Below are 115343 nucleotides of genomic sequence, written 5' to 3'. Positions count from 1 at the left end.
AGAAGCGAGCAAAGGATGGATATCAAGGCGTGCAATGTTTGGGCAATCAATGATTAGGTTGGAAACTCGTACCAGTAAGCTTGCTAAACCTGGAATATTTAAGGGGGCCAGCGCACTTCGCGCTTTGATTTTATACCCTTTAATCGCCTGAATGACCAGATATCGAGCCAGTGCCAAATTCAATGGAGGAAGGGCGACGGCGGCTTGGCTTTCTTGTTGCCACTCAATCCCCCCTTCACCTAGCATAATTAAAGGTCCAAAAACCGGATCGAGTTCAACGGCAATACGTAATTCTTGCGCTCCAGCACGGTTTGCCATACTTTGCACAAGCAAGCCGTCAATACGCGCATTTGGAAAGTTGGTTGATACACGTTCCATAATCGCTTTTGCCGCATCTCCGACTTCTTTGGCATTACGTAAGTAAAGCATAACCCCCTGAACTTCTGACTTGTGTACGATATCCGGTGAGCGGAGTTTTAAAGCAACGGGATAACCAATTTTTTCAGCTATTTCAATCGCTTCTTCACTTGAATGAGCTATCCATGTGGGTAAGCTATTTAGGCCATATGCCCGTAAAATGGGCTGAACTTCATGTGTATCTAAATGAAGTGTGTGATTTTGTAGGGCTTGCTGAATATAGGTATGCGCCTGCTGGGTATCAGCGGTGATTCCAATTGGCAGTGCCGGTGTTTCTTTTAACTGTTTTTGGTTACGGCGATACTCAACCATGTGCATATAGGCCGTTATTGCCCCTTCTGGTGTTCGATAGGTTGGGATACCGGCTTCACTAAAGAGGCGACGCGACGTTTGTGAAGAATATTCACCGCACCAGTTTGTCAGTATAGTTAGCCATTTACCCCTTGGATGCTGTTTGATCGTTTTTATCACTTTTTCAGCCATGGTTTTGCTGTCTGTTATCGCGCTGGGGGTATAAATCAACAATAGGGCATCATGATCATGGCTATCGAGCATTTTATTTAAAACATCGATGTAGCGATCAACGGTCGCATCATCACCTAAATCAATAGGATTTTGGGTTGATAGGTCAAGTGGCAGTAGCGAACTTAGTTCATTTTCCGTTTCTTGACTTAATGTCGCTAGCTTACCATTACGCTGTAATAGTTCATCTAGCGCCATTGCGGCAGGAGCTGCACCATTGCTGATAATGGACAAACGTTCCCCACGTAATGGTGTCATATAGCTCAATGTTTCTACAGCAGAAAACATTTCATGAGTATCTTGTACTCTCAGCAAGCCTGCTCGCTGAATAGCAGCATCGTAAGCTGCATCAAGGCTCGGTTTTTCGCCCAATAGCTGCTGGGCTTTACGGGTTCGGCCGCTTTTAATCACAAGGATTGGCTTATTCCGTGATGCGCTACGTGACGCAGACAGAAAACGACGAGCATCGCTGATACTTTCAAGGTAAAGCAGGATAGCACTGGTTTTACTGTCACGAGCCAGATAGTCTAGAAGATCGTCAATATCAATGTCGATGCTATCTCCCAGAGCAATAAAATAAGAGAAGCCAATATCACGATGGCGAGCCCAGTCTAATACCGTGTTAGACACGGCTGCGGATTGAGAAATAAATGCGAGTTTCCCCTTAAGAATGGGGATGGGGGAGAAACTTGCATTAAGCCCTTGCCATGGCGCTAAAATACCGAGGCTATTAGGGCCGAGTAAGCGCATTTGATATTGTTGGGCTATTTTTTTAAGTTCATTAAATTGAATCGATGGTGATGATAAAACGATAACGACATTACAGCCATATTCGCCTAGTTGCCTTAAGCAATCAGGATTTTTGGAATGATGAGTACAGATAACGGCAAGGTCGGGCTTTAAAGGTAGCTTATCAATCGAGGGATACGCGAGTACCCCAAGTATAGAGCTTCGATTAGGATTGACAGGGAGAATGGGTCCCTTAAAACCATTAGTTAATAAGTTTTTCATCATTACCGAACCTGCACGATTCGGATTCTCAGAAGCACCAATCACCGCGATTGATTTCGGTCTAAATAACGATTCTAACTGACTCAGTAAACCCATGGCTGATAACCTTTTGCTTTAGTGAGCGAAAACACCCTCAACGAATATAGAGATGCCAACTAATACTATGCCGTATTGGGTTATTAGTGCCAGTTTATCCTGATTATTTAATGGAATAATCTAATGACGTTCACGTTTTAAATCAGCCGCAATCTTCAAATTACATATTTGTTAATGAACCTAAAACAGTGTGAATGGTTTTTTCTACTCACAATGAGTTAAGCTTTTTTCTGCTTGTAGCTGTTTAGCGAGCGGATGATGAGGTTTGCCTTCTAAATATTTATCTCTAAATAAGCTGAAATGTTTAAAAAGCTGTTCGGAAGCCGGGGTGTCACCAGCCAATTCTAAGAGGGTAGCTGCAACTTCTGCGGTGCAATGTTGGTCTTCTTTTGATGGGGTGCGTAACAGGTAATCAGTACGTATTTTAGTGTTGATCGACAGCACGGGAATGTTATCGAAATAAGGGCTTTTACGAAACATTTTACGGGCTTCAGGCCATGTACCATCTAATAAAATAAATAAGGCCGGTTTATCCGAAATTGTCGGTTGATTAACGACGGTTCTGCCATTTTGGGCATAACTTTCTGGGAAAATAATATAAGGCTGCCGTGTTGGATCTTGAATGGCAGCGAGTAATTGAGGGGCAGGATCCGTTCTTGACCACTGAAAAGCCAGCGTATTGGGTAAAATATCTGCAATTAGTTTTCCGGTATTACTTGGCTTGAATACTTCGCCATCATACATGACTAAACAGAATTGACTTTTGGCTTGAGTTGGCGCGATATCTTGACACAGACATTGAGGGATAGGTAGCAAGCAGTATTGACAGCGCTTAACCCGACACCCTCGCGCCTTAAAAGGTTTTGTTGAAGTCGCTAAACGTTCTTGGCGTAATGTATAAACGGCATTTTTAGTCATGTTGGGCGTTGGTTTTCGATATCGATAAAACAAAGCGCGTATTGTACGTAAATCTGTTGCATGACGATAGCAGTATATTCGCTATCTTTTAGATGCAATAATAGTGGGAATCAGTGGCGTAGCTCGGTAACATCATGTAATCTTCGCGCCATAGCTTTGTAGGGGATAGCAATGAACGACTCGAATGATTTTAATGGTAAGAATGGCAAAGTAAAAGTGATGTATGTCCGTAGCGAAGGCCAAGATGACGGCAATAGCAAAGGTAAGCGTCAACAGGATAATAAGCGATCTCATGATAAAAGAGACGGGCGTCGTCATGATCGTACGGGTCGCTCCGATGATAGAAGAGGTCAGCCACCTCGTGAACGTTCGGCTTGGCGCATAGTATCGAAGCCAAACAGTGATGAGCTGATGAATGATCATGGTGGTATTTCTGGCAAAAGCCAAATCGATCCTGAGCAATTGCGCAAGCAACGTTTAGAAGAAACGCGTATTTATGGCGAAAACGCGTGTCAGGCCATGTTTAAGAACCGCCCAGATGCCATCGTGCGAGCTTGGTTCTTGCAGTCAGTGACTCCACGCTTTCGTGATGCGTTAAAATGGATGGCGGCAAACCGTAAAGCTTACCACGTGGTGGATGATGAAGAGCTAACCAAAGCATCGGGGACTGAACATCATGGTGGTGTCTGTTTCATCATTAAAAAACGTGGTGGTATGGATGCTAAAACCTATTTGCAACAAGCACCAGCGAAAGATTGTGTGCTCGCGCTTGAAGATGTGGGTAACCCACATAACTTAGGTGGCATTATGCGTAGCTGCGCCCATTTTGGTGTACAAGGTGTCATTCTACAAGATGCTGGCATGCTGGAGTCGGGAGCGGCGATCCGTACAGCAGAAGGTGGGGCCGAGCATATCAAAGCAATTGATGCTGATGGACTTAGCAATACACTGAACCATTTCCGTCAAGCCGGTTATACCATTGTGACGACATCCAGCCATAAAGGTAGTCAAGATATTGCGAAAGCACAGCTCCCTGAAAAAATGGTTTTAGTGTTAGGGCAAGAACGTGATGGTCTAAGTGACAGTGTATGGAACGAAGGCGATATGAGTCTGTACATTGGTGGTACAGGTAAAGTTGAAAGTTTGAATGTGTCAGTTGCGACAGGTGTGATGCTGGCGCAATGGTGGCAGCAAAATAAAGCCAAATAATCACGCGCATTTATGATATAGCTGCATATAAACAGTTTTTAACTGACTGGTTATATGCAGTATTTTTATGGCAAAACGACTTTTCTGTCTCAGGGCGTTTAACATCATACCCGTCAAGAAGGCCAATGCTTGTGTTTATCTAAATTCTTCACGAGACAAGCCGCCAATGCCAATATACGGCTACCTGTTATGTTGGGCTTCAAAGATAACGCCAACATACTGTACTAAAGAGAACTAATAACTATACAGCAAGTGAGATAGAAAGTAGGTCGTTAGCCAATAAAGCAGCGCATGCTCACGATGATATTTCTTGGCCGAGCGAATCGGGTATTAGACGCGGCAGAAAGAATCACGCAATTTGCTCTAAATGAAGGCATTAACCATTAAGATCCTGTCATCCAAGTCAAAGGAATAACGAGGATCTTAATTCATCACTAATGGGCGCCACCGCCACCTTTGGAACCTGCACCAAATGGCGGTTTGGCAAACCAAACAATCACCATGAGTAAAATAAAGATCCCTGCTGATAACCAAAAAATTTCATTTGCCGATAGGATCAGCCCTTGGTCTGTGATTGTTTTCGCTAAATAAGCGGCACTCTGCTGTTCATTCATGCCCATTTGCGCCAATTCACTATACATATGCTGAGCATTTGGGTTATAGGGGTTGATAAATTCTGTCAGATTCTCATGGTGCATGGCTTCACGTTGTGTCCACATCGTGGTGGTGATCGATGTGCCTATCGCGCCGGCTAACGTACGTGTAAAGTTGGATAAACTCGATGCCGACGCCATTTTTTCAGGGGGTAGCCCTGATAACGTAATGGTTGTTAAAGGCATGAAGAAACACGCGATTGCGAGCCCTTGTACGAATTGTGGCCATGCTGCCGCGGCAAATCCCATATCAGGCTCAAACGTATAGGCTCGCCAGTAGTAACAAACAGCATAAATAATAAAGCTGAACGTAACGATATAGCGCATATCAATCCGATTACCAAAACGACCAATGATTGGCGTGATCAGTAAAGGTAAGAGACCGACAGGGGCTGAGGCAAGCCCCGCCCATGTTGCGGTATAGCCATAGACTTCCTGCAATAATTGAGGCAGTAGTACGATGGTGCCGAAATAGAGCATATAAGCGAGACTGAGTGATAAGCAACCGATCGTAAAGTTCCGCTCTTTAAAGAGTGAAAGGTCAATGACTGGATGGTCATCAGTCAGCTCCCAAACAATTAAGAACGAAATGGCAACGACAGCAACGATAGTAAGAACAATAATTTCAGTAGAGTTAAACCAATCCAGTTCTTTTCCTTGGTCTAACATAATTTGCAGAGCACCAATTCCAACCACTAATAGCACTAAGCCAATAGTATCAATAGGTTGAATAGAAATTTTTGTTTCACGACCTTTTAGTGTCTGCATGATGGCAAAAATAATTGCAATACTAAAGGGGACGTTGATAAAGAATATCCAACCCCAATGGTAATTATCGCTAATATAACCGCCAAGTATTGGCCCACAAATGGGGGCAATCACGATGGTCATTGACCACAATGCTAACGCCATATTACGTTTTGCTGGTGGATAGTTATTAAGCAATAAACTTTGTGATAAAGGAATGAGGGGGCCAGCGACAAGCCCTTGTAATACACGAAATAAAATAAGCATCTCTAAGCTACCAGAGATGCCGCATAACCATGAAGTAAGAGCAAAGAGACCCGTAGACCATAAAAATAATCGTACTTCACCAATTCTACGAGCAAGCCATCCCGTTATAGGGATTGAGATTGCATTGGCCACGCCAAATGAGGTAATGACCCAAGTCCCCTGAGAGTTCGAGGCGCCGAGATTACCCGCGATTGTAGGGATGGCAACGTTCGCAATCGTTGAGTCCAAAACTTGCATAAAGGTGGCGAGCGAGAGGGCTATCGTCATCCATGCAAGTTTAGATCCTGTTAAAGGCGCATTTGTCACAATTACACCTCAGATTATTTGTTGCCTGAGTTACTATTAATAATATCAGTAACTATTTTGTCCGCAGGAGACATATCAATCGCCAGTGCAGAGGTATGGTAGGCCGGAGCATCACGCAGACCTTTTGAAAGCACTTTGCCATCTTTATTAAGCGTATCAACGGTCACTTCTGTGGATAGACCAATACGTAATGGATATTGTTCCAATTGTGTTGGGTCTAATGCAATGCGTACCGGTAAACGTTGAACGACTTTAATCCAGTTTCCTGTCGCATTTTGAGCTGGCAGTAAAGAAAACGCGCTACCAGTTCCCATATCTAATCCAACAACAGTGCCGTTGAAAGTGATATTTTTGCCGTAGAAGTCCGTAGTGACTTTGGCAGGTTGACCAATGCGCATATCAGCCAATTGAGTTTCTTTAAAATTAGCATCGATCCACATTCCCTCAGAAGGTACGATAGCCATCAACGGTGTTGCGGTCGTGATTTGTGAGCCTACTTGTACGCTACGGCGTGAAACATAACCATCAACAGGGCTGACAATTTTTGTCCGCTGTAACGCCAACCATGTATTTCTCACCTCTGTGGCGGCAGCTTCGACGGCAGGTTGTTTGGCTAATGGGGTATCTAGGATGATGGCATTATTTGCATTCAATTGTTCAATGGCAACTTCAAGAGCGGCTTTGGCGCTCACAACAGCTTCTCGCGCGTGTTGCAATTCTTCTTTACCAATGAGATTACTGCTGCCAAGAACTTCACGACGTTTTAAATCATTTTGCAGTCGCACTAATTCAGAGCGTTTCATATCAATGTTCGCTTGATATTGACGGCTATTTACGATTTGTTGATGGGTTTGGCGAACACTGTTTGCGAGCGTTGTTTTCGCTTTTTCTAAAGCTAGCTGGGCATCTCTAGGATCGAGTTCAACTAAGATTGTGCCACTTTTCACATAATCTGTGTTATCGACGTTAACCGTCATAACACTCCCCGATATTTGTGACTGTATCTGGACTTGATTACCTGCTACGTAGGCATTATCAGTCGTTTCATAATGACGTAAGACGAAGAACCAGTAGATAGCCCAGCCAACACCCACGACAATAAAAAGGAAGGTGAGAAATAGTAAAGCATTTCTGCGTTTTCTTTTTTTATTAGGGTGTTGATTAGGGGTTGATTGAATTTCCTCATGGGCACTCATTCTGGTGTTCTCCGCTCATCGGCATTTTAGATCACGAATGTTCCCAGTAGTTAGCGCTAACCACTGGAAACTGAGACAACAACTGATATATTTGCTTGATGGGATATCTTAAGCACAAGATAGAAAGGATAGCGAAATCTTTCAGACAGAAAAGTCTTTTTTCGTCTTTTAGCTTATAAATGCCTCAAATACATTACCCACAAAATTATAGTGGTTAATAATTGCTATAATCTTTAACAGTATCTAGCTTAATTAGTAACTTACGCATCAATTTGTTGAGTTGTTGTTGCTCTTCTAGCTCTAATACAGACCAAATATCTTTTAAGGCAGTGTGCTGAGGCGGAAGTAACCCAGCTAAAAACTCAGAGCCTTTTTCAGTCAGGTGAAGATGTAAGCACCGGCGGTCATTGTGACTTTCCTTACGCTCAATCCAACCATTTTTTTCTAACTCATCAGCGATACGCGTTGCATTGGTTCGTGAAGAACCTAAAGCTGCACTTAGCTCAGAAGGTTGAATACTTCGAGAATCTTTTGTATCTAGGATCATTAACGCCATAAACAGTGTTTCGTTAATCCCTTGTGCCTTGAGCATATTGTTACGTGACTCAAGGAGTTTACCATGAACATGCATACAAAGACGCGTTAGGAGGATCTCCTGATAGGGAATAGGATTGTTATGCGAATTTTGCTGTGCGACACGAGCATTTAATAGCTCTTCTGTCGGAGTAAATGAACTTTCCATTATTTAGATACCTTATTAGTTTCAGTTGGTAAGATTACAACTGTCATCAACCATCTAAATGGTATATCAAAAGCTAAAATTAGCAATTGTAGTTAATTGATATCATCAAATTTATTTTGATAATGATACATAATTCATAAATTTTATGAATGTAATTTACTCGGTTTAGTATAGCGTAATTCTATCATTCTGCCTTTTAAATTAGTTTATAGGAGTAAAATAATCATTTTATTTTATTTTTAAGGCTGATAGTCACAGAGTAAAACAAAATAAAATCATGTAATTACGATCTAAACTACGGTTACATTCATTATTCAACAGGATTTGTAAACCTTTCATCTATCAGCTATATAAAATCAAGTGGAAACTAACTCATTGATCATCATACCATTGGGTAATAGTCATAATTAGAAACTAAATTGTAACTTTATATTGAGCGACATTTTTTGTTTAATTGTGTTATTTGATGATTTTTGCCTATGTAACTATTACAAAATAAAACCATCGGTAAAAATTTGTGATTGTGATGGGGAGGCGATAGAGAAAGATGAGGGGAGTAAATACGAGAGGAGTATTTCAATATATTACATTTACTGATGTTTGTGCTTTCAATTCGTTGAGAGCTCCTGAAGCGCAGTCACTCTCAACGAATACCTTTTATTCATCTGATGGGTATATGGCGGGATCGAAGCGCGATCCTATCGCCCAAATCACCAAACTAACGACAGATAATACTGCTCCGCATACCACAACCCCTTCCCAGCTGGCTTGTTCATAAGCATAGCCAGATAATAAAGAGCCAAGAGCACCACCAATAAAATAGCTGGTCATATAACCCGCGGTGATACGATTGCGCGCCTCGGGGAGGATGCGATACAAAGTACTTTGATTGGTGACATGAACCGCTTGAATGGCAAGATCCAGAATTAACACGCCTATAATAAAAGCAATCAGAGAGTCTTTGGCAAATCCAATGGGTATCCACGACAGAAATAAGAGAATCAATCCAATCGTCGTGACTCGCTTGCCTTTACCTTTATCCACCAAATGGCCCGCTTGTGAAGCCATCAACGCCCCAGCGGCACCAACTAAACCAAACAGTCCTATGGTGCCTTCTGAAAAACGAAATGGGGGGCTTGCAAGCAAGAAAGCCATTGCCGTCCAAAGTAGTGCGAAGTTGGCAAAAGACAAAGCACCCAATAGTGCGCGAACGGCTAACACTGGCGTTCCACAAAATAGGCGACCAATTGAAAGTAATAGCTGAAAATAATTGAGTTCTGTTTTTTGGTGATAACGTGGCAACTTAAATGAAAGCACAATAATCAAAATAATTAATAACCCAAAAGCGACCCAATAGATGGTTCGCCATCCACCGATCATTGCTACTGCCCCTGAAATAGTTCTGGCCAGTAATATTCCTAAGAGTAATCCACTCATGATAATGCCGACAGATTTTCCTCTTTGATGCGGTTTTGCCAGGGTTGCGGCCATGGGAATTAAAACTTGAGCGACAACAGAAAATAGCCCTGTAAGCGCAGTTCCTAAAAGTATTTGCCATACATTATTAGATAGCGCTGTAATGAGTAGGCCGATGGCAGACAAGGTGGTCATTACTAAAATGAGACGCTTGCGTTCAAAGATATCCCCTAGAGGCACTAAAAATAGTAAGCCAACGGCATAGCCTAACTGGGCGGCGGTGACAATAAAGCCTGCCATGTTGGTTGTCAGGTTAAACTGTGTCGCGATGGTTTCCAGAAGGGGTTGTGCGTAGTAGTTACTTGCCACGACAAGGCCTGTCGCAATGGCCATTAAGATAACTAAACCTGTCGTGAGTTCTGCTTGTGGTGCTTTATTCATTCATTATCTACTCATTATTCATAAGGTCACTACTATAAACAATTTTTAGCGATGTCATTGGAACATTTTATCAATTAATGAGCCGGTTTCAGGTGAGTGATGAGAATACGAGTCGATTAGCGTTAGCGAGTGTCATTTATTCATTAACGAAAAAAAGCCACCTAATGCGGTGGCTTAGAAGTCAGATTAGCGATTGAGACTATTTTTCAGCCGCTTTTCGCGCTTCCTCGACCCAACCATCAAAGGTGGATTGATGGGCTTTGATCCACGCATCTGTATGACGGCGGATGTCGGACTGTGAAGCTTCTCCGTTATGCATTCTTAAATTTTGAGCATTAATATCGGCAATAGGCAGTTTCATGATTTCAAATAGCTTAGCGGCTGCTGGGTTATCTTCTGCCCATTTTTTATTTGCCGCGATATGCATCGTATTTGGTGGGAAACCATAATTTTTACCATTCGGCAGTTTAGTCTCTGTTTTGTCATTATTAGGCATCGAAGAGAAAGGAACTTCTAGCCAAACAACATCACGACCGGGTTTGAGTACATCACTGATCCAATAAGGAGTCCATGTATAATAGAGAATAGGCTTGCCTTCTTTGTAGCGTGTGATGGTATCTGCCATCATGGCCGCATAGTTGCCTTGATTGTGTTCAACGGTTTTTTCTAAATCATACGCTTTTAAATGATTATTGATTGCGGCTTCACACCCCCATCCCGGATTACAACCAGTTAAATCCGCCTTATTATTGCCGTTAGTATCGAATAACTTGGCAATTTTAGGATCTTTTAGTTGCTCAATATTGGTGATGTTATATTTTTCAGCGGTTTTTTTATCGATTAGGTAGCCTTGAGCGGCATTAACCACATAATCACCTTGGCGATAAAAGGCTTTATCCCCACCGGCTGCATTATATTGAGCATCATGCAATGGCACCCAACTAACCGCCAAATAGGTTGCATCACCATTCGCAATTGATGCATAGGCGACGTTATAGTCAACCTCTTTGATGGGTTCGACTTCATAACCTAGTTTTTCCAGTGCTTTTGCTACCAGCAATGTTTGAAACGTTTCCTCGCTAATCGTACTTTGAACTGGCGTGACTTTTATTCCTTTACCAGGCAGATCTTCTGCATTAGCGAGTGGAACGGCAAGTAAGGTCGTCAGGGCTGTTGCCAATATCATCGGTTTTTTCATTATTGATACCTCTGTTTGTCGTTTTGGCTTGCCTTTGCAAGCGACGAGCCGTATTGACGGCTCTATCGTGAATAGGGAATTAAAAATTAATTCGATTTTTTACTAAATGGTCGGGTGATTAGGCCTATTGGGCCGTGTTGGTACCAGCGAGTAGACTGTTTGTTACGCGATTTTTGACCTAGGGATTGCGTTAATCGGTCAAGGACGATAGCCAGTACAACAATGCCGACACCGCCGACAGAAGCCAGTCCCATATCAAGACGACCAATACCGCGTAGTACCATTTGTCCTAAGCCACCGACGGCAATCATCGATGCAATAACAACCATCGAAAGCGCCAACATCAAGGTTTGGTTTACCCCGGCCATGATGGTCGGCATTGCCAAAGGGAGTTGGACTTTAAACAGCAATTGGCTAGGACTTGCACCGAAAGATTCCGCCGCTTCAATTAGGTCAGCAGGAACTTGTTTAATGCCTAAGATGGTGAGGCGGATAATCGGAGGCAAAGCAAAGATGATTGTGACGACAACGCCCGGGACGTTACCAATACCAAAAAGCATAACAATAGGTACTAAGTAAACGAAGGCTGGGGTTGTTTGCATGGCATCGAGTATTGGCCTAACAACGCTGGCGGCTTTGTCACTACGCGCCAACCAAATCCCGAGTGGTAGCCCAATGATCAAACAAAAGAAGAGAGAGGTGAGTACTAAAGAAAGCGTCACCATAGCCTCAGACCAAGCGCCGATAGCACCGATCACAATCATCGATATCAGCGTTGCAACTCCCATCATACGGCCTGACAGTTGCCATGCTATTAATGCAAATAAGATAATCGCTACGGGCGAAGGTAGGGAGGTTAAAAATTGTTCAAAACCACTGAGGATGAAATCAATTGGAATACGGATACCCTGAAAAACAGGGCGAAAATGTAATACGATCCAATCAATTGCTTCAGTAACCCAAGAATCAAGAGGGATCAGTGTCTGCTGAAAAGGATCCATGATATTGAAATGTTCAGGCACAATACTGTCGGCTGGTGCGGCATCAAGCCAATCACTCCCCCCTGTGTCAGCCGGTGTAGACGTATCTGTGGCATTCCCCCAAGGATCGCTATCCGTTGAGGCCTGATTGTCTGAGCTCATTGCCCATGGGTCACTTTCTGTATTGGTTTCTGTTGTCCCCTCTTGCTTTGAGGTTTCATCGACCTGCGCATCTGCCCATGGGTCTTGATGGTCATTTTTATGCTCTTGTGTGTTATTGCTCATTTGATGTCTCCTTATCCAGTGCCTGTAGCAGCATTCCTTTTGAGATCACACCAAGATAGCGGTTTTTCTCATTGATCACAGGAACAGCACAGGGAGCTTGCGCAACCGTTGAAATCACCTCGTTGAGAGGTGTATCACCTTGGATTGGCTCGATACTGGTGATGACAGCAGCTTCAATACCTTGTTTCTGTTGTAATGCTTTTTCTAATGACTCGATAGAAACGACCCCTGCAAAGGTATGGCCTCGTGAAAGTAGATAGCCATATTGACGGTCGTCGTCATTAAGCACTTTGAGGGCTGAGCGAGGACCAAAACCTGGCGCGATGTGTAGTAATGCATCGGCTCTTCTGCGGGCAATATCTTTGGCACTAAAGACTTGGCTAATATCGACACCACGGAAGAAGGTTTTGACGTAATCATTAGCGGGATTATTTAATATTTCGTCTGGTGTACCTGTTTGAACGATAACGCCGCCTTGCATAATGGCGATCCGATCACCGATACGCATCGCTTCGTCAAGGTCGTGAGAAATAAACACAATAGTGCGTTGCTTGTCGCCCTGAAGAGAGAGTAGCTCGTCTTGCATTTCAGTTCGAATCAAAGGATCAAGCGCTGAAAAAGCTTCATCCATCAACAAAATATCTGGGTCATTTGCTAGCGCTCGAGCTAGACCGATACGTTGCCTCATCCCACCGGATAATTCATCGGGATAAGAATAAGCCCATTTTTCAAGGTTGACTTGGTGGAGGGCATCCATCGCTTTTTTATGGCGCTCTTCTTTAGGGATACCAGAAAGCGTCATACCGAAAGCGGTATTATCAATGACATTCATATGGGGCATTAATGCAAAGGATTGGAAAACCATACTAATTTTTGTTCTTCTGACCTGACGTAAGGCCTTGTCAGAGATATTAGAGATATCTTCTCCGTCAATCAGTACTTGCCCGCTGGTGGGTTCGATCAGTCGATTGAGTAAACGTACTAATGTTGACTTTCCTGATCCTGAAAGTCCCATAACAACAAAGATTTCACCTTCTTCAATGGCTAAATTGGCATTTTGAACACCCACGGTTTGGCCCGTTTTTTCAAAGATGTCATCTTTGTCCATTCCCGATTCTAAAAGTTTGAACGCGTGATCCGGATGTTCCCCAAAAATTTTATATAAGTTTTTAACTTCTAATTTTATTGGCATACAGTGATTACCCATTTTTCAATTAATAAATGACTCAAAGCTGGTATCGAATTGAAGCTGATTTTTATAGGGCGACTCAAAATTCGAATTAACGCTTTAGACTATTGGTTGAAAATATTAAGGGTAGATATTCCTATTATTTTAAAAGTGAATTTAATAATTATGGCTTAATTTGAATGACTCCATTTTAAATTATTAGAAAAATAAACAAGCAATATAACCTAGCATAATAAATTGTGCTGACAACCCTAGGTTAAGGACTATTAATCAAAAAATAGCGAGTTATTTAGCGATTAAATTGAGTAAAGTGGTACTTTTATTCGTTTCAATATATAAATACCCTGAATTCAGATATACATGTTAACTTTATGTTGTGTTTGAAGTTATTTTGTTTTTAAAACAGAATTTGAAGTAATAATGAAAAAGAAAAAGTGTTTATTTTAACGCTTAGGTCTTTTTGAAAATAAAAATAGAAATAATTTAAAAATAAACGCTGAATAATTAGTATTATTTATCAATTCTTGCGTGTAACTATCTTTATTGAAGAAATGTTATTTGATATGGCTATAAAAAATGAATTATTTAACAGGAAAGCATGTTAATTTCGAAGTGATTTGAGTGTTTTTTGAACCAAAAACTATCTATCAAAATAAAGTCCATATTATTCAGCTAGATAGTTTTTTTGTTGTTTATAAAGGGATGGGTTAACTAAATTGATTGATTAGAAGTCCCAATCATCATCTTCTGTACTTACCGCTTTACCAATCACATATGAAGAACCAGAACCAGAAAAGAAATCGTGATTTTCATTAGCATCGGGTGAGAGTGCCGACAATATAGCCGGGCTTACATCAGTCACTATATCGGGAAATAATGCCTCATAACCTAAATTCATTAAGGCTTTATTGGCATTATAATGGAGGAATTTTTTCACATCTTCCGTCCATCCTACGGAGTCATATAATTCTTGCGTATAATTCACTTCATTTTCATATAAATCAAAAAGTAATGAAAAGGTAAACTCTTTAATTTCTGCTTGAGTTTTTTCATCATAATTGAATAATGATTTTTGAAATTTATAGCCTATATAATAGCCATGAATTGCCTCATCACGGATAATCAATCGGATGAGATCGGCAGTATTGGTTAATTTACCTCGACTGGACCAATACATGGGTAAATAGAAGCCAGAATAGAATAAGAATGACTCTAAAAATACACTGGCCACTTTTTTCTTTAATGGATGAGTATCACAATAATAAGATAAGATAATCTTGGCTTTATTTTGTAACGCAGAGTTTTCTTCACTCCAGCGATAGGCATCATCCACATCGGTGGTAGAACACAGCGTTGAAAAAATAGAGCTATAGGAGCGAGCATGTACCGCTTCCATAAAACTGATATTTGACAGAACGGCTTCTTCATGTGGCGTAAGGGCGTCGGGCATTAAACTTGGCGCACCCACGGTATTTTGAATCGTGTCGAGTAGTGTAAGCCCAGTAAAAACTCTAATTGTGAGTTGTTGCTCGGCAGCCGTTAGCGTATTCCACGAAGGAATATCATTCGATAAAGGAATTTTTTCTGGTAACCAAAAATTGGTGGTTAAACGATTCCAAACTTCAAGGTCTTTATCATCTTCTATGCGATTCCAGTTAATCGCTTTAACGGTAGCAGATGAAATTTGCGTAGTCATACTGATTTTCCTTTTAAAGCGTACATGAAACACAACCATCAATTTCTGTGCCTTCTAAGGCCGTTTGGCGAAGCCGAATGTAGTACAGTGTTTTTATCCCTTTACGCCAGGCATAAATTTGCGCTCGATTAATATCTCGCGTGGTCGCGTCATCTTTAAAAAATAAAGTGAGAGATAACCCCTGATCGACATGCTGAGTGGCAACCGCATAGGTATCGATGATTTTTTCAGGTCCAATTTGGTAAGCATCTTGATAATATTCAAGATTATCATTGTTCATAAAAGGCGCAGGATAATAGACACGTCCAATTTTGCCTTCTTTACGGATTTCAATTCGAGCAACAATTGGATGAATGCTCGATGTTGAGTTATTAATGTAAGAGATGGACCCTGTTGGAGGGATGGCTTGTAGATTTTGGTTATAAATACCGTGTTCCATCACGGATTGCTTAAGTGATTGCCAATCCTCTTGAGTTGGAATTTCGATGCCCGAACGCCGGAATAATTCCTGAACGGTTTGCGTTTTTGCTAACCAACTTTGGTTGATATATTTATCGAAATAGCGACCATTCGCATAATCTGAATCTTCAAAGCCTTTGAAAGCCTCTTTACGCTCAATCGCTAATTGGTTCGATATTCTTAGTGCATGATAGGTGATGGTATAAAAATAGATATTGGTAAAGTCGAGCGCTTCTTCTGAGCCATAATGAATTCGCTCTCTTGCGAGATAGCCGTGTAAGTTCATTTGCCCAAGGCCGATTGCATGGGATTGATGATTGCCTTGTTCGATTGAAGGCACTGAACGGATATTGCTCATATCAGAAACGGCGGTTAATGCTCTAATTGCTATGTCTATGGAGTGGGCAAAATTAGGGGAGTCCATCATTTTGGCAATATTCATGGAGCCTAAGTTACAACTGATATCTTTTCCAATTTCTCGATAGCTTAAATCGTCTTCATAGATGCTAGGGCGATTAACTTGCAGAATTTCTGAACACAGATTGCTCATATTAATACGGCCAGCGATGGGATTAGCACGATTGGCGGTATCTTCAAATAAAATATACGGATAGCCAGATTCAAACTGTATCTCAGCGAGCGTTTGGAAGAATTCGCGAGCATTAATTTTATATTTTTTGATGGCTTTATTATTCACCATCTCATGATATTTATCAGTCACACTGATTTCTGACATCGGGACACCATACTCTCGCTCAATATCATAAGGCGAGAATAGATACATCTCTTTGTTTTCTTTGGCTAACTGAAAGGTAATGTCAGGAATGACGACGCCTAATGATAATGTTTTAATGCGAATTTTTTCATCCGCGTTTTCTCTTTTAGTATCAAGAAAACGCATTATATCAGGGTGGTGGGCATGTAAATACACGGCCCCCGCGCCTTGTCGGGCACCTAATTGATTGGCATATGAAAAGGCATCCTCCAACATTTTCATGACAGGAACGACGCCAGATGACTGATTTTCAATAAGTTTTATTGGTGCTCCTTGTTCACGCAAATTGGTCATCAGAAAAGCGACGCCGCCGCCACGTTTGGATAATTGAAGAGCCGAGTTAACGGAGCGACCAATAGATTCCATATTGTCTTCAATGCGCAGTAAAAAACAGGAAACCAGTTCTCCACGCTGCTTTTTTCCGCAATTCAAGAACGTCGGGGTTGCCGGTTGAAAGCGTCCGCTAATGATTTCATCAACCAAAGAGCTTGCTAGTGCCTGATTTCCCTGTGCAAGGGTGAGGGCGACCATACATACACGATCTTCATAACGCTCAAGATAACGTTTGCCATCGAACGTTTTTAAGGTATAGCTTGTATAGTATTTGAACGCACCTAAAAAGGTTTGAAAACGAAACTTGTGTGCATAGGCTTGCTTAAAAAGCTTTTTAATAAAGGCAAAGTCATATTGCTCAAGGAGTTGTGGCTCGTAATAGTTTTCGTTAACTAAAAAGTCGAGTTTTTCTTTTAAATCATGAAAGAAAACGGTGTTTTGGTTTACATGTTGGCGAAAATAATGATGCGCGGCTTCGCGATCTTTTTCAAACTGGATTTCGCCTGCACTGTTGTACAAGTTCAGCATGGCATTAAGTGCATGATAATCAACAGTGGCTTTAGTTTTGGTATTTTCCATTGACTTGCTCTAATGATGTTTTTGTTGCCAAAAAGCGTTTAGTCCATCACGGACACGTTGTACATCGCGCTCCGTGCCTAATAATTCAAATCGATACAAATAGGGGACTTGGCACTTGCTCGCGATGATATCGCCAGCAATGGCATAGGCCTCGCCAAAATTCGTATTACCCGCCGCGATAACTCCTCGAATGAGCTGCCGATTTGATTCAATATTAAGAAAACGGATCACTTCTTTTGGTACCGCTCCTCGGCTTCCGCCACCACCATAAGTCGGTAGCAAGAGGACAAATGGTGTCGTCGCAATAATGTCGCATTGCTGTCCACCGATAGGTAAGCGGGTTGCTGGAAGGCCAACTTTTTCGACAAAGCGATGGCAATTACCTGAGTGGCTCGAAAAGTAGATCAGTGATTCCGTTTGCATAACCCTCTCCTAAGCTGAAAGGCGGCTGATTATGTCAGGACGAAAACCAGACCAATGTTCTTGATCTGCCACGACAACAGGAACTTGTTGATAACCTAACTGACGAACAAACTGTAAGGCTTCATCATCTTGAGTGAGATCGACCACTTGATACGGAATACTTTTACGGTCTAAGGCTTGGTAAGTCGCATTACATTGCACGCAGTCGGGTTTACTATAAATTGTAATAACAGCCATATTGAGTACCTTTAAGTGTATTGAAGACTATCAGTAGTGTGATGATTAGTATTTAAAGACTATATATAGATCTAATTTTTTTCAACCACACAATATATAGAGGATTGGCAATATTGAATGATAATTATTCTAATTATTGGCTAGGTGATTATTTATGTTGAGGAATTAAATTTTGAGGTTTTGAATAGTTCTGTTATCAAGACTAAGAAAAAATATCATTGCCAAGTAGAAATAATACAGTTTATAACTGTATATACGATCAGATAATGGCATTCTCTTAAGGGGATATTATGTATCATCAATATTTGGCGACACCGGAAAAATTTCCTAAGCCTTGGGTACAAATTACGGCAGATGATGAAGGGGTGACAAGTATCTATTTTGTTGAACAAAAGAGTCATCCTGAGCACAAGAATGAACATTCTCAATTATGTGCAAAAGAACTTGAAGAATATTTTAACCACAAGCGGAAAGTGTTCACCGTAAAATTAAATCCACAAGGAACTGAATTTCAAAAAAAAGTATGGGGTCATCTCTGTAGTATTCCTTTTGGGGAACGCTGGAGCTATAAAGACCTCGCACTGAAATTGGGGTCGGTGAACTATTGCCGAGCAGTCGGTATGGCGAATTCACGTAATCCAATTTCTTTGATTGTTCCTTGCCATCGTGTGTTAGGACATGATGGCAAGCTAGTCGGTTATACTGGTGGTTTAGACATTAAAGGCTGGTTATTAGAGCATGAAAAGTAATATGCTAAATAGTCGGCTAACAGTAATATTATTATTCGGATTAATTGCTATTATAAAGAATAATTCATGCTAAATTAGAAATTTATCCTGATAAATAATATTTTTTTATGCTTTTTGTCAATTTTCGTGATCTAGGTTGTAGACAAGTAAGTTGTATATCTGTTGTACTGAGCTTGACACTGATGGTGTGTCTATTTCTATTTTAAAGGTAATAATTTGATGTCTAAAGTTAAAGGTAACGTTAAGTGGTTCAACGAGTCTAAAGGTTTCGGTTTTATCACTCCAGAAGATGGCAGCAAAGATGTGTTTGTTCACTTTTCTGCTATTGCGAGCGAAGGTTTCAAAACCCTAGCAGAAGGTCAGAAAGTTGAATTTGAAATCACTGAAGGCGCTAAAGGCCCATCTGCTGTAAACGTTGTCTCTCTGTAATTTCAACAAATAGAAACGAACAGCCTCTAAACTCGCTCCAGTTTAACTGGAGCGAGTTTTATTTTGCATGGGGTTTATGGATTGTTTATAGCTATTCATCTGTCTCAGGGATGTGTTAATGAGGCTGGCGACAGATTCAAGCATTGATGGTTAGATATAAAATGAAAAGCCTCGAAAATCGAGGCCTTAGAGAGATGATGACACGTTTTGCGATTATTTAACCTCTTCGCCTTTTGCTTGTAGATCGGCGTGATAAGAAGAGCGTACAAATGGGCCACAGGCTGCGTGTGTAAAGCCCATCGCCAGTGCCTCTTCTTTCATTTCATCAAATTCAGCAGGGCTGACATAACGTTTAACGGGGAGGTGATGACGGCTTGGCTGTAAATACTGACCGAGTGTCAACATGGTGACTCCATGGCGACGCAGGTCACGCATCACTTCAATAATCTCTTCGTTAGTTTCACCTAATCCAACCATCAAGCCTGATTTAGTTGGAATGTCGGGGTGTGCTTCTTTAAATCTTTCAAGTAACTTTAAAGACCATTCATAGTTAGCACCCGGGCGAACTTGGCGATAGATACGTGGTACGTTTTCAAGATTATGGTTAAAAACATCGGGTGGTGTGGCCGTGAGAATGTCTAATGCACGGTCCATTCTTCCTCTAAAATCGGGAACCAATGTTTCAATTTTTATTGATGGGTTTTTTTCACGGATAGCGCTAATGCAATCAGCAAAATGCTGAGCACCGCCATCACGTAAATCATCACGGTCAACGGAGGTGATGACGACATAACGTAACCCCATATCTTTGATCGTTTGGGCTAATTTAACGGGTTCATTAGCATCTGGTGCATTCGGGCGACCATGAGCAACATCGCAGAATGGGCAACGGCGTGTGCAGATTGCACCAAGGATCATAAAAGTTGCAGTGCCGTGGTTAAAGCATTCAGATAGGTTAGGGCAGGATGCCTCTTCACAAACGGAGTGAAGACCATTTTTGCGCATGGCCGCTTTGATCCCTTGAATGCGAGTAGAATCGGCTGGCAACCTAATTTTCATCCAATCAGGTTTACGTAGAATTTCTTCACGCTCAGTGACAACGTTTTTGACAGGGATCAGCGCCATTTTATCGGCGTCACGATATTTAATTCCGCGTTCTATCTGAATTGGTTTACTCATAATTATACCGGTTCCAGTTATCTTTTTGAGTCATTGGATAAGTCGATTATTAGAAATGTAAAGTATGGGAGCCGTTACTTATCCATTAAAATTTTTTTTAAAAATGTTAAAAAATTATAGCATCATTATTGAACAATATGAAATCCCAGTGTGTCACAGAACTGTTCAATTAGCACGGGTTGAACATCTTGTAATGTCACATTAGGTATGAAATCACGTACTTGGGTCATTTTCAATTGAGCGTAGCCACAGGGGTTAATGCGATTAAAAGGCTCAAGATCCATATTGATGTTCAGTGCGAGTCCATGGAAAGAGCAGCCTTTTCGTATACGTAATCCTAAAGAACAGATTTTATCACTATTGACATAGACTCCCGGTGCATCAGGGCGCGGGTAAGCGTCGATGTGATAATGAGCGAGCGTCTTGACGACTGTATTTTCGAGTGCGGTCACCAAATCGCGTACGCCTAATTTGTTACGCTTAAGGTCAAGCATGACATACATAACCTGTTGCCCCGGTCCATGATAGGTCACTTGACCCCCTCTATCACTTTGGATGACGGGAATATCACCCGGCGCGAGAACATGCTCTGCTTTACCAGCTTGGCCTTGAGTAAAGACACGCGGGTGCTCGACAAGCCATAGCTCATCTGGAGTGTCTTTGTCGCGGTTTTCAGTGAACTGGTGCATCGCATCAGAAACGCTTTGATAAGGGGCAAGCCCTAATTGACGTACAATAATAGTTCGTGCTGACAATGTTTTAACATCCACATTAGAAATGTGCGAGTAGTATAACGCTGGTCGCGGGTTATCGCCAGTTCTGTCATGTTATTAAAATGTTACGGTGGCGGCTGTTTGTTGTTTTTTACAAGGTGAAGCATAAATTAGCGTTTTAAACGAGCTAAAAAGAGAGGTTATTCCTGTAGACTTTGTCTGATAACGATCTACAAATAATGTCAATAGCAGATAATAGCAAAAAACCGAGTGGCTATTGCGACTCGGCTTTTTTATAAGATACAAGGTAAATTACAGAACCATGCGTACGCGTTCTAATGCACCGAGCTCTTCATATAATTTTTCGACTTGTTCAATATGCGTTGCATTAATGGTAATCGAAACTGAGTGGTAATTGCCTTTGCTACTTGGCTTCACTTCTGGAGAATAGTCGCCCGGAGCATGGCGCTGAACCACTTCAACGACCTGATCAACCAGCTCAGGTTCCGCTAAACCCATCACTTTGTAAGTGAAAGAGCATGGGAACTCAAGTAGTTCGTTTAATTTCGTTTTCATGTGCGCTCCTAATAACAATAATAGTGTTTGAGGGAAAAACATCCCTCAAACGTCAGATATACCTTATATGGGGATGGTGTTTATCTGATTCAAGGGTTAACCAAACCAACGATGGAAGAGTAATTTGATGTAGTCAATCAAACGACTGAAAAAGCCACCTTCTTCGACATCTTTAAGTACCACTAGAGGTCGTTGCTCAATCGTTTTACCATCAAGTTGGAAATTAATGGTACCAACCGCTTGCCCTTTCTTCAGCGGAGCTTCCAACTCAGGTGTTGAAATATCATAGCTTGCTTTCAGATCTTTCAAACGTCCACGAGGGATGGTTAAAAATAAGTCCTCAGTAACACCAAGTTTGACGTTATTTTCATCGCCAAACCAAACGGGTTCAGACGCAAACTCGACGCCTGCTTGTAATGGTTTGACTGTTTCATAAAAGCGGAAACCATAGGTGAGCAATTTTTTGCTTTCGGCATCACGGCCTTTCATGCTTTTACCGCCCATGACGGCAGAGATTAAGCGCATTTCACCTTCAGTTGCAGAAGCAACAAGGTTATAACCCGCGGCATTCGTGTGGCCTGTTTTAATTCCATCCACCGTCAAACTTTTATCCCATAACAGTCCATTACGGTTGGTTTGGCGAATGTTATTAAAAGTGAATTCTTTCTCTTTGTAGATAGCATATTCATCCGGAACATCACGGATTAACGCCTGACCAATCAAAGCCATATCACGAGCTGAGCTATATTGACCTTCGGCATCTAATCCATGAACGGTTTTAAAATGCGTATTTTGTAACCCAAGCTTACTCACGTAGCCATTCATCAATTGAACGAAATTCGCCTGATCGCCAGCCACATAATCGGCCATTGCAACACACGCATCGTTACCTGACTGTAAGTTAATACCACGAGTTAATTGAGAAACGCTAACACGATCGCCGGGTTTCAAGAACATCAACGACGACCCTTTAAATATTGGGTTACCTGTAGCCCAAGCATCTTCATTAACAGTGACGATATCTTCTGCACCAATTTTTCCTGACTTGATCGCTTGACCAATAACATAACTGGTCATCATCTTAGTCAAACTGGCAGGATCACGGCGTTGATCGGCATTTTTTTCAGCAAGCACTTTACCTGAATTGTAATCAATCAGAATATAAGCTTCGGCATCAATATCAGGCACAGCAGGGATCGGGCTATTCGGAAATGGCTCATTAGCTTGTGCAAGATTCGTCATCGTAAATAGCAGTGCAGCACCCAGTAAGGTATGGCGAACGGTGCATGATGGGGCAAAATTTTTCATGTTTGTATTGTTACATCCGGAATTCGGTTAACACAAGGAGGCGCAGTGTAGCAAAAGTGTCATCAATGATTAATGCTATGCACCGATGTTTTACATAAATTTTATACTCGTCATACTTCAAGTTGCAGCGTTATTGATGGCAATGGTTTGTTCATCATCACGCCGCGCCTTGAATTATTCAGAATTTATATTGATTATGGAGCGATAACCATCGACGTCTGATTTAACTCAGATTGAATTCGCCCTTGTAAATCAACTGCTTGTTGCCTATCGGCAAATGGCCCTAATTGAACACGGTAAATATTGTTGTAAGGCTGTAAGCGACCTGGCACTCCAAACTGATTTTTTAAACCCTCTAGCATTGTTTTAGCGTTGTTTTGATTGCCGATTGCACCAACCTGCACGAGATAGCCTTTTTCAGGGACTGCTGGCGCTGCAACAGGTGCTGCTGCTGGCTCTTCTGGCTCTGGTGACTTGAGGCTACTCTCAGGAACAACGGGCTCCATCGGTGCTGTGGGTTGTTTTACGGGTAAGACGTTTTCTGGTGTGGGTAAGTTTTCCATCACAGGTGTGCCCATAGGACCTGAGCCTAATTGAGGGCGACCCGGTAGGGCATAACTTTGCTTAACAAAGTTGGAGCCAACAGTGCCCGGACCGGATAGTGAGCCATCTTGTGCCACTTGAATTGCGTCAATTTTGATCCGCGTAGTTGGCATTAAATTAAGGCGATCAGCGACTGCTCGTGACACCGCAATGCTTTTACCTTGTGTATAAGGGCCACGATCATTAACACGAACGACCATCATGCGGCCATTCATCATATTAGTGATGCGTACATAACTTGGGATTGGCAAAGTGGGATGCGCGGCCGTAAGCTCAAGCGGATTCACTCGCTCACCAATGGCGGTCATATTACCGGTTGATTCTGAGCCAAAGATAGAGGCATAACCCAATTGCGAGAATTGCGACATATCTCGGACAATTTGGTATTGCTGGCCATTACGTTGATAATCACTGTTGGCTGTTGGATGAAACGGTTCATAATGAGGCTCAGCGCCAAGCACGTCTTGAACAGGAACAGCCGGTACGTTACTAGGCTGCTTAATGTTTTCTTCCGTGACACAACCACTAAGTAATGCAGCGGTAATGCCAAGCATAATCCATTGAAAACGCATACTAAGCCTCTTTTTATAAACTCTTTGACAGAAATTTTCTGTGTGTGTGAATAGACATGATAATACCGAATCCGGCCATTAAAACAATGAGTGCTGAGCCACCATAACTGACAAGGGGAAGGGGGACACCGACAACCGGTAATATCCCACTGACCATGCCGATATTAACAAAGACATAAACAAAGAGGATCAGCATCAGACCACCTGCCATAACACGGCCGAAAGTGTTTTGGGCGCTGGCTGCAATATAAAGGCCTCGCATGATTAACAACAGATAGAGACCGAGTAATACTAAAACACCAATTAAGCCAAGTTCTTCCGATAATACAGCAAAAATAAAGTCAGTGTGACGCTCAGGTAAAAACTCCAGTTGTGACTGGGTGCCGTGCAGCCAACCTTTTCCCATCAAACCACCGGAGCCAATGGCAATTTTTGATTGGATGATATGATAGCCGGCCCCTAAGGGGTCGCTTTCTGGGTCGAGTAGCATCATCACACGCGTTCTTTGATAATCGTGCATTAAGAAAAACCATAATAATGGGATAAACGCGGCAAGGGCGGTAACGGCGATGGTAATTAATCGCCAACTCATACCCGCTAAAAAGAGTACAAAAATGCCCGATGCCGCGACTAAGATGGAGGTTCCCAAATCGGGTTGCGCTGCGACTAACAGTGTAGGTAGAAAAATGAGTATCAGCGCGATCATCGTATTTTTTAACGAGGGTGGGCAGAGATCTCGGTTCATAAAGCGAGCCACCATCAATGGCACCGCAATTTTTGCAATTTCAGAGGGTTGAAAACGTATAATACCAAGATCAAGCCAGCGTTGAGCGCCTTTACTGATCTGACCAAAAACATCGACAAAAATAAGCAAAATGACACAAAAAATATATAAATGAGGCGCTAAGTTCTCATACACTCGAGGGGGAATTTGAGCCATGATGAGCATGACGATAAACCCTGAGGCAATTTGCCCCAGTTTTCTTTCCATCATTTCGGGATCTTGACCACTAGCGCTCCACATAATAAAGGCACTGTAGGCAAGCAATAGCAAAATGATTAATAGCATAGGCACATCAATATGTAGACGTGCAGCAAGTGATAATTTTTTCTTATCGTCAGTCATAGTGTTAACGGTCTTCCTCAGAGCCTGTTGATACGCTGTTGACTTGGGTTTTATTGTCGCCTAATAGAACATGGTCAAATATCTGCCTAACGATATCGCCGACAGCAGGGCCTGCTCCACCATTTTCTAAAATAATGGCGACAGCAACGGTCGGTTTATCATAAGGAGCATAAGCAATCATTAATTTATGGTCACGTAAATGCTCGGCTAATTTGCTCGCATTATAGGTTTCGTAACTAAAGACCTGAGCCGTACCTGATTTAGCTGCTGCTTTGTAAGGAGTGCCAATAAAACTACGTCTACCCGTTCCGTTTGGTGCATTGGCCACACCGTACATACCTTGTTTGGCTAACTCCCAATAGCCTGAGTGAATATCGCCAATCTGCTTCGTCTCTTTATCTTCATAAGGCACCATCGCATTGCCTAGTTTTGTGCCATATAGCAGATGTGGCGTTTTAACTTGCCCATCATTGATAAGTGTCATGAGCGCTTTAGACATTTGAATTGGGGTCGCCGTCCAGTAACCTTGTCCAATACCAACTGGAATAGTATCCCCTTGATACCAAGGTTTCTTATAACGTTTTTGCTTCCATTCGCGGGTTGGCATAATCCCCGCCCTCTCTTCGGCAAGGTCGATCCCCGTATAATCACCAAAACCAAACCTACTCATCCAGTCGGATAGCCTATCAATCCCCATATCGTAGGCGACTTGGTAGAAGAACGTATCCGCAGATTCAATGATTGATTTAACCACATTTAATTTACCGTGCCCCCACCGTTTCCAATCACGGTAGCGTTTTTCGGAACCGGGGAGCTGCCACCAACCTGGGTCGAAAATGGTTGTGGAAGGTGTGATCACCTTTTCACTGAGGGCCGCAACAGAAATAAATGGCTTCACCGTTGAAGCGGGTGGATACAGCCCTTGTGTTGTTCGGTTGATCAGTGGCCTATCGGGGTTATTGAGTAGTGCCTGATAATCTTTATTTGAGATACCATTAACAAATAAATTCGAGTCATAACTTGGGTTAGAAACTAACGCTAATATTTCACCATTGCGAGGGTCTGTGACAACAACGGCAGCACGACTGGTTGTTAGTAATTTCTCAATATAAATTTGCAGTTCAAGATCGATAGTCAAATAGATATCGCGGCCTGCTTGAGGGGGTTGCTCATGTAATTGGCGAATCACTCGGCCACGGCTATTAACTTCAACCTCTTCATAGCCCGTTTTTCCATGCAACACATCTTCATAGTAGCGTTCGATACCTAATTTACCGATATCATGACTGGCGGCATAATTAGCAAGTTTTCCGTCTTTATCAAGGCGCTCAACATCTTTATCGTTAATTTTAGCCACATAACCAATGACATGGGTTAATGCAGAACCATAAGGGTAGGAACGACGTTGATAGCTCTTAACCTCAAGGCCTGGGAACCTATATTGATTGACGGCAAAACGTGCGACTTGCACTTCATTGAGCTGGGTTTTGAGAGGGATAGAAGTGAAGCGACGAGAACGTTTTCGCTCTTTTTCAAAGTTGGCGATATCTTCATCGGTTAGGCCGATGACATCACGTAGTTTATCGAGTGTCTCTTGGAGATCAGACACTTTTTCAGGCACGATTTCCAGTTGATAAAAAGTACTGTTTAAAGCGAGTTGAGTTCCGTTGCGGTCATAAATAATACCGCGACTAGGGGCAATGGGAACGAGTTTGATCCGATTATCATTCGATCTTGTTTGATAATCTTCATGGCGAACAACTTGTATATGATAAAGGTTAGTGACAAGAACAGCTGTTAATAGCACTATGACGCCAAAGGCAATTAATGCTCGGCGAATAAATAACATTGATTCAGCTGTATGGTCGCGAAAAGGGGTGCGTTGATTTTTCATCCCACTGCCATATTGAACATATTAAAAACTGACTACTCCCGATGATATGGGTGGTTAGTCGTAATACTCCACGCACGATACAGACTTTCTGCAACAAGCACTCTCACTAGAGGGTGGGGGAGTGTCAGTGGAGATAATGACCAACTTTGCATGGCAGCTTCTTTACAAGCAGGCGCAAGTCCTTCCGGGCCGCCGATCAGCAGGCTAACGTTGCGTCCATCTTGTTTCCAATTTTCAAGTTGGTTAGCGAGCTTGGGAGTATCCCATTTCTCACCCGGTATATCCAATGTGACAATCCGATTACCTTTGCCGACAGCTGCCAGCATTAGCTCACCTTCTTTTTCGAGAATACGTTTAATATCTGCGTTTTTTCCTCGTTTTCCCGCTGGAATCTCAATTAGCTCGAACGGCATATCTTTAGGAAAACGATGAAGATAATCCATAAAGCCGGTCTGAACCCAGTCCGGCATTTTTGTTCCTACAGCGATGAGTTGTAATTTCAAACTCAGCTCCAGAGTTTTTCAAGTTCATACATACGACGGCTTTCATCTTGCATGATATGAACAATCGCTTCACCCAGATCAACGACAATCCAATCGGAAATCCCTTGACCTTCAACGCCTAAAGGCTGTAAACCATTTTTACGGCAAGCTTCAATTAATCGATCCGCAACAGACATTAAATGACGGCTAGATGTGCCAGTGCAGATGATCATTTGGTCAGTGATACTCGATTTCCCATGCACATCGATCGAGATAATATCTTCAGCTTTTGCATCGTCAAGCTGATTAATAATAAATTGTTGGAGTTCAGTTCCTTGCAAAAGGTTCACCTTTTATTCTAATTATACTCAGCCACGACATAACCTAATCAGTTGTGTTTTGGTGGTCAAGCAAAGCCATTTGAATGAAACGAATAGCTTAGCGTTGCCAATACAGATACAACTTGACGCATGGCGGATATAACGACGTTAAACACTGTTTGTAATATACCTGTTAAGGTTTGAACATTTTACCCTAGATTTTCAGAAAAATCGGCTAAATTATTTTATATTCCTTATCGAGTGTGATTTATATGAATAACCAGCGCTTAGGGCAAGAGATTTGTACAAACTTTACAAAGCCATACAGGTAATAATCAGCAAGGTTTGTTTTAATTTAGCGAAATAAAAATAGATGGGAAATGATTATGTTTGATGTAGTTTTGTTTGGCGATATCGATTATCCCACAGAGGATATTATTCAACTAACCACCGAGCATATGAATTTACTGCCCGTGGGTGAGCTTTTGGATATGCCGCTTAAATATCACGGGGTGATTTGCAGTGAGGCTGTTCGCGCGCAGCTACTTGAGCACCTTCCTGAAAATACGCCTATATTAACGACCGTTGAATGGCAATGCCCTGAGCATCTTGATCGTTTCCTGATCCAGTTGCATACGGGACATCGTCTAGCTCAATTAAGCGGTCATTTGACTCATCATCAAGTGATTCGTTTTCATAGCAGGTATAAATATTTGTTAATGGCATATTCGCCCAAAGGCTATCAAACGACAGGAAAATTGGTTGCTAGCATACCAAAAGGGAGTGAATTAACGGGTTTTTATCGCCAGTATCGAACGCAATTACTCAGCATTTTAGCCACGACCCCCACACGGAAACGACAGGTGAATGCCATTTCGCATATACAAGGCTATTTTAAATATAAAGCGACCAAGGACGAAAAAACACGTTTAAGATGGCTAATTAACGATTACCAAGAAGGCTATTTGTCGATCAATAATCCGTTATCGATGATTTTACAATTGCTCACTCAGTATCCTGATAGCTATCTCAGTGAGCAATTTTATTTATCCCCTTACTCTGGATGTGAAAAAGTCAGAGCATTACATCAATTTTGATAGAGGTGCTGTTGTTTTATATAAGCCATCACCGCAGCGGGAATAAGGTTTTCATTTACATTGCCATTATTTAGATTATTACGGATTTCTGTCGCTGAAATATCCACTAATGGAGTATCACCAAGAAAAATATATCCATTTGGTGTTTGGCTTAGTTTATTGGTATCGTCTGTCTTGTGTTTGTTGAGCCATGCTTGCATTTGTGGTTCGCTAAAATTTGCGGCATAACCCGGACGTGAACAAACTAATAAATGACAATTATCCAACAGTTGTTCCCAACCATGCCATGTATTAATCGATAAGAGTGAATCTTGTCCAATAATAAAGGCTAATGGTTGCTCTGGGCCCATTTCTTTACGCAATGCGGTTAAGGTTTCTATGGTATAGGATGGACTATTACGCTCAAGTTCCCGCGTATCAATGGTAAAAAGTGGCTGATCTTGTATCGCTAAGCGCACCATTTCTAACCTTTGAGCTGGACTCGCTTCTGGTTGTGGTCGATGAGGGGGAACATGGTTGGGAAGTAAGATCACTTTTTGCAAGCCCACCTGTTTTGCCAGTGCTTCAACGGGGCGTAGATGGCCGTAATGTATTGGATCAAATGTCCCACCAAATAACGCTTGAAGGCCTTTGTGCTTAAAGGTCATGTATAAAACTCTCTGGTAAGGCTTTGGTACATATTAACATAGACAAGGATTGTAAATCTGGCCACACCGAGTGACTAAAGTCTTGTTTAGCATGTAGTTCTGCTTGGGTTAGCAAAAGAAGAGCCGATTGTAATTGATGTAAACTTAGCCGCTGTAATGCTGCCGTCAGTAATGGGCGGCGGTTTTGCCAAATTTTGTGTTGGTCAAATAAGGATTTTAATGATGCTGTCGCTGACTGGCGCTTTAAAGTCAGTAAAAGCATTAGTTCACGCTGGATAGCACGCAGTAAAATCACAGCCTCGGTATCTTCGCGTTGTAACTGCTCTAAGATATGCCAAGCACGGCGCGATTTACCCGCTAATAGTGCATCGACCCAATGATAAGGCGTAAAATGAGCTGCGTCATTGACCGCTGTTTCGACGCGTGGCAATGTTAACTTACCGTCGGGATAAAGTAATGATAGCCGCTCTAGGGCTTGAGCTAATGCCAGTAAATTCCCCTCATAACAGTAGCAAAGCAGTTGGTTCGCTTCTGTTTCTAAGGTTAGGTGCATAGTATTGGCGCGCTTAGCTACCCATTGCGGCAATCGTTGGTATTCAGGGGTTAAGCAACTGACATAGACACCTTCATTGCTTATAGCTTTAAACCAAGCGCTATTCTCTTGAGCTTTCGTGAGTTTTTGTCCACGCAGCAATAACAGAATATCAGGATGGAGTAATTGAGCTAGCTGAGTCAGCTTTTCAGCCATGGCAGCATTAGGCCCGTTTTCAGGCAAAATTAAGGTTAACGATTGGCGGCTGGCGAATAAACTGAGAGCCTGACAGAGGCTAAAAATTTCATCCCAATCAGTCTGTGGCTCAAGTGAGAAAGTAAAATGTTCTTCGAACCCCTGACTTTGGGCTGTTTTTCGAATCGCATCTTGGCTCTCTTGAATTAATAGGGGCTCATTGCCCCAGATTAAATAGCGGCCTTTCAGTGAATCTTGTAACTGAGAGGCCAGCTGTTCAGGATAGATACGGATCATTATGGCTCAACAACAGGGACTGTCGTTTTAGCGTTAGCCTTCTCAAGTTCTGCGGTATGAACGATTAACAGCTTACGTACTAACATACGTGCAGCTTGTTCACGCATTTCTTGTTTAACCAGTTCATTTTCAGCATCTTTTGCAAGAGCTTCTAATGGGTTATCAAAGAAGGTACGCTCAACTTGGGTTTGTAATGGATAAACTGAGCCATTTGGCATCATAACTTGCGCATTGAGAACGAAAGTTAATTGCTTCTCAGCGGCTTTACCATCCTGATAAATCGAGACGGTTTCCGTTTTTTCTGACGATCCCGTAATTTTTAAAATCGGGATATCAGCGCTGCCGTTTTCCACTAGCTTGACATTATTCAGCCTGAGTTGCTCCCTAACGGCTCTGGTTAGAGAGCTATAAGGTGCATTCGAACTTAACTGTAATGTTTTCAGCTCGTCAGGGATCTGTGTTGTTCCTTGAAGACGAAAACCACAGCCAGCGGTGACTAGCACCGACAGGCTCAGCAATAAAGTTATCAGATAGCGCACCTGGCCTCCTTATCAGCCAACAACCAAGTTGAGTAATTTACCTGGTACATAAATTACTTTACGGATAGTCACGCCTTCGAGATATTTCGAGACGCTATACTCATTTTTCGCCATATCTAAAACAAAATCTTGTTCGGCATCCGCAGGCACGGTGATACGTCCACGAACTTTACCATTAACTTGGATCACGACCAGCTTGGTATCATCAACCATGGCGTTTTCGTCAGCAATAGGCCAGCGAGCAAAATCGATATCCTCTTTGTGACCCAGTGCTTGCCACATTTCAAAGCAAGCATGTGGAATGATTGGCGACAACATCAAGGTAATGGCTTCCAGAGCTTCTTGAATTAATGCACGGTCTTGCTCTGTTTCTTGTGGTGCACGAACCAGTTTGTTCATGAACTCCATGATGGCAGCGATTGCCGTATTAAAGGCATAACGACGATCAAAGTCATCGGTGACTTTGGCAATCGTTTTATGTAAATCACGGCGTAAGTCTTTCTGCTCAGTCGTTAATGAATCAATATTCAGCGGTTGAGTGGCCCCTTTTTGTGAATGTTCGTGAACAAGACGCCATACACGACGGACGAAACGGTTTGCACCTTCGACGCTAGATTCTTGCCATTCAAGGGTTAACTCTGGTGGTGCTGCAAACATCATAAACAGTCGGACGGTATCTGCGCCATATTTTTCGACCATCAATTGTGGATCGATACCGTTATTTTTCGACTTAGACATTTTGCTCATGCCAGTGTAAACCAGCTCATGTCCTTCGTTATCAACCGCTTTGGTGATACGACCTTTATCATCGCGTTCAACAATCGCATCGGTAGGTGAAACCCAGACGCGCTGACCATCATTGCCGATATAGTAGAATGCATCTGCCAGTACCATGCCTTGGCATAGTAAGCGTTTTGCCGGTTCATCAGAGTTGACTAGACCTGCATCGCGCATCAATTTATGGAAGAAACGGAAATACATCAGATGCATGATCGCGTGTTCAATGCCGCCAATGTATTGGTCTACTGGCAACCAATAGTTTGCTGCTGCCGGATCCAACATGCCTTCGTCAAATTGTGGGCAGGTATAGCGTGCATAGTACCAAGATGATTCCATAAAGGTATCAAATGTATCTGTTTCACGTAGCGCTGGTTGACCGTTGATGGTTGTTTTTGCCCACTCAGGATCTGCTTTGATTGGGCTGGTGATACCATTCATTTCAACATCTTCAGGTAGAATAACCGGCAGTTGGTCTTCAGGAACAGGTACAACCGTGCCATCTTCTAATGTCGCCATCGGAATGGGGGCACCCCAATAACGTTGACGGGAAACGCCCCAGTCACGTAGGCGATAGTTCACTTTTCGTTGGCCAGCACCGATAGCCACTAACTTATCGGCAATCGCGTTGAACCCTGCTGTATTGTCGAGACCGCTAAATTCACCTGAGTTGATCAACGCATACTTTTCAGTCATCGCCTCTTGGGAGATATCTGGCTCATTGCCTTCTGCGTCAGCAATAACGGCTTTAAGTGGTAGGTGATATTTATGTGCAAATTCCCAGTCACGTTGGTCATGAGCTGGTACTGCCATCACTGCGCCTGTGCCGTATTCCATCAATACAAAGTTAGCCACCCAAATTGGCAATTTCTCTTGAGTTAGCGGATGGATAACATACAGGCCCGTTGCCATACCTTTTTTATCCATGGTTGCCATATCAGCTTCTGCTGTTTTGGTGTTGCGGCATTCATCGATAAAGTGAGCTAATTCTGCATTGTTTGCTGCGGCTTCTTGGGCTAATGGGTGACCTGCCGCAACGGCAACATAGGTGGCGCCCATAAAGGTATCTGGACGAGTTGTGTATACGGTTAGTTTGTCATCACGGTCGGCAACATTAAAGGTGATTTCAACCCCTTCAGAACGGCCAATCCAGTTACGTTGCATTGTTTTGACTTGTTCAGGCCAATCATCGAGTTTATCGAGGTCGTTCAACAATTCTTCAGCGTAATCGGTGATTTTGATAAACCACTGAGGGATTTCTTTGCGCTCTACGGGCGTATCACAGCGCCAGCAGCAGCCATCAATAACCTGTTCGTTCGCGAGAACAGTTAAATCGTGCGGACACCAGTTTACTGCGGAGGTTTTTTTATAAACTAAGCCTTTTTCATACAGCTTAGTAAAAAACCACTGTTCCCAACGATAGTATTCAGGCGTACAAGTGGTAACTTCACGATCCCAATCATAGCCAAACCCCAGCATTTTCAACTGGCCTTTCATGTAATCGATATTGGCATAGGTCCATGGTGCAGGAGCTGTATTGTTTTTTACAGCCGCGCCTTCTGCGGGTAAACCAAAAGCATCCCAACCAATAGGTTGTAAGACGTTTTTACCTAAAAGGCGTTGATAACGGGAGATAACATCACCCATAGTGTAGTTACGCACATGGCCCATGTGTAGTCGACCAGAAGGGTAAGGTAGCATGGACAGGCAGTAGTACTTCTCTTTGCTGTTGTCTTCTGTCACTTTAAATGTGGCTTTTTCATCCCAGTGACGCTGTACTTTAGGCTCTATATCTTCTGGACGATATTGTTCTTGCATGGCACCGATAATCCTATGGTGAATAAATGCTACTCAGTAGCGTTAATGTCTTTCTATAATTTAGATCCGCATAGCATAGCGGATCATACCCTAAAACAACAATAGTTGATTAGCTGAACCGGTGGGGGAAGCTGGATATTGTTTTTGGGGGGCGGAGTCAGAATATTTTATTCCGATGAGCATCAAACTTAACCAAAAAACAGTAAGATTGGTAGTGTTTTACGCAAAAAAAACTCAAAAATTAGCAAATATTGCCCAATATCTAGGGTGGCGTATTTATTCATTCTATTTTATTAGTGCTAAAGTGCAAAGATGCCCTAGAAACCAAATAAAGCATCAATAAATCAAATCAATGAAGAAAACCCATTTAATCTGTTTAACGACCTTAATCTATTGATTGCGTTTTTGCATATGCTATTAGGGAGAGAGTGATGATTGAAATCTACGCCCAGTACTATTGTGGTACAGTGAAATTTAAGGTTGCTTTGACAGATAGATACAACAGAGCAAAAAGATATCACTGCCTGCTTGCTGAAGATGTAGGGAGGCATCACTATTTTAGAAGAAAAAGATAAACGAACGGAATACGCGGTTAACACAAAGCAAACCGCCCATTTTTTTATTCAATTTGCGAAATTGATACTTTCCATCAACGACGTTCAAGCCCACAAGAATAAGGCGTAAGCGTGACTTGCACTGAAGGCGTCTCTCTTTTTGATTTGGCATCGTTTTGAGGGATGGAATATCGCCATCCGAAAGGTGGGGCAACTTATTTATAAAAGTAAACATGGTGCGTTAATGTTTATAATGTCTTATACCAAAATAATGCGACTTCATGCGCATTTTCCGTGCACAAATAGAGTGACTTATCATAACCATGAATGCGAAAACCGTGCTTGTAGTAGAATTTAGCGGCGGTGGTATTGGTGGATTGAGATTCTAATCTGATATGGGTTAAGCCATTATCGATTGCCCAAGCTTCAATTTTTTCGAGTAATTGTTTGGCGATACCTTTACCTCTATATGGCTCATCGATAGCCAATTCATCAAGTTGTGCCATGCCATTCCAACAAAGACTTGCACAGGCATAGCCAATAGTTTTATCACCCAATTTAGCAACATATAAAGCACTTAAACTCTCTTGTTCATTCAACCATTGCTCAGGAGAAAAATGATAATCCTTTAGGTAGGGCTTAATTGCTTTTTTCCTGTTGATATCCTCATAGGGATGGAGTAACTCATCGGTTATCATCACAGTAAAATGACAGCCCGAAATATCCAGAACAGCATCATCTTGCAAAGGGGTAATTGTTATTTGCTGAATATTTTTCATTATGGTTCTTAGATTATTAAATTGATATTAATTGGATTTCTAATCTATATCAGTATGTATTAGGGGGCAATAATCTTTGGATAAACAAAAATAGAAAGGGATAAGCGTGTCGTGCAGGGAGGAAGCCATAGAGAGACAGTCTCTCCCTATGGCTTGGAATAGGAATTAGTCACCACTAATGCAGTATTTTCGCGAGGAAATCTTTCGCTCTTTCTGATTTTGGATTAGCAAAAAAGTCTTCTTTTTTACTGTCTTCGACAATTTTACCTTCATCCATAAAAATCACACGGTTAGCGACTTTCTTAGCGAAACCCATTTCGTGGGTAACGACCATCATGGTCATACCCTCGTTGGCTAATTCGACCATAACATCAAGCACTTCATTGATCATTTCAGGGTCAAGTGCTGATGTCGGTTCATCAAATAGCATCGCTACAGGGTCCATACATAGAGCACGAGCGATCGCCACACGTTGTTGCTGACCACCGGAAAGCTGGGATGGAAATTTATTAGCATGGTTTGCCAACCCAACACGCTCTAACAATTTCAACCCTTTCGCTTCAGCCTCTTTTTTACTTCTATTTAGCACTTTAACTTGGGCAAGTGTTAAATTTTCGATAATAGATAGGTGAGGGAATAGCTCGAAATGTTGGAAGACCATACCCACTTTAGAACGTAGTTTTGCCAAATCAGTTTTTTTATCATTGACTTGGATACCATTTACAAAAATTTCACCCTGTTGAACGGGCTCAAGGCCATTCACCGTTTTTATTAATGTGGATTTACCAGAACCAGATGGCCCACAGACCACGACAACTTCACCTTTTTTGACTTCAGTTGTACAGTCAGTAAGTACCTGAAATTGGCCATACCATTTGGATATATTTTTCAGGGTAATCATGAAACAGTCCTTTTCTTAAGATAATTCACCAGCATTGAAGCGCCGAAACTGATAATAAAGTACACCAAGCCTGCAAACAATATCATTTCTACCTGTGTACCGTCGCGTTCGCCGATATTGGTGGCGGTACGGAAGAAATCCGTTAAGCTCAGCACATAGACTAATGATGAATCCTGAAATAGCACAATGCCTTGTGTTAATAACAGTGGGATCATAGCTTTGAAGGCTTGAGGTAGTATGACTAGCCTCATGGTTTGCATATTCGTCATACCGAGAGCCAATGCCGCAGAAGCTTGGCCTCGTGAAATACTTTGGATACCTGCTCGAATAATTTCAGAGTAATAGGCTGCTTCAAAAAGCGAGAAGGCTACCATTGCTGAAATTAAACGGATATCACTTTTTGGCGATATGCCTAGAACATTTTGGACTAAGTTAGGCACAATTAAATAGAACCACAATAACACCATGACTAATGGAATAGAGCGGAAGGTGTTCACGTACAGTGCCGCAAACCAGCTAATTGGTTTGAATGTCGAAAGTCGCATTACGGCAAGAACGGTTCCCCACAGTATCCCTACCACAATCGCTGTAATGGTGATTTTCGCTGTGATAATTAAGCCATCGAGTAAGAATGGCCAGCTTGGTACGATGGAGCTCCAATCAAATTCATAGAACATATTATCGCCCTCCTAATGTGCCAGGTAAGCGAACTTTACGCTCGAGCAAGGTCATTAACACCATAATAACGATATTGATGCCAACGTAGGCGAGGGTGATCGCGGTGAATGACTCCCAAGCATGTGCAGAGTAATCCAGCAATTTACCTGCCTGTGCCGCCATATCAACTAGGCCGATAGTTGAAGCAATGGCCGAGTTTTTGACTAGGTTAAGCATTTCAGACGTCATGGGTGGCAGAATAACTCGGTATGCGTTGGGTAACAGCACATAGCGATAAGTTTGTGGCAAAGTCAGTCCCATCGCGAGGCCGGCGTTTTTTTGTCCTCTTGGCAATGATTGGATAGCGGCTCTGACTTGTTCAGTCATACGAGCAGCAGTAAATAAACCAAGACACAGCGTAGAAGAGATAAAAAATTGATAGTTAGGATCTAAATCCATTTTAAACCAATCACCAATAGATTGAGGTAACAGCTCTGGGATCACTAAATACCAAGTGAAAAACTGTACAATCAAAGGCACATTGCGAAATAGCTCAACGTAAACAGTTCCCGTCATCGCGAGAAAGCGATTTGGAACAGTCCGTAAGATGCCAAAAAATGAACCGACGAGAAATGCGATGATCCAAGCACAGATGGAAAGTGCGACGGTAACTTCTAAGCCAGATAATAACCAACCTAAATAGGTGGTATTCCCAAATGGGGCTTCCTGTAGGAAAATCCCCCAATTCCAATCAATTGACATAATTCTACTTCCTGTGGGCAATTAGATTGACCCTACTACTGGTAAGAAAGTGCAAGGCGGGGAACGACCGCCTTGCAAATCTCACTTCAGTAACACCCTGTTTGTCTTTTTTATTTAGTTTAGAGCTTTGTCATTAGGTGATTTGAATAGTGTTTTCATTTCATCCGATAACGTGAATTTTAAGTTAAGATTTTTTGGTGGAATAGGTTGATTGAACCACTGGTTAAATGACTTCTCAGCGGTGCCATCTGTTTGTACTTTCGCGATAGTTTCATCGACCAGTGCTTTGAATTGAGGGTCATCTTTGCGCAGCATACAACCGTACGCTTCTTCAGACTGTGGTTTACCTACAATTTCCCAGATATCGGGTTTTTTCGCCTTCGCACGCTCACCTGCTAGTAATGCGTCATCCATCATAAAGGCAGCGGCACGGCCAGACTCCAGTGTACGGAAAGAGTCACCGTGGTCTTTTGCACTGATGATGCGCATCTTCATATTTTTTTCGTCATTAAGTTTATTGAGTAAAATTTCAGACGTTGTACCTGAAGTGACGACAACGTTTTTACCCGCGAGATCCGCAAAATCTTTGACTCCGGAGTCATTTTTAGTCAGTAGGCGAGTTCCTACAATGAAAATAGTATTTGAGAAAGCGGCTTGTTTTTGTCTTTCTAAATTATTGGTGGTTGAGCCACATTCAAAGTCATAGGTACCGTTTTGTAATAGAGGAATGCGGTTCTGTGATGTGATTGGAATGAGTTTAACTTCAAGATTAGGTTTATTAAGTTTCTTTTTGACCGCGTTAACAATCTCGTTGGAATAGTCTTGAGAATAACCAACCACCTTTTGGCTGTTATCGTAATAAGAGAATGGCACTGATGATTCACGGTGCCCGACAACAATGACACCATTGTCGTTAATTTTTTTTAGTGTACCGGTCAATTCTTCGGCTTGAACGGCACAGGTCGCACCTAACACCATCATAGATAATACAATCTTGCTCATACGCATAGTTACAGCTCCTTTCTGAGGTCGGGTATCTGTCTTGTTTGTTGTGCTTGCTGATGTCTCGTTGATTCAATTGGAGTCGCGATCATCGGCTGTATGTTTTTTTATTGTTAAAAACTAAATAAAAATGTTAAATAATGAAAACGAATTGTTTCAAAATCGGGAGCTGTCTCGCATATTATTTGGGCAGTTCCTAATTTGTTGCACTATTGCTGGGAAAAATGCGCTAAAAAAGCGAGTTATGCACCATTAGAGTGAAAAACAAGCTTATTTTTCGATGTCGTAAAGTTATAATGCATTTTACGTACCAGTTTTTAGAGAAAATGGATAAATCTGACGGGGATTTGTAAAGTTAGATTATGTTACTTGTGTAAGGACGTTTGCTGTGTAAGATGTAACCTTTAGTAAATTGGTTAAATTTTAATAGTGGATTAACTAATCTGTATTTAACAGTGTGCATTTCAGGACGAATAGATAGAGACACGCATGAACAGGCAACTTAAATTAGGCAAAGGATTAGTATTACTCGCCTGTCTGATGGTTTTACTTTGTATGAACCAAAGAGCCCTCGGAGAGCGTCTTTTCGCCCATTTTTCGCCTCAATCCCCTGTTATACAGCTGCAACAGAATGCACCGTCAGCTATTTTCCAAACCCCACAAATAGACGATAAAGGCTCTCACCTGTCTACCTGTGAGTTGAGTGCAAAATCCCTATTAACATTAACGCCAGCGGTTATTGAACCCTTTTTCTTTTTATTTCTATCAATCGCTGCATTAAGTCTTTTTTGCTCTAATCTATTCTCACGTCGAACAAATCGTGAAGATAAGCACCCACCACCTAAAGTTAGACTTCATCTACAATATTGTAATCTTCGAGATTAGAACACCATTGCGTTCGGCATGTTGGTGTTTTTTATTCTGGAGGAATTATGCGTTTTTTTATTAATGCGTTAATTATTTTGTCTGCTCTTTTATCTGGCATGATACATGCTGCGGATACTGGCTGGTTGACAGATAAACATAATGATCACGCAAAAGTACGTTTTTTAAGCGCTTCTCAAAAAGATGGGAAAGTGGCTTTATTATTGGATGTCCAACTACAGGATGGGTGGAAAACGTATTGGCGTTCTCCAGGAGAAGGGGGGATAGCCCCTGAGATCAATTGGCAATCACTTATCAAGAATATGGAGTGGCAGTGGCCAGCTCCAGGGCGTTTTGATGTCGCAGGGATTTCAACGCAGGGCTATATGGGGGATGTTGTTTTCCCTATTATTGTCGATGTGGATGAAAAGCTTAATAAACTTTCGGGTGTGTTAACGCTATCGACTTGTAGTAATGTCTGCATCTTAACGGATTACCCTTTTGAGCTTGATTTAACCGAGCCTGCGCCTTCAAACTTTGAATGGGCGTTTAATCAAGCGATGGGGAGTGTTCCGCCATCCAAAGGCTTAGTGAAAGATCCGACAGTTGGATTCACTGGCGATAAATTAGTGATTGAGCTGCAAAAGGCCTCTGGGGAACCTTGGCGTCACAACGCTGGGATCTTCACTGACACACCAGAAGGAACAACGTTAGGCGTTCCGAAGGTGAGTGTTGCGGATGGAAAATTGACCGCGACGATTGACGTCAGTGATGACTGGGGAGATAAAGCACCTGATCTTACAGGAAAAAATATCTCTTTTGTTGTCACAGAGGGTGAACTCTCACAACAAATTGATGTACCCGCTACGCCTTTTTCAGGGGTAATTAATCAAGGAAATAGCGGGCAGGCTATTCCACTGTGGCAGATCCTCGCCTTTGCCTTGCTGGGTGGTTTGATTTTAAACCTGATGCCTTGTGTATTGCCTGTTCTTGCCATGAAACTCGGTTCAGTTTTAATGGTGCCGCAAGGTGAACAAAAAACTATCCGCCGGCAGTTCCTCCTATCGTCCTCGGGGATCCTTGTATCCTTCTGGTTACTCGCGTTGTTAATGACGTTATTACGGGTAGGTCAGCAAGCCGTAGGCTGGGGGATCCAGTTCCAAAATCCTTGGTTTATCGGGTTTATGGTCTTAATCACCGGAATCTTCACGGCTAACTTGTTTGGTTTGTTCGAAATCCACTTAGGCAGTAAGGCGAACACGCGTTTAGCAACTGCGGGGGGACAGGGTAATCGTGGACATTTCTGGCAAGGGGTATTTGCGACGTTACTTGCTACGCCATGCTCCGCACCATTTTTGGGCACAGCAGTGGCATTTGCATTGGCGGCACCTATCGAAGAGTTGTGGCTTGTCTTCACTGCGCTTGGTTTAGGAATGAGTTTGCCTTGGCTACTGATCGCTGCTTTCCCTGCGATTTCACGTCTACTACCTAAGCCTGGCGCGTGGATGAATAAACTTAGAATCATCCTTGGTATGATGATGCTGTTGTCATGCTTATGGTTGATCAGTTTGCTGATCCCGCATTTCGGTGAAATAGCTGCATTAATAATCGCTATTGTCTTTTTATTATTACTAGTTGCATTTATTTGGAAAAAATACAGTTTACGAGCGGCATCTGTCGCATTTGTATTGTTTGCGTTGCTCGCGGCTGGGTTCGCTTGGGTGACCATGGAACAAACCACGGGTAGCCGCAATATTGTACAAGATAATGTGAATTGGCAGCCTTTAAGTGAAGAGGCGATAACACAAGCCCTGTCAGAAAATAAGCGTGTGTTCATCGATGTAACTGCTGATTGGTGTGTGACCTGTAAGGCAAATAAATATAATGTATTGTTGAGAGATGATGTACAGCAATTATTAAACGAGCCAGATGTTGTGGCATTAAGAGGGGATTGGACTAAACCCTCACCTGAAATTACCGCGTTTTTACAAAAGCGTGGGCAAGTGGCCGTACCATTTAACCAAATTTATGGCCCTAAGTTGGCAGAGGGTGAAATACTGTCAACAATACTTGATCGTGACGTTTTATTATCAATTATGAATGAGGCCAAAGGAGCCGAAAAATGAAAAAAACGATTGTAGCTGTCCTGTTTTCATCGCTAGTGTTTGGTGCAACTGCTCATGCGGCTCCATTAACAGCAGACCAAGAAGCGCAAGTTCGCAAACTGGTACGTGATACGTTGGTTGAAAATCCTGAAATACTAGAAGAAGCGATTGTTGCGTTGCAAGCTAAACAAGGCGAAAAGCAGCAAGCGCAGATGAAAGAAACCCTTAAAGCTGAGCATGATAAGCTGTTTAATGACCCTGCAAGCCCTCGTATCGGTGCTAAAGACGCTAAATTAGTTTTAGTTAACTTTACCGATTATAACTGTCCATTCTGTAAGCGTTTTGACCCTCAGTTAGAAGAGATAGTGAAGAAATACCCAGATGTTGCGGTGGTGATAAAGCCACTACCATTTAAAGGTAAAACGTCTGTTGAATCTTCACAATTAGCGCTGACATTGTGGGAAAAAGATCCAAAAGCATTCCAAGCCTTGCATCAAAAATTTATGCAAAAACAAGGAATGTTAACGGATGAAAACATTAAGCAAGCATTGAAGGCAACGGGTAACGAGAAACTGGTTGCTAATGATAAGAGCATGGAGACTATCCGTACGAATATGATATTGGCTGAAAAACTGGGGGTTAATGGGACACCTGCAACTCTAGTTGGCGATGAAATGATCCCAGGAGCTATTGATACTCAACAACTGGAAGCAATTGTTAAAGCGCAATTAGAAAAAGTTAAGTAAGGAAAATATGGCTAGACTGAGAAAGTGGTCAAAAGAAATTATTGGTTTGGTGGTGATTCTGTTCATCGTCTTTACGGTAATGGATTTTTGGCGAAAACCTGAAAGCCTAGCTCCCGTTTTGCTTGAGCCACAAATGCTTGCAACAGGCGATAGTGTCTCGTTAGCAGAATTAAGCAAAAAACAGCCTGTTTTGGTTTATTTTTGGGCAACTTGGTGTGGGATGTGTAAAATCACCTCACCGACTGTTGCTGATATAGCCAAATCAGGTGTTCCTGTTATTTCTGTTGCGATACGTTCAGGTGATAGCCAACGCTTGTTGGTGGGAATGGAAAAAAAGGACCTTAATTTTCCTGTCATTAATGACATGAATGGGCAACTCGCTAATGCCGTTGGTATAAGTGCTACGCCGACATTTATGATTATTGATAAAGGTGAAATGGTCAGTTTTACCAGTGGCTACACTAGCTATTGGGGACTTAAAGCACGCCTGTGGATGGCTTCTTTTTAATGAATGTCTTCGTTAGAAGGTTTGACAGTGTTATCAAATTTGCGTGAGGGATTAGGCTGAGCGATATACGTCGTTGCAAAGAAGCATTGTATAAGTGAATTTAAAACGTGTTAACGCGATTTGGAGCGTATTATTTTTTACGTTAGTGAGCGCGGTTATCAGCTTAAAAATATTACTTTACTATGCCCTTAATTTATATAGACGTATCGCTCTTATCCCAAACGGCTAATACATCATGGTGTGACTCATTATCAAATTAGCCTTTCTTGATTCAATCTAAGTAAGGCTTTTTTATCCTTAAATGGCGCATTAAGCTTAGCTGAGGGGCTTGAAAAGCCTACTGTTACAATGCTTTTCTCGTGTTCTATAATGGTATTTTGGGTACGTTTGCTTATCGCCTATATTGACGTTGTTATCTCACGTCTCCACGTAACTTATCTTTTTTTGATTAAACCGGTAATAGCATCACTCTGTTAGGAATGCTTATCTGTTTTTATGGTTACTATTTGGCAAGATAAGGTGTTTAATGATAATAGATAAATGACTATTTTTAATATTGATAAAAATACATGCTCGATAAATAATCGAGTAATGAATTAAAATGCTTTTGATAAGTTAATATTTGTCGGGGCGACTTTAATTAATCAGAATTAGAGAATGTTACAGATTTAATTTGGTTAGACATTATGAGTATTAATCGAAAAGGAATTGAGTAATTTAACTTTATTTTGAATAAACAAATTCAGTATGGGTAAATCGAAAATCTAAATAAGAAAGTCATGGTGGAATTTTAACAGGGTAGTCGTTCTTAATGAGAGCGCAAACTGCATAAAGATAAAAAACAAAATGAAAATAAAAAACATTGTCTTTTTTGATTTTATTTAATTTAAATTTTACCAACTTATACTATTGTTAATGGTGCAAGTTAAATATTAATTTAAAAAAGGAATGTAAGATGACTAATATTGTTAAAAATATATATTCGATTTCTGGTACTTCTTCTGAGGGAATCGTGGTTGAATTTAGTTACCAAAAAATGGATGGTAGTGAGTTCTTATCACCACCTATTAAAGGTGATCTCAAATTTCTTGGTGGATCCGCAGAGGTATTTATGGCGTACTGGAACTATTATACAGAGTGTAAACTAAACTCAAAACCAGCAGATAAAATGGAATTGGAAATTATATTCCTTCCACCTAATGAAAATGTACCGAGTAACACGGTTGGTATTGCTATTTGTCGATATAAATAAGCACTATTATCATTTTAAAAAATAATTAATTGATGATGACTACTTTTATTAAACAAGTCTTCTAGTCTTGGGGAAGTAGTCATCATTACTCGATAAGAATAAAAAATAAGGTTATAGCTTATTAAGCTGAGTGAGAAAAATGCTTTAATTTAAAAAATGCCATATTAGATGATGTTATTTGCGGATGAATGATGCGGAGGGGAATAGAACGCATTTTTATATTGAGTATGTCACTATTTTTAATAAAAAATGAATATGGCATAATAAACTCATTTGCAAATTAATTTTCTCGTGAGCGATATCATTTTTGCAATGATTTGAGCGACCAGAGCCAATCAATTAATGAACTGGGATATATCATCATATTTATCGATGTATGACAGTATAGTGTTTGGTAATATAAAACCCTGTATTAAAAATACACACAAGGTTTTATAGTATTAAGATTAAAACTCCAAATTACGGATAAAACGGTAATCTGCTGATTCCGGTTTTAGACGATATAAGTTTGCTGGTCTACCTGTTTCTTGGCGTTTCTCTCCGGTATCAATTAATAAGTCGGCTTGTTCTAAGCGACGACGAAAAGATTTTTTTTGCAGTGTTTTACCAATGAGAACTTCATGAACGCGTTGCAATTCTGTCAGTGTGAAAACGTCAGGTAAGGCAAACCCTGGCACAATTGAATATAGCGATTTTTGTTTTAATCGTTCACGTGCTTGTCGATAGAGTTCACTATGGTCAAAGGCCAGTGGCATATTTTCAATTTCGTCAATTGTCACCCATTTAGCCGACTCAACACTATCAATATCGTGTTGGCATGCTTGATAGGCGATAAGAGCGGTATAACAAACCGTTACTGACCAGCCTCGTTTATCTCGGCTATCATTACCAATAGTGCAGAGTTGTTCTATGTAAGGTGGGATGACCCCCGTTTTTTCTTTCAGCTTGCGTAAAATAGCGTGTTCAAGTGTTTTGTCTTGAGTTTCATCAATAAACCCGCCAGGTAATCCCCACATCCCCTTATCCGGATAATTCGCGCGTTCAACAATCAATACTTTCAGCGTTTCTTCATGGTAGGTAAACAGGACGCCATCCACAGTGACAAGCGGGGAAAGATAGGCGTTTCTGTCATATTTAGCTAAATATTCTTGTTCATTCATAGTGTTATGACCATAAAAGCAGATTTATGTTGATGGTAATGATGATACGTTAAAATTTTCTTTGTGTCATTAAGACACTTATTGCTTGACAGGTTAGTGTCTATAGGACAATAATCTATTATTGTCACAAGGACACTAAAGAGGTTAACTATGTTTAATATTAATTATTTCAAGGCCGATTCTTCGAGTTTTATTATCAAATCAGTCAATGGCAAAGTGATTAAGCAAGGTAAGGGGCTCAGTTTTTGGTATAACTCTGCGACAACATCCATTTCTGTATTACCACTGAATGCACTTGAAGCGCCATTTATTTTTAATATGCAATCTGCTGATTTTCAAAGTTTACGGATTCAGGGGCAGGTTTCATTTCAAATTAGGTATCCTGAAAAAACGGCGGATGTGCTCAACTATAATCTTGCTCAAGATGGTCAGTCTTATGCCTCTGAAGATCCTCTAAAGCTCAGTGATAGAATCGTTCGTAGTGTACAAACGCTCATCCAAGCCAAAATTCAACGCACTTCAATGCGTGATGCATTGTTGATGGGGCAAACATTAGTTTCTGAAGTAACTCATCAGTTGGCTGTCCATGATGCATTGGCAACATTAGGAATCGAGGTTCTGGATATTTCGATAAGCGCAATTACCCCTTCACCAGAGACTTTAAAAGCGCTTGAAGCAGAGGCTAGAGAGTCAATTCTTAAAGAAGCCGACGATGCTATTTACGCTAGACGTAAATTTTCTGTTGAACAAGAACGCATGCTGAAAGAGGCTGAACTTGAAACAGACTTGTCTATTCAAAACAAGCAGCAACAAATTGAAGAGGCACGCTTAGAAAATGAACGTACTCTATTGCGTGAAAGCGCTGAACTCGAACAAGAAAGATTGGCTGCCAAAGTTAATGAAGAAGCTAAACGCAATGAGCTGGTGGCTTTAAGCGTTGAAAATCAACGCATTCAATCCGATGCCGATGCGTATGCTATCCAAGCAAAAATGAAGGCTTATCGAGAACTCCCCGTGGAAAACTTAAAAGCAATGGCGTTGGCAAAAATGAATCCAGAGCAATTAATGGCAATGGCATTCGAGTCATTAGCGTTAAATGCGGGAAAAATTGGTGAGTTAAATATTTCGCCTGATCTATTTAGCCAAATAGTTAAAAAGGGCGCTAAACATGCATAGATTAGATGATGTTCGCTTTGTTTTGATTATGCGCAAAACGCGTATGCAGGAGTTGATTGAACGTTTTAATACATGGTCACAAGCCAAGTTTTATTTAGAACACAATCATGTTGAGGTCAATGATTATCTGGAAGAGCATAATCGGTATCTGAAGCAATTAACTGAGGCTGAAGCGATTCTTAGGTCATTGGGGCGATTCCAACTATTAGAACGCTCATTGCTGCCAAGCTATCAGTTTTCTCATCGTGATATTGTGATTGTCATAGGGCAGGATGGATTGGTTGCAAATGCATTGAAATATTTAAATGGTCAGCCTGTCATTGCAGTAAATCCAGACCCTACTCGCTGGGATGGTAAGTTATTGCCCTTTGAGATTAGTCAGCTTCGAGAAACCGTTTTAAAGACATTAAAAGAAAAGATGCCGAGTAAATCCATTACGTTTGCGCAGGCGACAACCAACGATGGACAGACATTATTAGCCGTGAATGATCTTTTTATTGGTCCTAAGAGTCACACATCTGCTCGTTATAAACTTAACTGGAATGGTCAGCATGAATTTCAATCTTCATCTGGCATCATTGTTTCCACAGGATTAGGTTCAACCGGGTGGTTCCAGTCTATTTTAGCGGGCGCTTTAGCTGTGATGGGGGAGACCTCTCATCCTTTATCTCAAGGATTTTCTTGGGAGGAAAGTAAATTACAATTTAGTGTTAGGGAGCCTTTTCCGAGCAAAACTACAGGGGTTAAATTGGTTTTCGGTGCCATTGATAGCCATTCACCTCTTCAGCTGGAATCACTTATGCCAGAAAATGGCATCATTTTTTCAGATGGGATTGAGGACGATTATTTGCATTTCAACTCGGGCTGCATTGCCTCTATTGGTATTGCAAAGGTAAAAGGGCAATTGATTGGTTAAATGCTTAGTAATAAACAAGTTAAATAATAACCCCAGTAGTTTTACTTGGCATACTATTGGGGTTGATTATTATTTATTTGAATTGTTTTTTGGCCGGCGATCTAATGACAGCGCGATGAATATAAATATGACAACCACTCCCCACATAGGCCAATTACTCCAGCGCGCATACGGCGTTAAACCTGTGGTTGGAATAATTGATGTCGATAGTGTTGCTGCTTTAAATTGAGGTAATTCAGCTTGAACAGTTCCGTCTGCACGAATAACGGCGGTGACACCATTATTGGTGGCGCGTAATAGCGGGCGCCCAAGCTCTAAGGCTCTCATGCGTGCCATTTGGAAATGCTGCCATGGACCGATCGATTTACCAAACCATGCATCATTAGAAATGGTGAGCAGGTAATCGCTATCAGGTTGAAAGTTATCGCGAACCTGTGTACCTAGAATAATTTCATAGCAAATTGCAGCAGTCAGATGCATATTACCAACCGCAAGTTGAGCTTGCTGATAATCACCACGACTAAAACCAGACATTGGTAGGTTAAAGAAAGGTGCGATAGGGCGTAAAATATCTTCTAGTGGAACAAACTCACCAAATGGAACTAAGTGGTGTTTGTTGTAGCGATTTTGGGACGGATATAGGTAAGGTTTTTTATCACCTAATACTATGATTGTATTGTAAAACTCATACTCACCATCAATAGGTCGAGCATCGACAATCCCCGTGATGAGCCGAGTATTTGATTCTGCCAGCACTTTATCCAGTGATTTTAACCAAGATTGGTTATCAAGCTCAACGGACGGAACCGCTGATTCAGGCCAGATAATTAATGAGGCTTTGCCGATATACGGGCTAGATAGCTTAAGATAGGTATCTTTAATTTGTTGTAAGTAGCTTGCTTCCCATTTCATTGCCTGTGGGATATTTCCTTGAACTAAAGCGACGTCGGTCGCTTTTGATTCTAATGGGGTATACCACTGAAGATTTTTAAGCGCAAAAGGCGCAAAAAGTAGTACCGCCGCAATGGCAAGTACACTAAAACGACGACGCACGAGAGATAAAACAATCAATCCACTAATACTAAACAGTATTAAGGTAATCATTTCCACGCCGAAAATAGGGGCAAGCGCTTTCAATGGACCGTCGATTTGGCTGTAACCAAATTGTAGCCATGGAAAACCTGTAAGAACCCAGCCACGGAGAAATTCAGTAAGCTGCCAAATTGCAGGGGCTGCAAATACGAGTCGCCATACATTTGCTGTTGGAAAAAATCGACTGAGTAGATAACCAAACAGCCCTGTGTATAAAGAAAGGTATGCGGCGAGCAATATAACGAGAAAAACGTTGACGGCTTCCGGCATACCGCCAAAGTCAGCAATACTGACATAAACCCAATTAACACCTGAGCCAAATAGGCCAAAGCCCCAGACAAAGGCAATTGCAAAGGATTGTTTGGCAGTGCGATGTAAGGTTAATAATTGGAGAAAGAGAATCGACAGGAGTGCCGCAGGCCATAAATCAAAAGGCGAAAAAGCCAGTGTACCACTGGCTCCGAAAATTAAAGCCAGTAGCAGGCGTAACCACTGACTTTGATAGGATGGCGCTAAGTTCATTAACTCTTTTCTTCATCTAAGGTTGGGACGGGAGCGCCATTAGGAATTTTTACATGCAGTAAAATAATCCGACGGCTATCCGCCATTGCAACTTTAAATTGATAGCCATCTATCGTGATAGTTTCACCTCGTGATGGCAAATGGCCGAAGGCTTGCATAACTAGGCCGCCGACAGTATCAACTTCATCGTCACTAAAGTTAGTGTCAAACGCGTCATTGAAGTCTTCAATTTGGGTCAACGCTCTTACTGAATAGGAGTGCTGACTGAGTTGACGAATATCAACATCGTCTTCATCATCATACTCATCTTCAATTTCCCCAACAATAAGCTCTAAGATATCTTCAATGGTAACAAGTCCAGAAACACCGCCAAATTCATCAATAACAATGGCCATATGGTAGCGTTGTGAACGGAACTCTTTTAACAAGCGGTCGACCCTTTTACTTTCAGGGACAACAACAGCTTGGCGCAACACTTTGTCAATACTGAATGGCTCGGCATCGGTACGCATGAATGGCAATAAATCTTTTGCCATTAATAGCCCTTCAATATGATCTTTGTCTTCACTGATAACAGGAAAACGAGAGTGTGCGGAATCGATGATGACATCAAGGCACTCATCCAGCGTTTGATTTCGTTTTAACGTCACAATCTGGGAACGCGGGATCATAATGTCACGTACCCGCTGATCGGCAATATCCATGACGCCTTCTAGCATGTCACGAGTATCTGGATCGATAAGGTCATTCTGCTGAGAATCACGGATCAGCTCGACCAAGTCATCACGGTTTTTAGGTTCACCATGGAAGAGGTGGTTTAATAGTGCAAAGAACCCTTTCTTAGGGCCAGGGTTGTCACTACTCGAAGAGTTATCGTCGCTCATGGCGTTTAATTAATTATTCCTCAATTAATAATAAGATTTATTAAGTTAACCAGTCAGTCGTTTAGGGGTGATAATACACTCCTGCGAGTGTTCAACAAAAAGTGATATTGTTCACATTTACACCCTAAACGACAGGCTTTAAAGTTACTCAGCTAATATTTAACATAAAAATAGACTATGGGTCATTCTTTTTCTACTAGATAAGGATCAGCATAGCCCAATTCAGCTAAAATTTCTGTTTCTAGGCTTTCCATTTCTTCTGCTTCATCATCTTCAATATGGTCATAACCCAGCAGATGTAGGCAGCCATGTACCACCATATGTGCCCAATGCTCTTCCGCACTTTTTTGCTGTTCAATGGCCTCTTGTTCAACCACTTGGCGACAAATAATTAAATCACCAAGTAACGGTAATTCAACTTCCGGAGGTGATTCAAAGGGGAATGATAACACGTTAGTCGGTTTATCTTTGCCGCGATAAGTCAGGTTTAAATGGTGACTTTCTTCTTCATCAACAATACGAATGGTGACTTCACTTTGTGCTTGAAACTTAGGTAATACAGCTTCCAACCAGCGTTGAAATAGGAATTCGCTGGGTAAATCAGTTGTTTCTTCACAAGCAAGTTGTAAATCGAGAATGACTTCACGCATTTAATGGTTTTCCTGCTTTTCTAATTCTTTTTGTTGTTCCCGTTCTTCTTTGAGTTGCTGACGACGTTTGCTATCTTGCTCTTCCCATTTTTCATAGGCAATAACGACTTTCGCCACCACTGGGTGACGCACAACGTCTTCGCTATGGAAGAAATTAAAACTCAATTCATCGACGTCGGAGAGAACCTCAATGGCATGACGCAAGCCTGATTTATTGCCTCGTGGTAAATCGACTTGAGTGATATCCCCTGTAATTACGGCCTTAGAGTTAAAACCGATACGAGTCAGGAACATTTTCATTTGCTCAATGGTGGTATTTTGGCTCTCATCTAAAATAATGAAGGCATCATTGAGTGTACGACCCCGCATATAAGCCAGTGGTGCGACTTCAATGACATTACGTTCGATGAGTTTCTCTACTTTCTCGAACCCAAGCATCTCAAAGAGTGCGTCGTAAAGTGGACGCAAATAAGGGTCCACTTTTTGACTCAGATCGCCCGGCAAAAAACCAAGTTTTTCGCCAGCTTCAACGGCTGGTCGAGTTAAGAGAATACGGCGTACTTCTTGGCGTTCAAGTGCATCAACGGCTGCTGCAACGGCAAGATACGTTTTCCCTGTACCAGCAGGGCCAATACCAAAGGTAATATCATGATCTAAGATATTCGCAATGTATTGGGCTTGATTTGGTGTTCGCGGCTTGATAACACCACGCTTGGTTTTGATATTAACGGCTTTGCCATAATCCGGGATGCTATCTGCGGCTTGCTCTAATACGCGGCTTTCAGAGATAGCAAGATGGATTTGTTCGGGGTCAATATCAGGGATCACGCCACGTATTGGGGCAGTCTCAACATAAAGTTGGCGTAAAATTTTACTGGCAGCTTGAACGTTAAATGGCTTGCCTGATAATTTGAAACGGTTATCACGACGATTAATTTCGATCGCAAGTCTGCGTTCTAGTTGCTTGATATTATCATCAAATGGCCCGCAAAGGCTCATTAAGCGTTGGTTATCTGCGGGCTCTAGAAAGATCTCTTGTGTTGCTATTTGCAACGGTTTTTTATCGGTCACTGAGTATCCTATCTTTAGGGTTGGTAGTTACCCACTCCAAGCTCATCTTCTTTACGAGTACGTGCGATGACGGAAGCTGGTGATTCGTGAACGCGTAAGTCCATTTGGTCTTCTGTGCGGATCACTTTACCGCGTAGTGAGTTGGCATAAACATCGACAATCTCTACGTCAACAAACTTACCAATCATATCGGGTAAGCCTTCAAAGTTGACTACACGGTTATTTTCAGTACGTCCTGAAAGCTCCATAACATTTTTACGAGAAGGGCCTTCGACTAAAACACGCTGCACTGTTCCCAACATAGCACGGCTATAGCTCATTGCTTGCTGATTTATGCGCTGTTGTAAGAGATAGAGACGCTGCTTTTTCTCTTCTTCGCTAACATCATCTGGTAAGTCAGCTGCCGGTGTACCAGGGCGTGCTGAGTAAACAAAGCTAAAGCTCATATCAAAATTGACATCGGCGATGAGCTTCATGGTTTTTTCAAAGTCATCATCGGTTTCGCAAGGGAAGCCAACAATGAAGTCAGAACTAATCAAAATATCTGGGCGTGCTTTTCGTAATTTACGAATAATGGCTTTATATTCGAGTGCGGTATGAGCACGTTTCATTAACGTTAAGATGCGATCTGAGCCACTTTGTACAGGCAAATGCAGGAAGCTGACTAACTCAGGAGTATCTTCATAGACTTCGATGATATCGTCAGTAAATTCAATGGGGTGGCTAGTGGTAAAACGAATACGGTCGATACCATCAATTGCCGCCACTAAACGAATTAATTCGGCAAAAGTACAAATTTCACCATCGAAAGTTTCACCACGATAAGCGTTTACGTTTTGGCCGAGTAGGTTAACTTCACGTACACCTTGTGCTGCTAATTGTGCAATTTCAAATAAGATATCATCACAAGGGCGACTGACTTCTTCACCACGTGTATAAGGTACGACACAGAATGTACAATATTTATTACAGCCTTCCATGATAGAAACAAATGCGGTAGGGCCTTCAGCGCGAGGTTCTGGAAGGCGGTCAAATTTCTCAATCTCAGGGAAGCTAATATCAATAACAGGGCTGCGAGTGCCTTTTACTTGATTAATCATTTCAGGCAAACGGTGTAGCGTTTGTGGGCCAAAAACAATGTCGACACTCGGTGCGCGTTGACGAATAAAATCCCCTTCTTGAGAGGCAACACAGCCACCGACACCAATGATGATATCAGGATTACTATCTTTAAAATTTTTCCAGCGCCCAAGCTGATGGAAAACCTTTTCCTGCGCTTTTTCACGGATCGAGCAGGTGTTCAACAGTAAGACGTCTGCTTCTTCAGGAATTTCAGTGATCTGATAACCATGGGTGCTTTCTAATAATGATGCCATTTTAGATGAGTCGTACTCATTCATTTGGCAGCCCCATGTTTTAATGTATAACTTTTTATTCGTCGACATGTTTATATCCGGTGTTTTCGAAGTGGCTTAGTATAATGGACTCCGAAACGCGTTGTATACCCGTTATACTTCAAGCAGCAGTGCTATACGCGCGTGCTCGAATTATTTTGTGTATAAATCCAAAGTCCTGTCCCGTTTTGGGAAGGCGTACGCATTTTTGATCACAAACATCACTCTATGATACGAAAAATGTCAAAATAGCCAGGCTCGAAAATTCTAAGGCTATGCGGTACGCACTCTCAAAGACAGGTTATCGCCCATTGTTTTAAGATTAACGTGTATTGTATTCATTTGAAGCACCAGTGACCAGAGTCTGTGATAGAGATATTCCCTGTCAGTGTAACAATTTTTCGGTACACTACATAAATCAAACAGTTAATAGTAGCTAATGTAATGAATAAATTAACAGAATATTATGATGTTGTCGTGGTTGGGGCTGGCATGACAGGTGCAGCAGCAGCTTTGGGGTTTGCTCAAGAAGGGCTGAGTGTTGCATTACTCGAAAAAGCAGAACCAGCAGCATTCGATGTGAACAGCTCACCTGATGTTCGTATTTCTGCGATTAGTCGTTCATCTGTCGATTTACTCAAGCAACTTGGCGCTTGGCAGCATGTTGAAGCGATGCGTAGTGCGCCTTATCGGCAATTAGAAACGTGGGAAGAGCAGGGGAGTAACGTTGTTTTTGATGCCCATGACTTGGGGCTACCTGAACTGGGTTTTATGGTAGAGAATCGCGTTTTACAATTAGCGTTATGGCGAGAATGCGAAAAATACACCAACCTCGAGCGAATTTGTCCGGCACAGTTAACACATCTTTATCAACCTCATGGTCAAAAAGATTGGGTGATATCTTTGGATGATGGGCGTGATTTGCAAGCGAAGCTGGTTATTGGTGCTGACGGTGCCAATTCTCAAGTGCGCAAATTGGTGGGGATTGGCAGCCGTGGTTGGCAGTATCGCCAATCTTGCATGTTGATTACGGTGAAAACGTCTGAGCCACAGCAAGATAAAACATGGCAGCAATTTTTCCCATCGGGGCCTAGAGCATTTCTACCGCTTTATGATAACTGGGCGTCATTGGTTTGGTATGATAGCCCTGCCAAAATTCGCCGTTTGCAGTCAATGTCGATGGAACAACTGACGGGGGCCATTTATGAAGCTTTCCCTGAACGTGTGGGGAATGTCGTCGCGGTTGCTTCTGGGGCGTTTCCACTCACCCGTCACCATGCGAATCGCTATGTTATCGAAGGGCTTGCATTGGTTGGTGATGCTGCCCATACCATCAATCCATTGGCTGGACAGGGTGTGAATTTAGGCTATCGCGATGTCGATGTGTTACTTAACGTGGTGACGCAAGCGAAAGAATACCTAGAGCCTTGGTCGTCTCTTGAAGTGCTAAAGCGTTATCAGCGTCGTCGTTTACCTGATAATTTAGTCATGCAAGCGGGCATGGATGTATTTTACATGGCGTTTAGTGAGAACTTGCCAGGTTTGAAAGTACTGAGAAATCTTGGTTTGATGGCAGCGCAACGTGCTGGAGAAGCGAAGAAGTTAGCACTGAAGTATGCTTTAGGGCTTTGAGCGTCATTTCAAATTAATAAACTATAAGGGGAAGTCTCATCACAATGAGGCTTCCCCGATGAGGTTATCGCGAGGCGCTAATTATTTATCTTTCGCAACATCAAATGGCTGAGCATGATGGGAAGGGATTTCAACGTTTTCTTCAGTAATAATTGAATCGATACTTTCCCCTTTTGCTGCAAATGCCCTAGCCAGTTTGTCGGTATCTAATTCTTTTTCCCAACGTGCAACGACGATACAGGCACAAGCATTCCCCACCAAGTTAGTGAGTGCACGACATTCGGACATAAAGCGGTCGATACCTAAGATTAACGCCATACCTGCTACGGGAATACTTGGAACGACCATTAGTGTTGCCGCTAGAGTAATAAAACCGGCTCCAGTAACGCCTGCGGCACCTTTTGAGCTGATCATTGCCACAAGTAACAGTGAAACTTGCTCCCAAATTGTTAGGTCAATATTTGTTGCTTGGGCAATAAACAACGCTGCCATGGTCATATAAATATTGGTGCCATCAAGGTTAAATGAATATCCTGTTGGAATCACTAAGCCAACGACAGATTTTTCACACCCTGCATGCTCCATCTTCCTCATCAAGCTCGGTAAGGCTGCTTCAGAGGATGACGTGCCTAAGACTAGCCAAAGCTCATCTTTAATATATTTGATGAGTTCAATAATGGAGAAGCCATTATATTTAGCAACCGCACCTAATACGATAAGCACAAACAATAATGACGTAATATAGAACGTCATGATCAGCATCATTAAGTTGCCGATAGAAGAGATACCATATTTACCTATCGTGAATGCCATCGCACCAAATGCACCGATAGGAGCCAGTTTCATTAGCATGGCAACCATTTTGAACACAGGTTCAGAAAAGTTTTGCAGTAATTTCACAATTGGCTCACCGTGCTTACCGGTAGCAGCAAGTGCTAAACCAAAAATCACCGCAATAAATAACACTTGAAGGATATTCCCGTTCACAAGTGGGCTAATGACAGTATCAGGAATGATATTCATCAAGAAACTGACAATCGATGATTCGTGAGCTTTCTCTACATAACCTGCGACTTTGCTACTATCAAGAGTTGCAGGGTCAATATTCAGACCTGAGCCAGGGCGAATAATGTTAGCCACGATCAAACCAATGATAAGTGCAATGGTTGAGAAGGTAATAAAGTAGAGCATGGCTTTTCCAGCAACACTCCCGACGGCCTTCATGTTGCTCATGCCTGAAATGCCAGTCACGACGGTTAAGAAGATGACTGGTGCAATAATCATTTTAACGATCTTGATGAAGGCATCACCAAGTGGTTTTAAGGATTCTCCGATATCAGGAAAAAAATGACCAAGTGCGATACCTAGCACGATGGCGACAATGACCTGTACATATAGGATTTTATAGAGTGGTTGTTTCATCATGTTTTGCATAAATTTTCTCTGTAAAGTATTGCATTGCTGCAATTTATAATTATTAGGTTGTGAGAACTTTTTATTTATTTGGGGTCATGAGTTGGATAATGCATGAGTCATGGCGGAAGGTAGAGGGATCCCGAAAGCCATTAATCGGTACTAACCAAAATCTGACTGGAGATTACCACTATTAGTCGTTATGAAAAAATGACTAAAATCACATAATTGATATCAGAGATAATTAAAAGTAAAAAAAATGTTCTAATTGTTATTTTATGATGCTTATAGGTAATAAGAACAGGTAAACCCCAGCATTATGGTTATTAAAAGGAGGGGGCTAGTTACCTTAAATAGGGAAAAGTCTGAAAGTTAATTGGTGAAAATGTGAGTAAAACTTAATAATTGAAGTGAAATAAATAAAAGTCAGGGTTAGGTGTTTCTATTGGAAGGCGAATAATAATAAGCAAAAAAAAACCACCCTTAATAAAGGATGGTTTCTTATAACCCGTACTAAGACCGGCTATATAAATATGGCTGGGGTACCAGGATTCGAACCTGGGAATGCCAGGATCAAAACCTGGTGCCTTACCGCTTGGCGATACCCCAATACTTAATTTTATTCCCTAGAAGGGAATGGTGCGGGAGGCGAGACTTGAACTCGCACACCTTGCGGCGCCAGAACCTAAATCTGGTGCGTCTACCAATTTCGCCACTCCCGCAAAACATGGTGGCTATGACGGGATTCGAACCTGTGACCCCAACATTATGAGTGTTGTGCTCTAACCAGCTGAGCTACATAGCCATCTATACAGTTAATCTATCTTTATAAAGTTACTGTATGGGATTTTTAAGACATTCCTTGGAGAGGAGAGATGGCTGGGGTACCAGGATTCGAACCTGGGAATGCCAGGATCAAAACCTGGTGCCTTACCGCTTGGCGATACCCCATCCGAGGATGTCTTCAAATTTGTTGATTTAAGATGGCTGGGGTACCAGGATTCGAACCTGGGAATGCCAGGATCAAAACCTGGTGCCTTACCGCTTGGCGATACCCCAATCTTAAATTCTATTACCGAGAAGGAAAATGGTGCGGGAGGCGAGACTTGAACTCGCACACCTTGCGGCGCCAGAACCTAAATCTGGTGCGTCTACCAATTTCGCCACTCCCGCAAACATGGTGGCTATGACGGGATTCGAACCTGTGACCCCAACATTATGAGTGTTGTGCTCTAACCAGCTGAGCTACATAGCCATCTTTTTGCATTACCTTCATCGGCGTTGCGGGGCGCATTATGCTAATTACAGCTGAGACAGTCAACTGCTTTTTTCACTATTTTTGTGAAAATGCGTCCGTTTGTTTGATGAATAATCATTTTGTCGATAAAGACAGCAAAAAACAAGACTTGCATCAAAATAACGGAAGTGTGTCACATGAAGGCGATTATCTCTGCTGCGATATATCGTAATAAATTATGATGTAAATAATGAAGTTAGAAAACAAACAGTCTCCGTCAAAATTCTCAACGGTATTGTGCGAATTAAGGCTTAGTTTTTACGTTTATTAGCATGAACATGGCACGATATAAACGTCTGAGTCTTTATTTTTTGTCTAATTTAATGCACAAAAAACCAGAAGTGCAACGGGCAAATTCTGGTTTTTTTGAACAATGATAAAAAGGACTAGTTATCGAGGAGTTTTTGGAGTAATTCACCATTGAGCATGGCACGTTTAGTCAGGGCGAATGCGCCAATTGCCGAGTTATGAACCAATTGCGAAGTCACAACGGGTAAATTTTCGCGAAATCCCTTCAAAGCTTGTGTATCAATACAGCTTTGAATCGCAGGTAGCAATACCTGCTCAGCTTCGGTGATATCACCCGCAATCACTACTTTTTCAGGGTTAAATAAGTTTATTGAAATGGCGATAGCTTTACCGATTTGGCGGCCCACATGCTGAATGACTTCCGTTGCGAGTGGATCATTTTTATTTGCGGCTTGGCAAATTTGTTGAATGGTGCATTGCTCCAGTGAGAGTGAGCTGACAAAGCCTTGTTCTAAGCGTTGTTTTACCCGATTTTCAATAGCTTGATTGGAAGCGATTGTTTCAAGACAGCCAAAGTTGCCGCAATGACACAGCTCACCTAAAGGGTCCACTTGAATATGCCCAATTTCACCGAGATTCCCCCGATGATTTAGCAGAATTTCATTGTTGATAACCAACCCAGCACCTGTACCCCGATGTATTCTCACCAGTAGTGAGTCTTCACAATCCTTGGTGGCGCCAAAGTAGCTTTCAGCTAACGCGAGACTGCGAATATCATGACCCACATAGCAGGTAATTTTAAAATGCGCTTGTAAATTATCAATGAGATGCCAATTATCTACTTTGATATGCGGCATATAGTGAACGATACCGTTATGGGGGTTCACAAGGCCCGGTAAGATCACGGATATTGCAATAAGCTCTTTAATGCGTCGCTGATTGAGAGCAATAAAGTCTTCAATCGCTTCAGTCAGTTTTTGCTCTAAGGCTTGTTGGGATGGTGCTGAGATAGGGTAATGGGCATCATTGAGCAGTTTGCCGCTTAAATCATACAGTGCGACGGTAGCATCATAACGACCCAAGCGCACACCTATCGTATGAAAGTTTTTATACTCAGATACGATAGATATGGCACGTCGGCCTCCGGTTGAGGCCTGTTGGTCGACTTCTTTAATTAAGCCGCGTTCGAGTAGCTGACGAGTGATTTTGGTGACACTTGCAGGCGCAAGTTGGCTCTGTTCTGCGATTTGGATGCGAGATATAGGACCCTGTTGGTCAATTAGGCTATATACCACGGCACCGTTGAGTTGTTTTACCAGATCAATATTACCAATTTGCTTTAGCGAGTGACTATGGTTCATCAGCTATATACTCATTTTTTGTAGACTTCCTCTCCATTGACATAAGTTGATAGGATTTGGAAGTCGTGGTTAAACGCAGTTAAGTTTGCAACCTTACCCGGTGCAATCGAGCCTAAGCTAGATTCGACACCAATGGCTCTTGCGGGATAAAGTGTTGCCATCCTTAATGTTTCATCTAATGCGATACCGACATGTTCTACCGTATTTTTAACTGCTTCAATCATTGTTAGTGATGATCCGCTGAGGGTTCCGTTCTCATCAACACACAATCCATCACGGTAGTATATGGTTTTGCCTGCGAAGATAAAATGATCCATTTCACCAGTTTGTGGATCAATACCAGCAGGCGCTGTAGCGTCCGTAACTAAAACTAATTTATCACCTTTCAAGCGCTTACTGTTACGAATATTTGCCCATTGAACATGAAGACCATCTGCAATAATGCCAGCATACACTTCAGGAGTATCATAAATTGCCCCAACTAAGCCTGGGCCTCTCCCTGAGATATATGGCATTGCATTAAATAAATGGGTCGAGAAACCAATACCTGCTTTAAAACCAAGACGAGCTTCTTCATAGGTTGAGTTTGAATGGCCCGCTGAAACCACAATACCAGCGTCAGTGAGTTGTCGGATATAGGACTCATCCACTATTTCAGGCGCTAAAGTGACTTTGGTAATCACATCAGCATGCGCCACTAAATGCGCTATCATTTCTGCTGAAGGTTTACGAATAAACTCAGGATTGTGAGTACCTTTTTTAATCACGTTGATGTAAGGGCCTTCTAGATGTAATCCAAGAGCTTGATGATGATGAGTTTTTAGATATTCAGTCATCACCTCAATGGCATGTTTCATGAGGTCATCAGAACAAGTAATTAACGTTGGTAGGTAGCTTGTGCATCCGGTACGTTCATTGGCTTTTTGCATTATCTCCAGATGCTTCAGTGTCACATTTTCTTTGTTGTCATTGAATTGGACACCACCGCAGCCATTGACTTGTAGATCAATAAAACCGGGAGAAAGAATCGCACCTTGTAAATCATGTTGCTCGATACCTGCTGGGAGTTGGTTTAATGGGCAGATATCTTTAATAAGAGCACCATCAATGATGACGGCGTGATTATCTAGTCTTTCATGACCGGTATATATAATACAATGAGTTAGTGCATACATAGTCTTTGGCTCCTGACTTCTGGAGAGATAAACTTCGGGTCACCGACTTGCTTTCACAAGTCGGGTGTTCGAATGATTATTAATTAAATGCTTCGATAATGTCTGATTCTAATTGACTGAAATATTTTAGCGTTTTTACTTTTAGCTCAAGTGTCGCTGGCTCATCACAGACGATCAGTGCTTTTTGGTGCATCTGTACGCAACTGACGGTCCATAAATGGTTGACTGAACCTTCAACCGCGGCTTGTACAGCGTTTGCTTTATTCGCACCAGTCGCTAATACCATCAATTCTTCGGCATCCATTAACGTTGCGACGCCAACGGTTAATGCATACTTAGGAACTTGGTTCACATCGTTATCAAAGAAGCGTGAGTTAGCGATACGAGTCTCTGGTGTTAACGTCTTGATGCGCGTACGAGAGCTTAATGATGAACCGGGTTCGTTAAATGCGATGTGCCCATCGTTACCAACACCACCCATAAAGAGGTTAATTTTGCCGTAGGATTTGATCTTGTCTTCATAACGTTGACATTCCGCATCAACATCAGGTGCATTACCATTGAGTAAATTGATGTTTTCTTTTTGAATATCAATGTGATTGAAAAAGTTTTCATACATAAAGGTATGATAACTTTGTGGATGATTTTCTGGGATACCGACATATTCATCCATATTGAAGGTGACAACATGCTTAAAGCTCACTTTGCCAGCTTGATATAGAGCAATAAGCGCTTTGTAGGTTGCAAGCGGGGTTCCACCGGTTGGCAAACCTAGCACAAAAGGACGCTCGGCAGTTGGGTTAAATGCATTGATTTTGTCTACGATATATTGTGCAGACCAAATCCCAACGGCGTGAGCCGTTTTTAGTGGCAGAAGCCTCATGATACTTACCTCTAGTAACAGTCTGTTAATTCTATGAAATCTTGAATATTTTTTATCTGGCGTAGCTTAATCGACATGGCATAGGTTGCAATTCCGTGATTGTTTTCCGTTGCCGATATGCACTTTCGCTACTCTCCAGTTGCTATGTCCCTGAGTTTTATTAATTAACTATAGGATGTTTCAGGGAGTACAGATTCTCTATTAGCTATAAAGCTAAATCCAGTGGATAAGTTATTTTTAATCATAAAATAAGTTTTCAATAATAGCCACTAATTTAGGCGGATAATGAAATTTATCATTGACATTTATCACAAATCACACCTATTTATTTTGTATCGCGAAAGAATTCAACTAGACTATGAAATTGCTACGCTCAATCACCTAAACTATTATCAAGGTGTATGAACAATAAGATCCCGTAAATGGGGCAATACTGGGCTATAAAGGGGGAGTTTGTGAATATTCTTAGCTACTTACAGCGGATTGGTAGGGCATTGATGGTGCCTGTGGCAGTATTACCTGCCGCCGCGATCCTGATGGGTATTGGCTATTGGATTGACCCAGATGGGTGGGGTGCCAATAGTGCAATCGCAGCGTTACTGATAAAATCAGGTGCAGCTATTATTGATAATATGTCTGTGCTGTTTGCTATCGGTATCGCTTATGGTATGTCAAAAGATAAAGATGGTGCAGCTGCACTGACGGGGTTTGTCGGTTTCTTAGTGGTAACAACATTATGTTCACCGGCGTCTTACTCCATGATTATGAATGTTCCGCTTGAAAATGTGCCAGCGGCTTTCAATAAGATTAACAACCAATTTGTCGGTATTCTTGTTGGTGTGCTCTCTGCTGAGTTATATAACCGTTATAGCGGGGTAGAGTTACCAAAAGCATTGTCATTCTTTAGTGGACGCCGTCTTGTCCCGATTTTGACATCGTTCCTAATGATCATCCTTGCTTTTGTGCTGATGTATGTTTGGCCGGTAGTTTATAATGGCCTAGTCTCATTTGGTGAGAGTATCAAAGATTTAGGTTCAGTGGGTGCTGGTGTTTATGCCTTCTTTAACCGTTTACTGATTCCAGTCGGTCTACACCATGCCTTGAACTCAGTGTTCTGGTTTGATGTTGCAGGAATTAACGATATTCCTAACTTCCTTGGCGGTGCTAAGTCAATTGAAGAGGGTCTGGCAATTCCAGGTATTACGGGGCGTTATCAGGCTGGTTTCTTCCCGATCATGATGTTCGGTTTACCAGGGGCGGCATTAGCTATCTATCATTGTGCACGTCCTGAAAATAAAGCGAAAGTCGCTGGTATCATGCTGGCCGGTGCTTTTGCCGCATTCTTTACGGGTATCACTGAGCCACTTGAATTCTCATTCATGTTTGTGGCACCAGTATTGTATGTTATCCATGCATTCTTAACCGGTATTTCGGTCTTTATTTCTGCATCAATGCAGTGGTTATCAGGATTTGGCTTCAGTGCGGGCTTAGTCGATATGCTGCTGCAATCACGTAACCCTCTTGCATTACAATGGTGGATGCTGATTGTTCAAGGGCTTGTCTTCTTCTGCATCTATTATGTTATCTTCCGCTTCATGATCCGTAAGTTCAACCTGATGACGCCGGGCCGTGAAGAGAGTGCTGGTGATGAAACTATCGATGGCTATGATGAGAATCTAAGCCCAGCCGATAGCTCAGAAAGCGACATTCAAAAAGAAGCGCGCCAATATGTTGCGGCAGTGGGGGGAAGTGACAACATTACAGGTATTGATGCATGTATCACTCGTCTTCGTTTAAGTGTGAAAGATTCTAGTGTTGTTAATGATGCGATGGCAAAACGTCTTGGTGCGTCAGGGGTTATTCGTCTGAACAAACAAAGCGTTCAAGTTATTGTTGGTACCCGTGCTGAGTTGGTTGCATCTGCCATGAAAGAAGTGATGGCGAAAGGGGCCATTGCAGGTTCGGCGCCAGCCGCAGCGGCACAAACGACAAAAGTAACTGAGCCAACAAAGGCGAAAGGTGAAACTATTCTGTCACTGGTTGCGCCAGTGAGTGGTGAAGTTTATTCTCTTGATGATGTGCCTGATGAAGCATTCTCTAGCCGTATCGTCGGGGATGGTATTGCGATCAAACCGACTAGTGATGAAGTGTTAGCACCAGTAGCGGGCACCGTTGTCAAAATTTTCGAAACGAACCATGCATTCTGTATTGAAACAGATAATGGCGTTGAGTTAATTGTTCACATGGGCATCGATACCGTTGCTCTAAAAGGTGAAGGCTGTGCTCGTTTAGTGGAAGAAGGTAGTGAAGTTCAAGCAGGAACACCGATTCTGAAGCTGGATATCGCCTTCTTAGAAGCGAATGCAAAATCCATGATTAGCCCAGTAATTATCAGTAATATTGATGATTTTGCCGGTGTTGAAATTTTAGCTAGTGGTAATGTAACGGCAGGCGAAACCGTTATTTACAACGTACTAAAATAAGAGTTTGCAAAGATATAATTGACAGAGCAAAGGGAGGCAATCGCCTCCCTTTTTTGATCGACAGGCCAATGTTAATTTGGCGGAATCTCAATGCAGTTTGTCTGATTTGCGTAAGTCGGCTTTAATTCTTCTAGATATGATAATAAAACAATCATGTGTGGAGATTTAGTTGTGGTTTTATTATTGTGTCTTTTTGGCTTTATATCAGGGATCACTACCGCTTTGTTTGGTTTTGGTGGTGGCTTTATTACCGTTCCGCTACTTTATGCACTTATTACCTTGGTATGGGGGCCTCAAAATGAGGCGAATGATGTGGCAATGCAAATTGCTGTGGCGACCTCAACTTGTGTAATGATTTTTTCGGCTTCACTTTCGACGAGTGCACATTATCGTAAAGGTCATTTAAACTGGAACATTATTCGTCCATTTATTATCCCCATTTCTTTAGGGGGCGTTTTAGGTGCCTTTATTGCTCTTTCTGTCAATAGTGAATGGATCCGTTGGTTATTTATTATTTATCTTATTATCACTATTTTAGATTGCTTCTTGAGGCCTGGGTTTATGCAGACATCGCGCGAGGGCATCACACCTTCACATAGGCACCATGTTGCAGATACACCTATTGGTTTATTGATTGGCGCTGTCGCCGCATTTTTAGGGGTAGGTGGCAGCGTGATGACCGTTCCACTCATGCGCCGTCGTGGGGCGAGTATGATCCAAGCAGCTGCTTTCGCTAACCCGCTAACATTACCGATGGCAGTGACTGGAACATTCACTTATCTCTATTTTGCTTTTACTCAGCATATTGAGCTAGGTGATGGGTTTCTTGGAATGATTTATGTCAAAGGGGCTTTAATCTTAATTGTCAGCTCTTGGTTAGGGATCCGCTTCGCGAATTTACTCATGCCATATTTGAGTGATAAACGCCATGCGCAAAGCTATCCACTGCTATTACTGATAGTATTGGCTGTCATGTTGTTAACTTAATTATTTGAATATTAATTGGGTTAAGTCATCATGAGTACGAGAAATATCCGCTAATATATCTTTAATTATACATATTTGATCAAACGGTTGTTTCTTGACAGATTATGGTAGAATATATTTTGCTATTACGCGCTTTTGGCATTGAGGAATGATGACAATGAATGAGGCAGAGACTCGCCCAACCAATTTTATCCGTCAGATCATAGATGAAGATCTGGCGAGCGGGAAACATACATCGATACATACACGTTTCCCACCTGAACCGAATGGCTATTTACACATTGGTCATGCAAAATCAATTTGCCTGAATTTTGGTATCGCACAGGACTATCAGGGTCAGTGCAACTTACGTTTTGACGACACCAACCCAGTCAAAGAAGATGTTGAATATGTGAATTCAATTCAAGAAGATGTTAAGTGGCTTGGGTTCCAATGGAGCGGTAAAGTTCACTATTCTTCTGATTATTTCGATACTCTATATCAATATGCGATTGAGCTGATCAACAAAGGTTTGGCTTATGTTGATGAACTGAGCCCAGAACAAATTCGAGAATATCGTGGCACATTAAAAGAGCCAGGTAAAAATAGCCCTTACCGCGATCGTAGTGTTGAAGAGAACTTAGCGCTGTTTGAAAAAATGCGTGCTGGTGGCTTTGAAGAAGGTAAAGCATGTTTACGCGCCAAAATCGATATGGCATCACCTTTTATCGTTATGCGCGATCCTGTTTTGTATCGAATCAAGTTTGCGGAGCACCACCAGTCAGGTAACAAATGGTGTATTTATCCAATGTATGACTTTACGCATTGTATTTCTGATGCGCTGGAAGGAATTACACACTCGTTATGTACATTGGAATTCCAAGACAACCGTCGCTTGTATGACTGGGTGCTTGATAACATCACCATTGATTGCCACCCTCGTCAATATGAGTTCTCGCGGTTAAACCTTGAATATACGGTAATGTCTAAGCGTAAGCTGAACCAGCTGGTGACTGATAAATTAGTTGATGGTTGGGATGACCCACGTATGCCGACTATTTCCGGTTTACGTCGCCGAGGATACACAGCGGCATCAATCCGTGAATTTTGTCAGCGTATTGGGGTAACTAAACAAGATAATAACGTTGAAATGGCAGCGCTAGAATCTTGTATTCGTGATGATCTTAATGAGAATGCACCACGTGCGATGGCGGTAATTGATCCCGTTCGTTTAGTCATTGAAAATATGCCTGAAGGTGAAGAGATCTTAACCGCGCCTAACCATCCGAATAAACCGGAGATGGGAACTCGTGAAGTGCCATTTAGCCGTGAGTTGTATATCGATCGTGCGGATTTCCGTGAAGAAGCTAACCGCCAATATAAGCGTTTAGTATTAGGTAAAGAAGTACGCTTGCGTAATGCCTATATCATTAAAGCGGAACGTGTTGAAAAAGATGCAGAAGGTAACATTACAACGATTTACTGCACTTACGATCCACAAACGCTAAATAAAGACCCAGCAGATGGCCGTAAGGTGAAAGGCGTTATCCATTGGGTAAGTGCAGTGCATGCACTACCGGCTGAAATTCGTCTTTATGACCGCTTGTTTACTGTACCAAATCCTGCTGCTGAAGATGATTTCTTATCGGTGATTAATCCAGAGTCATTAGTGATTCGACAAGGCTTTGTTGAGCCAAGTCTACGTGATGCAGCAACAGATAAGCCATATCAATTTGAACGTGAAGGTTATTTCTGTGCCGATAATCGTTTAAGCAGTGCTGATAAGTTGGTGTTTAACCGTACAGTAGGATTGCGCGATACTTGGGCTAAGATCGAAGCTCAATAATTTCCTCCTCAGACTTCGCTGACCACTTAGCTGTGGTACGAATGATCGAAAGGAAATGCGATGATGGTCTGCTATGTCAAGGCCACAAATAAAAATCTCAGACTCTTAATGGAGCCTGAGATTTTTTTATGGCGATAAAATACATTAAGGCGCTGTGGGCGGCATCTTTTCATTTCAGCAATCATGAAGGTCATTGTTGCCTAAGGTCACCTGACTTTTTTCACCGATAACTTGATACTCTTCACCTAGTGAACGATGATTTTGAGGCAATATTATCGATAAACTGTTTAGGGATTTTCAAACGTTTTTGTATTCTGCTCAGTTTTAAGCGTAGATGTGATCCCGCATCGGCAGTGCGGTATTCAGAACCATTGTGGCTAAAGGTGACGGCCTAAGAAAGACGCAATAACGGTAAGCGGGCCACCATTGAACGGAAATATCATATCTTACTTACCCAAAAGCCTTCACACGGCTCCAAGATCCAACCGATATCATTGCACTATGTGTCCGGTGCTATTTAGCGAATTCTTTGAGCTTAGATTTTCTGGAAGAAGGGATATCTAGGTTGCTGACTTAACGCTGCACCGCGGGATGATTTATTTAGGCCATAGCCGCGGGGTAAGGCTGTCGAAATATTAAAAGGCGGGTACGAACCATATTGGAATTTAAAATTTTTCCTACTGTACAAATTCTATTATTGGCGATTGAATGGATGGCAATGTTTTATCAAGGGCGGTTTGTTCTCAGCAGGAATAGTTGGCTATCACCGGAATAACAATACGTTGCCCTTGTTGTGTCAAAAGAATAACCAAGCGCTAAGATGTGTTGTGATAGCTTGTTAATACGCTAGAGTTGAGTAAAATGTGTCAAAAGGTGAGGAGTTATTAATAATAATTATTTTTGGATTAATATATTGTTCTTTTTTGTTTTTTTTATAGCAAATAGCGTTTATCACCATCTTATTAAGACGACAAATGGCGATTAATATATAACTCATTGTTATATATTAATTTAAGATATAAAAAGAAACCCTTGTTCGGTGTTTTTTTTCATAGGTATAAATGGTGGTGTTGATTTTCTGATGGTGATGCCTGATAATTTTTACAGTGTTTTTTATCATTTATTGAGGGATAGTCATCTATTTTATATTATTAATAATTATTTAATTTATTATAACGATTAACTATTCATGATATAAAAAAGAAAACGTATTACGTAAAGTTAATTTTAAAAAATCTCAAAAAGTTAAAATATATTCATAAATAACCGTGCAATTCATAAATAACGCATTATATAGTGAAAACAATAGAGGGGTATACACGCTAGCTTGGCTGTCATTTATTATTAAGATTGTGTTAGTAATTATGTGAGTTATTTTCTTTATTTAAGGTGATTTTATTCTCGGTGAGAATATTGATAGCGATGCGCGAGGATATTTATTTTCATCAATCAAAAAAAAGATTAAAGGTGAATTTTTAATATAGTTTAAGTTAATGGTAATAAATCAGCAACACAATATTCTATAACTTCATGAAAAGTGATATATGGCAATGCATAAAATCAAGATCAATCTATGTTTAATATTCCCACTAATCCTCAGTTTTGATGCTTTCGCTGATTCACGTGTAGACTTTGGTCCTAGGCCTTATAGGAACGCGGTTGTCAGTAATGGTGGTACAGGACAGATTACATTTATAACTTATAACAGACCGGGAACGGGTCTTCCTACATCGGTAAGGGTTGGTTTGGAAGCTTTTGGTTATATTCCAAATAGAGGCAATTACACGGCCTATTATGAAAGGCTGTCAACTAATGAGTGTAATGGTCGGTTGGGCTCTCGGGCAGCAGCAATAAATACAATAACAAATCTCATGAACAATAGAATAAATATTCCAGCGATATCATTTGGTGATCCGCTAAATTTAGAACTTATGGAAAATATTAATGTAGAGTTTATTTATGCTTGTTATGATGCAATAAATAGAGCTTCAGCAGGTCTAGGTAGAAATAGTCGTAACGGGGAAATTGAGATTATTAATCCGCCAAATCAAAAAAGTATCTGTACGCTAAATGATCAATTATTAAACTTTAACTTTTTATCGAACGCATTGGATGTAAATAGCGCTAAGCAAAATAGAAACTTAGCCATAAATTGTACTAGCGGTAATGCAAGAGACTATACCTTGAAATTAATCTCTTCAAAGGTAGATACAAATGGAAATTTAAGTTTTGGAAATGGTGTCGCAGCTAAAATAGCGCTTAATGATATTAATGTTAGCGCGAATGGCTCAGGTATTGCATTAAATGCCCTAAAAACAATCAATATTAATGTCACCGCCAGTTTAACCGGTGTTGCATTATCTTCTGGCGAATCGTCGGCGTCTGGGGTGTTAGTCTTAGAAGCTAATTAACGTTCTGTCGCTCCACTGTATTAATGCGGCAGAACCCGTCGTTTGATATGCAATCGCTATGGCATAAAGCGATAGCCAATCCCCGTTTCGGTGAGCAAATGAATCGGGCGGGCTGGATCATTTTCCAGTTTTTGCCGTAAGTGACCCATATAAATGCGTAAGTAGTGGTTGTGTTCAACATAATTTGGCCCCCAAACCTGCAATAACAGATGGCGTTGGGTTAGAACCTTACCGCTATTGGCGACTAGCTCACTGAGTAAGCGAAACTCAATGGGGGTGAGGTGCAATTCTTCATTTTGTTTAGTGACGATGCGATTAATAAAATCAATACAGATATCACCGAATTGAAATAGTGAACTTTCTTGATTTTTGCTGAAGCGGCGTAACGCGACTCTTACTCTTGCGAGCAGCTCACTAATGCCAAAGGGTTTAGTGAGGTAATCATCTGCGCCAGCATCTAATGCGGCGACTTTTTGTGATTCTTCTTCGCGAGCCGATAGTACGATAATTGGGATGCTGCTCCATTGGCGTAGGTCACGAATGAGGTTTAGGCCATCACCATCAGGCAAACCAAGATCCAGTATAAGCAAATCTGGTTGGCGAGTTCCGGCTTCAATTAACCCACGATGGCCATTTTCCGCTTCAAAAACTTTCCAGCCTTCCCCCTCCAAAGCTAATCGGACAAAGCGACGAATCTCTTTTTCATCTTCAATGATCAATATTTGATGGGGGTTCACAATAGTCAGCTATCTCTTCAATATCAGGAAGTTGTTTAAAAGGTAAAACAAAATGGAAGCTGGCTCCACCTTTTTTGTTATTTTCAGCCCAAATGGTGCCATCATGTAATTGAATAATGGCGCGACAGATCGCTAATCCAAGGCCAACACCAGGGATTGCGGACTCTTTTTGTGCTCGAGAAAACTTATCAAAAATTGTTTTTTCTTGCCCATTGGGAATCGCATTACTGGCATCCCAAACTTCAATGTGTACTTGGTTATCCTCTATATTGGCACAAATCCCCATTGGTGTATCTTTTTCGCTGTATTTGATGGCGTTCTCTAATAAGTTAATTAATACTCGTTCAATTAAGTTACCATCACAGTAGAGCAGCAAATTAGCTGGGATTTCAATGGATAAAGGATGACTATGCAATGTGTAATCAAGGGTTCTTATCGCACTGCCTGTGATCTCTTGCAGTGATTGCCACTCAAAATTCGGTTGTATCCCCCCTGATTGCAGTCTTGCCATATCCAACAAGTTATTCACTAAACGGGAAGTACTGAGTATTTGCTGGCGCATTTGGTTAACTTGCTCCGTATAAGGGGAGTTTTCTGCGCTAAGGTTCAAGGTCAAAATTTCTGCTTGGCCAAACAGTACCGTTAACGGTGTTTTTAGGTCATGGGATAGTGCTGCTAACAAAGAGTTTCGCAACTGCTCGCGCTCAATGTTGAGTTTTGCGATTTCCGCTTGTTTTGCTAATTGTAAACGCGCTAGCGCGCTAGCAATCAACCCTGTAAATGTTTGTAGCATGCGCTGTTGTTCAGGGATCAATAGTTGGCGCAAATTATTGGGTTCGATAGCGAGCACGGCTAGCGTTTGATCGACCGTGGTAATGGGTTGTAGTTGATAAGGTACACTTGGTAGTGTATCGGTACCAGCACCCGCGGGTTGACGCTTGTCAAAACTCCATTTAGCGATAGCTTGATCAATTTGCATCGCGCTATGGCCTTCACATAACAATGGCATTAATTGATTGTTTTCATCTGGCAAGAGTAAGCAGGTTTTCGCCTGAAAGGCATTGTTAATAAAATGGTAGCCTGCTTTACCGATATCTTGCTCGGTGAGCGCTTGGCTTAATTCTTTCGTCATTTCATACAGGTGGCGAGTCCGTTGCTCTCGATAACGGGCAATTCTTGCCTGATATCGCATACCTGCCGTGAGATTACCAACCACCACACCGACAATAAGCATTACGGTAAAGGTCACCAAGTATTGCATGTCCATAATGGCCAGAGAAAAGTGGGGCTGTACAAAAAAGAGGTCAAAACTAATGACATTGATAAGCGCTGCAAAAATGGATGGTCTGCGTCCATAAAAGAGCGCCACAAGAACCACACCGAGTAAATACAGGGTAACTAGGTTGGCTTTATCGAGCGCCAGTAAAAAAGTACGCGAAAATACAGTGATAAGCGCACATATCGCGATCACAACTAAAAAACCGTTAATGTCAGTACGCCATTTTTCAGAAAATGGTTTCCGTTCAGGTTCTTTCACCCAATCACTCTTTTCTTCGAGTGCAACGATGATTAAATCCAAATCTGGCCCTAATGCACCTAATCGATCCGCAAAGCTAGTGCGTGAGCCTAACCATCCACGGCGTTTAATGCGCCGTCCAACCAGAATTTTGCCAAGATTATGTTCACGTGCGTAACGTAAAATCGCTTTTTCTTCAGAAGGGTCAGATAACGTTGCTGTTTCAGCGCCTAAGTCTTGAGCTAAACGTAATGCTTTAAGAATCGCTCTACGGTGCCCCTCTGGAAGCCGATGCAGTTTTGGCGTTTCAACATACACGGCGTGCCAGACAGACCCAAATTTTGCAGCGAGCCGTGCTGCGGCACGAACGAGCTTTTCATTGCCACGATTATGCCCTATGCATAATAACAGGCCATCGCGCGTATGCCAGACAGGGGCTTGTCCTTTACCATCGCGAAACTCTCGCATTTGGTCGTCAACGCGATCCGCGGTGCGACGTAGCGCTAATTCCCTTAGGGCTATTAAATTCCCTTTACGAAAAAAATGCTCAATAGCGCGTTCTGCCTGTGCTGGGATATAGACCTTGCCTTCGTTAAGACGCTGACGGAGATCATCGGGAGGTAGATCGACTAAGACAATTTCATCGGCTGCATCGAAAATATGATCGGGCACGGTTTCTCGCACACGGATCCCCGTGATGCTACCGACCACATCATTTAAACTTTCAATATGCTGTACATTAATTGTCGTTAAAACATCAATGCCGGCATCAAGAAGTTCTTCCACATCTTGCCATCGTTTAGGATGGCGACTACCGGCTGGATTACTAAATGCCAATTCATCCATTAAAATAATGGCTGGATGCCTTGCAATTGCAGCATCAATATCAAAGGCGCTCATGCGGCGCCCACGATGGTTTAACCGACGAGGCGGCAGCTGAGATAGCCCATCCAGTAATGCCGCCGTTTCTTCCCGTTCATGTGTTTCGACAACGCCAATCACAACATCTAACCCTTGAGTGCGTAAGCGTTGAGCCTCTTGTAACATCGCATACGTTTTTCCGACGCCTGCACAGGCGCCGAAAAATATCTTAAGCTTGCCTCGGCCAGTTTCATTTGCTTTTACGAGCAACTCATCTGGATTTGGGCGTACTGGGTCTTGATTATCCATAATTAACCTCAGTGAGTGGGCTGATGCGTTTGTGGTTTAAGCTCATCCAATGCGATGTTCAATTGCAATACATTCACAACGGGTTCTCCCATAAAGGCAAGGAGGGGGCTTTCAGTTTGTGCTGCAATGAGAGATTCAACCTCCCTCAGCGCAATCTCTCTTTTTTTCGCAATACGAGGCGCTTGATAAAGTGCAGCCGCAACCGAAATATTGGGATCTAAGCCACTTGCAGAAGCGGTTAGTAGATCGACGGGAACGGCTTGTCCAGCATCTGGATTTTGTTTTCTCAGTTGTTCACGACGTTGTTCAAATGACTCATATAATACTGGATTACTTACCGCAAGATTACTGCCTCCAGAGGCTAATGAGTTATATGGGAACTCCGCCGTTGCTGAAGGGCGGCCGAAAAAGTAGCGGTCGGACTGGTAGTGTTGACCAATTAATGCTGATCCAACCACTCGCCCATTTTGTTCTATGAGCGACCCTTGCGCCTGCCAAGGAAACAGTACATTCGCGAGTCCTGTAACAAGTAAAGGATAAGCCACACCAGTTATTATCGCTAATAAAATTAATACTACAATTGATGAACGAATCGTGTTCATAATCTATTCCTTAAAAACCAAATAAGCTAATAATCATGTCGATAAGCTTGATACCGATAAAGGGAACGAGTAAGCCGCTAAGACCATAAATACTGAGATTTCGTTGTAGTAGTGATTGCGAACTCATAGGGCGGTAGTTGATCCCTTTTAAGGCTAAGGGGATCAAAAAGACAATGATCAACGCATTAAAAATGACTGCCGATAACAGTGCCGAAGCAGGTGAATGCAAGTTCATAATATTCAATACGTTCAACTGTGGCCAAGTCACGGCAAAAGCAGCAGGAATAATGGCAAAATATTTGGCGATATCATTGGCGATACTAAATGTGGTTAACGAACCTCGCGTCATGAGCATTTGTTTACCAATGTGTACGACTTCAATTAATTTAGTCGGGTTAGAGTCTAAGTCCACCATGTTACCCGCTTCTTTTGCCGCTTGAGTTCCTGAGTTCATGGCAACAGCGACATCGGCTTGAGCCAGAGCTGGAGCATCGTTAGTACCATCACCCGTCATGGCAACCAACCGACCTTCTGCTTGATATTGGCGGATCAAGGCTAATTTCGTTTCTGGGGTCGCTTCCGCTAAGAAATCATCAACACCTGCTTCAGCAGCGATAGCGGCAGCCGTTAGATGGTTATCGCCGGTAATCATCACGGTTTTGATCCCCATGCTACGCATCTGAGCAAAACGTTCTTTGATCCCCCCTTTAACAATATCTTTTAAAGCGACAATACCTAGGACGGTTTGGTTATCGACAACAACTAATGGGGTGCCTCCTTGGTGAGCAACTTTTTCTACCAGTTGATCCGCCTCAAGTGGAAACTTACTGTGATTGGCTTCAACATAACGGCGTATCGCATCGGCAGAGCCTTTGCGTATCATTCTGTCACCCACATTAACTCCACTCATTCGTGTCATTGCTGAAAAGGGAACAAAAGTAGCATTTAATGAATGAATGTCTCTTTCACGCAAATTAAATTTTTGTTTTGCAAGGACGACAATGCTGCGTCCTTCAGGGGTTTCATCCGCTAAAGAGGACAGTTGTGCTGCATCCGCTAATTGTTGTTCGGTTACGCCTGTTAACGGTAAAAATGCCGACGCTTGTCGATTTCCTAACGTGATAGTTCCTGTTTTATCGAGCAGCAACACATCAACATCACCAGCAGCTTCAACAGCACGTCCGCTGGTGGCAATGACATTGGCACTTAACATACGGCTCATGCCAGCAACACCAATCGAGGAAAGTAACCCTCCAATGGTTGTAGGAATGAGGCAGATTAATAGCGCAATAAGCACGAGAACGGAAATGGCGTTACCTGCCCCAGCATATTCCGCTGAAAACAGGGTATATGGGTAGAGGGTTGCACAGGCCAATAAAAAGATAATAGTAAGAGCAGTTAATAGAATGGTGAGTGCTATCTCATTCGGTGTTTTACGGCGTTGTGCGCCTTCAACCATGGAAATCATTCGATCAAGGAAGGTTTCACCGGGGTTAACGGTACATTCCACGATCAGCCAGTCGGATAAGACACGAGTACCGCCGGTGACAGAAGAGAAATCCCCCCCTGACTCACGGATCACAGGGGCTGATTCACCCGTGATCGCACTTTCATCGACGGAAGCTCCCCCCTCCAGAACTTCACCATCACAAGGAATGATGTCACCCGCACGGATCAAAACAATGTCACCTTTGCGAAGTTGATCTGAATTTACCGTTTCTTGTGCTGAATCTAAATTGGCCTCAGCAAGGCGGATAGCGCTACTGCGTTTTTTAACGCCTTTTAAACTCGCCGCCTGAGCTTTACTGCGTCCTTCTGCAAGTGCTTCAGCAAAATTAGCAAATAAAACGGTAAAGCATAGCCATAGCGTAATCATGCCACTAAACCAAGCATTACCTTCTGCGTAATTCGCTAACATTGCTAGCCATAGCAAGGTAGTGATAATGCTGCCAATATACACCACAAACATAACAGGGTTGCGCCATTGCGCCTGTGGAGCACATTTCTTAACTGCATCAATAATTGATTGACGAACTAACGCACTATCGAATAATTGAGTTTTTTTACTGTTCATTTTAATGACCCTCATTATGCTGCTAACTTAATTTGCAAATGTTCTGCTATCGGTCCCAATGCGAGAGCGGGAACGAAAGTTAGCGCACCGATGAGTAAAACGGTTAAGATCAATAGGCCGACAAATACAGGGCCATGAGTCGGTAAGTTTGCCGTATTGGCTATTTGTGGTTTTTTCATGGTCAGAGAACCTGCAATGGCCAAGACGGGTAAGATGACACCAAAACGTCCTAGTAGCATAACAATCGCCAATATTGTGTTATAAAACGGGGTATTAGTACTGAGTCCAGCAAAAGCACTACCGTTATTATTTGCTGCTGAAGAGAAGGCATACAGCACTTCACTAAACCCATGAGCACCTGGATTTAAAATGGCAGCACGTCCTGTTTCGGTCATTAACGCCAGAGTCGTACCACAAAGTACTAAAGTGGGCGTGACTAAAATGGCAATAGCGACCAATTTCATTTCACGGACTTCAATTTTTTTACCTAAATATTCAGGTGTACGTCCGATCATTAAGCCAGCAATAAATACGGCAAGTAAAACAAATAACAGCATGCCATATAGGCCTGAACCCACACCACCAAACACCACTTCACCGATCTGCATTAACCACATTGGGATCATGCCACCTAAAGCGGTGAACGAATCATGCATTCCATTTACTGCGCCGCATGACGCAGCGGTAGTGACAACGGCATACAATGCAGAGCCAAGAATACCGAATCGACTTTCTTTACCTTCCATATTGGCGGTACTGCTCGCGGAAAACTCACTTAAGAAAGGGTTACCAACATATTCGGCATTGATCACCAGCATTGCGGCAATAACAAAGATAATGGCCATCACCCAAAGCAGGGCGTTGCCTTGCTTGTTATCGCCAACAGTACGACCAAAAGCAAAGCACAATGCTGTTGGGATCAAGAATATCGCGAGCATTTGCACAAAATTACTCAGTGCTGTTGGGTTTTCAAAAGGGTGGGATGAGTTAGCACCGAAGAAACCGCCACCATTTGTTCCCAATAGTTTGATGGCTTCTTGGGATGCAACTGGCCCCATTGGAATGAATTGTGCGGAGCTATTTAAGTTATCACTTAAAGCGTATGGGGAAAAACTTTGAATGACGCCTTGGCTTACAAAGAATAGCGCAAAAATAATGGCTAAAGGTAAGAGTAAATAGAGGGTAATGCGGGTGATATCTACCCAAGCATTACCTAACGTTTTGCTATTGTGGCGTACAAAAGCACGGATTAATGCAAAGACGACTGCAATTCCTGTCGCGGCAGATAAAAAATTTTGCACTGTTAAGCCTGCCATTTGACTAAGGTAACTTAAGCTGTTTTCGCCGCTGTACGATTGCCAGTTAGTATTCGTCACGAAGCTCACCGCAGTATTGAACGCGAGATCCCAATTCATTCCTGGCAGCTGTTGTGGATTAAGTGGAAGATGCCCTTGAAATATCAATAGAGTGAACAGCAGGATAAAACCTAAAAGGTTAAATAGAAGTATCGCCAGAGCGTAACGTGACCAATTCATTTCGGTCATTTCTCGACCTGGTTGTTTTAGTCCACTGCAACGCCATACCACGGCTTCAGTTTTCATAACAAAACGTGGCATGTCACCTTCAATTAAACGAGCAATAAACAAACCTAATGGTTTTGCTAATACAATAAGCACCAGCAAAAAGCTGGCGATGAGTAGAAGCGCAGTTACGGCCATCTTAAAATTCCTCCGCATTAAGCAGAACATAAATTAGATAGACCAACAGTAAAGCAACGAAGACTGTCCCGAGGATGGAAAGTAATGACACTGTAGTTTCTCCTTATTATTCCCATGGAGACAGCATAAGAATTGCGTTGTAAATAAGCTGAAAAAAAACCAGAGAGCGGTGTAAAAAAAGTATAAAAATCGCAATCAAAAGCAGTCATGGCCTGATTTGTTAACAATACATTGTTAATTTTCTGTGGTTATTTTGTTTCTTTTGTTCGTTATTTTGTTAAGATCTGTAATAAACTTACATTTTTACGGGTGAATTAGTGATTTTTTTCTTATTTAAGTGGTCAGATCAGTAGTAAAATTACCAAATGAAGAGTATTATTAAGGTAGTTAATTTACCTTTCATACTATCTGTCCGATTTTAGTCACTCTCCAATGAGATGATGTGTTGTGAAAGAGAGAAGTTAAAATCGGCAAATAATGTGGCTACTGACAGGAGGATATCGATGTCCACATATCACGAATATTCCCGTAATCAGGTGCTTTTACGCCGCACAGCAGCGTTAACCGCTGGCATACTTGCATTTCCGGTTATGGCTTTTTATCCACAACGCGCTAAGTTTTATAGTTATCTCCATAAAGTTTGGGCAAAAACAAGCGATAAGCCTGTTTGGCTTGATCGTTCTGAAATGACAATGGAGACGCATCGTTAATAACGATACGTATTAGTGCGACCCTGTTCCCCGCAATAACGACAAAATATTGTGGGGAAAGGGGATTAAATCAAACGATGACTTTAACTCGTTATCTCCCTCTTTCTATCACGCCTTTTTCTGACGATTTTTCATAATAAATTTTTATGTTCTTTGATAAGTCAAACATAAGAGAGAATGAGTATCGTGACGAGTGATGAATAGGTTTATTTATCACTATCAGGTGGAACTTCTCCAATTAAGCTACAAGAGAGTAATTTTAGTGGGTTATTAACCCAATCGACAAAACAATATTCAATCTTTTTGATGGGTTTAACATCATTGCCTTCAACGGTAATTGCTTTTGCCGTTAGAGGGAGTAGGTAAAATGTCGATATAAGTAACATTGTATATTTCATTATTCCTCCAAACAGTATTAATTAAAGCGTTTAATATATGAAATGATGGTGTTGAAAAATAAAATGCGCTTAGTGTTTTTATCAGTTTTAAATTACTTGTGAAAAGTGAAGGGGCTCTTTACTTTCATATGCATTTATTTAGATATCGAGCGTAAAACTAAAATACCGGGCCTTGTGCTCATATATTCAAGAAAGGGCGTATCAACGACTTTATTATTTTTAGATAAAGACGAGGCATTTCGATACCATAATTGACCATCCTTCTTAATCGCAAAGCCAGTATGAGAGACATCTAAACCACTTATTGGTGAATATACGCCAATATAGTCACCTGTTTTTATGTTATCAATCACCGATTGGTTGATCATATTACCCGGAATATAAGTGATTGTTCTAGGAATAGCGCCTAATCCTTTTATGTATTCACTGCCATCTGATTTTATATTTAAATTTTTTTCTACCGTGATGCTATTTGGGCTAATTGTTGCAGTAACATCAATGGCATTTTTAGGTGCTACGGCATACCAATCTGTGAAGAAATGCTTACGTTTATAATAAGTGACTTTGGAATCCTTATAACGGGTATTAACCAATGAATTTAAAAAGGATTTTTCATTATTAGAAAGGCTAAGTGCAACGACATAATCCAGATATGTAAAACAATCGACACCCTCAAAGTTCGCGACGAGGGTTTCTTGTTGTTCTGGACCACCTATTAATGTATTCGCAACATACGGCGTGCCTAAAAATGTAGCTGAGATACGATTGATCTTTTCATCATAACTCAACGTCTGGTTCGGTATGACGTCATTATTAATGATATCATTGATTTTTTGTTTGGTGCTTTCTGTTATTAAAATAGGATAACCAATTTTAATTTTCTCACTTGAGGAACAACCCGCCAAAGAAAAAGACAATACCACCAATAAGGGTAATTTAATCATTATTATTAGTACCTATTAAGACTGAATGGGATTATTAGTAATATTTTAGATTGTTTTTGATGGCAACGAAAAATAACACATTATTTAAATTTCGTTTAATTTCCCTATAAATATAAAATAAAAAGGTGCTGACATATATGCGGGGGAAACACAAATAATTTGTGTTTTTTTATGTTGTTTATCATAATGAAGGTAATAAATTCAAAAGATTGATTTATATTTTATATTGGTGTGTTTATTAATAGTTTTGTATAACAGAGGGTTATCATTGAAAATGGGTTTAACACATTTTTGTTGTTTTTATTTTAGTGTTTAGGTTGCCTGTTTTTAATATGTTCGTTTGTTTAAAAATAAAAAATGATTAATCTATGATAAGTTGATTTATATACTCGTAATAAGGGTTTTATTTTAATGATTAATTTAAAGTAGATAATCTTTAGAGGAAAAACGACGTAAAATACCCAGTCTGATTTTACGCTTATTTAAGAGGGGTATGCCTAAAGATAATAACATTACTTTTGCTTAGAGGTTGCAGGGCAAACTTAATGTTATTGACGTTAAAAGTGTTTGCATAAAATATTCCTCTTATTGAAATAAGCTCGCGTCATATGGGAGCAAGTGTTTGAGGTAGGCTATCTGTGTTTAAAAGCGCTAGATAACATATTGACAAGCGCTTTGTGATTGCAGCATAGGATAAACGACGGATTCATCTTTAGTTTCTGTAGAGATCAGCTCTCTACGAATTGTTTAAAATAGCCGTTTCCTTTTATGGCATAGGCTTATAAGCTAGGCAGTATTGAATTTTGCCAATGAATAAATCATTTTTATCCAGTAAAGACAAAATGATGCTGTAAAAGGACTCGATTATGCGTAATTTAGCGTTGGAAGAACTTATCAATAATGAGCTGAAGGTTAGCGAGTTTCATGACTATGCACCTAACGGTTTACAAGTTGAAGGCCGTTCACATGTACAAAAGATAGTGACAGGGGTGACAGCTTGCCAAGCTCTACTTGATAAAGCGGTTGAGATGAATGCCGATGCGGTCATTGTTCACCATGGTTATTTTTGGAAAAATGAACCTGTGGTTATCAAGGGCATGAAGAGGAAGCGTTTAAAAACTTTGCTTGAAAATGATATTAATTTATACGGGTATCACTTACCTTTAGATGCACATCCCCACCTTGGTAATAACACTCAGCTAGCGCACCTCATGGGGGTAAAAATTGATGGGCACATCGACCCGCTAATGCCTTTTGGCTATTTTGATCAACCTATTACGCCTGCTGAGCTCAATGAACGATTGGAAACTCGTCTTAATCGTAAAACACTCCATTGTGGAGAAACAGGTAAACAAGAGATCCGTCAAATTGCTTGGTGTACTGGTGGCGGGCAAGGTTTTATTCTTCAGGCGGCTGAATTTGGTGTTGATGCGTTTGTGACAGGGGAAGTTTCTGAACAAACGATTCATATTGCAAGAGAGATGGGGATCCATTTTTATTCGGCAGGGCACCATGCCACGGAACGTTACGGAATTAAAGCACTCACCCAATGGTTGGTCGATAATCATGGGTTAGATGCCGTGTTTGTGGATATCGATAATCCAGCTTAAACAGTTTTTAGAATAAAAAATAAAAGTAGTGCAGCACAAGACAGTATGTGCTGCACATGATTGGATTAATGGGTTCGATAACGTAATGATGATACGCCAAGTATGATGCTAGAAATGATTAAAGTAGCGCCTAAATGTTGACTCCAACCCGCAATCAGTAAACCTATCGCAAGTCCAACATAGTAAAACAGCCCTAATATTGCGCCAGCAGTCCCTTTATTGCTCGAATAACGATTAAGTGCATGAGCAAGAATGTTTGGGATGGCAATACCATAACCAATTACGACCCCAATAACGGGCAAAACAAACCAAACTGAATGCATAAGTATAAAAACTAAGCAGCTGCTAAGCAGTGAAATAAAGCTTGATAGCTTCACTAACTTTTCTGCTGTCCAATTTTTAGCCAGTAAATGACGATTTACGATGGAACCTATGCCTACGCCTAGCGCTAATAAAATGCCAGTTAGACCAAATTGTTGTTGCGATAGCGCCAATTGTTCAAAATGGAATGGCGCTAACTGATAATAACTGAATAAATTAATGTTGAAAAATGCTATTAATATCACATTTCTGATAATTTCTTTATCCTGAATCATGGCCAATAACGTGCTTAAAAATGGGTGGCGTATCACATTTTCAGGTCGCGTCTCTGGTAGGCGATAACAAGACCATAACAATAACCCTATTGCTAAAACGGCTAAACCCATAAAAACGGCTTGGTAGCCACCGCCACTGACCAAAATAGCGCCAGCTAACATGCCAAGCGCAGGACTGATAGCAAGTGCGATCCCCATAATTGAAAAGACTTTTGCTAATTCATGGCCTTGGTAGCTGTCGCGCATGGCCGTTTGTGTACCAATTGAGCCTACTGCCGCACCAAAAGCAGAGACCATACGTAAAAAGAGTAATAAATAAAAATGTGATATAAATAAAGCACATATGGAAGCTATGCCATATAACAAAAGTCCCGCAAGTATTGTTGGACGGCGACCTAATGTGTCACACATTCTTCCCCAAAATATCACGCCTAATGCAAACGCAAAGAAATAGAATGAAAGCGTTTGTGAAGCTTGTTCGGCATTAACCTGAAATGCAATGGCAATACTGGTCAATGCGGGGCTGTAAATGGTCTCTACGATTTGTGGAAACATCATTAAGGCCACAGCCAGCCATAATGAAAGAGGATGTTTCATGTTAATAATCCTATAGTTGTCACTAATGGCGGGCAGTTTAATTGTATTTTCGCTGTCTTATTACAATAATAAAGACAATAAATATCAAAAACAGGACATGTTATGGCTTGGCTTAATCAGCATGATAAATTTGAAACCCATTGGTATCAGGCGCCTATCTTGGGTATTGCAGCAGAAATGGGTCGGCATGATTCGGGATTTCATTCTCACAACATGGGGCAATTACTGTTCACTCAGCAAGGTTGTATTCTTATTTCATTAGAAAATCGTTTATCGTTATTACCGCCAGGACGAGTGGCGTGGATCCCCGCAAATATTGTCCATCGAGCACAAATGAGGGCTTCGGTTGGCTATCGTTCAGTGTATTTGAACCAACAAATTGCTCATCAAGTAGGTGATGAGGTGATGATTTTAACGGTAACCGCATTATTAAGGGAATTACTTGAGCGTATCGCAGTGGCTCCATTTGATAGCAATTGGCAGCAGGGAAGGCTTGCTAATTTATTACCCGTGTTTATTGATGAATTACAACATGCTAGCAAAGAGCCAATGCTACTAGCGATACCGCAAGATCGTCGTATGAAAAATTTAAACATGGAACAACTTCCTCCGCCCTTGATGGAACTGGCTAAAACAATAGGCGCGAGTGAAAAAACCATTACTCGTCTATTTTTACACGAAACAGGAATGAGTTATCAGGCATGGAGGCAACAATGGCGTTTTATCAAGGCGGTTGAGCTATTAGCGCAAGGGAAAACTTACTCTTTTATTACTCAAGAGCTGGGATTGAGTAGTGATAGTGCTTTCATTAGTTTCTTTCGAAAAATGAGTGGTGTTACCCCAAAAGAATATCAGCACCTTGCGGATAAAAAATAGAAAAGCCCCGAAAATGGGGCTTTGGTATGTAGGGTTGTATCTTGTTATTTAGTTAGAATATTATTTTTGACTAATTCTTTATATTTCAAGTGGCTGCATTGGCGATTTTATCTGTTTACACGAATTCACATGCTAGTGCCTGTGTATCGTTGCGCATGCAATGATCGCTTAGCTGCCCTTTGAATTATTTAGCCTTTAGGTTCGAATTAAAATCACGTTTGCCATAACCCGTGTATAGCTGACGAGGGCGCGCGATTTTCAGTCCGTCATCATGCATTTCGTTCCAATGGGCAATCCATCCGATAGTACGGGCAATTGCAAAGATAACGGTGAACATAGATGAAGGAATACCCATTGCTTTCAAGATGATACCTGAATAGAAGTCAACATTTGGGTACAGTTTTTTCTCAATGAAATACGGGTCGTTCAGTGCGATACGTTCCAGTTCCATGGCCACTTCAAGCAAGCTGTCATTGAGGCCTAGCTCATTAAGAACTTCATGGCAGGTCTCACGCATCACGGTTGCACGTGGGTCGTGGTTTTTGTACACACGGTGACCAAAGCCCATCAAGCGGAAAGAATCATTTTTGTCTTTCGCACGTTCGATAAAGGCAGGAATGTGCTCAACAGTTTGAATTTCTTCCAACATACGCAAGCAAGCTTCGTTAGCACCACCATGAGCTGGTCCCCATAGAGAGGCAATACCCGCAGCGATACAAGCGAATGGGTTAGCGCCGGAAGAACCCGCAGTACGTACCGTTGAGGTAGAGGCATTTTGTTCGTGATCAGCGTGCAGGATTAAAATACGATCCATCGCGCGCTCAAGCACTGGGTTAACCACATAATCTTCACAAGGTGTTGAGAACATCATGTACAAGAAATTACCTGCATACGACAGGTCATTACGTGGATAAACAAAAGGTTGGCCGATTGAATACTTGTAGCACATCGCCGCAACGGTAGGCATTTTAGACAGCAGGCGATAAGCCGTGATTTCACGATGGCGCGGATTATTAACATCCAGAGCATCATGGTAGAAAGCGGCTAATGCACCCGTAACGCCGCATAAAACAGCCATAGGGTGTGAGTCACGACGGAAACCCGTCAGCATGCGAGTGATCTGCTCATGGATCATGGTATGGCGAGTGACCGTGTTTTTGAATGTTTCATATTGTTCTTGAGTAGGTGCTTCGCCGTAGAGCAGGATATAGCAGACTTCAAGGTAAGAGGCTTCGGTTGCCAATTGGTCAATTGGAAAACCGCGGTGTAGCAGAATACCTTTATCACCGTCGATATACGTGATTTTTGATTCACATGAAGCAGTAGAAGTAAATCCAGGGTCGTAAGTGTAATACCCTTTTGAACCTAAAGTTCGGACATCGATAACGTCTTGACCGAGAGTTGGGGATAGAATGTCTAGTTCAATTGTACTTGCACTCTCAGTCGTTAGCTTAGCTTTGTTATCAGCCATTTACGGTCTCCTTAGCGCTTGATAATCAACACCCAACAACCAGAACCCAGCGTTATACTGTGTCTTTGCGCATTGTTCTACCGGTGTGTTGTGGAAATCAGCTAGCTATCACATTAAATTCTGAAACCGTACGACCGACGACAATGTTTTTTTAGGTTGTTTACGAGTGTGTAGATGTTATGTTCTTTTTGTTGTTTTCCCTACAATATCATTATTTTTAGTAAGGGAAACGAATTTCATAACTTTTGTTTTTTTACGCCGGTTGAGATACTGGCGACGTTCAAATAATTCTACCAGCCATATATGTAAGATAAATGTTGAATCATTGTCAAATAAGATAAGCACATTTATATAAAATGTTTAAATCGTGATCCCTCTCACTGTTCGGGCTAAATGTCACCAAACATTTTGTGTGGGAATTGTAATAGCAATGTGAAGACTTTATACTGACGGCAGGTCTCCGGATTACCCTGATGTAGGAGTTCCAGCGTAATCAGTATGCAACTCTATTTGAACATGATGGATTAGCGTTTAGCTTAAGTTGCATTTTGTACCCCTGTCGCTGTCAGTTTCCGCCCCAGGTCCGGAGGAAGGAAAATAATAAAGAGCTGTGTGGGCAAAATTGTGAAAAAACAAAGACCTGTCAACCTTGATCTGCAGACGATACACTTCCCGATCACTGCGATCTCTTCGATCTTGCACCGTGTCTCTGGCGTCATCACTTTCATCGCAGTAGGTATTCTGCTTTGGTTGTTAGGGACATCTCTCTCCTCTCCAGAAGGTTTTCAATATGCATCCGAAATAATGACTGGCTTTTTTGCTAAGTTCATTCTTTGGGGAATTCTAACGGCATTGGCGTACCACATTTGTGGGGGTATTCGTCACATGTTAATGGATTTCGGCTGTATTGATGAAACGCTTGTTGCAGGCAATTCATCTGCAAAAATTACGTTTGTTATTACGGTCATTCTGGCAATTCTGGCGGGGATATTAGTATGGTAAGTAATGCTTCAGCTTTAGGCCGTACTGGTATTCAGGACTGGCTGTTAATCCGTGGTTCTGCGATTGTTATCGTACTCTACGTGTTGTATCTCGTTGGCTTTATTGCCATTAATGACATCACCTATGAAACATGGCGTGGTTTCTTTGCCTCTTCTGTGACAAAAGTATTCACAGTCCTCACATTGTTCTCGATTTTAGTACATGCCTGGATTGGTTTATGGCAAGTACTGACTGACTATGTTAAGCCACTAGCATTACGTTTAGTGCTGCAACTTGTGATTGTTGTTGCTCTGCTGGCTTACTTAATTTACGGAACAATTGTGGTGTGGGGTGCATAAATGAATCTGCCAATAAGAGAATTTGACGCTATTGTTATTGGTGCTGGTGGCGCTGGTATGCGTGCTGCACTACAAATTTCACAACTTGGCCTATCTTGTGCTTTGTTGTCAAAAGTTTTCCCAACCCGTTCTCATACGGTGTCAGCGCAAGGTGGGATCACAGTTGCACTAGGTAACACTCATCCAGATAACTGGGAGTGGCACATGTACGATACTGTTAAAGGGTCTGACTATATCGGTGACCAAGACGCAATCGAGTATATGTGTAAAACGGGTCCAGAGGCGATCCTCGAATTAGAACATATGGGGCTGCCATTCTCTCGTCTTGATGACGGGCGAATCTATCAGCGTCCATTTGGTGGCCAATCGAAGAACTTTGGTGGTGAACAGGCAGCGCGTACTGCCGCCGCTGCTGACCGTACTGGCCACGCACTGTTACATACCTTGTATCAACAAAACCTAAAAAATCACACAACCATTTTCTCTGAATGGTATGCCCTTGATTTAGTTAAAAATCAGGATGGTGATGTCGTTGGTTGTACTGCAATTTGTATGGAAACAGGCGAACTGGTTTACTTCAAAGCTAAAGCGACTATTTTAGCGACAGGTGGAGCAGGTCGTATTTATCAATCAACCACTAACGCGCACATCAATACAGGTGATGGTGTTGGTATGGCTGCCCGTGCTGGTGTTCCATTGCAAGATATGGAAATGTGGCAGTTCCACCCTACAGGTATTGCTGGTGCAGGTGTACTTGTAACGGAAGGTTGCCGTGGTGAAGGTGGATATCTATTGAACAAAGATGGCGAACGTTTCATGGAACGTTATGCGCCTAACGCGAAAGACCTTGCTGGTCGTGACGTTGTTGCTCGTTCAATTATGATTGAGATCCGTGAAGGCCGTGGTTGTGATGGTCCATGGGGCCCGCATGCTAAGCTGAAATTAGATCACTTAGGTAAAGAAGTTCTGGAATCACGTCTACCGGGTATCCTTGAATTATCTCGTACCTTTGCTCACGTTGACCCAATTAAAGAGCCAATCCCAGTTATTCCAACATGTCACTACATGATGGGGGGGATCCCAACTAAAGTAACAGGTCAAGCAATTCGTTATAACGAAAAAGGCGAAGACGAGGTTATTCCAGGTCTATTTGCTGTGGGTGAAATTGCTTGTGTATCTGTACATGGTGCAAACCGCCTCGGTGGTAACTCACTGCTTGACTTAGTGGTATTTGGTCGTTCAGCGGGTCTCCACTTGAAAGAGTCTCTGATGGAGCAAGGTTCAATGCGTGATGCATCTGAATCGGATATTGATGCTGCCATGACTCGCTTTAACCGTTGGGAAAATGCGCGTACAGGTGAAGATCCTGTTGAAATCCGTAAAGCACTGCAAACCTGCATGCAACACAACTTCTCGGTATTCCGTGAAGGTGATGCAATGGCGAAAGGTTTGGAAGAGCTGAAAGTGATTCGTGAACGTCTGCAAAATGCTCGTCTTGACGACACCTCTACCGAGTTTAATACACAGCGTATTGAATGTTTAGAGCTGGATAACTTGATGGAAACGGCTTATGCAACAGCGCAGGCAGCGAACTTCCGTACAGAAAGCCGCGGTGCACATAGCCGTTTCGACTACCCAGATCGTGACGATGCTAACTGGCTATGTCACTCATTGTATTTACCGCAATCTGAAACGATGACCCGCCGAGAAGTCAACATGCAACCTAAGTTGCGTGAAGCCTTCCCGCCGAAAGTACGTACCTATTAATGCGTGGTGTTAATCCAGTTGCGGAGAAATGAACTATGAAACTTGAATTTTCGATTTATCGCTATAATCCGGATGTAGATAACGCACCACGTATGCAGGATTACACGCTCGAGGTTCCTGAAGGGCGTGACATGATGTTGCTAGATGCGTTGATCCAACTGAAAGAAAAAGATCCCACTTTATCATTCCGTCGTTCTTGCCGTGAGGGGGTATGTGGCTCTGACGGTCTGAACATGAATGGTAAAAATGGCTTGGCTTGTATCACACCACTGTCTGCTTTAATTCGTGGTGGGAAGAAAATTGTTATTCGTCCATTACCAGGTCTACCCGTGATTCGTGACCTGATTATTGACATGAGCCAGTTCTATACTCAATACGAAAAAATTCGTCCTTATCTGATTAATGATAATAAGAATCCACCAGCGCGTGAGAATTTACAGTCGCCGGCACAACGTGAAAAACTCGATGGGTTATATGAGTGTATTCTGTGTGCATGTTGCTCAACGTCTTGCCCATCTTTCTGGTGGAATCCCGACAAATTTATTGGTCCGGCAGGTCTTTTAGCCGCATACAGATTCTTAATTGATAGTAGAGATACTGAAACAGATGCTCGATTAGATGATCTGAACGACGCTTTTAGTGTTTTCCGCTGTCATAGCATCATGAATTGTGTCAATGTATGCCCTAAAGGACTAAATCCAACGAAAGCTATCGGTCATATTAAATCTATGTTACTAAAACATAGTGCATAAAACCGGTGATTACCTGCGGCACCTAAGTGCCGCAGGCTGTTGAATAGTAACAAAGTAAAAGCAAAAAAGTGAAAGTAATAAGCCAAACTGCAAATGATGAAGACGCGAGCTGACTCGAGGGGCCTTTAAAAACTGCAGACAGTTTTTAAAGGTTCCTTAGAAGGGGAGCCCGGAGTGATAAAGGGAAACCCAAAGTGAGAACATGCATAAAGCACGTCCAGAAGAACCTTTATCGAGGCCGCCTAAACGCGGCAATTAGTTAACCACGGCGAAAACTAAAGCTATCAAAGCTTAAGGGATCACAATGCAGAACGGCGTAATGAAGGACTGGCTGGATTCGAGCTTTCTGGCAGGCGCGAACCAGACTTACATAGAACAGCTCTATGAAGATTATCTAACTGACCCCAATTCTGTTGATGCTGGCTGGAGAGAAATCTTCCAGCAACTGCCTGGAGCAGGCACCAACGCTGAGCAATTCCACTCACAAGCACGCGATTATTTCCGTCGCTTAGCAAAAGACTCGACTCGTTATCATACCTCTGTTAGCGATCCTGCAATCGATGCAAAACAAGTGAAAGTTTTGCAGCTGATTAACGCATTCCGCTTCCGCGGACATCAAAACGCAAATCTTGATCCATTAGGTCTATGGAAACGTGAATCTGTTCCAGATTTAGATCCAGCATTCCATAATCTAACGAAAGAAGATTTTGACGAAACATTCAATGTGGGTTCTTTTGCAATTGGCAAAGAGACCATGAAACTGAGCGATTTGTATGACGCGCTGAAACGCATTTATTGCGGTTCTATCGGTGCGGAATATATGCATATCACTAATACTGAGGAAAAACGTTGGATTCAGCAACGCCTTGAATCAGTGAATGTCGCTGAGCAATTCTCTAAAGAAGAAAAACGTCGCTTCTTGGCTGAGCTAACAGCAGCAGAAGGGCTAGAGCGCTATTTAGGCGCAAAATTCCCAGGTGCAAAACGTTTCTCATTGGAAGGTGGTGATTCACTGATCCCAATGCTGAAAGATTTGATTCACCATGCGGGTAAACAAGATACACGTGAAGTCGTATTAGGTATGGCTCACCGTGGTCGTCTTAACGTATTAATTAATATCTTAGGTAAAAAACCAGCAGAACTATTTGATGAGTTTGCTGGCAAACATAAAGACCATTCAAGTGCTGGTGACGTGAAATATCACCAAGGTTTTTCTTCTGACTTTGAAACCGCGGGCTCACGTGTCCACTTAGCGCTGGCCTTTAACCCATCTCACCTTGAGATTGTTAGCCCAGTTGTTATTGGTTCTGTTCGTGCTCGTCGCGACCGCCTTGATGAAGGGCGTAGTAATATGGTTCTGCCAATCACTATTCATGGTGACTCGGCGGTAACAGGTCAAGGTGTTGTTCAAGAAACGCTGAACATGTCTCAGGCTCGTGGTTATGAAGTTGGCGGTACAATGCGTATCGTAATCAATAACCAAATTGGTTTCACCACGTCAAACCCGAAAGATACCCGTTCAACAGAGTATTGCACCGATATCGTGAAGATGGTTCAAGCACCTATTTTCCATGTCAATGCAGATGACCCTGAAGCGGTTGCTTTTGTCACTCGTCTGGCTCTGGATTTCCGCAATACCTTTAAACGTGATGTGATGATTGACCTCGTTTGTTATCGTCGTCATGGTCATAACGAAGCTGATGAGCCAAATGCAACTCAGCCAATTATGTATCAAAAAATCAAAAAACATCCGACACCACGTAAAATCTATGCGGATCGCTTAATCGAAAGCGGTGTTGTGACTGCTGATGAAGTGACTGAAATGGTTAACTTATATCGCGATGCATTGGATAGAGGTGATTGTGTCGTTGAAGAATGGCGTGAAATGGGTCTGCACTCTTATACATGGGAACCGTACCTGAACCATGAATGGAATGAAGAGTATAAATCCACATTTGATTTAAAACGTTTACAAGAGCTTGCAGTTAAAACCAGTACTATTCCAGCTGAAGTGGTTACCCAGTCTCGTGTAGAAAAAATCTATGCAGACCGCGCGGAAATGGCGCAAGGTAAAAAACTGTTGGATTGGGGTGCTGCTGAAACATTAGCTTATGCAACCTTAGTTGATGAAGGTATCCCTGTTCGTCTGTCTGGTGAAGACTCAGGCCGTGGGACATTCTTCCACCGTCACGCTGTTGTACATAACCAAACGAACGGTTCGGTCTATGTGCCACTGCAAAATATCCATAATGGCCAAGGCGTATTTAATGTTTGGGACTCTGTTCTGACTGAAAACGCAGTGTTGGCATTTGAATATGGCTATGCAACCACAGAACCACGTGCTCTGACAATTTGGGAAGCGCAATTTGGTGACTTCGCAAACTGTGCTCAAGTGGTTATCGACCAATTTATTAGCTCTGGTGAGCAGAAATGGGGTCGTATGTGTGGTCTAGTTATGCTGTTACCACATGGCTATGAAGGTCAAGGTCCTGAGCACTCATCTGCACGTTTAGAACGTTATCTGCAACTGTGTGCAGACCAAAATATGCAAGTGTGTGTACCATCAACACCTGCTCAAGTTTACCACATGCTGCGCCGTCAGGCTCTACGTGGTATGCGCCGTCCTCTGATTGTAATGTCACCGAAATCCTTACTACGTCACCCATTAGCGGTATCGAGTATGGAGGAATTGGCGAATGGTAAATTCTTGCCAGTTATCGGTGAAATAGATGAAATCAATCCGAAAAACGTGAAACGCGTCATTCTGTGTTCCGGTAAAGTTTATTACGATCTGTTAGAACAGCGTCGTAAGAACGAACAAACAGATGTTGCGATTATCCGTATTGAACAGCTGTATCCGTTCCCTCACGAAGATATCCAACAAGCGCTGGCGCAATATGCGCACGTTAAAGATTTTGTTTGGTGTCAAGAAGAGCCATTGAACCAAGGCGCTTGGTATTGCAGCCAACACAACTTCCGTGAAGCTATCCCAGCAGGGGCTACTTTACGTTATGCAGGTCGTGCTGCTTCTTCATCTCCAGCAGTTGGTTATACGTCCGTTCACTTAGAGCAGCAACAAGCTCTGGTTAATGACGCGTTGAACATTGAATAATTAAAGGATAGAAAATGAGTAGTGTAGAAATTCTTGTTCCAGATCTTCCTGAATCCGTTGCCGATGCTACGGTTGCCACATGGCATAAAAAACCAGGTGATAGCGTTGAACGTGACGAAGTGCTGGTTGAAATCGAAACGGATAAAGTTGTATTAGAAGTTCCTGCAAGTGAAGCGGGTGTATTAGAAGCTATCGTTGAAGATGAAGGCGCAACGGTACTGTCTAAACAGCTGTTAGGTCGTATTCGCTTAGGTGACAGCACGGGGATGCCTGTTGAAGTGAAATCCACTCAAGAAGCTGCACCTGCACAACGTCAAACAGCGAGCTTGGAAGAAGAGAGCAATGATGCACTTTCTCCAGCGATCCGTCGTTTAGTGGCTGAGCATGATCTCAATCCTGCTGACATTAAAGGCACGGGTGTTGGTGGTCGTTTGACTCGTGAAGACGTTGAGAAACACTTAGCAGCGAATAAATCAGCACCGGCGGCTAAAGCTGAAGCGCCAGCTGCACCACAAGCACCTCTGGCTCATCGTAGCGAAAAACGTGTTCCTATGACGCGTTTACGTAAGCGTATTGCTGAGCGTTTATTGGAAGCGAAAAATAACACCGCGATGTTAACGACGTTTAACGAAGTTAACATGCAGCCAATTAAAGATCTGCGTAAGCAATATGGTGAAGCATTCGAAAAACGTCACGGTGTACGTTTAGGCTTTATGTCTTTCTATGTTAAAGCTGCGGTTGAAGCACTCAAACGTTATCCTGAAGTGAATGCTTCTATTGATGGTACAGACGTTGTTTACCATAACTATTTCGATATCAGTATTGCTGTTTCAACGCCACGTGGTCTGGTCACCCCAGTATTGCGTGATGTTGATGCAATGAGCATGGCTGATATTGAGAAGAAAATTAAAGAACTGGCAGTCAAAGGTCGTGACGGTAAGCTGACTGTTGATGATCTGACGGGTGGTAATTTCACAATTACCAACGGTGGCGTATTCGGTTCTCTAATGTCTACTCCTATCATTAACCCACCACAAAGTGCAATCTTAGGCATGCATGCTATTAAAGATCGCCCTATGGCGGTTAACGGTAAGGTTGAAATTCTTCCAATGATGTACCTTGCACTATCTTATGACCACCGTCTGATTGATGGTAGCGAGTCAGTTGGCTTCTTAGTCGCCATCAAAGATATGCTGGAAGATCCAACTCGTTTACTGCTGGACGTATAGCAACATAACAGGGCAGGGTATGACCTGCCCGGTCTGAAGTAACCGATGCAACCGGTTCGCCGGTTGCTAAATCAGTAACAATTGCAGGAGGCGAATAAACGCCTCTTCAGACTCAATTATGGATAGAACATCATGAATTTACACGAGTATCAGGCAAAACAGCTTTTTACACGCTATGGTTTGCCAGCACCAACGGGTTATGCCTGTACATCAGCAACTGAAGCTGTAGAAGCAGCAAAAAAAATCGGAAACGGCCCATGGGTTGTTAAATGCCAAGTTCACGCGGGTGGACGTGGTAAAGCTGGTGGCGTAAAAGTGACAAATGATATCAATGATATCAAAGAGTTCGCTGATAAATGGTTAGGTAAAAACCTTGTCACTTACCAAACAGATGCAAATGGTCAGCCAGTTAACCAAATTTTGGTTGAAAACGCGACTGACATTGCTAAAGAACTGTACCTAGGTGCGGTAGTTGACCGTGGCACACGTCGTGTTGTGTTTATGGCATCAACGGAAGGTGGTGTTGAGATTGAGAAAGTTGCTGAAGAAACGCCAGAGCTTATCCATAAAGCAGTTATCGATCCATTAACGGGTCCTATGCCTTTCCAAGGCCGTGAGTTAGCGTTCAAATTAGGCCTAACGGGTAAACAAGTTAGCCAATTCGCTAAAATTTTCATGGGTCTAGCAACGATGTTCCTAGAACGTGACCTTGCACTCATCGAAGTTAACCCATTAGTGATTAATACCGAGGGTGACCTTGTTTGTTTAGATGGTAAATTAGGTGTTGATAGCAACGCGCTATATCGTCAAGCAGAAATGCGCGAAATGCATGACCCATCTCAAGAAGATGCGCGTGAAGCACAAGCAGCTCAGTGGGAGCTGAACTACGTTGCGCTAGATGGCAACATCGGTTGTATGGTTAACGGTGCAGGTCTTGCTATGGGGACGATGGACATCGTTAAACTGCACGGTGGTGCACCAGCTAACTTCCTTGACGTTGGCGGCGGCGCAACGAAAGAACGCGTAACTGAAGCATTTAAAATTATCCTTTCAGATAAGAGCGTGAAAGCTGTTTTCGTTAACATTTTTGGTGGTATCGTTCGCTGTGACCTGATTGCAGACGGCATCATTGGTGCAGTAGAAGAAGTTGGCGTAAATGTACCAGTAGTGGTTCGTTTAGAAGGTAACAATGCAGAGTTAGGTGCGAAAAAACTGGCAGATAGCGGCTTGAATATCATCGCAGCAAATAGCCTGACAGATGCAGCTAAGAAAGCAGTAGCAGCGGCGGAGGCTAAATAATGTCTATTTTAATTGATAAAAACACCAAAGTAATTTGCCAAGGTTTCACTGGCGGTCAAGGTACATTCCACTCTGAGCAAGCTATTGCTTATGGTACAAAAATGGTCGGCGGTGTAACGCCAGGTAAAGGTGGTACAACTCACCTAGGTCTGCCTGTATTTAACACCGTTCGTGAAGCTGTAGAAGCAACAGGTGCTACCGCCTCTGTGATCTATGTTCCGGCTCCTTTCTGTAAAGATTCGATCCTTGAAGCTATTGATGCGGGCATCAAACTGATTATTACGATTACCGAAGGTATTCCAACTCTGGACATGCTGACTGTTAAAGTAAAATTAGATGAAGCTGGCGTTCGTATGATCGGTCCAAACTGCCCAGGTGTTATCACTCCGGGTGAATGTAAGATCGGTATTCAACCCGGTCACATTCATATGCCAGGTAAAGTGGGTATCGTTTCTCGTTCAGGTACACTGACTTATGAAGCGGTTAAACAGACGACAGATGCTGGTCTTGGTCAATCAACATGTGTTGGTATCGGTGGTGACCCTATTCCGGGTTCAAACTTCATTGATATCCTGAAAATGTTCCAAGAAGATCCACAAACTGAAGCGATCGTGATGATCGGTGAAATTGGTGGTAATGCTGAAGAAGAAGCGGCTGCTTACATTAAAGACCATGTAACCAAACCTGTTGTTGGTTATATTGCCGGTGTAACTGCACCTAAAGGCAAGCGTATGGGTCACGCAGGTGCAATTATCGCGGGCGGTAAAGGTACTGCTGATGAGAAATTCGCTGCATTAGAAGCGGCCGGTGTTAAAACGGTTCGTAGCTTAGCGGATATCGGCGATGCAGTAAAATCACTGCTAGCAAAATAAGTTTAGTCGTTTGAACTGACGATTAAACCCAATTAAGCCCGCATTCAAATTCGAATCGCGGGCTTTTTATTTAAAAAGATGAAATTGCAACTCCTGTTCAAGCGCAATTGGCTCTGTGGTCAGTGTGTATTCTCAGAACTCAGATCAGGTGGCTGAATCATAAGTTGAGTTGCTGACAACATCTTCGAGTACGTACTTACCTATCTATCGCTATCCATCCTGGCATCAAACGCGCGACTGTTATCCATCCATTGGTCAATTTTTTGTGTATCCGCGCTTTGTATGGTCGAGAGAAATTTCTAGCCTATAGGCTTTAAAAAAGCGTCATGATTGAGAGCAACGCCTAAATACTCGAATATTTTTTGATTGTGAAATCAGGGGTTTTGCGAGTAAAGCCGGCCAACGGCGGTATGTATCCCTTTCTACACGATGAACGCATGTCTACCACTCATGATAACCGTTTTACTGGGTGATGTGGGGGAGGGAGTGCAAGCCTAGCCGTATTCTGCCGTACGGTGGCACGTTTGGCGGTATTTGGGCGATCGAAGGTTTCTCCTTTAAATGATAAAACCGTTATTCAATAGCGAGTTATTTCACAAACAATCATTCAGAATCAACAGTATGCTAAAAAGAAGCCGCTGATGCTTGCTATAGCGCTAGGAGCGAAGCAAGCTACGTGCAATGTCCTAACAAGGGGGGCGTAAATTGACAGGCTACAATGCTGACTGAATGCGCTTGTGGATACTTTGGCGTTGAAGAGTATCTCACGTCGTTGATGGCAGTATTCTTGTGATTACTTGAATAAATAGATAGTCAATCAAGGATAAACTGCTGGTTATTTCGTCATTTTGGTAGGCTAAATAAGCTATTTTTTGTCAATCAACAGATATAATGCTGATGAATTGTGTTTCGTTAATAATAACGGTGTCGGTCAGAATTAATTAATCAGAAATAGCAAGTCATCAGAATTTATTTAGTAATTAATAAAAGTCATAATAAAAACAAAATAGGCTAAAATTATAAATTAAATTATCTTTTTATGAAGTTTCAAATCAAAAGTTAATTTTTTTAGGTAGTCTTTTAGAAAAATAAGAATATTTGTACTATTCTCAATAACACTCAATTAACATTTAACCAACCATTAATTGATGATAAGGATAATCAATTAACAATGCTTAAAAAATTGACGTAAATCAATTCATTAGTGCTGGCATTATTTTTCTAAATTGCTTAAATTGGTGCTCGATCAAATACTCGTTTTTCTATTATAGGGTATAATTATTGATATATATTCAGAATTCAAATCTGAATCACGCAAAAGAAGTTTATTGTATGTGAAGATAAGCGTACTATTATTATAGTGTCGTTAGAGTTTTGAATTTTGTTAATTATTTGTTGTTTTGAGGCATTTTTTGCTGGTAGTTAAGAGGCTTTCTTTAATTTTATTGGAAGCTGGGTTGCCGCAAGTCGGTGTCTTCCTGCTAGGAGCAAGGAGTCAAGATGTTTGATATTGTCGAACTGTCAAGATTACAGTTTGCCTTAACTGCGATGTATCACTTCCTATTCGTGCCATTAACGCTCGGTATGGCGTTTTTGCTTGCGATTATGGAAACGGTATATGTGCTGTCTGGTAAGCAAATTTATAAAGATATGACTAAGTTCTGGGGCAAGTTATTTGGTATTAACTTTGCTCTAGGTGTTGCCACTGGTTTGACTATGGAGTTCCAATTCGGTACTAACTGGTCTTACTATGCCCACTATGTTGGAGATATCTTCGGTGCACCTCTTGCAATCGAAGGTTTGATGGCATTCTTCCTTGAATCGACCTTTGTTGGTTTATTCTTCTTTGGTTGGGATCGTTTGAGCAAGACCCAGCACCTTGCAGTTACTTGGTTAGTCGCTTTAGGTTCTAACTTCTCTGCACTGTGGATTCTTGTTGCGAACGGCTGGATGCAAAACCCAATAGCAGCAGACTTTAACTTTGAAACTATGCGTATGGAAATGGTTAGCTTCTCTGAGCTAGTCTTAAACCCAGTTGCACAAGTTAAATTCGTTCACACCGTTGCTGCTGGTTACTGTACTGGTGCGATGTTTGTATTGGGCATTAGTTCTTACTACATGCTTAAAGGTCGTGACCTTGCATTTGCTAAACGTTCATTTGCGATTGCTGCAAGCTTTGGTATTGCGGCTGTGTTGTCTGTTATCGTTCTTGGTGATGAATCAGGTTACGAAATGGGTGACGTACAGAAAACCAAACTGGCTGCGGTAGAAGCTGAGTGGGAAACGCATGCACCACCTGCGGCGTTTAACCTAATTGCTTGGCCTGACACCGAAAAAATGGAAAACAAATTTGCGATTGAAATTCCATGGGTGATGGGGCTTATCACAACACGCTCACTCGACACGCCTGTCTTAGGTCTGAAAGATCTGATGAAGCAGCATGAAGTTCGTATCCGTAACGGTATGATCGCATACGGTGAACTGCAAGAGCTGTTAGCGGGCAATAAAGATCCTGAATTACGTAAGTCTTTTGAAGCAAATAAGAAAGATTTAGGTTATGGTCTTCTGCTGAAACAATATGCACCAAACATTGTTGATGCAACTGAAGCACAGATCCAAAAAGCGGTTAAAGATAGTATTCCAAATGTCGGTCCATTGTTCTGGGCATTCCGTATCATGGTTGGTGTCGGTTTCTTACTACTGATTATCATCGGTCTCTCCTTCCTTTCTGTTGTTCGCAACCGTATCGGCCAAAACAAATGGCTGCTGCGTACCGCATTGTTCGGTATCCCATTACCATGGATTGCGATTGAATCAGGTTGGTTTGTTGCAGAATATGGTCGTCAGCCTTGGGCTATCGGTGAGGTTCTTCCTGTATCCGTTGCACACTCAAACTTGACAACCCATGATCTGATTTTCTCTCTAGCTCTGATCTGTGGTCTGTATACACTGTTCTTAATTGCTGAATTGTTCCTAATGTTCAAATTCGCTCGTAAAGGGCCAAGCAGCCTGAAAACTGGCCGCTATCACTTTGAACAGAAAAACAGCTCTGCACAAGACGTTCAGTAAACAGGAGTCCACTTATGTTTGATTATGAAGTTCTTCGATTTGTGTGGTGGATTCTAATCGGCGTTCTGCTGATTGGCTTCGCTGTCACGGATGGCTTTGACATGGGCGTCGGCTTCTTATTACCAATTTTAGGTAAAACAGATACTGATCGCCGTATCATGATTAATGCGGTTGCACCGCACTGGGATGGTAACCAAGTTTGGTTAATCACTGCCGGTGGTGCGATGTTCGCGGCATGGCCACAAGTTTATGCTGCTGCATTCTCTGGTTTCTATGTCGCTATGATTTTAGTGCTAGCTGCGCTGTTCTTCCGCCCAGTCGGTTTTGACTACCGTTCTAAGCTGGAAAATCCAAAATGGCGTAACATGTGGGACTGGGGTCTGTTTATCGGTGGTTTCGTTCCACCACTGGTTATCGGGGTGGCGTTTGGTAACCTACTGTTAGGTGTTCCATTCCAAATCGATAACCAACAGTACCTGACTTATACAGGTAACCTGTTTGGTCTGCTAAACCCATATGGCTTGTTAGCGGGTGTTGTTAGCTTAATGATGATTGTGACTCAAGGTGCAACTTATTTGCAAATGCGTACAACGGGTGAACTACACCTACGCGTTCGTAAAGCAACTTATGTCACTGCATTACTGACCCTAATCGCATTTGCGGGTGCAGGTGCTTGGTTAGTGATGAGCATTGATGGTTATGTGGTGACGTCAACTATCGATACATTAAGCGTATCAAACCCACTGAATAAAACAGTTGAGGTTGCATCTGGCGCTTGGTTGACTAATTTTAACAACTACCCTGTATTGTGGGCTCTGCCTGCGCTGGGTGTGGTTTTACCACTGTTAACGATGCTGTTTAGTAAAGCAGACAAAAATGCGCTTGCGTTTGTGAGTTCATCACTGACTATCGCATGTATCATTTTAACTTGCGGTGTTGCTATGTTCCCATTCATTATGCCTTCAAGCATTATGCCAAACGCAAGTTTGACTATGTGGGATGCAACATCTAGCCTGTTTACTCTGCAAGTTATGACAGTTGTTGCTATTATCTTTGTTCCAATCGTATTGGCTTACACAGCGTGGTGTTACTACAAAATGTTTGGCCGTTTGGACAAAAACTTTATCGAAGGCAACAAGCATTCACTGTATTAAGGAGCATAACATATGTGGTATTTTGCCTGGATCCTCGGCACGCTGTTAGCTTGTAGTTTTGCAGTGATTGCAGCTCTAGCGTTAGAGCATGCGGAAGACAAAGCCGCAGCTAAAGATGGCGAGTAATAAATAATGCTGGTGGATAAATGCTATCAGCTATTGGATAAGGGGCCGATAAGGTTCCTTATCCTTTTATTAGCTTTGGTGATTGCGGGAAGCGTTATGTGGGATCCGACCCAATTCGCTGCAAAAACCAGTTCATTCCTAATTTGGCAAGGGTTATTACTTATTTGGGCAACGTGTAGCGCGATGATCTTTGGGGTTGGTTTTAGACCTAACAAATTGATTTGGCGAACAGTTTTCCATCCATTACCTGCTATCATCATCCTTATCTGGGGCTTGGTTAAAGTCCTCAGCTAATCTAATTGTCAATTATGGGTCTGCGGATCCATAATTTTTTTTTGATAACTTTACCCCTAGGTCATTCCAAAGCGACACCGTCTTGAGTATAGTGGCACGGTTAATTAATTTAACCTAGGATGGAGTGGTTGTTATGTTATTTCGTTGGCCTGTTCGCGTCTATTATGAAGATACAGATGCGGGCGGTGTGGTTTACCATGCACGTTATCTTGCTTTCTTTGAACGAGCTAGAACCGAGATGCTACGGGATAAAGGTATCAATCAACAAAGTTTACTAGCCGAGAACATTGGATTTGTTGTTCGGAGTATGACAACTGATTTTGTGAGAGCAGCTCGGCTGGATGATTTATTGGAAATTGAGACACAAATCGTGGAAATGAAGCGTGCCTCTTTAACCTTTCAACAAAGGTTAATTGATTCACAAGGTAACCTGCTTTGTGGGGCGACAGCCCTGATTGCTTGTGTGGACATATCAAAAATGAAGCCGACAGCGCTTCCTAAGTCTATTGTCGCGGAGTTTAAACAGTGACTGACATGAATATCCTGGATTTATTCCTAAAAGCGAGCCTATTGGTTCAGATCATTATGTTCGTTTTGATTGGTTTTTCTATCGCTTCTTGGGCCATCATTATACAGAGAACAAAAATTTTAAATGCGGCCACTCGAGAGGCTGAAGCGTTTGAAGATAAATTTTGGTCAGGTATTGAGTTATCGCGTTTATATAAAGAAAGTCAGGCACGCCGTGATTCGCTAAGTGGGGCAGAGCAAATTTTCCATGCGGGCTTCAAGGAATTTGTGCGTTTACACCAAGCTAATATTCACGCGCCCGATGCGGTGGTTACGGGTGCGTCTCGTGCTATGCGTATTTCGATGAACCGTGAACTTGAATCTGTTGAAGCGCATATTCCATTTTTGGGTACCGTTGGTTCTATCAGCCCTTATATTGGGTTGTTTGGTACTGTTTGGGGAATTATGCATGCCTTTATCGCGTTAGGTGCGGTGAAACAAGCGACGCTACAGATGGTGGCACCGGGAATTGCAGAAGCGTTGATTGCTACTGCAATTGGTCTGTTTGCCGCGATCCCTGCTGTTATGGCGTATAACCGTTTGAACCTGCGTGTGAACAAGCTAGAGCAGAGCTACGATAACTTTATGGAAGAGTTTCTGGCTATCTTACATCGCCAAGCATTCTCTGCTGACAAGAAATAATACGAGGGGATAAGCGAATGGCGCGCAATAGTCGCAGACGTGAGCTGAAATCCGAAATCAATATTGTTCCATTATTGGATGTATTGTTGGTGTTACTGCTAATTTTTATGGCGACAGCACCGATTATCTCTCAAAGTGTGGAAGTTGATCTGCCGGATGCCACAGATACCCAAACTGTATCATCAAGTGATAATCCACCGATTATTTTAGAGGTGGCGGGCGTTGGGCAATACAATATGTTAATTGATGGTGAGCGATTAGATTTGCTGCCACCAGAACAGATTGCCGCAGAGGCGAAAGCTCAATTAGAGAAAAATCCAAAGGCGATTTTCCTCATCGGTGGTGCAAAAGAAGTTCCTTATGATGAAGTGATTAAGGCATTAAATATTTTGCATCAGGCAGGCATCAAATCCGTCGGCTTAATGACTCAACCCATGTAGTTTGAGTGAGTAACGATTCTTTTTTTGGATACCAATTGTGGGAAAGACAAAAGAGAAAAAAGATAATTTTAGGCGCTCTTTGTTGACATCAGTAGCACTGCACGTGCTACTGATTGGCCTAATTATAATTGGTTCCTTAGTCTCCGTCGTCAAACTTGGCGGTGGCGGAGAAGAGGGGACTGTTATCGATGCTGTAATGGTCGACCCAGGCGCAGTTGTCCAACAATATAATCAAATGCAGCAACAAGAAAACAGCGCCAAACAGGCCGCTAAAGAGCGCAAAGAGAAAGAACAGAAACAAGAAGCTGAGTTAAGGGAAAAGCAAGAGCAGGAACAAAAGCGCCTGCAACAGCTTGAACAAGAACGTATTCAGAGCGAGCGTGAAGCTCAAGAACGACAAAAACAAGCTGAGCAGCAGCAAAAGCAAGCGGCAGAAGCAGCGAAAAAAGCGAAGGAAGAGCAAAAAATTGCTGAAGAAGCGGCTGCAAAAGCAAAAGCTGAAAAAGAACGTTTGATTAAAGAGCAGGCTGCCGCGAAGGAAAAAGCGGAAGCTGAGGCGAAAAAAGAGGCCGAAGCTGTAAAAGCCAAGGCTGCTGCCGATGCTAAGGCGAAAGCAGAAAAAGAAGCCAAAGAAAAAGCAGAGAAGGAAGCGAAAGCTAAGGCAGATAAAGAAGCCAAAGCTAAAGCTGAAAAAGAAGCGAAAGCTAAAGCCGAAAAAGAAGCAAAAGCCAAAGCTGCTAAAGCGAAAGCAGAGGCCGCTAAAAATTCGGCTTCCGTTGATGATTTACTCGGCGATTTGACTGCTTCAGGTCCAAGTAAGCAAGGTGGTGCTGCTTCCGCTGGTCAAGGTGGTGGAAAACGCTCAGGAGCATCAAATGCAGATGTCGATAGTTATGCAGGTAAAGTAAAAGCAGCGATTCAGAGTAAGTTTTATGATTCAGACACTTACCGTGGACGGACGTGTGAACTTAAGTTACAAATTGCATCGGATGGTTTATTAGTAAACATTACTCCTAAAAGTAATGCTTCTAATGACCCAGCGCTGTGTGATGCGGCAATCAGAGCAGCAAAACTTGCCACGTTACCGCGTCCATCGCCAGATGTGTATGAAGCATTTAAAAAACAAGGAAGTACAGTTATATTTAGTCCAAAATAAGATAAGTCGGAGCTGTCTGTATTGAATTTATGTCTGCTATAGCATAAATAGTTCTTACAATATCTAGTTTTGTTAGTATACCTTTGTTAAAATTCAGCGAATTATTGTGGCGGTGAATTCCACAGTAAGGGAGATAAGGATGAAGCAGGCTTTTAAAGTAGTTCTCGGGTTCTTAATGCTATGGGCAACAGTGGCTCAGGCTGAAATCCGTATTGAGATCACGGAAGGTGTAAACAGTGCTCAGCCAATAGGTGTTGTGCCTTTTAAATGGTCTGGCTCAGGTACGCCTCCGCAAGAAATCGGACAAATTATTGGTGCTGACTTGCGCAATAGCGGCAAGTTTAATCCTATTGACCCTAGCCGTATGCCACAACAACCGGGTACCGCTTCTGAAGTTACGCCAGAGGCTTGGACAACACTTGGAATCAATGCTGTTGTTGTAGGTCAGATTCAACCTGCGGCAGATGGTAGTTATGTGGTTAGCTATCAGCTCGTTGATGTTGCGGGTAGCCCAGGCACTGTTTTATCTCAGAATCAGTATAAAGTGACCAAAGAGTGGTTACGTTATGCAGCCCATACCGCAAGCGATGAAGTTTTTGAGAAGCTAACAGGTATCCGTGGTGCATTCCGTACTCGTATCGCCTATGTGGTCACAAATAAAGGCGGTCAATACCCATATGAATTACGCGTTTCTGATTATGATGGCTATAACCAATTTACAGTTCATCGTTCTCCAGAACCGTTAATGTCGCCAGCATGGTCACCTGATGGTGAGCGTTTGGCGTATGTAACATTTGAAAGTGGCAGTTCTGCTCTGGTTATTCAGACACTGTCTACTGGAGCTGTTCGTCAGGTGGCATCATTCCCTCGTCATAATGGTGCGCCGGCATTTTCTCCAGATGGCACTAAACTGGCATTTGCACTATCAAAAACAGGTAGCTTAAATCTTTATGTGATGGATTTAGCGAGCGGCCAAATTCGTCAAGTGACTGATGGTCGTAGTAACAACACTGAACCTACTTGGATGCCAGATAGTCAAACGTTGGTCTATACCTCAGACCAAGCGGGTCGCCCGCAAATTTACAAAATTAATATTAATGGCGGTAGCCCTGAACGTGTGACCTGGGAAGGTACACAAAATCAGGACGCTGATGTTAGCCCGGATGGATCTTTCATTGTAATGGTCAGTTCCGGTGGCGGTCAGCAGCATATCGCCAAACAGGATCTGGCAACGGGTAACGTTGAATATTTAACGAAAACGTTTCTAGATGAAACGCCGAGTATCGCACCTAACGGCACTATGGTTATTTATAGCTCCTCTCAAGGCTTGGGGACTATATTGCAGCTAGTTTCGACCGACGGGCGTTTCAAAGCGCGTCTTCCGGCTACCGATGGACAGGTTAAATTCCCTGCTTGGTCGCCGTATCTGTGATGCATAATAATAATGTGTGGCAAACTATTAAGGATCAAAACGATGCAACTGAATAAAGTGCTTAAAGGGCTGATGATCGCATTACCAATCATGGCAGTCGCAGCTTGTAGCTCTAACAAAAACAATGACCAAAATGGTGCGGATTCTTCAATGAACCAAACTAACTCAGGTCTGTCTGCGGAAGAGCTGGCACGTCAGCAAATGCAAGAGCTGCAAAATAACAATATCGTTTACTTCGGTTTCGATAAATACAACGTATCTCCAGAATATGCTGATATGTTAGACGCTCACGCTGCATTCCTGCGCAACAACCCATCTGTTAAAGTTGTTGTTGAAGGTCACGCGGATGAGCGCGGTACTCCTGAGTACAACATCGCACTGGGCGAGCGTCGTGCTAATGCAGTTAAAATGTATCTGCAAAGCAAAGGTGTAGCAGGCGATCAAGTTTCTCTGGTTTCTTATGGTAAAGAAAAACCAGCAGTGTTAGGTCACACAGAAGCTGATTACGCTAAAAACCGTCGTGCAGTAATTGCATACTAATTAATAAGCGAATTATCTCTTATGAACAGTAACTTCAGACATTTATTTGTAGGTCTGTCGTTATTGGTTGGTGTAGCGGCCCCTTGGGCCGCTATTGCCCAAGCGCCAATCATTAATGTCGGATCCGGATCATCCGGTGACCGCCTCACTCAGCTTGAGACAGCAGTTAACTCTCAAGGCCAGATCTTATATCAAATCCAGCAACAGATTGCTGACAACCAACGCGATATTGATATGTTGCGTGGGCAAATTCAGGAAAGTGAATATAAACTGAATCAAATTGTTGAGCGTCAAAAAGATTTGTATATGCAACTAGATCAGGTTAGTGGTGGAGCGGCAGCATCGCCAGACTCAGCAGCAACGAATTCTTCCTCTTCGACCACCCCTGCACCAGCAGCATCGGGCGGCGGTGAAAAAGAAGATTATAATGCTGCGGTTACACTGGCGATGAACAGCAAATCTAAAGCGCAAATCGATGAAGCTATCGGTGCACTACAAAGCTTTGTGAAAAATTATCCTAAATCGAACTATCAATCGAATGCTAACTATTGGTTAGGGCAACTTAATTACAATAAAGGTAGCAAAGATGACGCGGCATTCTATTTTGCCACTGTTGTCAAAGAATACCCTAAATCTCAAAAAAGCAGTGAAGCCTTGTATAAAGTCGGTTTGATTATGCAAGACAAAGGGCAAAAGGATAAAGCGCGAGCGGTATACCAGCAGGTATTGAAGCAGTATCCAAATAGCTCTGGAGCGAAGCTCGCGGAGAAGAAACTCAGCTCGTTATAATGATTAACCCCGAAGAAGTGGTTACCGAATATTTCGGGGTTAACCGTATGATAAGTGTGCATTCAATCGTTTTTTTCAAAAAAATCATTGCACCATCGTCAGAAATCAGTAATATAAGCCGCCGTTGACACAAGAATAAATTGTGTTGATAAAAGTATTTTAAAATGGGTCGTTAGCTCAGTCGGTAGAGCAGTTGACTTTTAATCAATTGGTCGCAGGTTCGAATCCTGCACGACCCACCATTTTAAAATTCAAAACCAGATATAAGTAGATGGGTCGTTAGCTCAGTCGGTAGAGCAGTTGACTTTTAATCAATTGGTCGCAGGTTCGAATCCTGCACGACCCACCATCTTAAAGTTCAAAACCAGATATATCAGATGGGTCGTTAGCTCAGTCGGTAGAGCAGTTGACTTTTAATCAATTGGTCGCAGGTTCGAATCCTGCACGACCCACCATCTCACTTATTTCTCTAAGTCATCCAGCAAACGTTGAAATTACTGATTGCACTAAACGTGCCGGTGAGACGCTGCGTTCAGGTTCGAGCCGAGCGAAGCGAGACCGCGTTGCGCTTGTGGCAACGACCCGATGATTCGAACGTATGACGCTTCCTTTTTTGAGAACTCACTCAAGGTATTGAATACAGATTTAGACTAGTCTAAATAAAGCATAAATAATTGATCATATTGTAAAATATAAGTTATTTATTTTAAGTAATCATAGGCAAGGACTAACGGATGAAAAAATTATTAGCGGTTTTCTGTGCAGGGGCATTTGTTTCAACGAGTGTATTTGCGGCCATTCCGCCAGGAAATGATGTAACCACTAAACCGGATCTTTACTATTTAAAAAATGCTCAAGCGATTGATAGCTTAGCATTGCTACCACCACCACCCGAAGTTGGCAGTATTCTGTTTTTAAATGATCAGGCAATGTATGAAAAAGGGCGTTTATTGCGTAACACAGAGCGAGGTAAACAAGCTGCGGCAGATGCTGATCTCGCTGCTGGAGGGGTGGCAAATGCATTCTCAGAGGCGTTTGGTTACCCTATTACTGAGAAAGACTCGCCAGAAATTCATAAATTACTCACCAATATGATTGAAGATGCGGGGGATTTAGCGACTCGTTCTGCAAAAGAAAAATACATGCGGATCCGCCCGTTTGCATTCTATGGCGTTGAAACCTGTAACACGAAAGACCAAGATAAATTATCTAAAAATGGTTCTTACCCTTCAGGGCATACATCAATTGGCTGGGCTTCAGCATTAGTGCTATCAGAAATTAATCCTGAAAACCAAGACAAAATTTTAAAACGCGGTTATGAACTTGGTCAAAGCCGTGTGATTTGCGGTTACCATTGGCAAAGTGATGTTGATGCGGCACGTATTGTTGCATCAGGGGCTGTAGCAACGCTGCACTCTAATCCTGAGTTTCAAAAACAGCTACAAAAAGCAAAAGATGAGTTTGCTAAATTGAAAAAATAGTTGTGATAAAACAGAACTGCCTTGCTGATTTATCTGTAGCAAGGCGGTTTTTTATTGTGAAGTGGTTGGTGAGGTTAATAGAAAGCGTCTAAATCAAATATTTTCAGGGAGTAGGCTATTATCCTGCAATAAACCAATCACTAGCGTTTGCATCCGTTGGCTCAATGTATGATCGATAGGGTAGTTAAGGTGTTGAGCAATCTCGGTTGTGACTTCATCGAAGCATGACATCAATAGGTGCAAAGATTGAGCCGCTTGCTGTGGGGTTCGATAGTCAAAAAGGGTTTGAGTGGCCTGTTGTATCCGTTCAGGCATCCACGATTGATAAGCTTTTCCATGGTACCACACATCTTGCTGACCATGACTTTTGATAGAAGCGAGGAGTTCAACCATGGTTAATAAGGCCTTTTTCATATCAACATCTCTTGACCAAGCACTCCAGAGTTCATCACGTGACAGGGCGATAGCGACTTGGTGTGCCTCATACCAGAACTCGTTACAGATAAATGTAAACTTCTTCTGGGTAAGTTGCTTGGGGGGAAGTTGAGCTTGCTGACTTTCAGGGAGTTTTTCCGTAATACCCGTTTTATCGAGTAATACGGTATAGCCGCGTGCATAGGTGTTATCAAGCCCATGTTGAGCCATTTTTTGCAGTCGAGAGGGTTCTGCAAATGTAAAATCGACCTTTCTGCCCTGTTCATAAATCGCTAAACAAGTTGGCCACTCAGGCTCATTTTCACCGCCATTCATAAGATGCAATGCAACCAAAGGTTGAGCAAACGTATTAATCCATTTAGGGTTATGAAAAAGGTCTGTTACGCCTAAACCGATTAATTCAATATCGATATCTGAATAGCGATCAATATGTTGTTCCCTTCCTCTAGAGCCCGTTAAAATGACCGCTTCAATTCTAGGATCGATTAAAGAAACAGAAATAATTTTATTTATTAAAGATGCAGGTGATTCCATAACTAACCCATCGAATTTATAAAAACGGTTAAGATACCTGTAAAGTCAATGAAATGCTAAGAAACATAACAATTATAGATGTTATTATTTAGTTATTGGTTTGAATTAACAAAATAATGGCTGAAAAATCGACGAGACTTCCTCGATAAATTAGCGTATCTTGTTTAGTATATAAAACAAAAAGGTGCTGTTTTACTTATTTTATCGCTAATTTTAGAAATAAAATTGCGTTATGCTAAACAGAGGCGGAAGATGAGCGAGTTTATTGATTTTAATCAGTCGGTTTACCCATTCCCAGCGAAACCCACACGATTAAGCTCTGATGAGAAAGCGTTTTATCGTGAACGCATCAAGTCTTTACTGATTGAAAAAAATGCGGTTATTGTTGCACATTACTATACCGATCCCGATATTCAAGCATTAGCGGAAGAAACGGGGGGTTATGTTGCTGATTCCTTAGAAATGGCTCGTTTTGGTGCCCGCCATTCTGCCTCCACATTATTGGTGGCCGGTGTGCGTTTTATGGGGGAAACGGCTAAAATCTTAAGCCCAGAGAAAACGGTATTAATGCCGACACTTGACGCAGAATGTTCTCTCGATCTCGGATGCCCCGAAGATGAATTTGCGCATTTTTGTGATCAGCATCCAGACCGTACGGTCGTAGTCTATGCAAATACTTCAGCAGCGGTTAAAGCACGAGCTGACTGGGTTGTGACATCCAGTATTGCTGTGGAATTGATCGAACATCTTGATAGTTTAGGCGAAAAAATTATTTGGGCGCCGGACCGCCATCTTGGTCGCTATGTTCAAAAGCAAACCGGAGCAGATATTTTATGTTGGCAGGGGGCCTGTATTGTTCATGATGAGTTTAAAACTCAGTCTTTAACTAAAATGAAAGCGCTATATCCTGAAGCCGCTGTATTAGTTCACCCTGAATCGCCTCAAGCCGTGGTTGACCTTGCGGATGCCGTTGGTTCAACCAGTCAATTAATTAAAGCTGCACAAACGTTACCGAATCCTTCAATGATAGTTGCGACGGATAAAGGCATCTTTTATAAAATGCAGCAGGCTTGCCCAGATAAGTCGTTATACATCGCACCTACCGCCGGTGAAGGCGCGACTTGTCGTACATGCGCCCATTGCCCTTGGATGGCAATGAATGGACTTAAGGCAATAACACAGGCGTTAGAGAGCTATGGTGAACAGCACCAAATTCATGTGAGTGATATTTTGCGTGAAAAGGCAATGCTTCCCTTAAATAGAATGCTAGATTTTGCAGAGAGTCTAAAATAGGTAGGGAGTCGTTTTGTTATCTGTGTCGTGATGATGAGCAATCTATTTATAGTGTCACACATGATGAATATAAGGATTTTGGGATGGATTTCTTTAGCACAAGTAATATTTTAGTCACTATTCCGTTGTGGAGTAGTATTTATGAGTTGTCATATATCGAAGCGGTAGGGACGATTGCGGGGTTATTATGCATTCTGTTGGCCAGTTTTGAAAAGACCATCAATTACTTTTTTGGGTTAATCAACGTCACCTTGTTTGCGGTGATCTTTTTTCAAATTCAACTCTACGCCAACTTGCTGTTACAGGTGTTTTTCTTCATCGCGAATATCTATGGCTGGTACGCATGGAGCCGTGTTGATAATCAGCAGCAAACGGAGTTAAAAATTCGTTGGCTGAGTTTACCGAAAGCAATGATAACGTTATTAGTCTCTGTGTTAGTAATCGCTTACTTAACTTACAATATTGATAGGGTTTTCGGGGTATTGGCGACATGGGCTGTTGACGTATTAAATTTATTTGGCGCTAACTTGCAGTTACCTGCCTTAGAACCGGATGCGTTTCCATTCTGGGATTCAACTATGACGGTTTTATCTGTGGTAGCGATGGTCCTAATGACTCGCAAATATGTTGAAAACTGGCTTTTATGGGTAATCATTAACGTGATTAGTATTGTTGTATTCTATAAGCAAGGCGTATATGCGATGTCTTTAGAGTACTTAATCTTACTAGGCATTGCGTTGAATGGTTCAAGATTGTGGGTGAAATCAGCGAAGCAAAATGGTTCAGCGCCACTTTCTCGCTCATCATGACAAAATTTAATCATAAAACGGTGAAAGTAACATTATCGATGTTTTGCCGTTTTTGTTTCTTTTTCCTCTAAAAATCATCCTAAAAATGGGGCTATTACGCCATTTAATTGACTTTAGCCTCATTTTATAATCTTAAAGCCTAAAAGTGATAATTTCATACCATGTTTAGCTGTTTACAGAAGGCGGCTGAACGGTTAGATTAAAATTTCGATACCTGCCGTCTTTCTAATCGCAGCTTTGTTAGTGGTAAAAGGATTTTATTATTATCTTTTCGCTTAAAGTAAGTGTTTACCATCGCTCTGCTATTGGGATCCATAGGGTATGTAAATCATCAGTATAAAAAAATAAACATTGGATTAACGGGTATGAATTATCAGAACGATGACGTCAGAATTAAACAAATAAAAGAATTATTGCCACCTATTGCATTGCTGGAGAAGTTTCCTGCAACAGATAAAGCGGCGTTTACCGTTCATGAAGCACGTCTCGCCATCCATAATATCTTGTCAGGCGAAGATGATCGCCTTGTTGTTGTGATTGGCCCTTGCTCTATTCATGATACTAAAGCGGCTCTAGAATATGCTGAGCGCCTGAATAAATTAAGAGAAGAACTTAAAGGTTCACTTGAAATCGTGATGCGCGTGTATTTTGAAAAACCACGCACCACTGTGGGCTGGAAAGGGCTAATTAATGATCCTCATATGGATAATAGCTTTGATATTAATGAAGGATTGCGTATTGCTCGTGAGCTATTGGTCAAAATTAATGATCAGGGGCTACCAACGGCGGGTGAGTTTTTGGATATGATCAGCCCACAATATGTTGCTGATTTAATGAGCTGGGGAGCAATTGGTGCACGTACGACGGAGTCCCAAGTTCACCGAGAACTCGCATCGGGTCTTTCTTGTCCTGTCGGTTTTAAAAACGGGACCGATGGCACAATTAAAATTGCTATTGATGCAATTAACTCTGCACGTTCGCCGCATTGTTTCTTATCTGTCACCAAATGGGGCCATTCAGCTATCGTGAATACGAGTGGTAATCAGGATTGCCACATTATTTTGCGTGGTGGTAAAGAGCCTAACTATAGCGCAGAGCATGTTAAAGCGGTACGTGAAGGGCTAGCCAACGCAGGGCTAACGCCAAGCATTATGATTGATTTCAGCCATGCTAACAGTAGTAAGAAGTTTGAGAAGCAGATGATTGTGGCTGATGATGTAAGTGAACAATTACGCCAAGGCGATCGTTCTATCACAGGGGTGATGATCGAAAGTCATCTTGTAGAAGGAAACCAAAGCTTAGATTCTGGTGAGCCACTGGTTTATGGTAAAAGCGTCACAGATGCATGCATTGGGTGGGATGATACTGAAAAAGTACTACGTCAATTATCTGATGCTGTGATTGCTCGTCGTCAGAAGTAACTGGCTGATAGCGGTAATACGAAAGAAAAGCCCGTGTATTTTGCGACACGGGCTTTTTGCTTTGTAGGGGGTTTATCGGTTAATGAGCGACTTTTTCTAATATTTCACCCAACTTGTTTTTATCCTCTTCGCTTAAATGGGACAGTGAAATGGATAAAGGAATCATGTTTTGGCTACCTTGTCCTGCTTGAGCTTGCAATAAAACAGTATTTTTTTCGTGTCTTAAGTAAGTAACATCTTTTAATGGGATTCGGTAATAGAGACTAAATAAACTGGGGCGGATATAAAAATAGCTACCTTTGGTTGCTACGTAAGGTGTGCCATGAATGCGTTTTCCCAAAATAAATAGCAGAATCGCAAGGACTATCAAGAACATTCCTAAGCTTTGACTCAAAACCACGAATATCGCGCCGAGTACGCCAACGATGATGGTCCGCAGTGTATTATGCCGATTGTTAAAGACAAGGTTGGTATCGAAATCAACTTTGATGGTTGGATCAACGCTTTCCAGTTGATGGAAACGCCAACGTATCGCTGAAAAGATCATGCCACAAAGGAAAACAATCGTGATTGGCATGAGTGCTAAGCTACTTATTAGCGCGACACCAATCGCAACTCTGGGTTTGTAGCTCATGATCATCATGCTGATCAGCTGGATTGGAAAGCTAACGCACGCAATGATCATTAATATTCTCATTAAATGTGCATTTTGGGCGCCGTCAGAGCCATCAATAATCAGTTCACCTGTTTGGAGCATATACAGCAGTGAGCCAAGTAGTGAAATATTAAGCGCCAGCCCAACCCAAACATAGAGATTGAATTTATTCATAAAATTCTCAATTAGTTCATCATTAAATAAATTGTGCCATAAAAAAGTAGGGTGTCGAGTGCTATCGCGATAAATCGAAATTTATTGGCACTCTTTGATGGTAGGCAGAAAAAAACGCAACCCACTAGGTGGGTTTTTTTCTATCATTATTTGGGTTAATCAAGAAAATCAATATTTAAGAACATTCCTAATCATCAATGTTCTGAGATTACTCGTTTTTTATATTCTTTACATTATCTTCTTCCAAGATTTTAATTTTGTTTTTTCAATAAAAATGAACAAATCGTTCAAAAAAGTCCCCTATCTTTAATTTGACTTAAGCTAAATAATCACTAGCTGGAATTATAACTAAATAGGATTATTTAATGAAAAAAGTACAAATTGTATCTTTAGCCTTTGCTTTGATTAGTTCGATTGGTAGTGCTATTGCATCAACAGGTCACGAGGGATATTACGGAGCTGCACGACTCGCGAAAGTGTGGCAAAAAGCGGATAGCATGGATACGAGTCTTCGCCCAGGAATTGGTCAGTTTGTTTCGGGCGATGATAAAGATGATTTTTATAATGCTTCACTGGCAGCGGGTTATCAGTATGGTAATGGCTGGCGTACAGAAGCTGAATATACCTTTAATAAAAAGGCAGAATACACGAGTGGTTCATCAATTTTTTCGACAAGCTTTAACCATCATAAAACGGAATCACAGCGCTTAATGTTGAATGTTTATCGTGACTATGAAATCCATCAAGGGGTTTCAGTGTACGGTACAGCGGGTATCGGTATTGCAAAAGTGAAATCTTCAGGGTGGCAAGGCAACCCTTCACGCCAATATGGCAGTAACACCGATACTAACTTAGCATACTCTCTTGGGGCGGGTGTCAGCTATGAGCCTATTGAAAGACTGAATTTTGATTTAGGCTACCGTTATATTGATTTAGGTAAGATCGAAAGTGGAATGAACAATTTTGCTAATGCCCGTGGCCTACAGGATGAACAAATGAAGGCGCATCTTAAATCACAAGAGCTAGTGCTGGGCGTGAGATATCTGTTTTAAACATTAACTCATTGTTATTCATTGGGATATGTCGTATATAAAGGGTTGGCATTTGCCAACCCTTTAGGTTGTTGACAACGTGGGATAAAGCGTTAATTATTTCGCTTTTCCTTGGTTGGCAACCGCAGCTTGTTTAGCCGCGATTTCTTCTTGGTTACCAAGATAGTAATGCTTGATTGGTTTCATGTTTTCATCAAACTCATAAACCAAAGGGACAGCGGTTGGAATATTCAGGTTGAGAATTTCTTCTTCACCCATGTTATCCAAGTATTTTACCAGTGCGCGTAGTGAGTTACCGTGAGCGGCAATAATCACTTTTTCACCTGCTGCAACACGTGGTTTGATCTCTTGCTCCCAGTAAGGAACAACACGCTCGATGGTGGTTGCTAAGCTTTCAGTCACTGGCAGTTCATCGCTTGATAGTTTTGCATAGCGTGGGTCATGACCAGGGTAACGCTCATCATCTTTAGTCAGCTCAGGAGGCGTGATTGCGAAACCACGACGCCATAATTTAACTTGCTCATCACCATATTTCGCCGCAGTTTCAGACTTATCTAGGCCTTGTAGTGCACCATAGTGACGCTCGTTCAGTTTCCAGCTTTTTTCAACAGGCAGCCATTGCTGATCAACCTGATCAAGGATATTCCATAAAGTATGGATAGCACGTTTCAGAACTGAGGTATATGCGAAATCAAAGACAAAACCTTCTTCTTTCAACTGTTGACCTGCAATTTTTGCTTCTTCACGGCCTTTGTCTGACAGTTCAACATCAGTCCAGCCAGTGAAACGGTTCTCTTTGTTCCACTCACTCTCACCGTGTCTTACCAAAACCAGTTTAGTTACAGCCATAGCTTAAACTCCTATCAGTACATTCAAATTAAAATGAATCATTGCTGACCTACATTATAGGGATAGTCAATCCGAACGCTAGTCACAACTGATGTTTTACCCAAACCAAATCAAAAAAGTGATGGTAAGCGCGTTAACTAGACAAAAATTTCGCTGATGAAGCCGCAAAATATCCTCTTCTATGCTTATTTTTCATCCAGAGACCATTTTGACTGGGTAAGTAAAAAACAATAGATGTAATAGATTTAACCCGAAGTGAAACGATACAGCAAGCCATAATTTTCCACTCCACATCCACGCTAAACCATAGATAATCCCCGCAAGGGTGGCAAAGAGGATCAATAAAGGGCCTCCAGCGGCGTGTGCTGCACCGAAAAGTAGGGCACTGAGCATGAGTGCTAGGTAGGGGGAGCCTAGCCATTGGGTGAATCGTTGTTGTAAGTAACCGCGAAAGAGCGCCTCTTCAGCGAGTGAGACAAACAACAGATTACTGATCATAAATATCGGCAGCCATGTGGGGAAATGCCATTCAACATCAATTCCTCCACTGATCGCGGCAATAATCAGTAATGCAGGAACGGCGGATATTAAAATCCACCATTGCCAAGGTTTAGCGGTTTTAAGTGGTTGAGTAGAAAATAGATTAGGCAGACAAAATAATAAAGCAACAGGCACTATTGCCTTGTCGAAATTTAAATACAGGGTAAAAGGGGCGCTTTGCTCACCGACAATAACCTTATCAAGGTATTTGAGGTTGTTAAAACCTGGGAATACATGAAGAAATAGACCAACTACAATGGCGAGCAGTGCGATTTCACTGACGATTTTGACGACTAAATGGTATTGAAAACGCCAGCGAATTATTCCAATCATAGTTATGACAAGAAGCAGTAAGATAGCTTGCCAGCTAAGGACATGAGTGAACAAGGCTATAATGACCGCAATAAAAAATAAAAATAGGGCGATAAATCGATGTGTTGCCAGTGTTGCAAGTGAAATAGCCAAGACAAGCCAGCCGGCCATAAATACTCCTAAATCGTACTGAGAATTATTGAAAGCGGCACAGTGTAATGATTTTGACTCATTTTTCGAGGCATCAATCCAATATATGGAAACAGTATTTGTACAAGTAAACGTAAATAAAGAAGTTATACATTTTTGTTTTAGAATAGGTAAGCCAATCATTAGATTAATTAAGGTCGATAAATCATCAAATCACATTATCGACCCTGATTATCATGATATTAAGCGGGATGATGCTCAACCACTTCTATGTCATAACGGTATTTGCCGTTATCGGGAATAAATTTTAGTCGATGCGTAATACAGCTAGGCGCATCTTCTTGGTGGTGGCTGACAAACAGCAGTTGTGTCGAACCTTGGTTCAGCATGATATCGATAAAGCGGAGTACTAATAAACGATTTAAGCCATCAAGCCCTTGTAGGGGTTCATCTAAAATTAACACTGTTGGGTGTTTAACAAGTGCGCGTGCAATGAGTACAAGGCGTTGTTGACCCCATGATAAGCTATGAAAAGGTTGTTGTGCGGATTGTGCGGAAAATCCTAGTAAAGCAAGCCATTCATAAGCTAATTGTACTTGGCGATCTGAAGGTGTTTGATATAAACCAATAGAGTCGTGAAAACCTGAAATAATGACATTAATCACGCTAGTTGCGACGCGATACTCTTGGTGAATACTGTTGCTGACGTAACCAATATGGCGTTTGATATCCCAGATGGTTTCTCCCGTTCCTCGGCGACGACCAAATAAAGTTAAATCATTACTGTAGCCTTGCGGGTGATCACCTGTAATTAAGCTCAATAATGTGGATTTTCCCGCCCCGTTTTCACCAATAATTTGCCAATGTTCTTTCGGGTTAACTTGCCAGTTTAAACCGTGCAAAATAGGTTTATCGTTATAACTGACAACGCCATTGCGCAAAATAACGCGTGGCACATCGTCTGCTAATGAAATTTGTGCGGTTGGGTCTTCGATTTCAGGGATAGAGAGTTGTTTAAGGTTTTCGCTGTGTTGCAGCTGAGTGATTAGGGTGTTAGCAAGTACTGACTCACGATTTCCCGATACGCTGAGCTTGCAATCAGCTAAAACGCCCATGTTATCAATGAAATCAGGAATTTCATCAAATCGATTAAGCACTAATATAATGGTTAGCCCTTTTTCAGATAGGCTGTATAGCAACTCGCCAAGATTATTTCTTGAATAGACGTCTAGTCCATCGAAAGGTTCATCAAGCACCAATAAATCAGGTTGTGCCATTAAGGTTTGGCAGAGTAATACTTTACGGGTTTCCCCCGTAGATAAATATTTAAAGCGCCTAGAGAGTAAATCACTGATACCAAATTTTGCGGCTAATTCTAAA

Annotated in this window: 99 protein-coding genes, 10 tRNA genes and 1 pseudogene (2 of these 110 cut by a window edge); 46 read left to right on the top strand and 64 right to left on the bottom strand. The window is 41.9% G+C overall.

Annotation, left to right across the window (positions count from 1 at the left end; all coding sequences use genetic code 11):
• Nucleotides 1-2037, bottom strand: partial view of a bifunctional acetate--CoA ligase family protein/GNAT family N-acetyltransferase gene (locus G3341_RS15390; protein WP_195848189.1) — the 5' portion only. The gene continues 600 nt to the left of window position 1, outside the view; 2037 of the gene's 2637 nt are visible here — the first part of the coding sequence; it begins with the start codon at nt 2035-2037; its stop codon lies off the left edge, out of view.
• A gap of 213 nt (nt 2038-2250) precedes the next feature.
• On the bottom strand, nt 2251-2964 hold the full coding sequence (locus G3341_RS15385; RefSeq protein WP_154624426.1) for a tRNA-uridine aminocarboxypropyltransferase: 714 nt from the start codon (nt 2962-2964) through the stop codon (nt 2251-2253).
• A 171-nt stretch (nt 2965-3135) separates the two neighbouring features.
• On the opposite strand from G3341_RS15385, the gene G3341_RS15380 reads away from it, so the two are divergent.
• Nucleotides 3136-4173: a tRNA/rRNA methyltransferase gene (locus G3341_RS15380; protein ID WP_163862824.1), complete on the top strand. Its 1038-nt coding sequence runs from the start codon at nt 3136-3138 to the stop codon at nt 4171-4173.
• A gap of 434 nt (nt 4174-4607) precedes the next feature.
• On the opposite strand, the gene emrB is transcribed toward G3341_RS15380, so the two are convergent.
• From emrB to nrdH, 11 genes are all read right to left on the bottom strand, one after another.
• On the bottom strand, nt 4608-6107 hold the full coding sequence (gene emrB, locus G3341_RS15375; protein ID WP_231131859.1) for a multidrug efflux MFS transporter permease subunit EmrB: 1500 nt from the start codon (nt 6105-6107) through the stop codon (nt 4608-4610).
• 53 nt (nt 6108-6160) lie between these two features.
• Nucleotides 6161-7342 (bottom strand): multidrug efflux MFS transporter periplasmic adaptor subunit EmrA, encoded by a 1182-nt coding sequence (emrA, locus tag G3341_RS15370; protein WP_163862820.1) that lies wholly within the window; start codon nt 7340-7342, stop codon nt 6161-6163.
• Between the two features lie 214 nt (nt 7343-7556).
• Nucleotides 7557-8084: a transcriptional repressor MprA gene (gene mprA, locus G3341_RS15365; RefSeq protein WP_154624423.1), complete on the bottom strand. Its 528-nt coding sequence runs from the start codon at nt 8082-8084 to the stop codon at nt 7557-7559.
• A 657-nt stretch (nt 8085-8741) separates the two neighbouring features.
• Nucleotides 8742-9941 (bottom strand): MFS transporter, encoded by a 1200-nt coding sequence (locus G3341_RS15360; protein ID WP_154624422.1) that lies wholly within the window; start codon nt 9939-9941, stop codon nt 8742-8744.
• A 199-nt stretch (nt 9942-10140) separates the two neighbouring features.
• Nucleotides 10141-11139, bottom strand: a complete 999-nt coding sequence (gene proX / locus G3341_RS15355) for a glycine betaine/L-proline ABC transporter substrate-binding protein ProX (RefSeq protein ID WP_154624421.1) — start codon at nt 11137-11139, stop codon at nt 10141-10143.
• 86 nt (nt 11140-11225) lie between these two features.
• Entirely contained in the window at nt 11226-12404 is a 1179-nt protein-coding gene (proW, locus tag G3341_RS15350; protein WP_154624420.1) for a glycine betaine/L-proline ABC transporter permease ProW, read from the bottom strand.
• Nucleotides 12394-13596 (bottom strand): glycine betaine/L-proline ABC transporter ATP-binding protein ProV, encoded by a 1203-nt coding sequence (proV, locus tag G3341_RS15345; RefSeq protein WP_154635681.1) that lies wholly within the window; start codon nt 13594-13596, stop codon nt 12394-12396. Before proV ends, proW begins: the two co-directional genes overlap by 11 nt.
• 721 nt (nt 13597-14317) lie before the next feature.
• Nucleotides 14318-15289 carry a class 1b ribonucleoside-diphosphate reductase subunit beta gene (gene nrdF / locus G3341_RS15340; protein WP_154622607.1) on the bottom strand — a complete coding sequence of 324 codons (972 nt, stop codon included), beginning with the start codon at nt 15287-15289 and terminating at the stop codon, nt 14318-14320.
• Between the two features lie 13 nt (nt 15290-15302).
• Nucleotides 15303-17435 (bottom strand): class 1b ribonucleoside-diphosphate reductase subunit alpha, encoded by a 2133-nt coding sequence (gene nrdE / locus G3341_RS15335; protein WP_163862818.1) that lies wholly within the window; start codon nt 17433-17435, stop codon nt 15303-15305.
• A gap of 9 nt (nt 17436-17444) precedes the next feature.
• Entirely contained in the window at nt 17445-17858 is a 414-nt protein-coding gene (nrdI, locus tag G3341_RS15330; protein WP_154622609.1) for a class Ib ribonucleoside-diphosphate reductase assembly flavoprotein NrdI, read from the bottom strand.
• A gap of 9 nt (nt 17859-17867) precedes the next feature.
• Nucleotides 17868-18095, bottom strand: coding sequence for a glutaredoxin-like protein NrdH (nrdH, locus tag G3341_RS15325; protein WP_154622610.1), 228 nt, complete (start codon nt 18093-18095; stop codon nt 17868-17870).
• 290 nt (nt 18096-18385) lie between these two features.
• Here nrdH and G3341_RS15320 point away from each other — a divergent pair, with 290 nt between their 5' ends.
• Together G3341_RS15320 and cspE are read left to right on the top strand one after the other, a co-directional pair.
• On the top strand, nt 18386-18844 hold the full coding sequence (locus tag G3341_RS15320; protein ID WP_154622611.1) for a methylated-DNA--[protein]-cysteine S-methyltransferase: 459 nt from the start codon (nt 18386-18388) through the stop codon (nt 18842-18844).
• Between the two features lie 219 nt (nt 18845-19063).
• Entirely contained in the window at nt 19064-19273 is a 210-nt protein-coding gene (gene cspE / locus G3341_RS15315; protein WP_014657708.1) for a transcription antiterminator/RNA stability regulator CspE, read from the top strand.
• Between the two features lie 213 nt (nt 19274-19486).
• Here the strand turns inward: cspE and lipA are convergent, their stop codons facing one another.
• The 9 genes from lipA to rsfS all read right to left on the bottom strand — a co-directional run bounded on the left by lipA (nt 19487) and on the right by rsfS (nt 28076).
• Nucleotides 19487-20452, bottom strand: a complete 966-nt coding sequence (lipA, locus tag G3341_RS15310) for a lipoyl synthase (RefSeq protein WP_154622612.1) — start codon at nt 20450-20452, stop codon at nt 19487-19489.
• Nucleotides 20453-20577: 125 nt separating this feature from the next.
• Nucleotides 20578-21141, bottom strand: coding sequence for a lipoyl(octanoyl) transferase LipB (gene lipB / locus G3341_RS15305; RefSeq protein WP_375097500.1), 564 nt, complete (start codon nt 21139-21141; stop codon nt 20578-20580).
• A gap of 336 nt (nt 21142-21477) precedes the next feature.
• On the bottom strand, nt 21478-21741 hold the full coding sequence (ybeD, locus tag G3341_RS15300) for a DUF493 family protein YbeD (protein ID WP_163862813.1): 264 nt from the start codon (nt 21739-21741) through the stop codon (nt 21478-21480).
• 96 nt (nt 21742-21837) lie between these two features.
• Nucleotides 21838-23049 carry a D-alanyl-D-alanine carboxypeptidase DacA gene (gene dacA / locus G3341_RS15295; protein WP_154622614.1) on the bottom strand — a complete coding sequence of 404 codons (1212 nt, stop codon included), beginning with the start codon at nt 23047-23049 and terminating at the stop codon, nt 21838-21840.
• 194 nt (nt 23050-23243) lie between these two features.
• Nucleotides 23244-24224 (bottom strand): endolytic peptidoglycan transglycosylase RlpA, encoded by a 981-nt coding sequence (rlpA, locus tag G3341_RS15290; RefSeq protein ID WP_154622615.1) that lies wholly within the window; start codon nt 24222-24224, stop codon nt 23244-23246.
• A gap of 13 nt (nt 24225-24237) precedes the next feature.
• Nucleotides 24238-25350, bottom strand: coding sequence for a peptidoglycan glycosyltransferase MrdB (gene mrdB / locus G3341_RS15285; protein ID WP_163862812.1), 1113 nt, complete (start codon nt 25348-25350; stop codon nt 24238-24240).
• 4 nt (nt 25351-25354) lie between these two features.
• Nucleotides 25355-27244 carry a peptidoglycan DD-transpeptidase MrdA gene (gene mrdA / locus G3341_RS15280; protein WP_154622617.1) on the bottom strand — a complete coding sequence of 630 codons (1890 nt, stop codon included), beginning with the start codon at nt 27242-27244 and terminating at the stop codon, nt 25355-25357.
• A 32-nt stretch (nt 27245-27276) separates the two neighbouring features.
• Nucleotides 27277-27747: a 23S rRNA (pseudouridine(1915)-N(3))-methyltransferase RlmH gene (gene rlmH / locus G3341_RS15275; protein ID WP_004917624.1), complete on the bottom strand. Its 471-nt coding sequence runs from the start codon at nt 27745-27747 to the stop codon at nt 27277-27279.
• Nucleotides 27748-27749: 2 nt separating this feature from the next.
• Nucleotides 27750-28076: a ribosome silencing factor gene (gene rsfS / locus G3341_RS15270; RefSeq protein WP_163862811.1), complete on the bottom strand. Its 327-nt coding sequence runs from the start codon at nt 28074-28076 to the stop codon at nt 27750-27752.
• Nucleotides 28077-28432: 356 nt separating this feature from the next.
• Between rsfS and G3341_RS15265 the strand changes: the two genes are divergently transcribed.
• On the top strand, nt 28433-29143 hold the full coding sequence (locus G3341_RS15265) for a YbgA family protein (protein WP_163862810.1): 711 nt from the start codon (nt 28433-28435) through the stop codon (nt 29141-29143).
• Here the strand turns inward: G3341_RS15265 and nadD are convergent.
• The 9 genes from nadD to G3341_RS15220 form a co-directional block, all read right to left on the bottom strand.
• A complete protein-coding gene (gene nadD, locus G3341_RS15260) occupies nt 29134-29790 on the bottom strand; it encodes a nicotinate-nucleotide adenylyltransferase (RefSeq protein ID WP_154622621.1) in 657 nt (218 codons plus the stop codon). The two genes, G3341_RS15265 and nadD, sit on opposite strands and share 10 nt — an antisense overlap.
• Nucleotides 29780-30814 (bottom strand): DNA polymerase III subunit delta, encoded by a 1035-nt coding sequence (holA, locus tag G3341_RS15255; RefSeq protein WP_163862808.1) that lies wholly within the window; start codon nt 30812-30814, stop codon nt 29780-29782. The genes nadD and holA overlap by 11 nt, the downstream gene beginning before the upstream one ends.
• Nucleotides 30814-31353 carry an LPS assembly lipoprotein LptE gene (gene lptE / locus G3341_RS15250; RefSeq protein WP_163862806.1) on the bottom strand — a complete coding sequence of 180 codons (540 nt, stop codon included), beginning with the start codon at nt 31351-31353 and terminating at the stop codon, nt 30814-30816. The genes holA and lptE overlap by 1 nt, the downstream gene beginning before the upstream one ends.
• Nucleotides 31354-31365: 12 nt before the next feature.
• On the bottom strand, nt 31366-33948 hold the full coding sequence (gene leuS / locus G3341_RS15245; RefSeq protein ID WP_163862804.1) for a leucine--tRNA ligase: 2583 nt from the start codon (nt 33946-33948) through the stop codon (nt 31366-31368).
• Nucleotides 33949-34750: 802 nt separating this feature from the next.
• Nucleotides 34751-35281 (bottom strand): GNAT family N-acetyltransferase, encoded by a 531-nt coding sequence (locus tag G3341_RS15240; RefSeq protein ID WP_154622624.1) that lies wholly within the window; start codon nt 35279-35281, stop codon nt 34751-34753.
• Nucleotides 35282-35456: 175 nt separating this feature from the next.
• Nucleotides 35457-36182, bottom strand: a complete 726-nt coding sequence (locus tag G3341_RS15235; protein WP_154622625.1) for an amino acid ABC transporter ATP-binding protein — start codon at nt 36180-36182, stop codon at nt 35457-35459.
• Nucleotides 36179-36859 carry a glutamate/aspartate ABC transporter permease GltK gene (gene gltK / locus G3341_RS15230; protein ID WP_154622626.1) on the bottom strand — a complete coding sequence of 227 codons (681 nt, stop codon included), beginning with the start codon at nt 36857-36859 and terminating at the stop codon, nt 36179-36181. Before gltK ends, G3341_RS15235 begins: the two co-directional genes overlap by 4 nt.
• A 1-nt stretch (nt 36860) precedes the next feature.
• Nucleotides 36861-37601 (bottom strand): amino acid ABC transporter permease, encoded by a 741-nt coding sequence (locus G3341_RS15225; protein WP_154622627.1) that lies wholly within the window; start codon nt 37599-37601, stop codon nt 36861-36863.
• A 114-nt stretch (nt 37602-37715) separates the two neighbouring features.
• Nucleotides 37716-38609, bottom strand: coding sequence for a glutamate/aspartate ABC transporter substrate-binding protein (locus G3341_RS15220; RefSeq protein WP_154622628.1), 894 nt, complete (start codon nt 38607-38609; stop codon nt 37716-37718).
• Nucleotides 38610-39092: 483 nt separating this feature from the next.
• Here G3341_RS15220 and G3341_RS15215 point away from each other — a divergent pair, with 483 nt between their 5' ends.
• From G3341_RS15215 to G3341_RS15195, 5 genes are all read left to right on the top strand, one after another.
• A complete protein-coding gene (locus G3341_RS15215) occupies nt 39093-39488 on the top strand; it encodes a metal resistance protein (protein WP_154622629.1) in 396 nt (131 codons plus the stop codon).
• A 47-nt stretch (nt 39489-39535) separates the two neighbouring features.
• A complete protein-coding gene (locus G3341_RS15210; RefSeq protein ID WP_163862801.1) occupies nt 39536-41593 on the top strand; it encodes a protein-disulfide reductase DsbD family protein in 2058 nt (685 codons plus the stop codon).
• On the top strand, nt 41590-42318 hold the full coding sequence (locus G3341_RS15205; RefSeq protein ID WP_163862799.1) for a DsbA family protein: 729 nt from the start codon (nt 41590-41592) through the stop codon (nt 42316-42318). Before G3341_RS15210 ends, G3341_RS15205 begins: the two co-directional genes overlap by 4 nt.
• Nucleotides 42319-42325: 7 nt before the next feature.
• A complete protein-coding gene (locus G3341_RS15200; RefSeq protein WP_163862797.1) occupies nt 42326-42826 on the top strand; it encodes a protein disulfide oxidoreductase in 501 nt (166 codons plus the stop codon).
• A gap of 955 nt (nt 42827-43781) precedes the next feature.
• On the top strand, nt 43782-44078 hold the full coding sequence (locus G3341_RS15195; protein ID WP_154635680.1) for a hypothetical protein: 297 nt from the start codon (nt 43782-43784) through the stop codon (nt 44076-44078).
• A 446-nt stretch (nt 44079-44524) separates the two neighbouring features.
• Here the strand turns inward: G3341_RS15195 and G3341_RS15190 are convergent, their stop codons facing one another.
• Nucleotides 44525-45238 carry an NUDIX hydrolase gene (locus G3341_RS15190; RefSeq protein ID WP_163862795.1) on the bottom strand — a complete coding sequence of 238 codons (714 nt, stop codon included), beginning with the start codon at nt 45236-45238 and terminating at the stop codon, nt 44525-44527.
• 150 nt (nt 45239-45388) lie between these two features.
• On the opposite strand from G3341_RS15190, the gene G3341_RS15185 reads away from it, so the two are divergent.
• Both G3341_RS15185 and G3341_RS15180 read left to right on the top strand, forming a co-directional pair.
• A complete protein-coding gene (locus G3341_RS15185; RefSeq protein ID WP_163862793.1) occupies nt 45389-46414 on the top strand; it encodes an SPFH domain-containing protein in 1026 nt (341 codons plus the stop codon).
• Complete coding sequence (locus G3341_RS15180) at nt 46407-47330, top strand: sugar kinase (RefSeq protein WP_163862791.1); 924 nt, start codon at nt 46407-46409, stop codon at nt 47328-47330. The genes G3341_RS15185 and G3341_RS15180 overlap by 8 nt, the downstream gene beginning before the upstream one ends.
• Nucleotides 47331-47399: 69 nt before the next feature.
• Here G3341_RS15180 and lnt read toward each other — a convergent pair whose 3' ends face one another.
• From lnt to miaB, 5 genes are all read right to left on the bottom strand, one after another.
• Entirely contained in the window at nt 47400-48944 is a 1545-nt protein-coding gene (lnt, locus tag G3341_RS15175) for an apolipoprotein N-acyltransferase (protein ID WP_154625085.1), read from the bottom strand.
• Complete coding sequence (gene corC, locus G3341_RS15170; protein WP_154625084.1) at nt 48944-49828, bottom strand: CNNM family magnesium/cobalt transport protein CorC; 885 nt, start codon at nt 49826-49828, stop codon at nt 48944-48946. Before corC ends, lnt begins: the two co-directional genes overlap by 1 nt.
• Before the next feature lie 182 nt (nt 49829-50010).
• Nucleotides 50011-50478: an rRNA maturation RNase YbeY gene (gene ybeY / locus G3341_RS15165; RefSeq protein ID WP_163862789.1), complete on the bottom strand. Its 468-nt coding sequence runs from the start codon at nt 50476-50478 to the stop codon at nt 50011-50013.
• Nucleotides 50479-51477, bottom strand: coding sequence for a PhoH family protein (locus tag G3341_RS15160; protein WP_244316517.1), 999 nt, complete (start codon nt 51475-51477; stop codon nt 50479-50481).
• Nucleotides 51478-51563: 86 nt separating this feature from the next.
• Nucleotides 51564-52994, bottom strand: coding sequence for a tRNA (N6-isopentenyl adenosine(37)-C2)-methylthiotransferase MiaB (gene miaB, locus G3341_RS15155; RefSeq protein ID WP_163862787.1), 1431 nt, complete (start codon nt 52992-52994; stop codon nt 51564-51566).
• A 393-nt stretch (nt 52995-53387) separates the two neighbouring features.
• On the opposite strand from miaB, the gene ubiF reads away from it, so the two are divergent.
• Complete coding sequence (gene ubiF / locus G3341_RS15150; RefSeq protein WP_163862785.1) at nt 53388-54575, top strand: 3-demethoxyubiquinol 3-hydroxylase; 1188 nt, start codon at nt 53388-53390, stop codon at nt 54573-54575.
• Between the two features lie 81 nt (nt 54576-54656).
• Here ubiF and G3341_RS15145 read toward each other — a convergent pair whose 3' ends face one another.
• The 11 genes from G3341_RS15145 to nagB all read right to left on the bottom strand — a co-directional run bounded on the left by G3341_RS15145 (nt 54657) and on the right by nagB (nt 60953).
• Nucleotides 54657-55997: a dicarboxylate/amino acid:cation symporter gene (locus G3341_RS15145; protein WP_195848205.1), complete on the bottom strand. Its 1341-nt coding sequence runs from the start codon at nt 55995-55997 to the stop codon at nt 54657-54659.
• Nucleotides 55998-56522: 525 nt separating this feature from the next.
• Nucleotides 56523-56597 (bottom strand) — tRNA-Gln (locus G3341_RS15140).
• A 28-nt stretch (nt 56598-56625) separates the two neighbouring features.
• A tRNA-Leu gene (locus G3341_RS15135) sits at nt 56626-56710 on the bottom strand.
• A gap of 6 nt (nt 56711-56716) precedes the next feature.
• Nucleotides 56717-56793, bottom strand: a tRNA-Met gene (locus G3341_RS15130).
• 71 nt (nt 56794-56864) lie between these two features.
• Nucleotides 56865-56939: transfer RNA gene (locus G3341_RS15125), tRNA-Gln, on the bottom strand.
• A 33-nt stretch (nt 56940-56972) separates the two neighbouring features.
• A tRNA-Gln gene (locus tag G3341_RS15120) sits at nt 56973-57047 on the bottom strand.
• A gap of 29 nt (nt 57048-57076) precedes the next feature.
• Nucleotides 57077-57161, bottom strand: a tRNA-Leu gene (locus G3341_RS15115).
• A gap of 5 nt (nt 57162-57166) precedes the next feature.
• Nucleotides 57167-57243: transfer RNA gene (locus G3341_RS15110), tRNA-Met, on the bottom strand.
• Between the two features lie 428 nt (nt 57244-57671).
• The gene (gene nagC / locus G3341_RS15105; RefSeq protein ID WP_154624765.1) at nt 57672-58895 is read right to left on the bottom strand and encodes a DNA-binding transcriptional regulator NagC; all 1224 of its coding nucleotides are present in this window, start codon (nt 58893-58895) and stop codon (nt 57672-57674) included.
• 11 nt (nt 58896-58906) lie between these two features.
• Nucleotides 58907-60070 carry an N-acetylglucosamine-6-phosphate deacetylase gene (nagA, locus tag G3341_RS15100; RefSeq protein ID WP_163862783.1) on the bottom strand — a complete coding sequence of 388 codons (1164 nt, stop codon included), beginning with the start codon at nt 60068-60070 and terminating at the stop codon, nt 58907-58909.
• A gap of 79 nt (nt 60071-60149) precedes the next feature.
• A complete protein-coding gene (nagB, locus tag G3341_RS15095) occupies nt 60150-60953 on the bottom strand; it encodes a glucosamine-6-phosphate deaminase (RefSeq protein ID WP_154624767.1) in 804 nt (267 codons plus the stop codon).
• Nucleotides 60954-61450: 497 nt separating this feature from the next.
• Here nagB and nagE point away from each other — a divergent pair, with 497 nt between their 5' ends.
• The 3 genes from nagE (at nt 61451) to glnS (ending at nt 66248) form a co-directional block, all read left to right on the top strand.
• Nucleotides 61451-63436 (top strand): N-acetylglucosamine-specific PTS transporter subunit IIBC, encoded by a 1986-nt coding sequence (nagE, locus tag G3341_RS15090; RefSeq protein WP_231131860.1) that lies wholly within the window; start codon nt 61451-61453, stop codon nt 63434-63436.
• A gap of 171 nt (nt 63437-63607) precedes the next feature.
• Entirely contained in the window at nt 63608-64423 is an 816-nt protein-coding gene (locus G3341_RS15085; RefSeq protein ID WP_163862778.1) for a sulfite exporter TauE/SafE family protein, read from the top strand.
• Between the two features lie 157 nt (nt 64424-64580).
• Nucleotides 64581-66248 (top strand): glutamine--tRNA ligase, encoded by a 1668-nt coding sequence (gene glnS, locus G3341_RS15080; RefSeq protein WP_163863637.1) that lies wholly within the window; start codon nt 64581-64583, stop codon nt 66246-66248.
• A 241-nt stretch (nt 66249-66489) separates the two neighbouring features.
• Here glnS and G3341_RS20750 read toward each other — a convergent pair.
• Nucleotides 66490-66576, bottom strand: a pseudogene (locus tag G3341_RS20750) (hypothetical protein); the annotation flags it as partial.
• Nucleotides 66577-67792: 1216 nt separating this feature from the next.
• Here G3341_RS20750 and G3341_RS15070 point away from each other — a divergent pair.
• A complete protein-coding gene (locus tag G3341_RS15070; RefSeq protein ID WP_154622175.1) occupies nt 67793-68659 on the top strand; it encodes a hypothetical protein in 867 nt (288 codons plus the stop codon).
• 56 nt (nt 68660-68715) lie between these two features.
• On the opposite strand, the gene kdpE is transcribed toward G3341_RS15070, so the two are convergent.
• From kdpE to G3341_RS20990, 6 genes are read right to left on the bottom strand one after another with little or no spacing between them, the layout of a single operon-like run.
• Nucleotides 68716-69396, bottom strand: coding sequence for a two-component system response regulator KdpE (gene kdpE, locus G3341_RS15065; protein ID WP_163862776.1), 681 nt, complete (start codon nt 69394-69396; stop codon nt 68716-68718).
• Complete coding sequence (gene kdpD / locus G3341_RS15060) at nt 69368-72082, bottom strand: two-component system sensor histidine kinase KdpD (RefSeq protein ID WP_163862774.1); 2715 nt, start codon at nt 72080-72082, stop codon at nt 69368-69370. The genes kdpE and kdpD overlap by 29 nt, the downstream gene beginning before the upstream one ends.
• An 8-nt stretch (nt 72083-72090) precedes the next feature.
• A complete protein-coding gene (gene kdpC, locus G3341_RS15055) occupies nt 72091-72684 on the bottom strand; it encodes a potassium-transporting ATPase subunit KdpC (RefSeq protein ID WP_154622178.1) in 594 nt (197 codons plus the stop codon).
• 10 nt (nt 72685-72694) lie between these two features.
• Nucleotides 72695-74758 carry a potassium-transporting ATPase subunit KdpB gene (gene kdpB, locus G3341_RS15050; protein WP_163862773.1) on the bottom strand — a complete coding sequence of 688 codons (2064 nt, stop codon included), beginning with the start codon at nt 74756-74758 and terminating at the stop codon, nt 72695-72697.
• A 14-nt stretch (nt 74759-74772) separates the two neighbouring features.
• The gene (gene kdpA / locus G3341_RS15045; RefSeq protein WP_163862771.1) at nt 74773-76476 is read right to left on the bottom strand and encodes a potassium-transporting ATPase subunit KdpA; all 1704 of its coding nucleotides are present in this window, start codon (nt 76474-76476) and stop codon (nt 74773-74775) included.
• A 1-nt stretch (nt 76477) separates the two neighbouring features.
• Complete coding sequence (locus G3341_RS20990) at nt 76478-76567, bottom strand: potassium-transporting ATPase subunit F (protein WP_163862769.1); 90 nt, start codon at nt 76565-76567, stop codon at nt 76478-76480.
• 412 nt (nt 76568-76979) lie between these two features.
• Here G3341_RS20990 and G3341_RS15035 point away from each other — a divergent pair, with 412 nt between their 5' ends.
• On the top strand, nt 76980-77186 hold the full coding sequence (locus tag G3341_RS15035) for a YbfA family protein (RefSeq protein WP_154622181.1): 207 nt from the start codon (nt 76980-76982) through the stop codon (nt 77184-77186).
• A 206-nt stretch (nt 77187-77392) separates the two neighbouring features.
• Here G3341_RS15035 and G3341_RS15030 read toward each other — a convergent pair whose 3' ends face one another.
• Both G3341_RS15030 and G3341_RS15025 read right to left on the bottom strand, forming a co-directional pair.
• Nucleotides 77393-77584: a hypothetical protein gene (locus G3341_RS15030; protein ID WP_154622182.1), complete on the bottom strand. Its 192-nt coding sequence runs from the start codon at nt 77582-77584 to the stop codon at nt 77393-77395.
• Nucleotides 77585-77718: 134 nt separating this feature from the next.
• A complete protein-coding gene (locus G3341_RS15025; protein ID WP_163862767.1) occupies nt 77719-78528 on the bottom strand; it encodes a DUF1460 domain-containing protein in 810 nt (269 codons plus the stop codon).
• 866 nt (nt 78529-79394) lie between these two features.
• Between G3341_RS15025 and G3341_RS15020 the strand changes: the two genes are divergently transcribed.
• Complete coding sequence (locus tag G3341_RS15020; RefSeq protein WP_154621919.1) at nt 79395-80138, top strand: type 2 GTP cyclohydrolase I; 744 nt, start codon at nt 79395-79397, stop codon at nt 80136-80138.
• 65 nt (nt 80139-80203) lie between these two features.
• On the opposite strand, the gene G3341_RS15015 is transcribed toward G3341_RS15020, so the two are convergent.
• Nucleotides 80204-81331, bottom strand: coding sequence for a multidrug effflux MFS transporter (locus G3341_RS15015; RefSeq protein WP_154621920.1), 1128 nt, complete (start codon nt 81329-81331; stop codon nt 80204-80206).
• A gap of 102 nt (nt 81332-81433) precedes the next feature.
• Between G3341_RS15015 and G3341_RS15010 the strand changes: the two genes are divergently transcribed.
• Complete coding sequence (locus G3341_RS15010; protein ID WP_154621921.1) at nt 81434-82207, top strand: AraC family transcriptional regulator; 774 nt, start codon at nt 81434-81436, stop codon at nt 82205-82207.
• 184 nt (nt 82208-82391) lie between these two features.
• Here G3341_RS15010 and G3341_RS15005 read toward each other — a convergent pair whose 3' ends face one another.
• Nucleotides 82392-83678, bottom strand: coding sequence for a citrate synthase (locus tag G3341_RS15005; RefSeq protein WP_154621922.1), 1287 nt, complete (start codon nt 83676-83678; stop codon nt 82392-82394).
• Between the two features lie 612 nt (nt 83679-84290).
• Here G3341_RS15005 and sdhC point away from each other — a divergent pair.
• The 23 genes from sdhC (at nt 84291) to phoC (ending at nt 105739) form a co-directional block, all read left to right on the top strand.
• Nucleotides 84291-84680, top strand: a complete 390-nt coding sequence (sdhC, locus tag G3341_RS15000) for a succinate dehydrogenase cytochrome b556 subunit (protein ID WP_163862765.1) — start codon at nt 84291-84293, stop codon at nt 84678-84680.
• On the top strand, nt 84674-85018 hold the full coding sequence (sdhD, locus tag G3341_RS14995; RefSeq protein WP_154621923.1) for a succinate dehydrogenase membrane anchor subunit: 345 nt from the start codon (nt 84674-84676) through the stop codon (nt 85016-85018). Before sdhC ends, sdhD begins: the two co-directional genes overlap by 7 nt.
• The gene (gene sdhA / locus G3341_RS14990) at nt 85019-86785 is read left to right on the top strand and encodes a succinate dehydrogenase flavoprotein subunit (RefSeq protein WP_154621924.1); all 1767 of its coding nucleotides are present in this window, start codon (nt 85019-85021) and stop codon (nt 86783-86785) included.
• A gap of 35 nt (nt 86786-86820) precedes the next feature.
• A complete protein-coding gene (locus G3341_RS14985; protein ID WP_154621925.1) occupies nt 86821-87537 on the top strand; it encodes a succinate dehydrogenase iron-sulfur subunit in 717 nt (238 codons plus the stop codon).
• Between the two features lie 304 nt (nt 87538-87841).
• Entirely contained in the window at nt 87842-90649 is a 2808-nt protein-coding gene (gene sucA, locus G3341_RS14980; protein WP_154621926.1) for a 2-oxoglutarate dehydrogenase E1 component, read from the top strand.
• A 14-nt stretch (nt 90650-90663) separates the two neighbouring features.
• Nucleotides 90664-91878 (top strand): 2-oxoglutarate dehydrogenase complex dihydrolipoyllysine-residue succinyltransferase, encoded by a 1215-nt coding sequence (gene odhB / locus G3341_RS14975; RefSeq protein WP_154621927.1) that lies wholly within the window; start codon nt 90664-90666, stop codon nt 91876-91878.
• A 132-nt stretch (nt 91879-92010) separates the two neighbouring features.
• Nucleotides 92011-93177 carry an ADP-forming succinate--CoA ligase subunit beta gene (gene sucC / locus G3341_RS14970; RefSeq protein ID WP_154621928.1) on the top strand — a complete coding sequence of 389 codons (1167 nt, stop codon included), beginning with the start codon at nt 92011-92013 and terminating at the stop codon, nt 93175-93177.
• Nucleotides 93177-94049 (top strand): succinate--CoA ligase subunit alpha, encoded by an 873-nt coding sequence (gene sucD / locus G3341_RS14965; protein ID WP_096618019.1) that lies wholly within the window; start codon nt 93177-93179, stop codon nt 94047-94049. The genes sucC and sucD overlap by 1 nt, the downstream gene beginning before the upstream one ends.
• 1500 nt (nt 94050-95549) lie before the next feature.
• Nucleotides 95550-97118, top strand: coding sequence for a cytochrome ubiquinol oxidase subunit I (gene cydA / locus G3341_RS14960; RefSeq protein ID WP_154624831.1), 1569 nt, complete (start codon nt 95550-95552; stop codon nt 97116-97118).
• Between the two features lie 14 nt (nt 97119-97132).
• Entirely contained in the window at nt 97133-98272 is a 1140-nt protein-coding gene (gene cydB, locus G3341_RS14955) for a cytochrome d ubiquinol oxidase subunit II (protein ID WP_154624832.1), read from the top strand.
• Between the two features lie 12 nt (nt 98273-98284).
• Entirely contained in the window at nt 98285-98398 is a 114-nt protein-coding gene (gene cydX / locus G3341_RS14950) for a cytochrome bd-I oxidase subunit CydX (RefSeq protein ID WP_008912071.1), read from the top strand.
• A 6-nt stretch (nt 98399-98404) separates the two neighbouring features.
• Nucleotides 98405-98692: a cyd operon protein YbgE gene (ybgE, locus tag G3341_RS14945; protein ID WP_163862763.1), complete on the top strand. Its 288-nt coding sequence runs from the start codon at nt 98405-98407 to the stop codon at nt 98690-98692.
• 133 nt (nt 98693-98825) lie between these two features.
• Entirely contained in the window at nt 98826-99221 is a 396-nt protein-coding gene (gene ybgC, locus G3341_RS14940) for a tol-pal system-associated acyl-CoA thioesterase (RefSeq protein ID WP_154624834.1), read from the top strand.
• A complete protein-coding gene (gene tolQ, locus G3341_RS14935) occupies nt 99218-99901 on the top strand; it encodes a Tol-Pal system protein TolQ (RefSeq protein WP_163862761.1) in 684 nt (227 codons plus the stop codon). The genes ybgC and tolQ overlap by 4 nt, the downstream gene beginning before the upstream one ends.
• A 17-nt stretch (nt 99902-99918) precedes the next feature.
• Nucleotides 99919-100341 (top strand): colicin uptake protein TolR, encoded by a 423-nt coding sequence (gene tolR / locus G3341_RS14930; RefSeq protein WP_154624836.1) that lies wholly within the window; start codon nt 99919-99921, stop codon nt 100339-100341.
• Between the two features lie 37 nt (nt 100342-100378).
• A complete protein-coding gene (gene tolA / locus G3341_RS14925) occupies nt 100379-101497 on the top strand; it encodes a cell envelope integrity protein TolA (RefSeq protein WP_163862758.1) in 1119 nt (372 codons plus the stop codon).
• A 139-nt stretch (nt 101498-101636) separates the two neighbouring features.
• The gene (tolB, locus tag G3341_RS14920; protein WP_154624837.1) at nt 101637-102929 is read left to right on the top strand and encodes a Tol-Pal system beta propeller repeat protein TolB; all 1293 of its coding nucleotides are present in this window, start codon (nt 101637-101639) and stop codon (nt 102927-102929) included.
• 42 nt (nt 102930-102971) lie between these two features.
• Complete coding sequence (gene pal, locus G3341_RS14915; protein ID WP_014657760.1) at nt 102972-103469, top strand: peptidoglycan-associated lipoprotein Pal; 498 nt, start codon at nt 102972-102974, stop codon at nt 103467-103469.
• A 21-nt stretch (nt 103470-103490) separates the two neighbouring features.
• Nucleotides 103491-104258: a cell division protein CpoB gene (cpoB, locus tag G3341_RS14910; protein WP_154624838.1), complete on the top strand. Its 768-nt coding sequence runs from the start codon at nt 103491-103493 to the stop codon at nt 104256-104258.
• A 166-nt stretch (nt 104259-104424) separates the two neighbouring features.
• Nucleotides 104425-104500, top strand: a tRNA-Lys gene (locus G3341_RS14905).
• Between the two features lie 31 nt (nt 104501-104531).
• Nucleotides 104532-104607, top strand: a tRNA-Lys gene (locus tag G3341_RS14900).
• Between the two features lie 30 nt (nt 104608-104637).
• Nucleotides 104638-104713 (top strand) — tRNA-Lys (locus G3341_RS14895).
• A gap of 279 nt (nt 104714-104992) precedes the next feature.
• Nucleotides 104993-105739 (top strand): acid phosphatase PhoC, encoded by a 747-nt coding sequence (gene phoC, locus G3341_RS14890; protein ID WP_154624690.1) that lies wholly within the window; start codon nt 104993-104995, stop codon nt 105737-105739.
• A 93-nt stretch (nt 105740-105832) separates the two neighbouring features.
• Here phoC and G3341_RS14885 read toward each other — a convergent pair whose 3' ends face one another.
• Nucleotides 105833-106708 (bottom strand): aminoglycoside 6-adenylyltransferase, encoded by an 876-nt coding sequence (locus G3341_RS14885; RefSeq protein WP_154624691.1) that lies wholly within the window; start codon nt 106706-106708, stop codon nt 105833-105835.
• A 252-nt stretch (nt 106709-106960) separates the two neighbouring features.
• On the opposite strand from G3341_RS14885, the gene nadA reads away from it, so the two are divergent.
• The 3 genes from nadA (at nt 106961) to aroG (ending at nt 110231) form a co-directional block, all read left to right on the top strand.
• Nucleotides 106961-108001 (top strand): quinolinate synthase NadA, encoded by a 1041-nt coding sequence (gene nadA, locus G3341_RS14880; RefSeq protein ID WP_163862748.1) that lies wholly within the window; start codon nt 106961-106963, stop codon nt 107999-108001.
• A gap of 83 nt (nt 108002-108084) precedes the next feature.
• Nucleotides 108085-108810 (top strand): nicotinamide riboside transporter PnuC, encoded by a 726-nt coding sequence (gene pnuC / locus G3341_RS14875; protein WP_154624693.1) that lies wholly within the window; start codon nt 108085-108087, stop codon nt 108808-108810.
• 365 nt (nt 108811-109175) lie between these two features.
• Complete coding sequence (gene aroG / locus G3341_RS14870) at nt 109176-110231, top strand: 3-deoxy-7-phosphoheptulonate synthase AroG (protein ID WP_154624694.1); 1056 nt, start codon at nt 109176-109178, stop codon at nt 110229-110231.
• 79 nt (nt 110232-110310) lie between these two features.
• Here the strand turns inward: aroG and G3341_RS14865 are convergent, their stop codons facing one another.
• The gene (locus G3341_RS14865; protein WP_163862746.1) at nt 110311-111060 is read right to left on the bottom strand and encodes a hypothetical protein; all 750 of its coding nucleotides are present in this window, start codon (nt 111058-111060) and stop codon (nt 110311-110313) included.
• A 365-nt stretch (nt 111061-111425) separates the two neighbouring features.
• Between G3341_RS14865 and G3341_RS14860 the strand changes: the two genes are divergently transcribed.
• Nucleotides 111426-112112 (top strand): outer membrane protein, encoded by a 687-nt coding sequence (locus tag G3341_RS14860; protein WP_154624696.1) that lies wholly within the window; start codon nt 111426-111428, stop codon nt 112110-112112.
• A gap of 96 nt (nt 112113-112208) precedes the next feature.
• Here the strand turns inward: G3341_RS14860 and gpmA are convergent, their stop codons facing one another.
• The 3 genes from gpmA to modF all read right to left on the bottom strand — a co-directional run.
• On the bottom strand, nt 112209-112961 hold the full coding sequence (gene gpmA / locus G3341_RS14855) for a 2,3-diphosphoglycerate-dependent phosphoglycerate mutase (RefSeq protein ID WP_154624697.1): 753 nt from the start codon (nt 112959-112961) through the stop codon (nt 112209-112211).
• 192 nt (nt 112962-113153) lie between these two features.
• Nucleotides 113154-113984: a CPBP family intramembrane glutamic endopeptidase gene (locus tag G3341_RS14850; protein WP_163862745.1), complete on the bottom strand. Its 831-nt coding sequence runs from the start codon at nt 113982-113984 to the stop codon at nt 113154-113156.
• Nucleotides 113985-114205: 221 nt separating this feature from the next.
• Nucleotides 114206-115343: the 3' portion of a molybdate ABC transporter ATP-binding protein ModF gene (gene modF / locus G3341_RS14845; RefSeq protein ID WP_154624699.1), read on the bottom strand. It continues 347 nt past the right edge of the window; only the last 1138 of its 1485 coding nucleotides appear in the window; its start codon lies beyond the right edge, outside the window — the gene reads right to left on this strand; it ends in the stop codon at nt 114206-114208.

This window comes from Providencia vermicola (assembly GCF_010748935.1).
GTDB lineage: Bacteria > Pseudomonadota > Gammaproteobacteria > Enterobacterales > Enterobacteriaceae > Providencia > Providencia zhejiangensis.
Note: the sequence above shows the minus strand (reverse complement) of the source record. Positions and strands in the feature narration are given on the sequence as shown.

Excerpts from the sequence above, each read along its gene's own strand:
- G3341_RS15385 (WP_154624426.1), bottom strand. The coding sequence starts at position 2,964 with ATGACTAAAAATGCCGTTTATACATTACGCCAAGAACGTTTAGCGACT.
- G3341_RS15380 (WP_163862824.1), top strand. The coding sequence starts at position 3,136 with ATGAACGACTCGAATGATTTTAATGGTAAGAATGGCAAAGTAAAAGTG.
- emrB (WP_231131859.1), bottom strand. The coding sequence starts at position 6,107 with ATGACGATAGCCCTCTCGCTCGCCACCTTTATGCAAGTTTTGGACTCA.
- emrA (WP_163862820.1), bottom strand. The coding sequence starts at position 7,342 with ATGAGTGCCCATGAGGAAATTCAATCAACCCCTAATCAACACCCTAAT.
- mprA (WP_154624423.1), bottom strand. The coding sequence starts at position 8,084 with ATGGAAAGTTCATTTACTCCGACAGAAGAGCTATTAAATGCTCGTGTC.
- G3341_RS15360 (WP_154624422.1), bottom strand. The coding sequence starts at position 9,941 with ATGAATAAAGCACCACAAGCAGAACTCACGACAGGTTTAGTTATCTTA.
- proX (WP_154624421.1), bottom strand. The coding sequence starts at position 11,139 with ATGAAAAAACCGATGATATTGGCAACAGCCCTGACGACCTTACTTGCC.
- proW (WP_154624420.1), bottom strand. The coding sequence starts at position 12,404 with ATGAGCAATAACACACAAGAGCATAAAAATGACCATCAAGACCCATGG.
- proV (WP_154635681.1), bottom strand. The coding sequence starts at position 13,596 with ATGCCAATAAAATTAGAAGTTAAAAACTTATATAAAATTTTTGGGGAA.
- nrdF (WP_154622607.1), bottom strand. The coding sequence starts at position 15,289 with ATGACTACGCAAATTTCATCTGCTACCGTTAAAGCGATTAACTGGAAT.
- nrdE (WP_163862818.1), bottom strand. The coding sequence starts at position 17,435 with ATGGAAAATACCAAAACTAAAGCCACTGTTGATTATCATGCACTTAAT.
- nrdI (WP_154622609.1), bottom strand. The coding sequence starts at position 17,858 with ATGCAAACGGAATCACTGATCTACTTTTCGAGCCACTCAGGTAATTGC.
- nrdH (WP_154622610.1), bottom strand. The coding sequence starts at position 18,095 with ATGGCTGTTATTACAATTTATAGTAAACCCGACTGCGTGCAATGTAAT.
- G3341_RS15320 (WP_154622611.1), top strand. The coding sequence starts at position 18,386 with ATGTATCATCAATATTTGGCGACACCGGAAAAATTTCCTAAGCCTTGG.
- cspE (WP_014657708.1), top strand. The coding sequence starts at position 19,064 with ATGTCTAAAGTTAAAGGTAACGTTAAGTGGTTCAACGAGTCTAAAGGT.
- lipA (WP_154622612.1), bottom strand. The coding sequence starts at position 20,452 with ATGAGTAAACCAATTCAGATAGAACGCGGAATTAAATATCGTGACGCC.
- lipB (WP_375097500.1), bottom strand. The coding sequence starts at position 21,141 with ATGCACCAGTTCACTGAAAACCGCGACAAAGACACTCCAGATGAGCTA.
- ybeD (WP_163862813.1), bottom strand. The coding sequence starts at position 21,741 with ATGAAAACGAAATTAAACGAACTACTTGAGTTCCCATGCTCTTTCACT.
- dacA (WP_154622614.1), bottom strand. The coding sequence starts at position 23,049 with ATGAAAAATTTTGCCCCATCATGCACCGTTCGCCATACCTTACTGGGT.
- rlpA (WP_154622615.1), bottom strand. The coding sequence starts at position 24,224 with ATGCGTTTTCAATGGATTATGCTTGGCATTACCGCTGCATTACTTAGT.
- mrdB (WP_163862812.1), bottom strand. The coding sequence starts at position 25,350 with ATGACTGACGATAAGAAAAAATTATCACTTGCTGCACGTCTACATATT.
- mrdA (WP_154622617.1), bottom strand. The coding sequence starts at position 27,244 with ATGAAAAATCAACGCACCCCTTTTCGCGACCATACAGCTGAATCAATG.
- G3341_RS15265 (WP_163862810.1), top strand. The coding sequence starts at position 28,433 with ATGTTTGATGTAGTTTTGTTTGGCGATATCGATTATCCCACAGAGGAT.
- nadD (WP_154622621.1), bottom strand. The coding sequence starts at position 29,790 with ATGACCTTTAAGCACAAAGGCCTTCAAGCGTTATTTGGTGGGACATTT.
- holA (WP_163862808.1), bottom strand. The coding sequence starts at position 30,814 with ATGATCCGTATCTATCCTGAACAGCTGGCCTCTCAGTTACAAGATTCA.
- leuS (WP_163862804.1), bottom strand. The coding sequence starts at position 33,948 with ATGCAAGAACAATATCGTCCAGAAGATATAGAGCCTAAAGTACAGCGT.
- G3341_RS15240 (WP_154622624.1), bottom strand. The coding sequence starts at position 35,281 with ATGAAAAATATTCAGCAAATAACAATTACCCCTTTGCAAGATGATGCT.
- G3341_RS15235 (WP_154622625.1), bottom strand. The coding sequence starts at position 36,182 with ATGATTACCCTGAAAAATATATCCAAATGGTATGGCCAATTTCAGGTA.
- gltK (WP_154622626.1), bottom strand. The coding sequence starts at position 36,859 with ATGTTCTATGAATTTGATTGGAGCTCCATCGTACCAAGCTGGCCATTC.
- G3341_RS15225 (WP_154622627.1), bottom strand. The coding sequence starts at position 37,601 with ATGTCAATTGATTGGAATTGGGGGATTTTCCTACAGGAAGCCCCATTT.
- G3341_RS15220 (WP_154622628.1), bottom strand. The coding sequence starts at position 38,609 with ATGCGTATGAGCAAGATTGTATTATCTATGATGGTGTTAGGTGCGACC.
- G3341_RS15215 (WP_154622629.1), top strand. The coding sequence starts at position 39,093 with ATGAACAGGCAACTTAAATTAGGCAAAGGATTAGTATTACTCGCCTGT.
- G3341_RS15210 (WP_163862801.1), top strand. The coding sequence starts at position 39,536 with ATGCGTTTTTTTATTAATGCGTTAATTATTTTGTCTGCTCTTTTATCT.
- G3341_RS15205 (WP_163862799.1), top strand. The coding sequence starts at position 41,590 with ATGAAAAAAACGATTGTAGCTGTCCTGTTTTCATCGCTAGTGTTTGGT.
- G3341_RS15200 (WP_163862797.1), top strand. The coding sequence starts at position 42,326 with ATGGCTAGACTGAGAAAGTGGTCAAAAGAAATTATTGGTTTGGTGGTG.
- G3341_RS15195 (WP_154635680.1), top strand. The coding sequence starts at position 43,782 with ATGACTAATATTGTTAAAAATATATATTCGATTTCTGGTACTTCTTCT.
- G3341_RS15190 (WP_163862795.1), bottom strand. The coding sequence starts at position 45,238 with ATGAATGAACAAGAATATTTAGCTAAATATGACAGAAACGCCTATCTT.
- G3341_RS15185 (WP_163862793.1), top strand. The coding sequence starts at position 45,389 with ATGTTTAATATTAATTATTTCAAGGCCGATTCTTCGAGTTTTATTATC.
- G3341_RS15180 (WP_163862791.1), top strand. The coding sequence starts at position 46,407 with ATGCATAGATTAGATGATGTTCGCTTTGTTTTGATTATGCGCAAAACG.
- lnt (WP_154625085.1), bottom strand. The coding sequence starts at position 48,944 with ATGAACTTAGCGCCATCCTATCAAAGTCAGTGGTTACGCCTGCTACTG.
- corC (WP_154625084.1), bottom strand. The coding sequence starts at position 49,828 with ATGAGCGACGATAACTCTTCGAGTAGTGACAACCCTGGCCCTAAGAAA.
- ybeY (WP_163862789.1), bottom strand. The coding sequence starts at position 50,478 with ATGCGTGAAGTCATTCTCGATTTACAACTTGCTTGTGAAGAAACAACT.
- G3341_RS15160 (WP_244316517.1), bottom strand. The coding sequence starts at position 51,477 with ATGAGCCTTTGCGGGCCATTTGATGATAATATCAAGCAACTAGAACGC.
- miaB (WP_163862787.1), bottom strand. The coding sequence starts at position 52,994 with ATGTCGACGAATAAAAAGTTATACATTAAAACATGGGGCTGCCAAATG.
- ubiF (WP_163862785.1), top strand. The coding sequence starts at position 53,388 with ATGAATAAATTAACAGAATATTATGATGTTGTCGTGGTTGGGGCTGGC.
- G3341_RS15145 (WP_195848205.1), bottom strand. The coding sequence starts at position 55,997 with ATGAAACAACCACTCTATAAAATCCTATATGTACAGGTCATTGTCGCC.
- nagC (WP_154624765.1), bottom strand. The coding sequence starts at position 58,895 with ATGAACCATAGTCACTCGCTAAAGCAAATTGGTAATATTGATCTGGTA.
- nagA (WP_163862783.1), bottom strand. The coding sequence starts at position 60,070 with ATGTATGCACTAACTCATTGTATTATATATACCGGTCATGAAAGACTA.
- nagB (WP_154624767.1), bottom strand. The coding sequence starts at position 60,953 with ATGAGGCTTCTGCCACTAAAAACGGCTCACGCCGTTGGGATTTGGTCT.
- nagE (WP_231131860.1), top strand. The coding sequence starts at position 61,451 with ATGGTGCCTGTGGCAGTATTACCTGCCGCCGCGATCCTGATGGGTATT.
- glnS (WP_163863637.1), top strand. The coding sequence starts at position 64,581 with ATGAATGAGGCAGAGACTCGCCCAACCAATTTTATCCGTCAGATCATA.
- G3341_RS15070 (WP_154622175.1), top strand. The coding sequence starts at position 67,793 with ATGGCAATGCATAAAATCAAGATCAATCTATGTTTAATATTCCCACTA.
- kdpD (WP_163862774.1), bottom strand. The coding sequence starts at position 72,082 with ATGGATAATCAAGACCCAGTACGCCCAAATCCAGATGAGTTGCTCGTA.
- kdpC (WP_154622178.1), bottom strand. The coding sequence starts at position 72,684 with ATGAACACGATTCGTTCATCAATTGTAGTATTAATTTTATTAGCGATA.
- kdpB (WP_163862773.1), bottom strand. The coding sequence starts at position 74,758 with ATGAACAGTAAAAAAACTCAATTATTCGATAGTGCGTTAGTTCGTCAA.
- kdpA (WP_163862771.1), bottom strand. The coding sequence starts at position 76,476 with ATGGCCGTAACTGCGCTTCTACTCATCGCCAGCTTTTTGCTGGTGCTT.
- G3341_RS15035 (WP_154622181.1), top strand. The coding sequence starts at position 76,980 with ATGTCCACATATCACGAATATTCCCGTAATCAGGTGCTTTTACGCCGC.
- G3341_RS15030 (WP_154622182.1), bottom strand. The coding sequence starts at position 77,584 with ATGAAATATACAATGTTACTTATATCGACATTTTACCTACTCCCTCTA.
- G3341_RS15025 (WP_163862767.1), bottom strand. The coding sequence starts at position 78,528 with ATGATTAAATTACCCTTATTGGTGGTATTGTCTTTTTCTTTGGCGGGT.
- G3341_RS15020 (WP_154621919.1), top strand. The coding sequence starts at position 79,395 with ATGCGTAATTTAGCGTTGGAAGAACTTATCAATAATGAGCTGAAGGTT.
- G3341_RS15015 (WP_154621920.1), bottom strand. The coding sequence starts at position 81,331 with ATGAAACATCCTCTTTCATTATGGCTGGCTGTGGCCTTAATGATGTTT.
- G3341_RS15010 (WP_154621921.1), top strand. The coding sequence starts at position 81,434 with ATGGCTTGGCTTAATCAGCATGATAAATTTGAAACCCATTGGTATCAG.
- G3341_RS15005 (WP_154621922.1), bottom strand. The coding sequence starts at position 83,678 with ATGGCTGATAACAAAGCTAAGCTAACGACTGAGAGTGCAAGTACAATT.
- sdhD (WP_154621923.1), top strand. The coding sequence starts at position 84,674 with ATGGTAAGTAATGCTTCAGCTTTAGGCCGTACTGGTATTCAGGACTGG.
- sdhA (WP_154621924.1), top strand. The coding sequence starts at position 85,019 with ATGAATCTGCCAATAAGAGAATTTGACGCTATTGTTATTGGTGCTGGT.
- G3341_RS14985 (WP_154621925.1), top strand. The coding sequence starts at position 86,821 with ATGAAACTTGAATTTTCGATTTATCGCTATAATCCGGATGTAGATAAC.
- sucA (WP_154621926.1), top strand. The coding sequence starts at position 87,842 with ATGCAGAACGGCGTAATGAAGGACTGGCTGGATTCGAGCTTTCTGGCA.
- odhB (WP_154621927.1), top strand. The coding sequence starts at position 90,664 with ATGAGTAGTGTAGAAATTCTTGTTCCAGATCTTCCTGAATCCGTTGCC.
- sucC (WP_154621928.1), top strand. The coding sequence starts at position 92,011 with ATGAATTTACACGAGTATCAGGCAAAACAGCTTTTTACACGCTATGGT.
- sucD (WP_096618019.1), top strand. The coding sequence starts at position 93,177 with ATGTCTATTTTAATTGATAAAAACACCAAAGTAATTTGCCAAGGTTTC.
- cydA (WP_154624831.1), top strand. The coding sequence starts at position 95,550 with ATGTTTGATATTGTCGAACTGTCAAGATTACAGTTTGCCTTAACTGCG.
- cydB (WP_154624832.1), top strand. The coding sequence starts at position 97,133 with ATGTTTGATTATGAAGTTCTTCGATTTGTGTGGTGGATTCTAATCGGC.
- cydX (WP_008912071.1), top strand. The coding sequence starts at position 98,285 with ATGTGGTATTTTGCCTGGATCCTCGGCACGCTGTTAGCTTGTAGTTTT.
- ybgE (WP_163862763.1), top strand. The coding sequence starts at position 98,405 with ATGCTGGTGGATAAATGCTATCAGCTATTGGATAAGGGGCCGATAAGG.
- ybgC (WP_154624834.1), top strand. The coding sequence starts at position 98,826 with ATGTTATTTCGTTGGCCTGTTCGCGTCTATTATGAAGATACAGATGCG.
- tolR (WP_154624836.1), top strand. The coding sequence starts at position 99,919 with ATGGCGCGCAATAGTCGCAGACGTGAGCTGAAATCCGAAATCAATATT.
- tolB (WP_154624837.1), top strand. The coding sequence starts at position 101,637 with ATGAAGCAGGCTTTTAAAGTAGTTCTCGGGTTCTTAATGCTATGGGCA.
- pal (WP_014657760.1), top strand. The coding sequence starts at position 102,972 with ATGCAACTGAATAAAGTGCTTAAAGGGCTGATGATCGCATTACCAATC.
- cpoB (WP_154624838.1), top strand. The coding sequence starts at position 103,491 with ATGAACAGTAACTTCAGACATTTATTTGTAGGTCTGTCGTTATTGGTT.
- phoC (WP_154624690.1), top strand. The coding sequence starts at position 104,993 with ATGAAAAAATTATTAGCGGTTTTCTGTGCAGGGGCATTTGTTTCAACG.
- G3341_RS14885 (WP_154624691.1), bottom strand. The coding sequence starts at position 106,708 with ATGGAATCACCTGCATCTTTAATAAATAAAATTATTTCTGTTTCTTTA.
- nadA (WP_163862748.1), top strand. The coding sequence starts at position 106,961 with ATGAGCGAGTTTATTGATTTTAATCAGTCGGTTTACCCATTCCCAGCG.
- pnuC (WP_154624693.1), top strand. The coding sequence starts at position 108,085 with ATGGATTTCTTTAGCACAAGTAATATTTTAGTCACTATTCCGTTGTGG.
- aroG (WP_154624694.1), top strand. The coding sequence starts at position 109,176 with ATGAATTATCAGAACGATGACGTCAGAATTAAACAAATAAAAGAATTA.
- G3341_RS14865 (WP_163862746.1), bottom strand. The coding sequence starts at position 111,060 with ATGAATAAATTCAATCTCTATGTTTGGGTTGGGCTGGCGCTTAATATT.
- G3341_RS14860 (WP_154624696.1), top strand. The coding sequence starts at position 111,426 with ATGAAAAAAGTACAAATTGTATCTTTAGCCTTTGCTTTGATTAGTTCG.
- gpmA (WP_154624697.1), bottom strand. The coding sequence starts at position 112,961 with ATGGCTGTAACTAAACTGGTTTTGGTAAGACACGGTGAGAGTGAGTGG.
- G3341_RS14850 (WP_163862745.1), bottom strand. The coding sequence starts at position 113,984 with ATGGCCGGCTGGCTTGTCTTGGCTATTTCACTTGCAACACTGGCAACA.